This window comes from Streptomyces diastatochromogenes, assembly GCF_002242805.1.
Taxonomy (GTDB): domain Bacteria; phylum Actinomycetota; class Actinomycetes; order Streptomycetales; family Streptomycetaceae; genus Streptomyces; species Streptomyces diastatochromogenes.
Map to the genome: position 1 here is coordinate 1 of NZ_MCGQ01000014.1, position 112135 is coordinate 112135.

Annotated in this window: 106 protein-coding genes, 2 pseudogenes and 1 riboswitch (1 of these 109 cut by a window edge); of the genes and pseudogenes, 63 read left to right on the forward strand and 45 right to left on the reverse strand. The window is 71.7% G+C overall.

Annotation, left to right across the window (positions count from 1 at the left end; genetic code table 11):
- From BEK98_RS17260 to BEK98_RS17270, 3 genes and pseudogenes are all read right to left on the reverse strand, one after another.
- Positions 1 to 704: pseudogene (locus BEK98_RS17260) on the reverse strand (hypothetical protein); the annotation flags it as partial.
- Between the two features lie 69 nt (positions 705 to 773).
- Complete coding sequence (locus BEK98_RS17265; protein ID WP_094217445.1) at positions 774 to 1475, reverse strand: hypothetical protein; 702 nt, start codon at positions 1473 to 1475, stop codon at positions 774 to 776.
- 283 nt (positions 1476 to 1758) lie between these two features.
- The gene (locus BEK98_RS17270; protein ID WP_143684126.1) at positions 1759 to 2484 is read right to left on the reverse strand and encodes a hypothetical protein; all 726 of its coding nucleotides are present in this window, start codon (positions 2482 to 2484) and stop codon (positions 1759 to 1761) included.
- Between the two features lie 271 nt (positions 2485 to 2755).
- On the opposite strand from BEK98_RS17270, the gene BEK98_RS17275 reads away from it, so the two are divergent.
- A complete protein-coding gene (locus BEK98_RS17275) occupies positions 2756 to 4804 on the forward strand; it encodes a phosphocholine-specific phospholipase C (protein ID WP_094217447.1) in 2049 nt (682 codons plus the stop codon).
- Between the two features lie 90 nt (positions 4805 to 4894).
- Entirely contained in the window at positions 4895 to 5749 is an 855-nt protein-coding gene (locus tag BEK98_RS17280) for an LURP-one-related family protein (protein WP_094217448.1), read from the forward strand.
- Positions 5750 to 5864: 115 nt separating this feature from the next.
- Here the strand turns inward: BEK98_RS17280 and BEK98_RS17285 are convergent, their stop codons facing one another.
- Both BEK98_RS17285 and BEK98_RS17290 read right to left on the reverse strand, forming a co-directional pair.
- Positions 5865 to 6827, reverse strand: a complete 963-nt coding sequence (locus BEK98_RS17285) for a hypothetical protein (protein WP_094217449.1) — start codon at positions 6825 to 6827, stop codon at positions 5865 to 5867.
- The gene (locus BEK98_RS17290) at positions 6824 to 7618 is read right to left on the reverse strand and encodes a phosphatase PAP2 family protein (RefSeq protein WP_094217450.1); all 795 of its coding nucleotides are present in this window, start codon (positions 7616 to 7618) and stop codon (positions 6824 to 6826) included. Before BEK98_RS17290 ends, BEK98_RS17285 begins: the two co-directional genes overlap by 4 nt.
- Before the next feature lie 258 nt (positions 7619 to 7876).
- Here BEK98_RS17290 and BEK98_RS17295 point away from each other — a divergent pair, with 258 nt between their 5' ends.
- The gene (locus BEK98_RS17295) at positions 7877 to 8491 is read left to right on the forward strand and encodes a TetR/AcrR family transcriptional regulator (protein ID WP_094217451.1); all 615 of its coding nucleotides are present in this window, start codon (positions 7877 to 7879) and stop codon (positions 8489 to 8491) included.
- A gap of 160 nt (positions 8492 to 8651) precedes the next feature.
- On the opposite strand, the gene BEK98_RS17300 is transcribed toward BEK98_RS17295, so the two are convergent.
- The 3 genes from BEK98_RS17300 to BEK98_RS17310 all read right to left on the reverse strand — a co-directional run bounded on the left by BEK98_RS17300 (position 8652) and on the right by BEK98_RS17310 (position 12162).
- Positions 8652 to 9650 carry a DUF2510 domain-containing protein gene (locus BEK98_RS17300; RefSeq protein ID WP_094217452.1) on the reverse strand — a complete coding sequence of 333 codons (999 nt, stop codon included), beginning with the start codon at positions 9648 to 9650 and terminating at the stop codon, positions 8652 to 8654.
- A gap of 118 nt (positions 9651 to 9768) precedes the next feature.
- On the reverse strand, positions 9769 to 10920 hold the full coding sequence (locus BEK98_RS17305; RefSeq protein WP_094217453.1) for an anhydro-N-acetylmuramic acid kinase: 1152 nt from the start codon (positions 10918 to 10920) through the stop codon (positions 9769 to 9771).
- 3 nt (positions 10921 to 10923) lie between these two features.
- Positions 10924 to 12162: an MFS transporter gene (locus BEK98_RS17310; RefSeq protein ID WP_244201882.1), complete on the reverse strand. Its 1239-nt coding sequence runs from the start codon at positions 12160 to 12162 to the stop codon at positions 10924 to 10926.
- 304 nt (positions 12163 to 12466) lie between these two features.
- Between BEK98_RS17310 and BEK98_RS17315 the strand changes: the two genes are divergently transcribed.
- Positions 12467 to 15151: an ATP-binding protein gene (locus BEK98_RS17315; protein ID WP_094217455.1), complete on the forward strand. Its 2685-nt coding sequence runs from the start codon at positions 12467 to 12469 to the stop codon at positions 15149 to 15151.
- Position 15152: 1 nt separating this feature from the next.
- Here BEK98_RS17315 and BEK98_RS17320 read toward each other — a convergent pair whose 3' ends face one another.
- From BEK98_RS17320 to BEK98_RS17355, 8 genes are all read right to left on the reverse strand, one after another.
- Positions 15153 to 15944, reverse strand: a complete 792-nt coding sequence (locus tag BEK98_RS17320) for an SDR family NAD(P)-dependent oxidoreductase (protein WP_094217456.1) — start codon at positions 15942 to 15944, stop codon at positions 15153 to 15155.
- A 70-nt stretch (positions 15945 to 16014) separates the two neighbouring features.
- Positions 16015 to 17139 (reverse strand): bifunctional 3-oxoadipate enol-lactonase/4-carboxymuconolactone decarboxylase PcaDC, encoded by a 1125-nt coding sequence (gene pcaDC / locus BEK98_RS17325; RefSeq protein WP_094217457.1) that lies wholly within the window; start codon positions 17137 to 17139, stop codon positions 16015 to 16017.
- Positions 17136 to 18476 (reverse strand): 3-carboxy-cis,cis-muconate cycloisomerase, encoded by a 1341-nt coding sequence (gene pcaB / locus BEK98_RS17330; RefSeq protein ID WP_094217458.1) that lies wholly within the window; start codon positions 18474 to 18476, stop codon positions 17136 to 17138. The genes pcaDC and pcaB overlap by 4 nt, the downstream gene beginning before the upstream one ends.
- A complete protein-coding gene (pcaG, locus tag BEK98_RS17335) occupies positions 18473 to 19075 on the reverse strand; it encodes a protocatechuate 3,4-dioxygenase subunit alpha (RefSeq protein WP_094217459.1) in 603 nt (200 codons plus the stop codon). The genes pcaB and pcaG overlap by 4 nt, the downstream gene beginning before the upstream one ends.
- A gap of 8 nt (positions 19076 to 19083) precedes the next feature.
- Complete coding sequence (gene pcaH / locus BEK98_RS17340; RefSeq protein WP_094217460.1) at positions 19084 to 19857, reverse strand: protocatechuate 3,4-dioxygenase subunit beta; 774 nt, start codon at positions 19855 to 19857, stop codon at positions 19084 to 19086.
- 20 nt (positions 19858 to 19877) lie between these two features.
- Positions 19878 to 21080 carry a thiolase family protein gene (locus BEK98_RS17345; RefSeq protein ID WP_094217461.1) on the reverse strand — a complete coding sequence of 401 codons (1203 nt, stop codon included), beginning with the start codon at positions 21078 to 21080 and terminating at the stop codon, positions 19878 to 19880.
- Complete coding sequence (locus tag BEK98_RS17350) at positions 21077 to 21721, reverse strand: CoA transferase subunit B (RefSeq protein WP_094217462.1); 645 nt, start codon at positions 21719 to 21721, stop codon at positions 21077 to 21079. The genes BEK98_RS17345 and BEK98_RS17350 overlap by 4 nt, the downstream gene beginning before the upstream one ends.
- Positions 21721 to 22476: a CoA transferase subunit A gene (locus BEK98_RS17355; protein ID WP_094217463.1), complete on the reverse strand. Its 756-nt coding sequence runs from the start codon at positions 22474 to 22476 to the stop codon at positions 21721 to 21723. Before BEK98_RS17355 ends, BEK98_RS17350 begins: the two co-directional genes overlap by 1 nt.
- A gap of 182 nt (positions 22477 to 22658) precedes the next feature.
- Between BEK98_RS17355 and BEK98_RS17360 the strand changes: the two genes are divergently transcribed.
- Positions 22659 to 23126: a MarR family winged helix-turn-helix transcriptional regulator gene (locus BEK98_RS17360; protein WP_094217464.1), complete on the forward strand. Its 468-nt coding sequence runs from the start codon at positions 22659 to 22661 to the stop codon at positions 23124 to 23126.
- Between the two features lie 27 nt (positions 23127 to 23153).
- On the opposite strand, the gene BEK98_RS17365 is transcribed toward BEK98_RS17360, so the two are convergent.
- Positions 23154 to 24077 (reverse strand): DUF3048 domain-containing protein, encoded by a 924-nt coding sequence (locus BEK98_RS17365; RefSeq protein WP_094217465.1) that lies wholly within the window; start codon positions 24075 to 24077, stop codon positions 23154 to 23156.
- Between the two features lie 181 nt (positions 24078 to 24258).
- On the reverse strand, positions 24259 to 25338 hold the full coding sequence (locus BEK98_RS17370; RefSeq protein ID WP_094217466.1) for an ATP-dependent DNA ligase: 1080 nt from the start codon (positions 25336 to 25338) through the stop codon (positions 24259 to 24261).
- 74 nt (positions 25339 to 25412) lie between these two features.
- Between BEK98_RS17370 and ligD the strand changes: the two genes are divergently transcribed.
- Positions 25413 to 26432, forward strand: coding sequence for a non-homologous end-joining DNA ligase (ligD, locus tag BEK98_RS17375; RefSeq protein ID WP_208643132.1), 1020 nt, complete (start codon positions 25413 to 25415; stop codon positions 26430 to 26432).
- Between the two features lie 31 nt (positions 26433 to 26463).
- Here ligD and BEK98_RS17380 read toward each other — a convergent pair whose 3' ends face one another.
- The 3 genes and pseudogenes from BEK98_RS17380 to BEK98_RS17390 all read right to left on the reverse strand — a co-directional run bounded on the left by BEK98_RS17380 (position 26464) and on the right by BEK98_RS17390 (position 27888).
- A complete protein-coding gene (locus BEK98_RS17380) occupies positions 26464 to 26649 on the reverse strand; it encodes a hypothetical protein (protein WP_094217467.1) in 186 nt (61 codons plus the stop codon).
- Positions 26643 to 26915 (reverse strand): annotated as a pseudogene (locus BEK98_RS50020) (HEAT repeat domain-containing protein); the annotation flags it as partial. The gene BEK98_RS17380 and the pseudogene BEK98_RS50020, both read right to left, overlap by 7 nt.
- A 91-nt stretch (positions 26916 to 27006) precedes the next feature.
- Positions 27007 to 27888: a hypothetical protein gene (locus BEK98_RS17390; protein ID WP_094217468.1), complete on the reverse strand. Its 882-nt coding sequence runs from the start codon at positions 27886 to 27888 to the stop codon at positions 27007 to 27009.
- 129 nt (positions 27889 to 28017) lie between these two features.
- On the opposite strand from BEK98_RS17390, the gene BEK98_RS17395 reads away from it, so the two are divergent.
- Positions 28018 to 29058: a LacI family DNA-binding transcriptional regulator gene (locus BEK98_RS17395; protein ID WP_094217469.1), complete on the forward strand. Its 1041-nt coding sequence runs from the start codon at positions 28018 to 28020 to the stop codon at positions 29056 to 29058.
- 22 nt (positions 29059 to 29080) lie between these two features.
- Here the strand turns inward: BEK98_RS17395 and BEK98_RS17400 are convergent, their stop codons facing one another.
- Positions 29081 to 29872, reverse strand: coding sequence for a VOC family protein (locus tag BEK98_RS17400; RefSeq protein WP_094217470.1), 792 nt, complete (start codon positions 29870 to 29872; stop codon positions 29081 to 29083).
- A 389-nt stretch (positions 29873 to 30261) separates the two neighbouring features.
- On the opposite strand from BEK98_RS17400, the gene BEK98_RS17405 reads away from it, so the two are divergent.
- Positions 30262 to 30507: a WhiB family transcriptional regulator gene (locus tag BEK98_RS17405; RefSeq protein WP_094217684.1), complete on the forward strand. Its 246-nt coding sequence runs from the start codon at positions 30262 to 30264 to the stop codon at positions 30505 to 30507.
- A gap of 52 nt (positions 30508 to 30559) precedes the next feature.
- On the opposite strand, the gene BEK98_RS17410 is transcribed toward BEK98_RS17405, so the two are convergent.
- The 3 genes from BEK98_RS17410 to BEK98_RS17420 form a co-directional block, all read right to left on the reverse strand.
- Positions 30560 to 31534: an acyl-ACP desaturase gene (locus BEK98_RS17410; protein WP_094217471.1), complete on the reverse strand. Its 975-nt coding sequence runs from the start codon at positions 31532 to 31534 to the stop codon at positions 30560 to 30562.
- A gap of 228 nt (positions 31535 to 31762) precedes the next feature.
- Entirely contained in the window at positions 31763 to 32539 is a 777-nt protein-coding gene (gene ddaH, locus BEK98_RS17415; protein ID WP_094217472.1) for a dimethylargininase, read from the reverse strand.
- A gap of 136 nt (positions 32540 to 32675) precedes the next feature.
- A complete protein-coding gene (locus BEK98_RS17420) occupies positions 32676 to 34301 on the reverse strand; it encodes an ABC-F family ATP-binding cassette domain-containing protein (protein ID WP_094217473.1) in 1626 nt (541 codons plus the stop codon).
- A 364-nt stretch (positions 34302 to 34665) separates the two neighbouring features.
- Between BEK98_RS17420 and BEK98_RS17425 the strand changes: the two genes are divergently transcribed.
- Positions 34666 to 35499 (forward strand): isocitrate lyase/PEP mutase family protein, encoded by an 834-nt coding sequence (locus tag BEK98_RS17425; protein ID WP_094217474.1) that lies wholly within the window; start codon positions 34666 to 34668, stop codon positions 35497 to 35499.
- 18 nt (positions 35500 to 35517) lie between these two features.
- Here BEK98_RS17425 and ssgD read toward each other — a convergent pair whose 3' ends face one another.
- Positions 35518 to 35934 carry a spore wall synthesis regulator SsgD gene (gene ssgD, locus BEK98_RS17430; RefSeq protein ID WP_094217475.1) on the reverse strand — a complete coding sequence of 139 codons (417 nt, stop codon included), beginning with the start codon at positions 35932 to 35934 and terminating at the stop codon, positions 35518 to 35520.
- Positions 35935 to 36121: 187 nt separating this feature from the next.
- Here ssgD and BEK98_RS17435 point away from each other — a divergent pair, with 187 nt between their 5' ends.
- Both BEK98_RS17435 and BEK98_RS17440 read left to right on the forward strand, forming a co-directional pair.
- The gene (locus BEK98_RS17435) at positions 36122 to 37234 is read left to right on the forward strand and encodes a WD40/YVTN/BNR-like repeat-containing protein (RefSeq protein WP_208643133.1); all 1113 of its coding nucleotides are present in this window, start codon (positions 36122 to 36124) and stop codon (positions 37232 to 37234) included.
- 57 nt (positions 37235 to 37291) lie between these two features.
- Positions 37292 to 37624: a plasmid stabilization protein gene (locus tag BEK98_RS17440; RefSeq protein WP_094217476.1), complete on the forward strand. Its 333-nt coding sequence runs from the start codon at positions 37292 to 37294 to the stop codon at positions 37622 to 37624.
- An 8-nt stretch (positions 37625 to 37632) separates the two neighbouring features.
- Here the strand turns inward: BEK98_RS17440 and BEK98_RS17445 are convergent, their stop codons facing one another.
- A complete protein-coding gene (locus BEK98_RS17445) occupies positions 37633 to 37929 on the reverse strand; it encodes a YciI family protein (protein ID WP_094217686.1) in 297 nt (98 codons plus the stop codon).
- 61 nt (positions 37930 to 37990) lie between these two features.
- Between BEK98_RS17445 and BEK98_RS17450 the strand changes: the two genes are divergently transcribed.
- Positions 37991 to 38698: an endonuclease V gene (locus BEK98_RS17450; protein ID WP_094217477.1), complete on the forward strand. Its 708-nt coding sequence runs from the start codon at positions 37991 to 37993 to the stop codon at positions 38696 to 38698.
- Here BEK98_RS17450 and BEK98_RS17455 read toward each other — a convergent pair.
- On the reverse strand, positions 38662 to 38850 hold the full coding sequence (locus tag BEK98_RS17455) for a hypothetical protein (protein ID WP_094217478.1): 189 nt from the start codon (positions 38848 to 38850) through the stop codon (positions 38662 to 38664). The two genes, BEK98_RS17450 and BEK98_RS17455, sit on opposite strands and share 37 nt — an antisense overlap.
- A gap of 203 nt (positions 38851 to 39053) precedes the next feature.
- Between BEK98_RS17455 and mmpA the strand changes: the two genes are divergently transcribed.
- Complete coding sequence (mmpA, locus tag BEK98_RS17460; protein ID WP_244201883.1) at positions 39054 to 39200, forward strand: morphogenic membrane protein MmpA; 147 nt, start codon at positions 39054 to 39056, stop codon at positions 39198 to 39200.
- 10 nt (positions 39201 to 39210) lie between these two features.
- On the opposite strand, the gene BEK98_RS17465 is transcribed toward mmpA, so the two are convergent.
- The gene (locus tag BEK98_RS17465; RefSeq protein ID WP_094217480.1) at positions 39211 to 40389 is read right to left on the reverse strand and encodes a saccharopine dehydrogenase family protein; all 1179 of its coding nucleotides are present in this window, start codon (positions 40387 to 40389) and stop codon (positions 39211 to 39213) included.
- Between the two features lie 203 nt (positions 40390 to 40592).
- On the opposite strand from BEK98_RS17465, the gene BEK98_RS17470 reads away from it, so the two are divergent.
- The 3 genes from BEK98_RS17470 to BEK98_RS17480 all read left to right on the forward strand — a co-directional run bounded on the left by BEK98_RS17470 (position 40593) and on the right by BEK98_RS17480 (position 45307).
- Positions 40593 to 41753 carry a CaiB/BaiF CoA transferase family protein gene (locus BEK98_RS17470; RefSeq protein ID WP_167444196.1) on the forward strand — a complete coding sequence of 387 codons (1161 nt, stop codon included), beginning with the start codon at positions 40593 to 40595 and terminating at the stop codon, positions 41751 to 41753.
- Between the two features lie 107 nt (positions 41754 to 41860).
- Positions 41861 to 43075 (forward strand): acetyl-CoA C-acetyltransferase, encoded by a 1215-nt coding sequence (locus BEK98_RS17475; protein WP_094217482.1) that lies wholly within the window; start codon positions 41861 to 41863, stop codon positions 43073 to 43075.
- 48 nt (positions 43076 to 43123) lie between these two features.
- A complete protein-coding gene (locus tag BEK98_RS17480) occupies positions 43124 to 45307 on the forward strand; it encodes a 3-hydroxyacyl-CoA dehydrogenase NAD-binding domain-containing protein (RefSeq protein ID WP_094217483.1) in 2184 nt (727 codons plus the stop codon).
- On the opposite strand, the gene BEK98_RS17485 is transcribed toward BEK98_RS17480, so the two are convergent.
- Complete coding sequence (locus BEK98_RS17485; RefSeq protein ID WP_094217484.1) at positions 45293 to 46015, reverse strand: MerR family transcriptional regulator; 723 nt, start codon at positions 46013 to 46015, stop codon at positions 45293 to 45295. The genes BEK98_RS17480 and BEK98_RS17485 overlap by 15 nt on opposite strands.
- 235 nt (positions 46016 to 46250) lie before the next feature.
- Here BEK98_RS17485 and BEK98_RS17495 point away from each other — a divergent pair, with 235 nt between their 5' ends.
- From BEK98_RS17495 to BEK98_RS17505, 3 genes are all read left to right on the forward strand, one after another.
- On the forward strand, positions 46251 to 47717 hold the full coding sequence (locus BEK98_RS17495) for an amino acid permease (RefSeq protein WP_094217485.1): 1467 nt from the start codon (positions 46251 to 46253) through the stop codon (positions 47715 to 47717).
- 65 nt (positions 47718 to 47782) lie between these two features.
- Positions 47783 to 48271, forward strand: coding sequence for a macro domain-containing protein (locus BEK98_RS17500; RefSeq protein WP_094217486.1), 489 nt, complete (start codon positions 47783 to 47785; stop codon positions 48269 to 48271).
- Entirely contained in the window at positions 48268 to 49188 is a 921-nt protein-coding gene (locus tag BEK98_RS17505; protein ID WP_094217487.1) for a PfkB family carbohydrate kinase, read from the forward strand. Before BEK98_RS17500 ends, BEK98_RS17505 begins: the two co-directional genes overlap by 4 nt.
- 12 nt (positions 49189 to 49200) lie before the next feature.
- On the opposite strand, the gene BEK98_RS17510 is transcribed toward BEK98_RS17505, so the two are convergent.
- Positions 49201 to 50694, reverse strand: coding sequence for a M1 family metallopeptidase (locus BEK98_RS17510; protein WP_094217488.1), 1494 nt, complete (start codon positions 50692 to 50694; stop codon positions 49201 to 49203).
- Positions 50695 to 50867: 173 nt separating this feature from the next.
- Between BEK98_RS17510 and BEK98_RS17515 the strand changes: the two genes are divergently transcribed.
- The gene (locus BEK98_RS17515) at positions 50868 to 52832 is read left to right on the forward strand and encodes a Xaa-Pro dipeptidyl-peptidase (RefSeq protein ID WP_094217489.1); all 1965 of its coding nucleotides are present in this window, start codon (positions 50868 to 50870) and stop codon (positions 52830 to 52832) included.
- A 258-nt stretch (positions 52833 to 53090) separates the two neighbouring features.
- On the opposite strand, the gene BEK98_RS17520 is transcribed toward BEK98_RS17515, so the two are convergent.
- Positions 53091 to 54038 carry an FAD-dependent oxidoreductase gene (locus BEK98_RS17520; protein WP_094217687.1) on the reverse strand — a complete coding sequence of 316 codons (948 nt, stop codon included), beginning with the start codon at positions 54036 to 54038 and terminating at the stop codon, positions 53091 to 53093.
- 90 nt (positions 54039 to 54128) lie between these two features.
- Here BEK98_RS17520 and BEK98_RS17525 point away from each other — a divergent pair, with 90 nt between their 5' ends.
- The gene (locus tag BEK98_RS17525) at positions 54129 to 55157 is read left to right on the forward strand and encodes an oxidoreductase (RefSeq protein ID WP_094217490.1); all 1029 of its coding nucleotides are present in this window, start codon (positions 54129 to 54131) and stop codon (positions 55155 to 55157) included.
- 67 nt (positions 55158 to 55224) lie between these two features.
- Positions 55225 to 56865, forward strand: coding sequence for an ABC-F family ATP-binding cassette domain-containing protein (locus BEK98_RS17530; RefSeq protein ID WP_094217491.1), 1641 nt, complete (start codon positions 55225 to 55227; stop codon positions 56863 to 56865).
- Between the two features lie 178 nt (positions 56866 to 57043).
- On the opposite strand, the gene BEK98_RS17535 is transcribed toward BEK98_RS17530, so the two are convergent.
- On the reverse strand, positions 57044 to 57481 hold the full coding sequence (locus BEK98_RS17535) for an SRPBCC family protein (RefSeq protein ID WP_094217492.1): 438 nt from the start codon (positions 57479 to 57481) through the stop codon (positions 57044 to 57046).
- Positions 57478 to 57801 (reverse strand): ArsR/SmtB family transcription factor, encoded by a 324-nt coding sequence (locus tag BEK98_RS17540; RefSeq protein ID WP_094217493.1) that lies wholly within the window; start codon positions 57799 to 57801, stop codon positions 57478 to 57480. Before BEK98_RS17540 ends, BEK98_RS17535 begins: the two co-directional genes overlap by 4 nt.
- 111 nt (positions 57802 to 57912) lie before the next feature.
- Here BEK98_RS17540 and BEK98_RS17545 point away from each other — a divergent pair, with 111 nt between their 5' ends.
- The 3 genes from BEK98_RS17545 to BEK98_RS17555 all read left to right on the forward strand — a co-directional run bounded on the left by BEK98_RS17545 (position 57913) and on the right by BEK98_RS17555 (position 59481).
- A complete protein-coding gene (locus BEK98_RS17545; protein WP_094217494.1) occupies positions 57913 to 58335 on the forward strand; it encodes an SRPBCC family protein in 423 nt (140 codons plus the stop codon).
- 74 nt (positions 58336 to 58409) lie between these two features.
- Positions 58410 to 58982: a TIGR03086 family metal-binding protein gene (locus BEK98_RS17550; RefSeq protein WP_094217495.1), complete on the forward strand. Its 573-nt coding sequence runs from the start codon at positions 58410 to 58412 to the stop codon at positions 58980 to 58982.
- A gap of 43 nt (positions 58983 to 59025) precedes the next feature.
- Positions 59026 to 59481: an SRPBCC family protein gene (locus BEK98_RS17555; protein ID WP_094217496.1), complete on the forward strand. Its 456-nt coding sequence runs from the start codon at positions 59026 to 59028 to the stop codon at positions 59479 to 59481.
- Between the two features lie 13 nt (positions 59482 to 59494).
- Here the strand turns inward: BEK98_RS17555 and BEK98_RS17560 are convergent, their stop codons facing one another.
- From BEK98_RS17560 to BEK98_RS17570, 3 genes are all read right to left on the reverse strand, one after another.
- Positions 59495 to 60232: a DUF4232 domain-containing protein gene (locus BEK98_RS17560; protein ID WP_143684127.1), complete on the reverse strand. Its 738-nt coding sequence runs from the start codon at positions 60230 to 60232 to the stop codon at positions 59495 to 59497.
- Between the two features lie 75 nt (positions 60233 to 60307).
- Entirely contained in the window at positions 60308 to 60886 is a 579-nt protein-coding gene (locus BEK98_RS17565) for a DinB family protein (RefSeq protein WP_094217498.1), read from the reverse strand.
- A gap of 101 nt (positions 60887 to 60987) precedes the next feature.
- On the reverse strand, positions 60988 to 63387 hold the full coding sequence (locus tag BEK98_RS17570; protein WP_094217499.1) for a Tex family protein: 2400 nt from the start codon (positions 63385 to 63387) through the stop codon (positions 60988 to 60990).
- Between the two features lie 186 nt (positions 63388 to 63573).
- On the opposite strand from BEK98_RS17570, the gene BEK98_RS17575 reads away from it, so the two are divergent.
- Positions 63574 to 64533, forward strand: a complete 960-nt coding sequence (locus BEK98_RS17575) for a GlxA family transcriptional regulator (protein WP_094217500.1) — start codon at positions 63574 to 63576, stop codon at positions 64531 to 64533.
- Between the two features lie 11 nt (positions 64534 to 64544).
- Entirely contained in the window at positions 64545 to 65180 is a 636-nt protein-coding gene (locus BEK98_RS17580) for a DJ-1/PfpI family protein (protein WP_094217501.1), read from the forward strand.
- Here the strand turns inward: BEK98_RS17580 and BEK98_RS17585 are convergent.
- Positions 65167 to 65916 (reverse strand): enoyl-CoA hydratase/isomerase family protein, encoded by a 750-nt coding sequence (locus BEK98_RS17585; RefSeq protein ID WP_094217502.1) that lies wholly within the window; start codon positions 65914 to 65916, stop codon positions 65167 to 65169. The genes BEK98_RS17580 and BEK98_RS17585 overlap by 14 nt on opposite strands.
- 236 nt (positions 65917 to 66152) lie before the next feature.
- On the opposite strand from BEK98_RS17585, the gene BEK98_RS17590 reads away from it, so the two are divergent.
- Positions 66153 to 66647, forward strand: a complete 495-nt coding sequence (locus BEK98_RS17590; RefSeq protein ID WP_094217688.1) for an ATP-binding protein — start codon at positions 66153 to 66155, stop codon at positions 66645 to 66647.
- 7 nt (positions 66648 to 66654) lie between these two features.
- On the opposite strand, the gene idi is transcribed toward BEK98_RS17590, so the two are convergent.
- The 3 genes from idi to galE all read right to left on the reverse strand — a co-directional run bounded on the left by idi (position 66655) and on the right by galE (position 69483).
- Positions 66655 to 67248: an isopentenyl-diphosphate Delta-isomerase gene (gene idi / locus BEK98_RS17595; RefSeq protein ID WP_094217503.1), complete on the reverse strand. Its 594-nt coding sequence runs from the start codon at positions 67246 to 67248 to the stop codon at positions 66655 to 66657.
- Positions 67249 to 67433: 185 nt separating this feature from the next.
- Positions 67434 to 68375, reverse strand: a complete 942-nt coding sequence (locus BEK98_RS17600) for a cation diffusion facilitator family transporter (RefSeq protein WP_094217504.1) — start codon at positions 68373 to 68375, stop codon at positions 67434 to 67436.
- A 136-nt stretch (positions 68376 to 68511) separates the two neighbouring features.
- Positions 68512 to 69483: a UDP-glucose 4-epimerase GalE gene (gene galE / locus BEK98_RS17605; RefSeq protein WP_094217505.1), complete on the reverse strand. Its 972-nt coding sequence runs from the start codon at positions 69481 to 69483 to the stop codon at positions 68512 to 68514.
- 265 nt (positions 69484 to 69748) lie between these two features.
- On the opposite strand from galE, the gene BEK98_RS17610 reads away from it, so the two are divergent.
- From BEK98_RS17610 to BEK98_RS17700, 20 genes are all read left to right on the forward strand, one after another.
- Positions 69749 to 71536 (forward strand): DUF5941 domain-containing protein, encoded by a 1788-nt coding sequence (locus tag BEK98_RS17610; protein ID WP_094217506.1) that lies wholly within the window; start codon positions 69749 to 69751, stop codon positions 71534 to 71536.
- Positions 71533 to 72285, forward strand: a complete 753-nt coding sequence (locus BEK98_RS17615; protein ID WP_094217507.1) for a phosphocholine cytidylyltransferase family protein — start codon at positions 71533 to 71535, stop codon at positions 72283 to 72285. The genes BEK98_RS17610 and BEK98_RS17615 overlap by 4 nt, the downstream gene beginning before the upstream one ends.
- Complete coding sequence (locus tag BEK98_RS17620) at positions 72273 to 73334, forward strand: iron-containing alcohol dehydrogenase family protein (protein WP_094217508.1); 1062 nt, start codon at positions 72273 to 72275, stop codon at positions 73332 to 73334. Before BEK98_RS17615 ends, BEK98_RS17620 begins: the two co-directional genes overlap by 13 nt.
- Entirely contained in the window at positions 73312 to 74091 is a 780-nt protein-coding gene (locus BEK98_RS17625; protein WP_094217689.1) for a CDP-alcohol phosphatidyltransferase family protein, read from the forward strand. The genes BEK98_RS17620 and BEK98_RS17625 overlap by 23 nt, the downstream gene beginning before the upstream one ends.
- Positions 74092 to 74096: 5 nt before the next feature.
- The gene (locus BEK98_RS17630; RefSeq protein ID WP_094217509.1) at positions 74097 to 74981 is read left to right on the forward strand and encodes a glycosyltransferase family 2 protein; all 885 of its coding nucleotides are present in this window, start codon (positions 74097 to 74099) and stop codon (positions 74979 to 74981) included.
- 77 nt (positions 74982 to 75058) lie between these two features.
- Positions 75059 to 75988, forward strand: a complete 930-nt coding sequence (locus BEK98_RS17635) for an ABC transporter permease (protein WP_094217510.1) — start codon at positions 75059 to 75061, stop codon at positions 75986 to 75988.
- Positions 75981 to 76775 carry an ABC transporter ATP-binding protein gene (locus BEK98_RS17640; RefSeq protein WP_094217511.1) on the forward strand — a complete coding sequence of 265 codons (795 nt, stop codon included), beginning with the start codon at positions 75981 to 75983 and terminating at the stop codon, positions 76773 to 76775. Before BEK98_RS17635 ends, BEK98_RS17640 begins: the two co-directional genes overlap by 8 nt.
- 337 nt (positions 76776 to 77112) lie before the next feature.
- Positions 77113 to 78039, forward strand: coding sequence for a squalene synthase HpnC (gene hpnC / locus BEK98_RS17645; RefSeq protein ID WP_425276608.1), 927 nt, complete (start codon positions 77113 to 77115; stop codon positions 78037 to 78039).
- A complete protein-coding gene (hpnD, locus tag BEK98_RS17650) occupies positions 78036 to 78986 on the forward strand; it encodes a presqualene diphosphate synthase HpnD (RefSeq protein WP_167444197.1) in 951 nt (316 codons plus the stop codon). Before hpnC ends, hpnD begins: the two co-directional genes overlap by 4 nt.
- The gene (locus tag BEK98_RS51285) at positions 78986 to 79252 is read left to right on the forward strand and encodes a DUF6380 family protein (RefSeq protein WP_425276609.1); all 267 of its coding nucleotides are present in this window, start codon (positions 78986 to 78988) and stop codon (positions 79250 to 79252) included. The genes hpnD and BEK98_RS51285 overlap by 1 nt, the downstream gene beginning before the upstream one ends.
- Positions 79249 to 80676, forward strand: coding sequence for a hydroxysqualene dehydroxylase HpnE (gene hpnE, locus BEK98_RS17655; protein ID WP_094217513.1), 1428 nt, complete (start codon positions 79249 to 79251; stop codon positions 80674 to 80676). Before BEK98_RS51285 ends, hpnE begins: the two co-directional genes overlap by 4 nt.
- Positions 80676 to 81812, forward strand: coding sequence for a polyprenyl synthetase family protein (locus tag BEK98_RS17660; RefSeq protein ID WP_094217514.1), 1137 nt, complete (start codon positions 80676 to 80678; stop codon positions 81810 to 81812). Before hpnE ends, BEK98_RS17660 begins: the two co-directional genes overlap by 1 nt.
- Before the next feature lie 116 nt (positions 81813 to 81928).
- A complete protein-coding gene (gene shc / locus BEK98_RS17665; RefSeq protein ID WP_094217515.1) occupies positions 81929 to 83977 on the forward strand; it encodes a squalene--hopene cyclase in 2049 nt (682 codons plus the stop codon).
- Positions 83978 to 84619, forward strand: a complete 642-nt coding sequence (locus tag BEK98_RS17670) for a phosphorylase family protein (RefSeq protein WP_094217516.1) — start codon at positions 83978 to 83980, stop codon at positions 84617 to 84619. It begins immediately after the preceding gene.
- Positions 84620 to 84624: 5 nt separating this feature from the next.
- Positions 84625 to 85647 carry an adenosyl-hopene transferase HpnH gene (gene hpnH / locus BEK98_RS17675; RefSeq protein WP_094217517.1) on the forward strand — a complete coding sequence of 341 codons (1023 nt, stop codon included), beginning with the start codon at positions 84625 to 84627 and terminating at the stop codon, positions 85645 to 85647.
- A 4-nt stretch (positions 85648 to 85651) separates the two neighbouring features.
- A complete protein-coding gene (ispG, locus tag BEK98_RS17680; RefSeq protein WP_094217518.1) occupies positions 85652 to 86767 on the forward strand; it encodes a flavodoxin-dependent (E)-4-hydroxy-3-methylbut-2-enyl-diphosphate synthase in 1116 nt (371 codons plus the stop codon).
- A gap of 41 nt (positions 86768 to 86808) precedes the next feature.
- Positions 86809 to 88752 (forward strand): 1-deoxy-D-xylulose-5-phosphate synthase, encoded by a 1944-nt coding sequence (dxs, locus tag BEK98_RS17685; RefSeq protein ID WP_094217519.1) that lies wholly within the window; start codon positions 86809 to 86811, stop codon positions 88750 to 88752.
- Positions 88749 to 90134 carry an aspartate aminotransferase family protein gene (locus tag BEK98_RS17690; RefSeq protein ID WP_094217520.1) on the forward strand — a complete coding sequence of 462 codons (1386 nt, stop codon included), beginning with the start codon at positions 88749 to 88751 and terminating at the stop codon, positions 90132 to 90134. Before dxs ends, BEK98_RS17690 begins: the two co-directional genes overlap by 4 nt.
- A gap of 59 nt (positions 90135 to 90193) precedes the next feature.
- Positions 90194 to 90817, forward strand: coding sequence for a helix-turn-helix domain-containing protein (locus tag BEK98_RS17695; protein ID WP_094217521.1), 624 nt, complete (start codon positions 90194 to 90196; stop codon positions 90815 to 90817).
- Positions 90814 to 90936 (forward strand): DUF6126 family protein, encoded by a 123-nt coding sequence (locus BEK98_RS17700; RefSeq protein WP_094217522.1) that lies wholly within the window; start codon positions 90814 to 90816, stop codon positions 90934 to 90936. The genes BEK98_RS17695 and BEK98_RS17700 overlap by 4 nt, the downstream gene beginning before the upstream one ends.
- A gap of 6 nt (positions 90937 to 90942) precedes the next feature.
- Here BEK98_RS17700 and BEK98_RS17705 read toward each other — a convergent pair whose 3' ends face one another.
- Entirely contained in the window at positions 90943 to 91740 is a 798-nt protein-coding gene (locus BEK98_RS17705) for a tyrosine-protein phosphatase (RefSeq protein ID WP_094217523.1), read from the reverse strand.
- 171 nt (positions 91741 to 91911) lie between these two features.
- On the opposite strand from BEK98_RS17705, the gene BEK98_RS17710 reads away from it, so the two are divergent.
- From BEK98_RS17710 to BEK98_RS17725, 4 genes are all read left to right on the forward strand, one after another.
- A complete protein-coding gene (locus BEK98_RS17710) occupies positions 91912 to 93984 on the forward strand; it encodes an alpha-galactosidase (protein ID WP_094217524.1) in 2073 nt (690 codons plus the stop codon).
- A 303-nt stretch (positions 93985 to 94287) separates the two neighbouring features.
- A riboswitch (cyclic di-AMP (ydaO/yuaA leader) is annotated at positions 94288 to 94451 on the forward strand.
- A gap of 4 nt (positions 94452 to 94455) precedes the next feature.
- The gene (locus tag BEK98_RS17715) at positions 94456 to 95340 is read left to right on the forward strand and encodes a M23 family metallopeptidase (protein WP_094217525.1); all 885 of its coding nucleotides are present in this window, start codon (positions 94456 to 94458) and stop codon (positions 95338 to 95340) included.
- A gap of 252 nt (positions 95341 to 95592) precedes the next feature.
- Positions 95593 to 96309 carry a DUF6250 domain-containing protein gene (locus tag BEK98_RS17720; protein ID WP_094217526.1) on the forward strand — a complete coding sequence of 239 codons (717 nt, stop codon included), beginning with the start codon at positions 95593 to 95595 and terminating at the stop codon, positions 96307 to 96309.
- A gap of 145 nt (positions 96310 to 96454) precedes the next feature.
- Positions 96455 to 97240, forward strand: a complete 786-nt coding sequence (locus BEK98_RS17725) for an SGNH/GDSL hydrolase family protein (protein ID WP_094217527.1) — start codon at positions 96455 to 96457, stop codon at positions 97238 to 97240.
- 279 nt (positions 97241 to 97519) lie between these two features.
- Here the strand turns inward: BEK98_RS17725 and BEK98_RS17735 are convergent, their stop codons facing one another.
- Positions 97520 to 98140, reverse strand: coding sequence for a TetR/AcrR family transcriptional regulator (locus tag BEK98_RS17735; protein ID WP_208643134.1), 621 nt, complete (start codon positions 98138 to 98140; stop codon positions 97520 to 97522).
- 95 nt (positions 98141 to 98235) lie between these two features.
- Positions 98236 to 99414, reverse strand: coding sequence for a glutamate dehydrogenase (locus BEK98_RS17740; protein ID WP_094217529.1), 1179 nt, complete (start codon positions 99412 to 99414; stop codon positions 98236 to 98238).
- A gap of 182 nt (positions 99415 to 99596) precedes the next feature.
- Here BEK98_RS17740 and BEK98_RS17745 point away from each other — a divergent pair, with 182 nt between their 5' ends.
- The 5 genes from BEK98_RS17745 (at position 99597) to BEK98_RS17765 (ending at position 106190) form a co-directional block, all read left to right on the forward strand.
- On the forward strand, positions 99597 to 100781 hold the full coding sequence (locus tag BEK98_RS17745; protein ID WP_425276610.1) for an MBL fold metallo-hydrolase: 1185 nt from the start codon (positions 99597 to 99599) through the stop codon (positions 100779 to 100781).
- 283 nt (positions 100782 to 101064) lie between these two features.
- On the forward strand, positions 101065 to 104061 hold the full coding sequence (locus BEK98_RS17750) for an alpha/beta hydrolase (protein WP_094217530.1): 2997 nt from the start codon (positions 101065 to 101067) through the stop codon (positions 104059 to 104061).
- 122 nt (positions 104062 to 104183) lie between these two features.
- Entirely contained in the window at positions 104184 to 104375 is a 192-nt protein-coding gene (locus BEK98_RS17755; RefSeq protein ID WP_094217531.1) for a hypothetical protein, read from the forward strand.
- 46 nt (positions 104376 to 104421) lie between these two features.
- Complete coding sequence (locus BEK98_RS17760) at positions 104422 to 105252, forward strand: 2OG-Fe(II)-dependent halogenase WelO5 family protein (protein WP_094217532.1); 831 nt, start codon at positions 104422 to 104424, stop codon at positions 105250 to 105252.
- A 98-nt stretch (positions 105253 to 105350) separates the two neighbouring features.
- Entirely contained in the window at positions 105351 to 106190 is an 840-nt protein-coding gene (locus BEK98_RS17765) for a PhzF family phenazine biosynthesis protein (protein ID WP_094217533.1), read from the forward strand.
- 17 nt (positions 106191 to 106207) lie between these two features.
- On the opposite strand, the gene BEK98_RS17770 is transcribed toward BEK98_RS17765, so the two are convergent.
- Entirely contained in the window at positions 106208 to 106684 is a 477-nt protein-coding gene (locus BEK98_RS17770; protein WP_094217534.1) for a RidA family protein, read from the reverse strand.
- 444 nt (positions 106685 to 107128) lie between these two features.
- On the opposite strand from BEK98_RS17770, the gene BEK98_RS17780 reads away from it, so the two are divergent.
- From BEK98_RS17780 to tdh, 6 genes are all read left to right on the forward strand, one after another.
- Positions 107129 to 109252 carry a sensor histidine kinase gene (locus tag BEK98_RS17780; protein WP_244201885.1) on the forward strand — a complete coding sequence of 708 codons (2124 nt, stop codon included), beginning with the start codon at positions 107129 to 107131 and terminating at the stop codon, positions 109250 to 109252.
- A gap of 77 nt (positions 109253 to 109329) precedes the next feature.
- A complete protein-coding gene (locus BEK98_RS17785; protein WP_094217537.1) occupies positions 109330 to 109764 on the forward strand; it encodes a roadblock/LC7 domain-containing protein in 435 nt (144 codons plus the stop codon).
- Positions 109765 to 109766: 2 nt separating this feature from the next.
- On the forward strand, positions 109767 to 110138 hold the full coding sequence (locus BEK98_RS17790; protein ID WP_094217538.1) for a DUF742 domain-containing protein: 372 nt from the start codon (positions 109767 to 109769) through the stop codon (positions 110136 to 110138).
- Complete coding sequence (locus tag BEK98_RS17795) at positions 110116 to 110715, forward strand: GTP-binding protein (RefSeq protein ID WP_094217539.1); 600 nt, start codon at positions 110116 to 110118, stop codon at positions 110713 to 110715. The genes BEK98_RS17790 and BEK98_RS17795 overlap by 23 nt, the downstream gene beginning before the upstream one ends.
- Before the next feature lie 61 nt (positions 110716 to 110776).
- Positions 110777 to 111352 (forward strand): GAF domain-containing protein, encoded by a 576-nt coding sequence (locus BEK98_RS17800; protein WP_094217540.1) that lies wholly within the window; start codon positions 110777 to 110779, stop codon positions 111350 to 111352.
- Between the two features lie 193 nt (positions 111353 to 111545).
- Positions 111546 to 112135 carry the 5' portion of an L-threonine 3-dehydrogenase gene (tdh, locus tag BEK98_RS17805; protein ID WP_094217541.1) on the forward strand. 439 nt of this gene lie beyond the right edge of the window, so the window shows 590 of its 1029 coding nt (coding positions 1-590); the start codon lies at positions 111546 to 111548; its stop codon lies beyond the right edge, outside the window.

Sequence of the window (112135 nt, forward strand, 5' to 3'; positions counted from 1 at the left end):
GTCGGCGCGTCACCGCTCTCCGACGGCCGGAGTCCCGCCCCCGTGTCGTCGCCCGGACCGGCGGCTGAGGTGCGCGGGTCCGGCGTGGCGTGGTGCTCGGGCTCCGGTGCCGCGTGGTGCTCGGGTGCCCCTTCCGCGCGGTGCTCGGGTTCCGGTTCCACGCGGTGCTCAGCTTCCGGGCGATGCCCGGTTTCCACGCGGTGCTCGGGTTCCGCCGGCGCGTCCGGCACCGCCTGCGGCCCCGCGTTCCCGCGCACCACCGCCACGACGATGACCTGGGCGCAGGTTTCCGCCTGGGGCGCGGACAGTCCGGCGGCGCGGCCCTGGGCGATGGTCCAGTCCGCGAGTTCCTGGCGGGTCACCTCGGAGAGTTCCGGCACGGCCGAGGTCAGCGCGGCTCGTCTGCCCTCGGTGTCGGTCCCGCGCCGGCGCCGCCACCACCGCTTGAGCCGGCTGCCGCCCGCCCGGATGCGCCCGGAGGCTAGGTCGGCGAGGACCTGCGCGACCACCGCCACCAGAACCGGCAGCACCACATCCGACTCGAAGCCGATGCCCAGCGGGTCCCCGGCAGGCCGGTGCAGGCGCTGCGGGGGATGGGGCCGGACCAGGTACACCCGGCAGGTCTCGTCCAGCTTCTCCAGTTCGGCCGGAGCGACGTGGTGGACCACGTCGCGCAGGACATCCTGGCCCGTGCGGTGGTACATGAGTTCCTCCCGTGAGGACGGACCGGCGGTGGGCTCGTGCGCAGAGGGGCGGCCTCGACCGCGTGCGGGTCAGCGCCGGCCGCGACGACGACGCCAGGTCACGCCGACGGCGACCACGGCGGCGAAGACGAGGGCGGCCACACTGCCCGCCACGACCGGTGCGGATGTTCCGGTGTCCGCGAACCCGTCCCCTCCGGTGCCGTCGGACAGCGCTGACGGGGCGGGGGTGGTGGCGGGCGGGGGAGCGGAGGAGGGCGCGGCGGACGGGGTGTCGGCCGGTGCCGTCGTGTCACTCGCCGGACTGCCCTGCGCGAGGCTCGCCGAGGCCGCGTCCGGCGCCGGCGCCGCCGCCTGCTCGACCACGGAGTACGACGCCTTGCCGTCCATCAGAGCCGCCGGGTCGACCGAGGCCGTGGGCTGGATCAGGCCCTGCGTGACGAACTGGAGCGTGGTCGGCGCCGGTACTCCGGAGGCCAGCGAGACGCGCAGCGGGATGCGGGCCGAGTCGCCCGCCGGGAGCGACCCGACGGACGGCAGTCCGGCGTCCGTGCTGAGGTAGCCGCTGAGCGCGGTGTCCCCTGGTGTCAACTGCACCGGCCGCCATACGGACGGGCCGGCGTCGAACCACTCCACGGTGACCTGATCGGACGTCAGCCGGGGAGCGGGCGGCGCGAGTCGGATCCCGACGGCGACGATGAAGCTGTCCGTGATGTCGGTGTCCAGCGTGTTGTGGAACGTGGCGTCCACGGTCAGCGGGTCGCCACCGGGCACCAACTGTCCTGAGTCCGGCGTGAGTTCGGCGTAGGGTGCGGCCGGTTCCGCGGCATACGCCGGCGCTGCGGACAGATGCAGCGGGACGAATAACGCGGCGCAGCTCAAGAGGGTTGCGCACACAGGTCTACGGCGCACGAGAACCAGCTCCCCCCGGCGCGCCCCCCAGCGCGCTTCCTGGCGTGATGCCGGAGAGTTTAAGGGATAATGCGCCTTAAAGAGCCGTCCATTCACATTCGGTCATTAAAGAACAGAAGTGAATTCCTGTGTCGCTTGAGGTTTTTCAGTACCCCGGGTCGACGACCACGTCGTACGAAGGCGTGGACAGGGAGTGCAGGGGGGAGTCGAGTTTCTCGGTACGGAGAATGTAGGTGCCCGAAGCCAGGTCCGAGATCTGCTGGTAGCGGCCGGTGAAGTCGGGCTCCGTTCCGGTCCAGTACCCGGAGCCGAGGCTGTGCTTGAGGACCCATCCGTTCGGCTGGACGATCGCCGGGTACACCGGACCGAGCGCGTCCTGGGTGAGGGTGAAGGACGCCCCGGCGTGGGCGTCCGTGCCGGGCGCACCGGACAGGGTGAACGAGAAGTAGCGGACGTTGAACGGCGAGCCGGAGGTCAGCGGGGCGCAGTCCCGGGCCGTCACGAGGCCGTCCACGACGCCGAGTTGCAGCGGGTCGGTGAAGGTGCCGCTCCCCGCCAGGCTGCCGCAGTCCTGGTCCCCGTCTCCGGCCGACTGGTCGCCGTCGTCCGTCGTGTCGCCCCCGCTCCAGGTGTCCGGAGCGTCGGAGGTCGCGCTCTCCTCGGTGGGGGTCTCCTCGACGGGTTCCTGCGTGGTGGGGGTGGGCTCCGGAATGGGACTGCTGAGATCCGGCGTCGCCGAGGCGGTGTCGGGAGCGGACGTGGAGACGTCCGTCGACGGGGACTCGGCGGCACTCGAACGGTGGTCCGACGAACCGCCGCAACCGCTCGCCAGCACTATCGCCCCGAACGTCAGCGCGCATTTTCTGATCATGGATTTCCTCCCCCTCGCGCACCGCCGGAAATCGCTCGGCAGGCGTCATGTGCGCGGGATATTACATCTCTTCAGCCCTTCGATCCCCCGATATGAGGACTTCTCCGAACCGTCCCGGCGGCCCCCACCCCCTGCCGTACCGACGACTTTCACATGGGCGCCATCAGACCCTTCCCTGACGTTTGCTGCTCTTGGAACACTCGCTGCGCGCAGATTCCGTCATTCGGCGGCATCACGTACGTCAGGACGCAGGACGAGAGGACCCTCACTCATGCCCGAAGTAAACCGGCGGCGCTTCCTCCAACTCGCGGGCGCCACGACGGCGTTCACCGCGCTGTCCAGCAGCATCCAGCGCGCGGCCGCTCTGCCCGCCCATCACCGCACGGGTTCGGTCGAGGACGTCGAGCACATCGTCGTCCTGATGCAGGAGAACCGTTCGTTCGACCACTACTTCGGCTCGCTGCGGGGCGTGCGGGGCTTCGGCGACCCGCGCCCGGTGACGCAGAACGGCAGGTCGGTCTGGAAGCAGTCCGACGGTACGAAGGACATCCTCCCGTTCCACCCGGACGCCGACGACCTGGGCCTGGCCTTCATCCAGGACCTCCCGCACGGCTGGAACGACGGCCACGCCGCCTTCAACGGGGGCAAGTACGACAAGTGGGTGCCCGCCAAGTCGTCGACGACGATGGCGTACCTGACGCGCGAGGACATCCCCTTCCACTACGCGCTCGCCGACGCCTTCACCATCTGCGACGCCTACCACTGCTCCTTCATAGGCTCGACCGACCCCAACCGCTACTACATGTGGACGGGTCACACCGGCAACGACGGCAAGGGCGGCGGCCCGGTCCTCGGCAACGACGAGGCCGGCTACTCCTGGACGACGTACCCGGAGCGCCTGGAGCAGGCCGGCGTCTCCTGGAAGATCTACCAGGACGTCGGCGACGGCCTCGACGCGAACGGCTCCTGGGGCTGGATCAACGACGCCTACCGCGGCAACTACGGCGACAACTCGCTGCTCTACTTCAAGCAGTACCAGAACGCCAAGCCCGGCGACCCGCTCTACGACCAGGCCCGTACCGGCACCGACGCGCGCAAGGGCGAGGGCTTCTTCGAGCAGCTCACGGCCGACGTGAAGGCGGACAAGCTGCCCCAGGTCTCCTGGATCGTCGCCCCCGAGGCCTTCACCGAGCACCCCAACTGGCCCGCCAACTACGGCGCCTGGTACGTCGCCCAGGTCCTGGACGCGCTCACCTCCAACCCCGAGGTGTGGGGCAAGACCGCGCTGTTCATCACCTACGACGAGAACGACGGCTTCTTCGACCACGTGATCCCGGCCTTCCCGCCGGCCTCCGCCGCCCAGGGCAAGTCGACCGTGGACCCCGCCCTCGACCTGTTCAAGGGGGACGCCGGCCACCCCGCCGGCCCCTACGGGCTCGGCCAGCGGGTGCCCATGCTGGTCGTCTCGCCGTGGAGCAAGGGCGGTTACGTCTGCTCCGAGACCTTCGACCACACCTCGATCATCCGGTTCGTCGAGCGCCGCTTCGGCGTCCAGGAGCCGAACATCTCGCCCTGGCGCCGGGCGGTCTGCGGCGACCTGACGGCCGCCTTCGACTTCTCCCGCAAGGACACCGCACCGGTCACGCTGCCGTCCACGGCCGGATACGAGCCTCCGGACCACGACCGGCACCCCGACTACAAGCCCACTCCGCCCGCCAACCCGTCGCTGCCCAAGCAGGAGCGCGGCAGCCGCCGTACCCGCCCCCTCAAGTACAACCCGGTGGTGGACGGTTCCGCGGACACGGCGGCCGGGAAGTTCACGCTCACCTTCGCCTCCGGCGCGCAGGCGGGCGCCGCGTTCCTGGTCACCTCCAACAGCCGTACCGACGGCCCCTGGACCTACACCACCGAGGCCGGCAAGACCCTCTCCGACACCTGGAACTCGGCCTACTCCGGCGGCTCGTACGACCTCGCCGTGCACGGCCCGAACGGCTTCCTGCGCGTGTTCAAGGGCCGTAACAAGGTCGCCGGACCCGAGGTCATCGCCCGGCACGTCGGCGACAGCGTCGAACTCACCTTCACCAACAAGGGCTCCGGCACGGTGAAGCTGAAGCTGGTCGACGGCTACGGCGGCAGCCCGGTCGGCGTCACGGTCCGGCCCGGGGCCACCGTGCGGCACACCGTCGGCCTCGCCGGGAGCAAGTGCTGGTACGACCTCACGGTCACCTCGGACGCCGACCCGGCCTTCCTGCGCTCCTTCGCCGGCCACGTCGAGAACGGGCACCCCGGCGTCAGCGACCCGGCCATCATCACGGGATGAACGGGGTGAAGAAGAACGGGGTGAACGGGCGATGAACACCGCTCCGTGCGGACTGGTCAGGTACCGGTCACATCAGGGTAGTGTGCCCCGGTGACCACGCAATCGAACACACCTGCAGGCTGGTACCCCGATCCGCACGGGGCCGCCCAGACGCTCCGTTACTGGGACGGCGCGCAGTGGACCGAGCACACGAACCCGGCCCAGCAGGCCGCCGGACAGGTTCCGCAGCAGCAGGCCGCGCCCCAGCAGCCCGCCGCCCACATCCCGCACCAGCAGGCCGCCGACCCCAAGGTGCAGCGCCAGGTGCAGCAGCAGGCCGGGGTCGCGGCCGGCGGTGCCGGCGGCGGCACCCTCTTCACCGAGCCGGTCCTGGTCGTGAACCAGAAGGCCAAGCTGATCGAGCTGACCAACGAGTACAAGGTCATGGATCAGGGCGGCCGCGAGATCGGCGCGGTCACCGAGGTCGGGCAGAGCGCGCTGCGGAAGATCTTCCGCTTCCTCTCCAGCTGGGACCAGTTCCTGACGCACAAGCTGGAGATCCGCGACGCCTACGGCCAGCCGCAGCTGCTGCTGACCCGGCCCGCGAAGATCTTCAAGTCCCGGGTCATGGTGACCCGCCCGGACGGTTCGCAGGTCGGCGAGATCGTCCAGCAGAACATGATCGGGAAGATCAACTTCGCGATGAACGCGAACGGCCAGCAGGTCGGCGCGATCAAGGCGGAGAACTGGCGGGCGTGGAACTTCGCGATCGTCGACCACGCGGACAACGAGGTGGCCCGGATCACCAAGACCTGGGAAGGCCTGGCCAAGACGCTGTTCACGTCGGCGGACAACTACGTCCTGCAGATCCACTACCAGCTGCCCGAGCCGCTGCTGAGCCTGGTCGTGGCGACGGCGCTGACCGTCGACACCGCGCTCAAGCAGGACTCCCGGGGCTGGAACTGAGCAGCCCCCGCACGGGGAAGCCACGGGGAGTACGGCAACGGCGGCCGGTGCACGCGGACTTCGCGCGCACCGGCCGCCGTCGTGTGTCCGGTCGGACTACGGGTCGTAGGTCCGGTCAGAGTGCCGTGAGATGCCCGGGCTGCTCCGGCTGCCGGGGCACCAGCGCCGGTTCCGCCGCCGCTGTGCCCGGTCCCAGGGCCAGGACCGCGGCAACGGGGTGCTCGTCGTGCTCGGCGTGCTCGTCGGACCGGTCGGATTCGGGTGCCGCCCGGGTCAGCAGGAACACGCCCCAGGCCGCCAGCCCCGCCCCGGCCAGCGCCAGCAGCACGCCGCCGGCCCCGCCCTGCAGGCCCTGACCGAGCAAGGTCAGTCCGATGACCGCGGCGGCCGTCGGGTTGGCCAGGGTGACCACGGCCAGCGGGCCGCCGAGACCGCCGCGGTAGGCCGTCTGCGAGAGCAGCAGCCCGCCGGTGGCGAACGCGGCGACCAGGGCCGCGACCACGATCACCTCGGCACTGAGCACCGGACCCGTGCGGTCCGTGGCCGCCACCGTCACCGTCTGGGTGAGGGCGGAGGCGACACCCGAGGCGAAGCCGGAGGCGGTCGCGTGCCTGAGGCCCGGCCGGGCGCCGGGCCGGGAGAGCATGCCGATCAGGGCAGCGGTCGTACCGGCGACGGCGAGCGCCTCGGTCAGGCTCAGCACTCGTTCGGGCGCCGGACCCGACGCGGTGACCAGCAGCGCCGCCAGCCCCAGCAGCGTGAGCGCCGTACCGCGCCACTCCACCGCGCTGACCCGCCGCCCGGCTGCCCGCGCCCCGAGCGGCACGGCCGCGACGAGGGTGAGCGCGCCGAGTGGCTGTACGACGGTGAGCGGGCCGTACTTGAGGGCCACGACGTGCAGCAGCGCGGCGGCCGCGTTCAGTCCGACCGCCGACCACCAGGCGCCGGTGCCGAGCAGCCGTAGCAGGCCCGTGCCGGGGCTGCGCGAGGCGAGGCGCTCCTGGGCGACGGCGGCCGCGGCGTAGGCGACGGCCGAGATCAGGGACAGGCCGACGGCGAGGAGTGCGGCGACGCTCATCGGCCCGCTCCCACCAGGACGGGCTCCTTCGGGGCGAGCCGCCGCGTACCGCGTCCGGCCGTACTGGACGTCCGGTTCGGCTGATGGACGACCGCGAGCGCGATGCCGAGCATGGCGGTCGCCACGATCGCGTCGAGCCAGTAGTGGTTCGCCGTGCCCACGATCACCAGCAGGGTGATCAGCGGGTGCAGCAGCCACAGCCAGCGCCAGCGCGACCTGGTGGCCGCGATCAGGCCGATCGCCAGCATCAGGGCCCAGCCGAAGTGCAGTGACGGCATCGCCGCGAACTGGTTGGAGAGGTGGTCGCTGGACGGCGGGCCGTAGACGGAGGGGCCGTAGAGCCGGGCGGTGTCCACCAGGCCGGTGCCGGTCAGCATCCGCGGCGGGGCCAGCGGGAACACGAACGGCAGCACCAGGGCCGCGCTGGTGACCACGGCCAGCACCCGGCGGGCCCACACATAGTGCGCGGGCCGCCGGAGGTACAGCCACACCAGTAAGGCGAGCGTGGCCGGGAAGTGGACGGTCGCGTAGTAGGTGTTCGCCAGGTGCACGAGGGTGTCGCCGTGCAGCAGTGCGGTCTGCACGGCGGTCTCGTGGGGAAGGTGCACGGTCCGCTCGAGGTCCCACACGCGGTGGGCGTTGCGGAAGGCGTCGGCGGTGTGGCCGGTGGCCAGCTGTCGTCCGAGTTTGTAGACGAGGAAGAGACCTGCGACGAGCAGGAACTCACGGACGAGCGGCGGGCGCGTTATCGCGTCCGGCTCCGCTTCTGCAGGCTCGGTTCGGGCATTCATCCCCCGGCCCCTTCGCTGACGGTGGTGCGTGTGGTGGTGCGGGCTGAGACCCGGACCGGGGCCCGGACTCATCGATACGTCTTCGTACCGATACGAAAGTGTACCGATACGCGACTGTACCGATACGGCAGTGTACCGATACGCTTGAGTACCGGTACACTTGCGTATCGATTGATGTGCGACACACTGGAGACAGGTTCCGCAGCCGCCCTTGCGCGGATCTTCAGCGGACCGTGGACGAGTGAGGAGAAGCCACGCATGACGTCGCAGGCCGCGGACGGACCGGAGACGGTCACCGCCTCGAGCCGCTCCAAGATCACGCCCGAGCGTGAGCGGGAGTTCTTCGACGCCGTGCTGGAACAGATCCGGGAGTGCGGCTACGACTCCGTGACCATGGAGGGCGTCGCCGCCAGCACCCGGTGCAGCAAGTCCACGCTCTACCGGCAGTGGAAGACCAAGCCGCAGTTCGTCGCGGCCGCGCTGCGCGCCAACCGCAAGGTGCGCTTCGCCGGCATCGACACCGGCACGCTCGCCGAGGACCTGCGCCAGGCGGCGCGGGCGGCGGGCGACTGGTCCAACAAGGACGCCCGGCTCATGCAGGCGCTCGGCCACGCGGTCACCGGCGACCACGAACTGGCACAGGCGCTGCGCGAGGCGCTCATCCAGCCCGAGATCGCCGCGCTCCAGAAAATGCTGGTCCGGGGTGTGGAACGGGGTGAGGTGCCCGCCGGCCACCCCGCTCTGGAGTACATCCCGGCCATGATGTTCGGCGTTCTGCGCGTACGCCCGGTGCTGAGCGGCGAGTACGCCGACGCCGACTATCTCGTCCGGTTCGTGGACTCCACCGTGCTGCCCGCACTCGGGCTGACCTAGGACCCAGGCCGCCGTTCACGGGATGACTGAACGGCGACCTGCCGGCGCCGCACCGTGGGGACGGGGGCGGCGCGCACCCCCGGCCGGGTGGGATTCCTCTTGAGCGGAGGGGAATCCCACCCGGCCGACTCATGTCCCCGGGTGACCTCGGACGGCGGCCTCAGACGTTCTGGCCGTTCCCGCCGCCGGACGAGACCTTGATGCCCTTGACGATGTCGTCGATGACGGACACCTTCTGGCCGACGTCCACGCCGAAGCGCACCACGACGATCTGCTTGGTGTCGTTGGGCGAGGGGAAGGCGACCGATTCGACGTAGCCGTCGGCGCCGTTGGCGGTGACCGCCTTCCAGCGCACCAGGTAGCCCTTCTGCCCGGCCACCGTCACCGCCTCGGAGGCCAGCACCTTGTGCGAGGTGATGCTGCCGTAGCTGGAGCCGCCGTAGGACTCCTTGGCGTTGGCCGCGATGTCCGCCTTGGCGACCGCCTCGGCCGTCGTGCCTTCCGTGCCGAGCGCGACGGCCGGCGCCGAGTAGGCGCCGCCCGCGGTGCACGTCTGCTCCTTGTTGCCGGGGCACTTGTAGGAGTCGTCGGACGTGACCTGCGCGCCGACGCTGATCGTCTGCCCGGTCCAGCCCGTCGGCACGGGCAGGCTGATCCCGTTCACCGGGTCCGGCACCGTGCCGCCACCCTTGATCTTGGGCGCCGCGGACTGCCCCGGGGACGGCGACTCGCCCGGACCGCCGGAGCCGCCCGACCCGCCGCCGGGCCCGCCCTGCCCGCCCTGTCCCTGCTGGGTACCGGCGCGGTCGCTGCCGGCGCCGCTGCCGTCGTCCTTGGTGAGGGCGTACACGCCGACCCCGATGCTCGCCAGTACCGCGGCCGCCGCCGCGACGGCTATGCCCGTGCGCAGACCGCGCCGGGGCGCGGCCGGCGGCGGGACGGGATACGTCGGATAGCCCGGGTAGGCGGCCCCGTACGCCGGAGGAGCCGGCTGCGGGCCCCCGGGAAGCTGCTGTGCCGGGGGACCCCAGGTGGCGGCCGTCCCGGCGGGGCGGGTCTGGTCCGTCCAGGCCTTGCCGTCCCACCAGCGCTCGGTGGGCGGACCGTCATTCGTCTGCCCGGGGTCGGGGTACCACCCGGGAGGAGTCACCTGCGTCATGACTCCACCGTATGAGGCGTCGGTGAAAGCCGGATGAGAGGATCAGCCGCCAATTCCTCGGACGTGGGCTTTCTCACGCCTCATTCGCGTCGCGCCTCACCTCGCGTCTCACTCGACCTCACGCCTCCACCACCAACCGCACCGGCCCGCCTCGTGGAGCCGGTGGCAGGCGCAGGCCCTCGCGCCCCGGGGTCACCGAGCCCAGCACGCTCGGGTGTCGGGCGCCTGTGCTGCGTGGGTCGGTGCCGGGGAGGCCGTGGGCGGTGAGGAAACCGAGGACCGCGAAGGCGTACGCCTCCTTCGCGGCGGCAGGCAGGCCCAGCTCGTCCGAGGTGCGTACGGCGGTCCTCGGGAGCAGGTCCCGGATGTGGGACATGAGCACCGGGTTGCGGGTGCCCCCGCCGGAGGCGATCACCTCCGTGGCGCCGACGGACCGTGCCGCGTCGGCGACCGTCCGGGCCGTCAGCAGGGTGAGCGTCGCCAGCGTGTCCTCCGCGGACAGGTCGTCCGCCCCGGACCCCCGCAGGTACCCCGAGTGGAACAGCTCCTTGCCGGTCGTCTTGGGCGGCGCCAGCGTGTAGTACGGCTCCGCGAGCAGCCGGTCCAGCAACGGCCGGTGCACCCGGCCCCGCGCGGCCAGCGCCCCGTCGGCGTCGTAGGCCAGGCGCCCGCCGCTGAACTCCCTGGCCGCCGCGTCGAGCAGCGCGCAGCCCGGCCCGGTGTCGAAGGCGGTGCCGTCCGGCGCGGTCAGGTTGGCGATGCCGCCGATGTTCAGCGCGACCGGCGTGCCCGGCCTGCCCCGCAGCCACAGCAGGTCGACCAGGCTCACCAGGGGTGCGCCCTGGCCTCCGGCGGCGACGTCCCGGGCGCGGAAGTCGGCGACCACCGGCAGCCCCGTCGCCTCGGCGATCCACGCCGGCTGCCCCAGCTGGAGCGTGCCGTGCACCCGGTCGCCGTCCACCCAGTGGTAGACGGTCTGTCCGTGCGAGGCCACCAACTCGCCACGCCCACCGCACAGTTCACGGTCCGCCCGGACCGCCGCCGCGGCGAACGCCTGCCCGATCCGGGTGTCGAGCCGGCACACCTCGGCGAGCGCGACGGCGGCCGGCGGCAGCGCCGTGGCGAGCGCTTCGCGCAGCCCGCCCTCGTACGGTGTGCTCACCATCCCCAGCGGCTTCAACGCCAGCGTGTCGCCGTCCAGCCACAGGTCCGCAGCCGCCGCGTCGACCGCGTCGTACGACGTCCCCGACATCAGTCCGATCACCCGCATGGCTCAACTCGCCTTCCTCAAGGTCGGTTTCAAGAGCGCCAGCGCGCTCACCGCACACGCCCCCGCCGCGTAGTACGCGGGCACGTCCACGTCCCCGGTCCGGCGTACGGCCTCCGTGATGATCAGTCCCGCGCACCCGGAGAACACCGCGTTCGCCAGGGAGTAGGCCAGCCCGAGGCCCGTCCAGCGCACCCGTGCCGGGAACATCTCGGAGAGCAGCGCGGGTCCGGGACCGGCCATCAGCCCCACCACGGCGCCCGCGGCACACGTGGCCAGGGCCTTGGCCACGGCCGAAGTCCCCTCGCTCTGCAGCAGGTTGAACAACGGCACCGCCAGCCCGGCCACCAGCACCGCACCCGTGAGCATCACCGGCCGCCGCCCGACCCGGTCGCTGAGCAGCCCCGCCGGGAGGATCGCCACGGCGAACCCGACGTTGGCCGGAACGGTGGCGAGCAGTGCCTGCCGGAGGTCGGTGTGCAGCGAGGCCTGGAGGTACGAGGGCAGGACGACGAGAAAGGTGTATCCGGCCGCCGACCAGCCCATGACCCGCCCGGCGCCCAGCAGCACCGCCGACGCGACGACCCCGGCGCCGCCCGGGCCGGCACCCGCCCGCTTCCGCTCCCGGAACTCCGGCGTCTCCTCCAGCCCGACCCGCAGCCACAGCGCCACCAGCCCCAGCGGCAAGGCCAGGAGAAACGGCAACCGCCAACCCCAGCCGACGAGTTGGGCCTCGCCGAGCATCGTGGCCGTGGCCGCCGCGACGCCCGCACCGCCCAGCAGGCCCAGCGCCACCGTGAACGACTGCCACGCGCCGTACAGTCCACGGCGGCCCGGCGGGGCGAACTCCGTCATCAGCGCCACGGAACCGCCGAACTCACCTCCTGCCGAGAGTCCCTGAAGCACCCTCAGAAACGTCAGCAGCCACGGCGCCAGAGCACCCGCCGTCGCGTACGTCGGCAGCACCCCGATCAGCGTCGTCGCCGCCGTCATCAGCGAGACCACCCCGATCAGCACCGGCCGCCGCCCGATCCGGTCGCCCAGCCTGCCGAACAGGGCCGCCCCCAGGGGCCGGAAGAAGAACGCCAGCGCGAAGGAGACGTACGTGCGCACCAGTCCCTCGGCCGGACTCCCGCCCATCGGGGTGAAGAACCGCTCGGCGAGGACCGTCGCCAGATAGCCGTAGACGCCGAACTCGTACCACTCGACGAGATTGCCCACCGACCCCGCCGCCACCGCCCGCACCGTCGGCGCACGGGCGGCCGTACCGCCGCGACCCCCACGATCGCCGCTGTCCCCGCTATCCCCGCGATCCCCGCGGTCCTCCCGATCCCCGTGATCTCCGGGGGGTTCGAAAATCAGCTTCATTCCAGGCCCTGTTGACGGTTCGTCGGCTGTACAGCGGCTGGTCGGGCGGCATGCGCGTCGCCCGGTCGCCTCTTCGTTCACCCGGCGGGGCAACACCTGCCCCGACCGGCCACCACACATCCCATCGGACGGCTACGCTCGTGGTCTGTACGTCATTCGGGCGACCTGGGGAGGTAACGGGATGACGGAGGGACGGTCGTCGGCGGCCGCCGCGGCTTCCCTGTGGGAGCGGGACGCGGAGATCGCCACCGTCACGCGGACGCTCGACGGCCTGCGTGCCGATCAGTCGTCCGCGGGCAGCCTGCTGGTCTTCCGAGGCGAGGCCGGACTCGGCAAGACCGCGCTGCTCACCGAGACGCGCCGCATCGCCGAGCGCCGCGGCTGCACGGTGTGGTCCGCCCGCGGCGGCGAGACCCTGAAGTCCGTGCCGTTCAACGTGGTACGGCAGCTGCTGCAGCCGGCGCTGGTCTCCCTGCTGCCGGAGGAGGCCCGCGAGTACCTCGGCGACTGGTACGACATCGCCGGCCCCGCCCTCGGGATAGTCGACCCGGGAGAGGGCAGCGTCGACCCGCAGTACGTCTGCGACGGACTCGTCGCGGCCGTGCGCCGGCTCGCCCGCCGTGAGTGGCCGCTGGTGCTGATCATCGACGACGCACACTGGGCCGACCAGGAGACCCTGCGCTGGCTCGCCGCGTTCGCCGAACGCCTGGACGACCTGTCCGTGCTGGTCGTGGTCGCCCGCCGCCCCGGCGAGGTGAGCGGCGAGAGCGCCCGCCACCTCGAAGCGATCGCCGCCGCCGCGGGCCGTCCCGTCAACAACCTCAGCGCCCTCACCCCGGAGGCCACCGCCGGACTCACCCGCGCCACCGTCGGCCGCCATGCCGACGACCCGTTCTGCCGCGAGGTCTGGGCCGTCACCGGCGGCAATCCGTACGACACCGTCGAACTCCTCGCCAAGGTGCTGGACAGCGAGGTCCAGCCGGTCGAGTCCCGGGCCGGCGAACTGCGCGCCCTGAACCGCGCCGCCCGGGGCGGCGGCCTGGTCGACCGGCTCAACGGACTCGGCATCGACGCCACCCAGTTCGCCTGGGCCGCCGCCATCCTCGGCACCGGCATCTCCGTCGACCTCGTGGCACAGCTCGCCTCCATGAGCACCGAGGTCGCCGAGCGCTGCGCCGAACTGCTGCGCACCGCCCGCATCCTCACCGAACCCGACCCGGTGGCGGGCACCGAGACCGAGGCCGGCGAGCTGGAGTTCGTCCACCCGCTGATCGCCTCCGCCGTCTACAACTCCATCCCGCCCGCCGTGTGCACCGCCATGCACGGCGTCGCCGCGCAGATCCTCACCGAGACGGGACACGGCGCCGCCGAGGCCTCCCGGCACCTGCTGAAGGTGCACCCGGACGACGACGAGGAACTCGTCGAGCAGCTGCGCGAGGCGGCCCGCGAACACCTGGCCGTCGGCGCGCCCGACGCGGCCCGCCGCTGCCTGGAGCGCGCTCTCGAGGAGCCGCCGCGCCCCGAGGTCCACGCGCACGTGCTCCTCGAACTGGGCCACGCCACCCTGCTGACCGCACCCTCCGTCACCATCGAGCACCTGCAGTCCGCGCTCGCCATGCCCGGCCTCGACGGCGGCCAGCGGGTCGACGCCGTGGTCCGGCTCTCCCAGGCGCTGCTCCACAACGACCAGCTGGAGGAGGCCGTCCGCACGGTCGAGGCCGAGGCCGCCCGGCACGGCGCGGGCCCGGTCAAGCTGCGGCTGCAGGCCGTGCAGTTCATGTGGGAGGGCATCCACGGCGAGACCGTCTCCCAGGAACGCTCCCGGCGCCTGGCCGAACTGGCCGGCACCTGCACCGGCCGGGACAACTCCGAGCGCGCCCTGCTGATCCTGCGCGGCTTCGACGCGATGACCCACGGCGAGAACGCGGAGGAGGTCCTCCAGCTGTGCGACCGCGCCCTCGTCAACGGCCGCCTCGCACCCGGCCTCGGCTGGACCGACGGCGAGTGGGGCATCGAACTGCTGATGATGCTCGGCAGCGCGTACGCCTACGCCGACCGGCTCGACCGCGCCGAGAGCCTCTTCGCCGAGGCCCTGCGCGCCTACACCGGCGCCGGCTGGCGCGGCGGCCACCTCTCCCTGGCCAACGCCTTCCTCGGCCTCGCCTACCGCAGACAGGGCCGGCTGCGCGACGCCGAGACCACGCTGCGCGAGGCGCTGAACCTGGCCGAGCGCGTCGGCCGCGGCCTGCCGCTCTACTGGTCGTCGACCTGCGGACTCGTCGACACCCTGCTGGCCCGCGGCCATGTCGAGGAGGCCTGGTCGATCGCCGAGCAGTACGGCTTCGCCCCGCCCTACCCGTCCACGATCGTGCTGCCCGACATCCGCTCCGTGCGCGGCCGGCTGCTGCTCGCGGTGGGCCGCACCGAGGAGGGGATCAACGAACTGGAGGCCGCCGAGAAGACCGCCGCCTCCCGCGGCGGCCACAACCCCGTCCTCGCACCCTGGTCCATCGACCTCGCCAAGGCCCTCGCCACGCAGGACCCCGCCCGGGCCACCCAGCTCGCCGCGGACGCCCGCCGGCAGGCCGAGCGGTTCGGCACGGACACCGCCATCGGCGAGGCCCTGCGCTGCGCAGCCGCCCTGGAGACCGGCCAGCGCGCGGTCCGGCTCGCCGCCCAGGCCGTCGCCTATCTGGAGGCCTCACCCTGCCAGTACGAGCACGCGGCGGCCCGGGTCGAGTACGGCATCGCCATCCGCTCGGTCGCGGAACTCAACCGGGGCCTGGCGCTCGCCCGTTCGATCGGGGCGGACGGACTGGCGGCGCAGGCGCGGGAGGTGCTGGAGACGGGGCGGGGGCTGCGCTAGGTCAGACGGCCAGCAGCTGGTCGGTGACCGCCGCCAGCCGCTTCCGCACCTCGCGGTCGTACGCCGCCTCGTGCGCGCGTGCCGGGCTCGTGCCGTCGAAGTAGCGGCCCGTGCCCAGGTCCTGGGTGGCCAGGGCCAGCACGCCCGGCGCGCCGTCGGCGACCGTGTTCCAGGGCGTCACGCCCGCGTCGCGCACCATCGTCGTGTCCATGTAGGTCGCCGGGTGCAGCACGTTGACGGACACCCCGGTGCCGGCCAGCTCCTCGGCGAGCGTGAAGGTGTGCGCGGCGAGGGCGAACTTGCTGCGGCAGTACGCCGACACGCCGTTGTAGCCGCGGGTCAGTTCCGGGTCGGCGAAGTCCAGCGGCTCCTGGCCGACCGAGCCGACGTTCACGATCCGGGCGGGCGGGTCGGCCCGCAGGACCGGCAGCAGGGCGCGGGTCAGTGCCACCGGCGCCAGATAGTTCACCGCGAGCCGCAGCTCGTGCCCGTCGGCGCTCAGCTCGCGCCCGGAGCCGCTCGAACCGCTGCCGACGCCCGCGTTGTTGACCAGCACGTCCAGCTCGGGATGTGCCTGGGCGACCCGGGCGCCCAGCTCGCGGACCTCGGCGAGCGAGGCCAGGTCGGCGACGAACCCCTCCGCCCGGCCCTCGGTGCGCAGCTCCGCGACCAGCTGCTCGGTGCGCGCCCGGTCGCGGCCGTGGGCGAGGACGAGATGGCCGTCCCGGACCAGTTCGAAGGCGATGTACCGGCCGAGCCCGGAGGTGGCGCCCGTGATCAGAACAGTCGACATGCCCCCACCCTAGGCACAGTCCGCCGAAGGGATGGAGGTGCTGCCGAAGCTACGACCGGCAGGGTCACCCTCAGCGCGACTCGTCCTCCTCGGCGAGCACCCGCTGGGCCGTCGCGAACGCCGAGTTCGCCGCCGGCACCCCGCAGTAGACGGCGGTCTGCAGCAGCACCGCCCCGATCTCCTCCGGTGTCAGCCCGTTGCGCCGCGCCGCCCGGACATGCATGGCCAGCTCGTCGTAGTGGCCGTGCGCGACCAGCGCGGTCAGCGTGATCATGCTGCGCTCGCGGCGCGAGAGGGTCGGGTCGGTCCAGATCTCCCCCCAGGCATAGCGGGAGATGAAGTCCTGGAACCGCGCGGTGAACGGAGTCTGCCGGGCCTGTGCCCGGTCGACGTGCGCATCGCCCAGCACCTCCCGGCGCACCGCCATCCCGCCGGCCGGAGCCCCGTTCAGCTGGGTGCGCAGGGCGGTCAGGACGGCCTGCGGGCACTGCGCGGGCGCCAGGTGCGAGGCCCCGGGCAGCTCCACCAGCGCCGCCCCGGGCACCGCGTCCGCGATCTCCCGCAGATGCGCGGGCGGCGTCGCGGGATCCTGCCGTCCCGCCACGAGCAGGGTCGGTACGGTGATGTCGGCGAGCCGGTCGCGCAGGTCGAACGCGGCCAGCGCGTCGCAGCAGGCGGCGTAGGCCTCGGGGTCGGCCTCGCGGTGGTCCCGCACCAGCCGCGGCACGGTGAAGCCGGGCGTGAACCACCGCGCGTCGGCGCTCTCCACCAGCCACTCCATCCCCTCCCGGCGCACCCGCTCGGCCCGCTCCCGCCAGGGCGCGCTGCCGCCGAAGTGCGCGGACGAGCAGATGACGGCCAGCGAGGTCAGGCGCTCGGGATGGTGCACGGCCAGGTGCAGGCCGACCGCGCCGCCCAGTGACACACCCGCATAGGCGAACCGCTCGATGCCGAGCGCGTCGGCGAGCGCCAGCACCAGCGCGGCGAGGTCGCCGACGGTGGCACCCGGCCCGATCAGGTCCGGGGCCGAACCGCCGTGCCCCGGCAGGTCCCAGCGCACCACCCGGTGGGTGATCGACAGCTCGGGCGCGACCGCGTCCCACAGGGCGTACGAGGTACCGAGCGAGGGGCCGAGCAGCAGCGGGGGAGCGGAAGCCGGGCCTTCTTCCAGGTGGTTGAGGAGTTGCACGGTCAACGTCGCTCCAGGGCACGGTCGGTGAGGACATCGGCGAAGCCGGTGTAGTGGGCGGGGTCGGTGAGGTCGTCCAGCTCGACGCCCTTCAAGTCGGCCTCCTCCGCGAGGAGTTCGCGCAACGGGCGGTCCTCCTCGTGGGCGCGGCGGGCCAGTTCGGTCAGCAGCTCCTTGGCGCGGGCGCGGCCGAGGACGGGTGCCAGCGCGGCGGACAGCCGTTCGGAGACGATCAGACCCCGGGTCGCATCGAGGTTCCGGCGCATCGCGGCGGGGTGCACCCGCAGCTCATCGGTCAGCTCGGCCGCGTGGGCGGCCGCGCCGCCCACCAGCCGGAGCAGGTCGCGCAGCGGCTCCCACTCGGCGTGCCAGGCACCGGCCGGCCGCTCGTCCTCGGCGGCGAGGCAGCCGTACAGGGTGGCCGCGAGCTGGGGGGCGCGCCGGGCGGCGGCCGCGAGGAGCGTGGACCGCACCGGGTTCGCCTTGTGCGGCATGGCGGAGGAGCCGCCGCCGCTGCCCTCGCTCACCTCGCCGATCTCGGTGCGCGACAGCGTCAGCACGTCCACGGCGAGCTTGCCCAGCGCCCCCGCGGTGAAGGCCAGACAGCCGGCCAGGTCGGCGACCGGTGTGCGGAGCGTGTGCCAGGGCAACGCCGGTGTCGCGAGGTCGAGTTCACGGGCGTACGCCTCCGTCAGCGCGCCCGGGTCTTCGGCGCCGTACGCCTCGAAGGCCGCCAAGGTCCCCGCCGCGCCGCCGAGTTGGGCGGGCAGTGAGTACCGTACCCGGGTGATGCGGTCGAGTGCGTCCAGCATCAGCGAACGCCAGCCGGCCGCCTTCAACCCGAACGTCGTGGGTACGGCGTGCTGGGTGAGCGTCCGCCCGGGCATCGGGGTGTCCCGGTGCTCCAGCGCGAGCCCGGCCAGCGCCCGCTCGGTCCGGCCGAGGTCGGCGAGGATCAGCTCGAGGGTGCGTACGGCGACCAGCATTGTCGCCGTGTCCATGATGTCCTGGCTGGTCGCACCCCGGTGGACGTAGGGGCCGTACGGCTCGCCGACCGCCGCCGTCAGGTCGGCGACCAAGGGGATGACCGGGTTGCCGCCGGCCGGGGTGCGTGCCGCCAGCGAACGGAGGCCGAAGTTCGCCGGGACGGCCGCCTCGGTCACCGCCGCCGCGGCCTCGGCCGGCGCCAGCCCCAGCGCGGCCTGCGCCCGGGTCAGCGCGGCCTCGGCGTCGAGCAGGGCTCGCAGGTAGGCGTGGTCGCCGGTCTCGGCGGCGGCCTCGGACAGCCCCCACTCGGGGGCGAGCAGACCCGTGTCGGTGTACGGAGGGGACGCAGATGTCACTGGAACTCCAGGAAGACCGTCTCGCCTTCGCCCTGAAGGCGGATGTCGAAACGGCAGGTGCCGCCGCCCTCGTCGCCTGCGATCAGCGTGTCGCGCCGGTCGCCCACCCGGGTGAGCAGCGGGTCCGCGGCGAGCGCGGCCTCGTCGCCCGGCAGATAGATCCGGGTGAACAGGTGCACGAGCAGGCCGCGCGCGAAGACGCACACGCTCAGGTACGGGGCGCTGTTCCCGCGCGCGCCGGGCCGCAGCGTCCGCGCGTACCAGTGGCCGTTCGTGTCGGTCTGGATGCGGCCCCAGCCGGTGAACTCCACACCGTTGCGGCCCAGATAGTCGCCGGTGGCGGGGTCCCGCCGGATGGAGCCGTCCACCTGGGGGACGGTGCCGTCGGGGCGCGGCCCCCACAGTTCGACGAGGGCGTCGGGAAGCGGTTTCCCGTCGCCGTCGAGGACGTACCCGTGGACGGTGATCGTGTCGGGGTGCCCCAGGGGTGCGATGTCCTCGCCGCCGCGGAACGGCAGCGCGTACCCGTAGAAGGGGCCGACCGTGTGGGACGGGGTGGGCAGCACGCTCTCCGGGCTGCTTGTGTCGATCTTCGTCATCGCTGGGGTCAGCGTCCTTCCTCGATCCAGGTGGCGGCGGGGCCGTCCAGCACGATGTCCCAGTGGTAGCCGAGGGAGAACTCCGGCACCGACAGACCGTGGTCGTAGGTGGCGACCAGCCGTTGCCGGGCCGCGTCGTCCGTCACGGACTGCAGGATCGGGTCGTACGGGAAGAGCGGGTCGTTCGGGAAGTACATCTGCGTCACCAGCCGCTGGGTGAACGCCGAACCGAAGACCGAGAAGTGGATGTGTGCCGGGCGCCAGGCGTTGACATGGTTGCGCCAGGGGTAGGGGCCCGGCTGGATGGTGGTGAAGTGGTAGCGGCCCTCGGCGTCCGTGAGGGTGCGGCCGACGCCGGTGAAGTTGGGGTCCAGCGGGGCGTCGTGCTGCTCGCGCTGGTGGGCGTAGCGTCCGGCCGAGTTGGCCTGCCAGATCTCGACGAGCTGGCCGCGGACCGGGCGTCCGGCACGGTCCAGGAGCCGTCCGGACACGGTGATCCGCTCGCCGACCGGCGGGCCGGTGTGCTGCCGGGTGAGGTCGTTGTCGATCTCGGTGAGGTCGCGCTCCCCGAAGGCGGGGGAGTGCAGTTCCACCAGTTCGGGGTCCTGGCTGATGTCCATGGCGACCAGGGGCTGCTTGGGGTGGCGGAGCACGGAGGAGCGGTAGGGCGCGTAGTCGCGGCGCGGATGGTGCTCGACGGGCGCGCCGTCGGCGACCCGCTTCTCGTACGCGGCGTGCTCGGCCGCGATCTCCTGGTCGATGTCCTGCTGGGTGAGAGCCATGGGGGATACCTGACGCTTCCTTATCGTTCCAGGACGAGGGCGAGGCCCTGGCCCACGCCGATGCAGAGGGTGGCCACGCCGGTGCCGGAGCCACGGCGGGCGAGCTGGTGGGCCACGGTGCCCGCGAGCCGGGCGCCGGAGGCGCCGAGCGGATGGCCGAGGGCGATCGCCCCGCCCTGGGGGTTGAGGATCGCCGGGTCGAACTCGGGCCATTCGGCGACACAGCCGAGGACCTGGGCGGCGAACGCCTCGTTGAGTTCCAGCACGGACAGGTCGTCGAAACCCTTGCCCGCCTTGGCGAGGGCGTGGTTGACGGCCTCGACGGGGGCGAGCCCGAAGTACTGCGGGTCGATCCCCGACACCCCGGTCGCGGTGACCCGGGCGAGGGGTTCACGGCCGATGGCCTTCAGCCCCTCCTCGTCGGTGAGGAGCAGGGCGGCGGCGCCGTCGTTGAGCGGGGAGGCGTTTCCCGGGGTGACCGTGCCGCCCTCGGTACGGAACGACGGCCTCAGCTTCGCCATGGTGGCGAGGGAGGCGTCGGGCCGTACACACTCGTCGGCGGCGAAGGCGACCGGCTCGCCCTTGCGCCGCGGGACCGGCACGGGCGCCAACTCGGCGTCGAACAGGCCCTGTCGCTGGGCCGCGGCCGCCTTCTGGTGACTGTGCAGCGCGTACTCGTCCTGCTGCTCGCGGCTGATCTTGTGCTTGTCGGCGATCAGCTCCGCGCTCTCCCCGAGCGGGATGGTCCACTGCGGGTCCATCCCCGGGTTGACCATGCGCCAGCCGAGCGTGGTCGAGTACAGCTCGGTGTGTGCGGCGGGGAACGGCTTGTCCGACTTGGGCAGGACGTACGGCGCGCGGGTCATCGACTCCACACCGCCGGCTACGGCGATCCGCGCGTCGCCGACCGCGATGGCGCGGGCCGCCTGGATCACCGCTTCGAGGCCGGAGGCGCACAACCGGTTGACGGTCACGCCCGGTACCGAGGTCGGCAGGCCCGCGAGCAGGGCGGCCATGCGGGCGACGTTGCGGTTCTCCTCGCCGGCGCCGTTGGCGTTGCCGAAGTAGACGTCCTCGATGCGGGAGGGGTCCAGGCCGGGCGTGCGGGCGAGGAGTTCGCGGAGGGCGTGGGCGGCGAGGTCGTCGGGTCGTACGGAGGACAGCCCGCCGTTGTAGCGGCCGATCGGGGTGCGGACGGCGTCGACGAGGTAAACCGGGTTCACAGCACGTTCTCCCCGATGGTCAGTTCGGCGTCGGTCCGGACGACGACGTCTTCGACGGTCACGCCCGGCGCGGTCTCCACCAGCACGAGCCCCGCATCCGTGACGTCCAGCACCGCGAGATCCGTGATGACTCGGTTCACACACGCCTTGCCCGTGAGCGGCAGCGTGCACTGCTCCAGGATCTTCGGGGAGCCGTCCTTGGCCGTGTGCGTCATGACGACGACGACCGTACGGGCGCCGTGCACCAGGTCCATCGCCCCGCCGATCCCGGTGACCAGCTTCCCCGGGACCGCCCAGTTGGCCAGGTCGCCGCCCGCGGACACCTGCATCGCGCCGAGTACGGCGACGTCGATGTGCCCGCCCCGGATCATCGCGAAGCTCAGCGCCGAGTCGAAGTAGGAGGCGCCCGGCAGGACCGTCACGGTCTCCTTGCCGGCGTTGATCAGGTCCGGGTCGACCGCGTCGTCGGCGGGGTACGGGCCGGTGCCCAGGATGCCGTTCTCCGACTCCAGGACCACCTCGACGCCCGGCGGCAGATGGTTCGGGATCAGCGTCGGCAGGCCGATGCCGAGGTTGACGTACTGGCCGTCCCTCAGTTCGCGGGCCGCGCGGGCGGCCATCTCCTCGCGTGTCCAGGCCATCAGGACCTCACCGTCCGCTGCTCGATCTTCTTGTCCGCCGCCTGCTCGGGGGTCAGCGCCACCACGCGCTGCACGAAGACGCCGGGCAGATGCACCGCGTCCGGGTCGATCTCCCCGGGCTCCACCAGCTGCTCCACCTCGGCGACCGTCACCCGGCCGGCCATCGCGGCAAGAGGGTTGAAGTTCCGGGAGGACTTGTTGAAGACGAGGTTGCCGTGCCGGTCGCCCATGGCGGCGCGGACCAGCGCGAAGTCGGTGCGGATGCCCCGCTCCAGGACGTACTCCACGCCGTCGAACTCCCGGACCTCCTTCGGCGGCGAGGCGAGCGCGACCCCGCCCTCGCCGTCGTACCGCCACGGCAGCCCGCCCTCGGCCACCTGCGTGCCCACGCCCGCCGGGGTGTAGAAGGCGGGGATCCCGGCGCCGCCCGCGCGCAGCCGCTCGGCCAGCGTGCCCTGCGGGATCAGCTCGACCTCCAGCTCGCCGGACAGGTACTGGCGCGCGAACTCCTTGTTCGCCCCGATGTAGGAGCCGGTGACGCGGGCGATCCGGCCGGCGGCCAGCAGCACCGCGAGGCCGGACTCCATCGCGCCGCAGTTGTTCGACACCACGCTCAGACCGGTCGTCCCGCGCTCGTACAGCGCCTGGATCAGTACGTTCGGCACACCGCTGAGCCCGAATCCGCCGACCGCGAGGGACGCGCCGTCCGGCACATCGGCCACCGCCTCCAGGGCAGTGGCGACCACCTTGTCCATCCGTGAAGCCCTATCTCTGCAATTAATCAGCGCACTGAGTATTTCAGCGAGGTGTCCCTCACGCTGCCACCGGACCCCGAAGCCCGTCAAGACCTCGTAGTACTTAGGATTCCCTGGGCAGACAGGTGGGCCGTAGGGTGAGTATCGTTCAGTACACCAACTAATCGATCAGGGGAGTTCACATGGCCGCGGTGGACCTCGCCACCCATCCCGGGCACCTGGCCCGGCGGCTCCAGCAGGCGCACTACCTGCTGTGGAACACCATGGTCTCCGAGGAGACCACCTCACCGCAGTTCGCGGTCATGAACGCGCTCGTCGCCGAGCCGGGCCTCGACCAGCGGACCGTGGGGGAGCGGGTGGGCCTGGACCGGTCGACCATCGCCGAGGTCATCAGCCGGCTCAGCCGCCGCGAGCTGCTGCACAAGGTGCGCGACCCGCAGGACGGCCGCCGTTCGCTGCTCCGCCTCACCGACGAGGGCCTGCGCGTCCACCGCAAGCTGACCGTGCGCACCGCGCGGATGAACCAGGTCTTCCTCGCCCCGCTCTCCCCCGAGGAGCAGACCGTCTTCTTCGACCTGATCCGCCGGGTCGCGGACGCCGCCGAGGACCTGCGCAACCCCGCCGAACCGCTGGTCGCCCAGCAGACCTGAACAGCGGCCCGGTCGGGGGCCTCGGTGTCAGGGAGAGGCCGCGGCGAACACCACCCACACCTGGCCGGCGGCGAAGTTCATCGGGGTGCCGTCCGCCGCCGTGAACGCCGTACCGTCCGTGGCGCCCGGCCGGGACCAGGTGGCGTCGAAGGACCGCCCGTCCCGCAGCACCTCGGCCTTTCCGGAGCCGACCGTCTCGGTGAACGGCGTGGGGTTGCCGAGCGCGTCGTGGTACCGGGACGAGCGGATCTTCACGTACTGCACGACGACCGTCGCCGGGGCGGGCCGATCGCCGTCGGTCGTCACCGTGGGCGTGCCGTCCATCGCGACCAGCCAGCCGCCCCGCCGCGCGGACCAGGTGAACGCGAAGCGCGCCGACGGGTAGCGCACGGTCCGCGAGGACTCGGGAGTGCCGCCGGAAGGCGCCGGGCCGTAGCGGAACCCGGTGGTCAGCGCGGCCTTGCCCGGTGCGGAGGGCAGCACCCGGTCCGGATGCAGATAGAGGTTGTGCGGAGCGGCCCTGTCGGTGCCCCTGTAGTAGGCGTCCGCGGCCTCGTCGGGCGACTCGGCCCGCAGCGGGGCCTGGTGGATCAGCGGCAGCAGCTTGCTCTGGGCCCCGGAGAACGCCAGCGTCGGCTCGTGGAACTGGCGCAGCAGCTCCAGGTCGGACTCGCGGGCGCTGCGCACCGGACCGACCGCCTCGGGAAGCGTGGTGGCGTACACCGCCATCAGACGGCTCAGGCCTCCCTCGACCTGTTCCGCGTACACGACGTCCGCCGCGTCGAGTCCCGTCTGCGGGCGGGCCGCCGGCACGTTGTCGATCTTCACGGCGAGCACCGAGCCGTCCGCGGATGTGGCCGTGCGGGTCGGCGACGGGGTCCGGTGCGGGGCACGGGCGTCGTCGGCCGGGCCGTGCCGTGTGCAGCCCGCCGTCAGGGAAGTCGTCATCATGACGGCGAGCAGCGCCCCCGTCAGCGCGGTACGTCGTGTCCGTGCCCCGTGTCCCCTGCCCACCCTTGAACCCCCGTTCGTATGGGTCGATTGTGTGCTCGTCGGGTCATCGCGGGCTATCCCTGGTGGGTACCGGTCGCGTGCTCAGCGGACCGATCCGCCCCAGGATCGGGACGCAGTCCTAGTGGCCGTCCTCCTTGGCTCCCAGGATCTCCGCGAGGTCGTAGCGCACCGGCTCCTCCAGCTGTGCGTAGGTGCAGCTCTCCGGGGTCCGGTCCGGGCGCCAGCGGCGGAAGCGGGCCGTGTGCCGGAAGCGGGCGCCGTTCTCCATGTGGTCGTAGGCCACCTCGGCTACCCGCTCCGGCCGGATCGGCACCCAGGACAGGTCCTTCTTGCCCGACCAGCGGCTCGGCGCCCCAGGCAGCCGGGCCGTCTCATGCGCCGCCTCCTCTCCCCAGGCCGCCCACGGATGCCCGGTCACGTCCTCCATCCGCAGCGGCTCCAGCTCCTCGACCAGCTCGGCCCGCTTCTTCATGGCGAAGGCCGCCGACACGCCCACGTGCTGCAGGGCACCCCGGTCGTCGTACAGGCCCAGCAGCAGTGAGCCCACCACCGGTCCGCTCTTGTGGAACCGGTAACCCGCCACGACGACGTCCGCCGTCCGCTCGTGCTTGATCTTGAACATGACCCGCTCGTCCTGCCGATAGCGCAGATCGAGCGGCTTGGCGACGACCCCGTCCAGACCGGCCCCCTCGTACTGCTCGAACCACCGGTGCGCCACCTCCACATCGGTCGTCGCCGGCGCCAGATGGACCGGTGCGCTCACCCCGGACAAGGCCCGCTCCAGCAGGGCCCGCCGGTCGGTCAGTGGCACGTCGAGCAGGGAGTGGTCGTCCAGCGCCAGCAGGTCGAAGGCGACGAAGGAGGCCGGGGTCTTCTCGGCCAGCATCCGCACCCGCGAGTCCGCCGGATGGATCCGCTCGGTCAGCGCGTCGAAGTCCAGCCGCCCGCCCCGCGCGATCACGATCTCCCCGTCCAGCACGCACCGCTCGGGCACCCGCTCCTTCAGCGCCACCACCAGCTCCGGGAAGTACCTGGTCAGCGGCTTCCCGGTACGGCTGCCCAGCTCGACCTCGTCGCCGTCCCGGAACACGATCGCGCGGAACCCGTCCCACTTCGCCTCGTAGTGCATGCCCGGCGGGATCTTCGCCACCGACTTGGCGAGCATCGGCTTCACGGGCGGCATCACCGGCAGATCCATGCGTCCGATTCTGCTCTTGTACGTCCCCTGTCGCCCGGTATGCGGGGTGTGCTGGGTACGCCTACCGTGGCCGCATGGGTGATGCGGTGGAACTGGACGTGGCCGGCCGGACCGTACGGCTGTCCAGTCCGGGCAAGGTCTTCTTCCCGGAACGCGGATTCACCAAGCTGGACGTCGCCCAGTACTACGCCGCCGTCGGCCCCGGCATCCTGCGCGCCCTCCGCGACCGCCCCACCACCCTCCAGCGCTACCCGGACGGTGTCGACGGCGAGTGGTTCTACCAGAAGCGCGCGCCCAAGGGCATGCCCGACTGGATCCCGACCGCCCACATCACCTTCCCCAGCGGCCGCAGCGCCGACGAGATGTGCCCCACCGAGGAGGCCGCCGTGGTGTGGGCCGCCCAGTACGGCACCCTCACCTTCCACCCCTGGCCGGTGCGCCGCACCCAGGTCGACCACCCCGACGAACTCCGCATCGACCTCGACCCGCAACCCGGCACCGACTACGCCGACGCCGTCCGCGCCGCCCACGAACTGCGTGCCGTCCTCGACGAGTTCGGCGGCCTGCGCGGCTGGCCCAAGACCTCGGGCGGCCGCGGCCTGCACGTCTTCGTGCCCATCGAACCCCGCTGGACCTTCACCCAGGTGCGGCGCGCCGCGATCGCGGTCGGCCGGGAGATGGAACGCCGGATGCCCGACCAGGTGACGATCAAGTGGTGGAAGGAGGAACGCGGCGAGCGCATCTTCCTCGACTACAACCAGACCGCCCGCGACCGCACCATCGCCTCCGCCTACTCCGTACGACCTCGCCCGCACGCCCCCGTCTCCGCGCCCCTTCGCTGGGAGGAGGTCGGCGTGGCCCACCCCCGCGACTTCGACCTCGCCACCATGCCGGCCCGCTTCGCCGAACTCGGTGACGTGCACGCCGACATGGACGACCACGCCTACTCCCTCGACGCCCTCCTGGAACTGGCCCGCCGCGACGAGCACGACCACGGCCTGGGCGACCTGCCGTACCCGCCCGAGTACCCGAAGATGCCGGGGGAGCCCAAACGGGTCCAGCCGAGCCGGGCACGGCGGGAGCAGGACTCCTGACCCGACCGGGGCCTGATCTGCCGGACAGGCCTTAGCGCACCGGGGTGTCAATCCGCTCGCCGAACCGGGCCGGCACGCGTCTGCCCGCCGCGTCGTCCAGGTCCAGGCTGTTGCGGTGCTCGGCGTGCAGCTCGCGCACATGGGAGAGCAGGGGTGTCCGTACGCGGCCGCTCGGGCGCGGCGGGCCCAGCTCGTCCGCCTCCCGGGCGAGCCGCATATGCTGCACAGCAGGCCGATCACGGCACCCCGGTCCGCGACCGACGGGTTCGCGATCAGCTCGCACAGGAACGGGACGCAGGCGACCGTGCTGTCGTACACATCCCCCTGGTGGTGCGCCGCGCCGTACATGACGTCCAGCGCGGTCTCCCGGCGCTCCGGGTCGTCCGACGCCAACCCCCACAGCAGCTCCGGCACATCGGTCGCCGAGTCCGTGTACGCATGCCCCATCGACGCCCAGTCGACGTCGTCGATCCCCCTGAACATCCTGCCCTCCCCGTGGTTCATGGCGCGTGTTCCGCCACTGATCACAGGATGCCGCACGCCACGGACAACGGGCCGGGCCTGTGGATAACCCTCAGGCGAGGTCGAGCAAGAACCACTCTGTGAGTGGGCTGACCTGGATATAGAGCCGGGAGCCCCGGGAGACGATCCGACGCCGACCGAGCCTGCCGCCGTCGGGGCGGACCAGGCGGCTCTCGGCGACGGGCTCCACGGAGGTCTCCGTCAGACGGCAGTCGACGATCCGGTCGCGCTCGTCACCGTACCCGCTGAAGAACACCGCCTGTTCGCCCAGGACGGCGAGCCCGTTCGCACCCCGCACCGGGTTCTGCCGCACCCGCACGACCTGGTCCTCGCCCACCTCCAGGAGCGGGAAGTCGGTGTACGGACACGCCCAGGCGGTGCGCCCCGCCACGTTCAGGGTGTAGCAGTCGGAGATCCATCCCGCACCGGGCACCGGGCTGTAGGACCACAGGGGTTCGCCCGTGATGCTCCAGCGGCGCAGACCGGACGCGCTCAGCGCGTCGCCGTAGATGCCCTCGTCGAAATAGCCGAGCCAGAGGTCTCCCGCCCGGTCGGCCAGGAGGTGTTTGATGCCGTCTCCCACACGGAACGTGCCGGTCGCCCGGCCCAGTACGTCGAAGACCTGGACCTGCTGCTCGTCGCCCTGGTCCGCGCGGGACGCCGCCAGCACGAACCCGCCGTCGGGCAGGGCCTCGACGCGAGGGCGCCAGGGCAACACCGTATGCAGGTAGGTCTCCTGGCACGCGCCGTCCTCGACGGTCACCACCAGCGCGTCGTACGGATCGGTGCCCCGGTCCTTGGGGTCCTGTTCGGTGAGCAGCCAGTGTGCCCGGCCGAACGCGTCGACCGAGCTGTGGATGATGTGCAGGTCGCGGTAGCCGCGCGGCAGTCGTGCGTAGGGCACGAGCCGCGTCTCGGGGCGCTCAGCCCGCATGAGCCTTTCTCGTCCTCATGCGGCGATCCTCACCGGGCGGGATGCCGGGGAGCAACCCCTTTTCCGGCCCCGACGGCCTCACCGCACCGCGGTTATCCTGATCGCCAGCCGCCGATGAGGAGTCCCGAAGTGACCGAGGCAGTGTCCCGTCCCACGCTGGAGGCCGTGGCCGCGCGGGCCGGGGTGTCCCGGGCCACCGTGTCACGGGTCGTCAACGGCGGGGACGGGGTCCGGGAGCCCCTGGCCGAACGGGTCCGGCAGGCGGTCGAGGAACTCGGGTACGTGCCCAACCAGGCCGCACGCAGCCTGGTCACCAAGCGGCACGACGCCGTCGCCGTCGTCATCGCCGAACCCGAGGCCCGGGTCTTCGCCGACCCCTTCTTCGCGCTGCAACTGCGCGGCATCAGCAAGGAGCTGACGGCCCACGACAACCAGCTCGTGCTGCTGCTGACCGAGGGCCGCGCCGACCACGCCCGTGTGGCCCGCTATCTCGCCGGAGGCCATGTCGACGGCGCGCTGGTCTTCTCCCTCCACCTCGACGACCCGCTGCCCGGCCTGATCCGCAACGCGGGCGTGCCCACCGTGTTCGGCGGCCGCCCCGACTGGAGCGACGGCACCCCCGGTCCGCTGTACGTGGACAGCGACAACCGGGGCGGCGCCCGCGAGGCCGTACGCCACCTCGTGGACCTCGGCCGGACCCGGATCGCGCACATCACCGGCGCACTGGACCAGACCTCGGCGGTCGACCGGCTCGACGGCTACCGGGACGTCATGGGCGAGGCCGACCCCAGGCTCGTCGTGGAGAGCGACTTCACCCCGGGCGGCGGTGAACGCGCCATGCGGGAACTGCTCGACCGCTGCCCGGACGTGGACGCGGTGTTCGCCGCCAACGACCTCACCGCGCTCGGTGCCCTGCGCGTGCTGCGCGAGCGGGGCCGACGCGTGCCCGAGGACGTGGCCGTGATCGGCTTCGACGACGTGCTGCCCGTCGCCGAAGAGGCCGATCCGCCGCTCACCACGGTCCGTCAGGACATCGAGGAGATGGGCCGGCTGATGGCCCGCCTCCTGCTGCGCGGCCTGGCCGGCCGGGCGCGCGGCGCGGCCCCGGCGGACGCGGCCGTCTCCAGCGTCGTCCTGCCGACGACTCTGATCCGACGCGCGTCCGCCTAGCTGTGCCGCCGCCGGTGACGGCTCAGCCCTGCGGCGGCTCGCTCTTGATCACCGCGAAGCGGACGCCGTACGGGTCGGCGAGCTTGGCCATCCGGCCGACGCCCTCCATGGTCGTCGCCGGCATGCGTACCGTGCCACCCAGCTGCTGTGCCTTCTCGACCAGGGCGTCGGTGTCCTCGACCTCGAAGTACGGCAGCCAGTACGGGCCCGCCTCCGCCTCCGTCGGGTCGTCGGCCAGCGGGACGAACCCGCCGAACATCGCGTCCTCCCCGGCACCGCCCGGGTTCACACAGGTGTACGAGCCGCCCGGGAACGGCACGGCCGACGTCTCCAGGCCCAGGACCCTCTGGTAGAACGCGGCGGCCGCCGCGATGTCCGGCGTGTACAGCTCGACCCAGCACAGCGCGCCCGGTTCGTTCGCCACGTCCACGCCCTTGGTCTGCCCGGGCTGCCAGATCCCGAACGGCACGCCCGCCTGGTCGGCGAGGACCGCCATGTGCCCCTGGCCCATCACGTCCATGGGCTGGAACAGCACGCTGCCGTGCGCCTGTTCGGCCGCCTTGGCCGTGGCCTGTGCGTCCTCGCTCTGGAAGTACACCGTCCAGGCCGGCGGCCCCTGGTCGGGTCCGGTCTGCATGCCGCCGGCGACGGTCTTGCCGGCCAGCTGGAAGAAGCCGTAGCCGCCGGCATCCGGCCCCGCCGACTGGAACTGCCAGCCGAAGAGACCGCCGTAGAAGGAGAGTGCGCCGTCGAGGTCGGGCGTGCCGACGTCGATCCAGTTCGGAGCGCCGTTGACGAAACGGGTGGTGAGCATCTTCGCCCTCCTTGAAAGGGGGTCCGGAAGCCCCTGAAAGGGGGTCCGGAAGCGGGTCCCGTCCTCTGCACTGCCGAGTCTGGCACCGCCCACTGACAACCGCTGCCGGAGCGCCGCCGCACGCCGGACCGATGCCTCCGGTCACCCTGGGCGCCGCGTCGGGTTCTCCGGGTCTTCACACCGCTTCGTTTTCACGCCGCTTCCGCGCGCCGCCGTGCGTGGGCGTTCGCGCGCGGAGCATCATCGGGGCGGCCCGGAGTTGCCGCGGGGCATCATCGGGGCGGCCCAGGGCTCCGGCGGGCGGGGCATCAACGGACGGCCCGGGTCGCGGCCGTGCCGTTGACCCGGCGTTGATCGAACGTTTTTCGCCGCCCGGCACGATCCTGCTCATGCACATCGACACGATCACCCCGGCCGACTCCGCCTGGCAGGCACAGGCTCTGTGCGCGCAGACCGGGGCGGACTTCTTCTTCCCCGAGCCCGGCAGCTCGGTGCGTGAGGCGAAGCGCATCTGCGCCATGTGCGAGATGCGCTCCGCCTGCCTCGACTACGCGCTCACCAACGACGAGCGTTTCGGCGTCTGGGGCGGGCTCTCCGAGAAGGAGCGCCTCGCCCTGCGCCGTACGTCCGACTGACCGCGCCGCACGTCGCACCGACACCCGTCCCGGGCGTCGGCCCGAGCGCCGCTCAGCCCGCGGCCCGCGCCGCCATCCGCGCCTTGCGGGCCGCCAGCTTCTCGTCGAACTTGAGGGCCTCCGCGTCCAGGCCGCCCATGAAGAGGCCGAGTTCCTCCTGCGCCTGGCGGCCCTCCGGGCCGAGGCCGTCGATCTCCATGATCTTCAGGAAGCGCAGCACGGGCTGGAGCACGTCGTCGTGGTGGATGCGCAGGTTGTAGACCTCGCCGATCGCCATCTGCGCGGCGGCCCGCTCGAAGCCGGGGATGCCGTGACCGGGCATACGGAAGTTGACCACCACGTCCCGGACCGCCTGCATGGTCAGGTCGGGAGCGAGTTCGAAGGCGGCCTTCAGCAGGTTGCGGTAGAAGACCATGTGCAGGTTCTCGTCGGTCGCGATGCGCGCCAGCATGCGGTCGCAGACCGGGTCGCCCGACTGGTGGCCGGTGTTGCGGTGCGAGATCCGGGTCGCCAGCTCCTGGAAGGCCACGTAGGCGATCGAGTGCAGCATCGAGTGCCGGTTGTCGGACTCGAAGCCCTCGCTCATGTGGGACATGCGGAACTGCTCCAGCTTGTCCGGGTCCACCGCGCGCGAGGTGAGCAGGTAGTCGCGCATCACGATGCCGTGCCGGCCCTCCTCGGCCGTCCAGCGGTGCACCCAGGTGCCCCAGGCGCCGTCGCGGCCGAAGAGCGAGGCGATCTCGTGGTGGTAGCTGGGCAGGTTGTCCTCGGTCAGGAGGTTGACGACGAGGGCGATGCGGCCGATCTCCGTGACCTTGGAGTGCTCCTTGTCCCAGGCCTCGCCGTCCTCGAAGAGGCCGGGGAAGTTGCGGCCGTCGGTCCAGGGCACGTACTCGTGCGGCATCCAGTCCTTGGCGACCTGCAGGTGCCGGTTCAGTTCCTTCTCGACGACTTCCTCCAGCGCGTACAGCAGCCGCGCGTCGGTCCACACGGACGGGCTGCCGAGGTGAGGGGAGGTGATCGTCACAGGAACTCCAGGGGGACGCCGAACTAAAGGGGGAGAGACGGGGACGGTCCGGCGAGCGGTGCCGGAAACCTACGAGATCGTAGGCTACGAATCCGTAGGTTACGAAGCCGTAGGTTAAGTTCGCTGTAAAGATCGCTGATCAGCGCCCGCGGCCCGGCTCATTGAGGGCATGCCAAACGGCCCCGGGACGCGCAGGTCCCAGGGCTGTAGGAGTGACGGGATCACCCGTCAGGCGTACAAGTCCCGCATGCGCACCGAGAGGCACGTCACACAGCCCTCGAGCTTCTCGAACTCGCCGATGTCCACCGTGACCACCTCGTGGCCGAGATCGGTGAGCAGCTCCGCCGTCTTCGGGGCGCTCGTCGCCATGAGCAGCTTGTGACCGCCGAGCAGGACCACGTGCGCGCCGGACTCCTCCGGCACCGACAGGAAGCCCGGGAACAGGGACGGCCGGTCGACCATCGGGATGTGCCCGATGACCGTCCCGTCCGGCAGCGCGGTGACCGCCGACTTCAGGTGCAGCACCTTGCTCACCGGTACGGCGACCACGCGCGCGCCCAGCGGCTCGAAGGCGGCCCGCAGCTGCTGCACGCCGGCCGCGTTGGTGCGCCCGCCCCGGCCGACGTAGATCGTGTCGCCGACCTTCAGGACATCGCCGCCGTCCAGGGTGCCCGGCTCCCATATCCAGTTCACCGAGCAGCCGAGCCGGGCCACGGCCTCCTCGACGCCCGCGGTCTCCGCGCGCCGGGAGTCGGCGCCGGGCCGGGTGATCAAGGCCACGTTCTTGTACATGACGACGGTGTCCTCGACGAACACCGAGTCCGGGCAGTCGTCGGCCGGGTCGACCTCGATCGTCTTCCAGCCGTGCGTGCCGAGCGCCTCGACGTACGCCTCCCACTGCTCGACGGCGAGGTCCACGTCGACCTTCTCCCGCTCGATGTGCGTCACCAGGCCTTCGGCGAGGCGCGGGCTGGGGCGGCGGACGAGGGCCTTCTTGCTGGGCACTAGGGGCCTTTCGATATCGGCGGTGCGGTTCCGGCGCCCGGGATGCGGCGCCGGTCCGCCATCATGCAGGGCACCGAGGCCTGGACAAAACCCTCGTTGTCAGGCTGTGCCCCTCCTGAGACCCCCGCCGGTCCGGCTAGACCGGATCCCCGAGGGCCTCGGGTGTGGTCTCCTTCAGTCCTCCCTCCTCCATCAGCAGCCATCGGGTGATCCCGATCGACTCCAGGAACGGCAGGTCGTGGCTGGCGACGAGCAGGGCACCCTCGTACGACTCCAGAGCCGTGGTCAGCTGCCGGACGCTCGCCATGTCGAGGTTGTTGGTCGGCTCGTCCAGCAGGAGCAGCTGGGGTGCGGGCTCGGCGAGCATCAGCGCGGCCAGGGCCGCCCGGAACCGCTCGCCGCCGGAGAGCGTCCCGGCGCTCCGGTCGGCCCGTGCGCCCCGGAACAGGAAGCGGGCCAGGCGCGCCCGGATCCGGTTGTTCGTGGCGCCCGGCGCGAACCGGGCCACGTTCTCGGCGACCGTCAGCTCGTCGTCCAGCACGTCCAGGCGCTGCGGCAGGAACCGCAGCGGGACGTGCACCCGTGCCTCGCCGGCCACCGCCGCCAGCTCCCCGGCGACGGTCCGCAGCAGTGTCGTCTTGCCCGCGCCATTGCGCCCGACGAGGGCGATCCGCTCCGGGCCGCGCAGATCGAGGATCCCCTGGACACGCGCCCCGTAGGCCAGCTCCAGGTTCTCCAGGGTGAGCACCTCCCGGCCGGGCGGTACGGCCGTGTACGGCAGGTCGACGCGGATCTCGGCGTCGTCCCGTACGGCCTCCACCGCCTCGTCCAGCCGCTCCCTGGCCTCGGCGAGTTTCTCCTCGTGCATGATGCGGTGCTTGCCCGCGGAGACCTGGGCCGCGCGCTTCCTGAGCTTCATCACGGCCCTGGGCTCGCGCTTGTTCTCGTACATCTTGTCGGCGTAGCGCGTCCGCTTGGCCAGCTTCGAGTGCGCTTCCACGAGTTCGCGCTTCTGCTTCTTGAGATCCGCCTCGGCGACCCGCACCATCCGCTCCGCCGCCTCCTGCTCGACCTCCAGGGCGTCCTCGTAGGCCGAGAAGTTGCCGCCGTACCAGGTGACCTCCCCGGAGCGCAGCTCCGCGATCTGGTCGACCAGGTCCAGGAGTTCGCGGTCGTGGCTGACGACCACCAGTACGCCCGGCCAGGAGGCGACGGCCGCGTAGAGCCGCCGGCGCGCGTACAGGTCCAGGTTGTTGGTGGGCTCGTCGAGGAGCAGGACGTCCGGGCGGCGCAGCAGCAGTGCGGCCAGGCGCAGCAGCACCGACTCGCCGCCGGACACCTCGCCGACGGTGCGGTCCAGGCCGATGTGGCCGAGGCCGAGTTCGCCGAGCGTGACCAGGGCGCGCTCCTCGACGTCCCAGTCGTCGCCGAGGGTCTCGAAGTGCTCCTCGGACACGTCGCCCGCCTCGATGGCGTGCAGGGCGGCCCGCCGGGCGGCGATGCCGAGGGCCTCGTCGACGCGGAGCGTGGTGTCGAGCGTGACGTTCTGCGGCAGACAGCCGACCTCGCCGGTCATCTTGACGGTGCCGTCGGCCGGATCGAGTTCACCGGCGAGCAGCTTCAACAGGGTTGACTTCCCTGATCCGTTGACGCCGACGAGTCCGGTCCTGCCCGGGCCGAAGGCGATGTCGAGGCCGTCGAAGACGGAGGTGCCGTCGGGCCAGGCGAAGGACAGGGACGTGCAGGTGAGGGAAGTTGACATAAGGGCCTCGCGGTTGCTGGATGCGGTCTGGGCGGGCGCATGTCGAGACACCGCGAGGCGTGGACCGAAGAACCTGGGGCACTGAGAAGGGCCTGTGCCTGGGGGACGGCTCGGACGCCGAGGTCGAACGCCACGCACGCACACCTCACCGGTGTGAACGCGGTGTCTCAGGACCTCAGACGAGCAACGTCCTTCTCCAATCGGCGGCAACAGGAACGTTGTAGACCGTACGAGGGGGTCGGGGAGGGTGTCAACGCGATTAATTCACGCGCTGCGGGTGGCTGATTGCATGCTCCTGGCCGGCCCGCGCTCATGTCGGATTTCTGCCAGCGTCCGCCCCGCCGGGGTTGATTGACTTGCCCGCATGACGCTTCAGCACTCGCTTCACAGCTCCGCTCTCGCCTTCCGCGCACTGCACGTGCCCGGCCGCCCGCTGGTCCTGCCGAACGCCTGGGATCCGGTGAGCGCCGCCGTCGTCGCGGAGGCGGGCGCCGCCGCCGTCGCGACCACCAGCGCCGGGCTGGCCTGGGCGCTCGGCGCCGCCGACGGCGACCGGCTCGACCGCGACGGCGCGCTCACGGCCGTCGCCCGCATCGTCGACGCCGTACGGGTCCCGGTCACCGCCGACATCGAGGGCGGCTACGCGGAGGACGCCGCCGGGGTCGCCGACACGATCCATGCGGTGATCGCCGCGGGCGCGGTCGGCGTCAACATCGAGGACGCCCGCCATGAGGCGGGCGGTGAGGCGCTGCGACCGGTCGCCGAGCAGGCGGAGCGGATCGCCGCGGCCCGCGCGGCCGCCGACGCGGCGGGCGTGCCGCTGTTCATCAACGCGCGGATCGACACCTTCCTGCGCGGCGCCGGGGGAGAGGACCTCACCCTGGAGCGTGCGGACGCCTTCCTGGCCGCGGGCGCCGACGGGATCTTCGTCCCCGGGGCCGTCGACCCGGAGACGGTCAAGGTGCTCGTCGCGGGCGTCGACGGGCCGCTCAACGTGATGGTGGGCCCCGGCGCACCGACGGTTGCCGAGTTGGCCGCATGCGGCGTCGCCCGGATCAGCGCGGGCGCGGGTCTCGCCCAGGCCGCCCACGCCCTGGTCCGCCGCGCCGCGCGGGAGCTGCTGCGGGAGGGGACGTACGGGGCGCTGGCCGACGGGTTCGACTACGGCGAGCTGAACGCGCTGCTCACGCGCGCGTAGCTAGTGGCGCGCAGGCGCTCAGCAGGCGTCACGCATCAGCTCGGCCAGGTCGTGGTCGAGGTCCAGCTGCAGATGCTCCAGGCCGACCGGCACTAGGTCGCTGGTCGCCTGGAGGAAACGCCGTATCTCGCCGGAGCGCACATGCACGATCGCGGTGCCCTCGGGGGCGTGGAACTCCAGTACGGTGCGGTCGTAGCCGTACGGCCGCACGCGCACGTCGCCGCAGCCCTCGGGGCCCTGCAGCCCGGCCGCGAGCAGCTCGCGGGAGAAGGTCCAGCAGACCTCGACGCCCTCCAGGGTCGCCGGCGCGGGGAAGGTCATGCGGACGGCGAACGGGTCGCTCCGGTCGTAGCGCAGCTTGGCGGGAATGCTCGGCATGCGCGGTGCGGCGGCGACGAGGCGGGCCTCTACGGGCTGCTCGATGACGGTGGACAACGCCTTGCTCCCTTGTGACGGCTGGAAGTGCTTCCGGGCGGGTGAGGCCTGGCACTGGAAGAGACGAGAGAATCGGCCAATCCGTGCACGCCGGGAACGAGTGACCTCGGTCACCGCATTCATGCACAGGCCTACGGCCGTGAGGTCCTCTGGACGGCGGCGGGCCGGTGGGCTAGCTTCGCCCGCCATGAGGCGCTTGGGGAGCACGCGACGCGGGGGACGGACGGGCCGGCTGGTGGCGGCGGGGGTGGCGTGCGGGGCGGCGCTGGCCGCGCTGACGGTTCCGGCCGCCGAGGCGGGCCCGCTCGGCCAAGGAGTCCGGGGAACCGTGCACTGGGAGGCGAAGAACAGCGGCACCCCGCAGGTGCGCTTCCGCGGCCTGTCCGCCGTCGACCGTGACACCGCCTGGCTGGCCGGTACGGCGGGCACCGTGCTGCGCACCACGGACGGCGGGGCGAGCTGGCGGAACGTCTCTCCGCCGGGCGCGGCCGATCTGCAGTTCCGGGATGTCGAGGCGTTCGACGCGCGGCGCGCGGTGGTGCTGGCCATCGGCGAGGGCGAGGCCTCCCGCGTCTACCGCACCGACGACGGCGGCGCGACCTGGACGGAGTCCTTCCGCAACACCGACCCGAAGGCCTTCTACGACTGCCTCGCCTTCTTCGACCGCCGTCACGGCCTCGCCATGAGCGACCCCGTGGACGGCAGGTTCCGCCTCCTGTCCACCAGCGACGGCGGCCGCTCCTGGCGGGTACTGCCCGCCGACGGCATGCCCGCCGCCCTGGACGGCGAGGCCGGCTTCGCCGCGAGCGGCCAGTGCCTGGTCACCTCCGGGCCGAGGGACGTCTGGCTGGCGACCGGCGGCGGCGCCCACGCGCGCGTGCTGCACTCCGCCGACCGCGGACTGACCTGGACGGCCGCCGACACGCCGATTCCGGCGGCCGATCCGGCCAAGGGCGTCTTCGCGCTCGCCTTCCGAGACCGCACCCACGGACTTGCGGTCGGCGGCGACTACCGGCCCGACCAGACCTCACCACAGGCGGCCGCGGTCACCGCCGACGGCGGCCGCACCTGGCGGCCCGCCGCCACCCCGCCGCCCGCCTACCGCTCCGGCGCCGCCTGGCTCCCGCACAGCCGCGGCGCCGCCCTGGCCGTCGGCCCCACCGGCACCGACCTGACCACCGACGGCGGCCGCACCTGGCGGACCAACGACACCGGCTCGTACGACACCGTGGACTGCACCGCCGACCTCGGCTGCTGGGCGGCGGGGGAGAAGGGGCGCGTGGCGCGGCTGGAGCGCTGATGCGGGAGGCCTGATCGCGGGTACCCGGGCACCGCACACGAGAGGAAGTGGGCGGTCATGCCACGCGGTTCCAGCCCCAAGCGGGAACGCCAGTACGAACACATCAAGCAGAGCGCGCTGGACCGGGGCGAGAGCACGCGGCGCGCCGAGGAGATCGCCGCGCGCACGGTGAACAAGGAACGCGCCCGGTCCGGCGAGTCGAAGACGGCCGGCCGCACCTCAACCCAGGACATGTCGTCCGGCAAGCGGGGCGGCCAGAGGTCGGGCAAAGGCTCCCAGGGGCCCACCTACGACCAGCTGTACAACGAGGCCAGGCAGCGGGGTGTCGAGGGCCGTTCGCACATGAACAAGGCGGAGCTGCGGCGCGCGCTGAACGCCAGGAAGGGCTGAGCCTGGGCTCAGCTCAGCGTCTGCCGGTGCTGCGCCAGTTCGGGGGCCGTCTTGTTGGCGACGAACTCCGTGATGCGGTACTCGCAGACCCCGGCGGCGATGAACGGGTCGCCGGAGGCGACCTCCTCGATGCGGGCCCGGTTCTCCGCCACGGCCAGGATCACCCCGCCGTCGCGGGGGGTCTTGCGCCCGGAGGCGAGGAAGAAACCTTTCTCGTACTGCTCGTCGAGCCAGGCCACATGGGCCGGAATCACGGCGTCCACGGCGTCGAGCGGGGCGGTGTAGGACAGCTCCAGTACGAACATGATCGCGAGCCTACCCCCGGGCCCCGGACGGGCGTCGGCGAGCCGTACAGTCTTGGCCATCATGACGACCGTAGGCGTACCCGCGGGCTGGCCCGCGACCGAGGAAGAGGCCCGCGCGGTACAGGACGAGCTACGCGCGCGGGTGGTGCTCGACGAGCCGGGGCCGCCGCCCGGGACGGGGCACGTCACGGGTGTCGACGTCGCCTACGACGACGACCGCGACCTCGTCGCCGCGGCGGCCGTCGTCCTGGACGCGGCCACCCTGGAGGTCGTCGCGGAGGCGACGGCCATCGGCCGGATCTCCTTCCCGTACGTTCCCGGACTGCTCGCCTTCCGCGAGATCCCGACCGTGCGCGCCGCCCTGGACGCCCTGCCCTGCCCGCCGGGCCTGGTGGTGTGCGACGGCTACGGCCTCGCCCACCCGCGCCGCTTCGGCCTCGCGAGCCACCTGGGCGTGCTCATGGACCTGCCGACGATCGGCGTCGCCAAGAACCCGTTCACGTTCACGTACGACGACCCCGGGCCCGTGCGGGGCAGCTCCGCGCCGCTCCTCGCGGGCACCGAGGAGGTCGGCCGTGCCCTGCGCACCCGGGACGGCGTCAAGCCGGTGTTCGTCTCCGTCGGCCACCGGGTGAGCCTCGACAACGCCCTGGCGCACACCCTGGACCTGGCCCCGCGCTACCGCCTGCCGGAGACCACGCGCAGGGCCGACGCGCTGTGCCGGCGCGCGCTTCAGGAGGCGTCGATCCGCCAGGCGCCCACCTCCTGATACCGCGCGTCGTAGACGGCGGAGCCGTCGCCCGGTTCGAGGGCGTAGTGGTGGAGGTTCCCGCCCCAGTAGCGCAGGATCCGCCCCAGCTCGCCCGCCCGGTCCGCCGCCGACGCGCCCTCGTCCACGGTCACTTCGAGTACGAACTTCACTTCCGTTCCGCCTCCTTCGGCCTGGGCTTCAAGCGTCTCACTGAAGTTCCCGGTGAAACTTTGAGCACGTGGCCGCAGGTGGTTGGGCGTTCCTGGCGCGGAAAGCCTCAAATGCAGGAGAAGGGGAGCCGGAGCCGGGTGAGTACGTCGTCTGAGTACGCGTACGGATGTGCCCGTGCCGCCCCGGCGGCAGGCTGGCCCGCATGACGACGCACCGTTCCGCCAAGACCCTGACCCGCCCCGCCCAGCCCGTCGAGCGCGCCGTGACGGCCGCCCTGGTCCTCGCCGTGGTGGCGGGGCTCGCCTGGATCGGCGGGATGTTCTGGACCCTGCTGGGATGGCAGATGTAGCGCCGGTGACCTACTGCTTGGCGGCCACCCGGAAAGTGATCCCCGCCGCGCGCAGTCGCTCGGTCAGCGCGTCGCCCATCGCGGCGGCCGTGGTGACCTGACCGGCGGTGGGCGGCAGTTCGTCGAAGGCCAGGCTGAGGGCCGCCTCCGCGAACATCTTCGCCGTCTCGTCGTAGCCCGGGTCGCCGCCCGCGACCTCGGTGAGGACGCGCTGCCCGCCGCCCTCGCCGACGAAGCGCACCCGGAACCAGCTCTTCGCCCGCTTCTCCGGGTCAGGGCCGTCCCCGGGCCGCAGCCGGTCCGACAGCCAGCGCCGGGCGGGCGGCAGTTGGGCGGCGGCCGCGACCGCGCCGACGGCGGCGATGCCGCCCGCGGCGACCGGCAGGTGCCGGACCGCCGCATAGTGCCGGTAACGGAAGTCGGGGCCGTACCGGTCCAGGGCCTTCGCCGAGCGGCGCACGATCTGCGGGTCGATGGTCGGCAGCGGCACCGCCCAGGCGCCGACCTCCCTGGCGAACCGCGGCGCGCCCGTCGGTGCCGCCACCCGGCGCCCCATCAGGCGCGGCTCGTGCCGGCCGCGTTCGCGGGCCGCGGCCACCATCTGCCGCCCGCGCGCGAACTGGTTCAGCGCCGAGGCCAGCGTGCCCCCGGAGAAGGCCGCGTCGGCGGTGACGAACCCGTCCACGGTCAGCGGCACGCCCTCGGGCAGCTGCCGGACCGTGAAGTACACGCCCAGGTCGTGCGGTACGGAGTCGAAACCGCAGGCGTGCACGAGACGGGCGCCGGTCTCCCGCGCGCGTGCGTCGTGCCGGACGTACATCAGGTCCACGAACTCGGGCTCGCCGGTGAGGTCGAGATAGTCGGCCCCGGCGTCCGCGCAGGCGGCGACGAGTTCCTCGCCGTAGGTGACGTACGGTCCGACGGTTGTGGCCACCACGCGCGCGTGCTCGGCGAGTGCGCGCAGGGTGGCCGGTTCGCGCACGTCGGCTCGCAGCAGCTCGATGCCGGAGCCGCCGGGCAGCCGGTCGCGCAGCCGCTCCAGTCTGCCCTCGTCGCGGCCGGCGATCGCCCAGCGCAGGTCCTCGGGGGCGTGCGCGGCGAGGTACTCCGCGGTGAGCGTGCCGACGAAGCCGGTCGCCCCGAAGAGCACGATGTCGTAGGGACGGTCCGTCCTTTTCAGCCTGCTCATGACACCCCTTGGTCGTGCAGCCCGCGCCGCTGTCGGTGGCTGAGGCTAGCGTGAAGTGTGCGGACCCCGGACACGGCCTGGGCAGGGCCGGCCGGGCACTTGTCTAAGCGCTTGCTCGTTCAGGCCTTGTGTCCGGTGGAACGTGTTCTTAGCATCACTGGTGTTACATCATTGGTGTCACATGTGCTTGGGGGCAGGACGGCATGACGACGGCAGGGACGCCGAGGACGTCGGGGGACGGCCCGCTCTCAGGCGTGCGCGTGGTGGAGCTGGCCGGTATCGGGCCGGGCCCGTTCGCCGCCATGCTCCTCGCCGACCTGGGCGCCGACGTGGTCCGGGTGGACCGCCCGGACGGTCCGGGCCTCGCGATCGACCCCGCGTACGACGTGACGAACCGCAACAAGCGCTCGGTCGTCGTCGACCTCAAGGCGCCGGACGGCCCCGCACGCGTCCTGGACCTCGCCGCTCGGGCCGACATCCTCATCGAGGGCTACCGCCCCGGGGTGGCCGAGCGGCTCGGCGTCGGCCCCGAGGACTGCCACGCCCGCAACCCCCGCCTGGTCTACGGCCGGATGACCGGCTGGGGACAGGAAGGACCGCTCGCCGACCGCGCCGGGCACGACGTGGCGTACATCGCCCTCACCGGAACCCTCGGCATGATCGGCCGCCCGGACGAGCCCCCGGCCGTCCCCGCCAACCTGCTCGGCGACTACGCGGGCGGCTCCCTCTACCTGGTCGTCGGAGTCCTCGCGGCCCTGCACCACGCGGGCGCGACCGGCACCGGTCAGGTCGTGGACGCGGCCATCGTGGACGGCACCGCGCACCTGTCCGCGATGATCCACGGCATGCTGGCCGCCGGCGGCTGGCAGGACCGGCGCGGCGCCAACCTCCTGGACGGCGGCTGCCCGTACTACGGCACCTACGAGACCGCCGACGGCGGTCACATGGCGGTCGGCGCGCTGGAGGCGCGGTTCTACGAGGAGTTCCTGCACCTGCTCGGCCTCGACGACCTGGTCCCGGCCCGCAAGGACTGGACCCGCTGGGGCGAGCTGCGCGAACGGGTCACCGCCCGCTTCAAAACCCGCACGCGGGACGAGTGGACGACCCTCTTCGAGGGCTCCGACGCCTGCGTGGCCCCCGTCCTCTCCCTCCGCGAGGCCCCGCACCACCCGCACCTGGCCGCCCGCGGCACCTTCACCGACCACGGCGGCATCACCCAGCCCGCCCCCGCCCCCCGCTTCTCCGCGACCCCGACCACGGTCCGCACCGGCCCGGCCCTGCCGGGCGCCGACACCGGGACGGTGGCGCGGGACTGGGGCATACCTGACCTCGTGAACGACGACCTCGTCAGAGAAGGCGACTGACTCCGGAGCAGGCGACCGGCTCCGCCCGCCTGACGAGCGTCCACCCGACGACCACCCGCCCTCGGCGACCGACTCCCGCTCGGCCCACCCTCCCGAAAGGCACTTCAGTGAGCACCGAAGCGTACGTGTACGACGCGATCCGCACCCCGCGCGGCCGCGGCAAGGCGAACGGCGCCCTGCACGGCACGAAGCCCATCGACCTGGTCGTCGGCCTCATCCACGAGATCCGCGACCGCTTCCCGGGCCTCGACCCGGCCGCGATCGACGACATCGTGCTCGGCGTCGTCGGCCCGGTCGGCGACCAGGGTTCCGACATCGCCCGGATCGCCGCGATCGCCGCCGGACTGCCGGACACGGTCGCGGGCGTCCAGGAGAACCGCTTCTGTGCCTCGGGCCTGGAGGCCGTCAACCTGGCCGCCATGAAGGTCCGCTCGGGCTGGGAGGACCTGGTGCTGGCCGGTGGCGTGGAGTCCATGTCCCGGGTGCCGATGGCCTCGGACGGCGGCGCCTGGTTCAACGACCCGATGACCAACCTGGCCGTCAACTTCGTGCCGCAGGGCATCGGCGCCGACCTCATCGCCACCATCGAGGGATTCTCCCGGCGGGACGTCGACGAGTACGCGGCCCTGTCCCAGGAGCGCGCCGCGACCGCCTGGAAGGAGGGCCGCTTCGACCGCTCCGTGGTCCCCGTCAAGGACCGCAGCGGCCTGGTCGTCCTCGACCACGACGAGCACCCGCGCCCCGGCACCACCGCCGACTCCCTCGCGAAGCTCAAGCCGTCGTTCGCGGACATCGGCGAGCTGGGCGGCTTCGACGCCGTAGCGCTGCAGAAGTACCACTGGGTGGAGAAGATCGACCACGTCCACCACGCGGGCAACTCGTCCGGCATCGTGGACGGCGCCTCGCTCGTCGCGATCGGCTCCAAGGAGGTCGGCGAGCGCTACGGCCTCACCCCGCGCGCGCGGATCGTCTCCGCGGCGGTCTCCGGCTCCGAGCCCACCATCATGCTCACCGGACCCGCGCCCGCCACCCGCAAGGCGCTCGCCAAGGCCGGGCTGACCATCGACGACATCGACCTGGTCGAGATCAACGAGGCGTTCGCCGCGGTCGTGCTGCGCTTCGTGAAGGACATGGGCCTGTCCCTGGACAAGGTCAACGTCAACGGCGGCGCCATCGCCCTCGGCCACCCGCTCGGCGCGACCGGCGCGATGATCCTCGGCTCGCTCGTGGACGAACTGGAGCGCCAGGACAAGCGGTACGGCCTCGCCACCCTCTGCGTGGGCGGCGGCATGGGCATCGCCACCATCGTCGAGCGCATCTGAGACTCCCCGCGGACCACGAGACTTCAGACTTCAACGGAGACGACTGTCATGACCGAGAGCACCACCATCCGCTGGGAGCAGGACGACACCGGTGTCGTCACCCTCGTCCTCGACGACCCCAACCAGTCCGCGAACACCATGAACCAGGCGTTCCGCGACTCCCTCGCCGCGATCACCGACCGCCTGGAGGCCGAGCAGGACTCCATCCGCGGCATCATCTTCACCTCCGCCAAGAAGACCTTCTTCGCGGGCGGCGACCTGCGCGACCTGATCCGGGTCACGCCCGAGACCGCGCAGGACCTCTTCGACGGCGGCCTGGCCATCAAGCGCAACCTGCGCCGCATCGAGACCCTCGGCAAGCCGGTCGTCGCGGCGATCAACGGCGCGGCCCTGGGCGGCGGTTTCGAACTGGCCCTCGCCTGCCACCACCGGGTCGCCCTCGACACCTCCGGCACCAAGATCGGCTGCCCCGAGGTCACCCTCGGCCTGCTGCCCGGAGGCGGCGGAGTCGCCCGCACCGTACGGCTGCTGGGCATCGCGGACGCCCTGCTGAAGGTGCTTCTCCAGGGCCAGCAGTACAACGCGCGACGCGCCCAGGAGAACGGTCTCGTCCACGAGGTCGCCGCGACGCCGGAGGAACTGCTGGCCAAGGCCCGCGCCTTCATCGACGCCAACCCCGAGTCGCAGCAGCCCTGGGACAAGCCGGGCTACAAGATCCCCGGCGGCACGCCCGCCAACCCGAAGTTCGCCGCCAACCTGCCCGCCTTCCCGGCCACCCTGCGCAAGCAGACCAACGGCGCCCCCTACCCGGCCCCGCGCAACATCCTCGCCGCGGCCGTCGAGGGCTCCCAGGTCGACTTCGAGACCGCCCAGGTCATCGAGGCCCGCTACTTCGTGGAACTGGCCGCCGGGCAGACCTCGAAGAACATGATCCAGGCGTTCTTCTTCGACCTCCAGGCCGTCAACTCCGGCGCCAACCGCCCCAAGGGCATCGAGCCCCGCCAGGTCCGCAAGGTCGCCGTCCTCGGCGCCGGCATGATGGGCGCCGGCATCGCGTACTCGTGCGCCCGCGCGGGCATCGAGGTCGTGCTGAAGGACGTCTCCCTGGAGGCGGCCGTCAAGGGCAAGGGCTACTCCGAGAAGCTGTGCGCCAAGGCCGTCGCCAAGGGCCGTACCAGCCAGGAGAAGGCCGACGCGCTCCTCGCCCGCATCACCGCCTCCGCCGAGGTGTCCGACCTCGCGGGCTGCGACGCGGTCATCGAGGCCGTCTTCGAGGACACCACGCTCAAGCACAAGGTGTTCCAGGAGATCGAGTCGGTCGTCGCACCGGACGCGCTGCTGTGCTCCAACACCTCCACCCTGCCCATCACCGCGCTGGCCGAGGGCGTGGAGCGCCAGACCGACTTCATCGGCCTGCACTTCTTCTCGCCCGTCGACAAGATGCCCCTGGTCGAGATCATCAAGGGCGAACGCACCGGCGACGAGGCCCTCGCGCGCGCCTTCGACCTGGTCCGGCAGATCAACAAGACGCCGATCGTCGTCAACGACTCGCGCGGCTTCTTCACCTCCCGGGTGATCGGCCACTTCATCAACGAGGGCGTCGCCATGGTCGGCGAGGGCATCGAGCCCGCCTCCGTGGAGCAGGCCGCCGCCCAGGCCGGCTACCCGGCCAAGGTGCTCTCCCTGATGGACGAGCTGACCCTCACCCTCCCGCGCAAGATCCGCAACGAGTCGAAGCGGGCCGTGGAGGAGGCAGGCGGTACCTGGTCCGCGCACCCGGCGGAGGCGGTCATCGACCGCATGGTCGACGAGTTCGGCCGCCCCGGCCGCAGCGGCGGCGCCGGCTTCTACGACTACGCGGAGGACGGCAAGCGGGCCGGACTGTGGCCGGGGCTGCGCGAGCACTTCACGAAGCCCGGGTACGAGATCCCGTTCCGCGACATGCAGGAGCGGATGCTCTTCTCCGAGGCGCTCGACACCGTACGGCTCGTCGAAGAGGGTGTGCTGACCTCGGTCGCCGACGCCAACATCGGCTCCATCTTCGGCATCGGCTTCCCGGGCTGGACCGGCGGTGTGCTCCAGTACATCAACGGCTACGAAGGCGGCCTGCCCGGATTCGTGGCACGCGCGCGTGAACTCGCCGAGCGCTACGGCGAGCGCTTCACCCCGCCCGCGCTGCTCGTGCAGAAGGCGGAGCAGGGGGAGCGGTTCAGCGACTCAGCCCGTTCCTGACCCTCTGAGCCACTCGCTCAGCTCTTCCCGCAGCGACCGCTGGAACGTCGTCAGCAGCGCCTGCACCACCAGGGGGTGCATGTGCGCCGACAGGGACTTCACATCCCGGGCGTCACGCTCCGCCACCTCGCCACGGAAGAGCTGAGCCAGCTCATGGGCCGCGGCGCGCGAGTGCTCGGTGAGCACCTTGCGCGCCGCGAGGATCGCGTCCTGCGACAGCGGTACGTCCAGCAGCTGGACGCCGAGCCGGAGCAGCCCGGAGTCGACACGGAACGTGTCCCCGTCGTCGGCGTCCCCGTCCTCGTGCACGACGACACTCATCGCCGTCAGCCGCTCGATGTCCTCGCGGGTGAGCGGCCGTCCGGCGCGCCGCTCGAGTTCCCGCCGCGACACCGTCTCCACCAGGTCCGGCGCCCACGACGCGACCACCGCGCGGTGGATGGCCAGGTCGTGCGGGGTGAGGTCCGGTGGCAACTGCCCCAGGTACCGCTCGATCGCCGCGAGCGTCATGCCCTGCTGCTGCAACTCCTCGATGAGGGCCAGCCGTGCCACGTGCCCGGGCCCGTAGTGACCCACCCGGCGTGCACCGATCACCGGCGGCGGGAGCAGCCCCTTGCTGCTGTAGAAGCGCACGGTGCGGACCGTGACGCCCGCACGGGCGGCCAGCTCGTCGATGGTGAGGGTCGGCTCCTCGGCCTCGGTTGTCATGTGCAGCAGTATCGCTGTCTCACCATTGCTGTGACACCTCTGGTGAACACAGGGTGAACCCTGTATGGATCATGTGAGAAGTAACGCTCTGTGACATGGACCATCGCATACCCGGTGATCTCTCTGGGAAGCTGCTGCCTTGGTCTGTGCCGCGACCAACCAGGGTGGTGCGGGCCGAGAACATACGGACACCCGGGCCCACGAGGTCCGGGCGCACCAGGAAGTGGTACCACCCGTGAGCAAGGACGCAGTGCAGTCGGCACAGGCCGCCGCCCATCCCCAGGCGGCCCAGACGCCCGCGGACGCGGGCGACGCCGGCTACAGCAAGGACCTCAAGGCCCGCCACGTCAACATGATCGCCATCGGCGGCGCCATCGGCACCGGACTCCTCCTGGGCGCCGGCGGCCGCCTGCACAACGCGGGCCCGGCGCTCGCCCTGGCCTACCTGGTCTGCGGCGTCTTCGCCTTCTTCGTCGTCCGAGCCCTCGGCGAGCTGGTCCTGTACCGGCCGTCCTCCGGCTCCTTCGTGTCGTACGCGCGCGAGTTCCTCGGCGAGAAGGGCGCCTACGTCGCCGGCTGGATGTACTTCCTGAACTGGTCGACCACCGGCATCGCCGACATCACCGCGATCGCGCTCTACACGCACTACTGGAGCATGTTCACGTCCATCCCGCAGTGGGTGCTCGCGCTGATCGCCCTCGCGGCGGTCCTCGCCGTGAACCTGATCTCGGTGAAGATCTTCGGCGAGATGGAGTTCTGGTTCGCGATCGTCAAGGTCGCCACCATCGTCGGCTTCATGCTGATCGGCATCTTCCTGCTCGCCACCCAGCACAAGGTCGGCGGCCACACCCCCGGCCTGAGCATGATCACCGACCACGGTGGCGTCTTCCCGCACGGTGTGATGCCCGTCGTCCTGGTCATGCAGGGCGTGATCTTCGCCTACGCCGCGCTGGAGTTGGTCGGCGTCGCCGCCGGCGAGACCGCCGAGCCGGAGAAGGTCGTCCCGCGCGCGGTGAACTCGATCATGTGGCGCGTGGGCCTGTTCTACGTCGGCTCGGTCGTGCTGCTCGCCCTGCTGCTGCCGGGCTCGGTGTACTCCGCCGACCAGAGCCCGTTCGTCACGGTCCTGTCGAAGATCGGCGTCCCGGCGGCCGGCGACGTGATGAACCTGGTCGTGCTGACCGCCGCCATGTCCTCGCTCAACTCCGGCCTGTACTCCACCGGCCGCATCCTGCGCTCGATGGCCATGGCGGGCTCCGCGCCCAAGTTCACCGCCCGGATGAACCGCAGCCAGGTCCCCTACGGCGGCATCCTGCTGACCTGCGCGGTCTGCGTGCTCGGCGTCGGCCTGAACTACCTGATGCCCAGCCAGGCCTTCGAGATCGTGCTGAACATCGCCTCCCTCGGCATCATCAGCACCTGGGTGATCATCATGCTCTGCCACATGATCTTCGTCCGGCGGGCTCGCGCGGGCCTGGCCACCCGGCCGCACTTCCGCCTGAAGGGCAGCCCGGTCACGGAGATCGCCACGATCACCTTCCTGCTGGTCTGCCTCGGCATGATGTGGAACGACCCCGAGGTCGGCCGCAAGACCCTGCTGCTCATCCCGGTGATCGCCCTGCTGCTGGTCGCCGGCTGGTTCGGGGTGCGCCGCCGGGTGTCCAAGGCCACCGACACGGAACTGTCGGAGCTGACGAAGTAGCAGCCTCTGAGCTGACGAAAGAGCAGCTCACCGCCACTGTCAGTGGCATCGCCTACGGTGGCGTCATGTCGGAGATCACGTATGTCCGGGGTGACGCCACCGTTCCATCGGTCAAGGGCGTCAAGGTGATCGCCCATGTCTGCAACGACATCGGGGGTTGGGGGAAGGGCTTCGTCCTGGCGCTCTCGCGGCGCTGGCCGGAGCCCGAGGCGGCCTACCGGGCATGGCACCGCGACCGCGCCAAGAACGACTTCGGCCTGGGCGCGGTCCAGCTCGTCAAGGTCGACCCGCACGTGTGGGTGGCCAACATGGTCGGCCAGCGCGGTATCCGCACCGGCAGCAAGGGCGTCCCCGTCCGCTACGAAGCGATCGACGCCGCCCTCGGCCGCCTCGCCGACGAAGTGATCGAACTCGGCGCGTCCGTGCACATGCCCCGCATAGGCTGCGGCCTGGCGGGCGGCAAGTGGTCCCGCATAGAACCGCTCATCACCGAGCAACTGGTGAAGCGGGGTATCGCGGTGACGGTCTACGACCACGGGGAGGGCGGGGGATGACGGCACAACACAGCGCGATCGATGTCCTGGTACTGGGCGGAGCCGGTGTCGACACGATCGTGTACGTCCCGGAGCTGCCGCTCCCGTACGCCGACAGCTACATGATCGACTCCGGGATCCGTACCCGCGCCGGGCAGACCGGCGACTTCGTCGCCCTGGGACTGGCCGCGCTGGGACTGCGTACCCACCACCTCGACCTGCTCGGCGACGACCCCGAGGGGGACCTGGTCCGGATCCTGCACCAGGAGCGGGGCATCGGGCTCACCGCGCTCCCGCAGCCCGCCGGGACCAAGCGCGCGGTGAACCTCGTCGGCCCGGACGGGCGTCGCCTGTCCCTGTACGACACCAGTCGCGCCCACCCCGACGACCGGTTCCCCGAGGAGACCCTGCGCACGCTGGCCACGGCGAGCCGGCACGTCCACGTGACCATCACCCAGCCCTGCGCCCACGCGCTGCCAGTTTTGGCCGAGTCGGGTGTGCCCCTCTCCACCGACCTGCACGACTGGGACGGCGAGAACCCGTATCACGAGCCGTTCGCGCTAGCGGCGGACGTGGTCTTCCTCTCCGCGGCCGCACTCGCCGACCCCGAGCGGACCATGCGGCGCATCGCCGAGCGCGGCCGGGCCGAGGTCGTCGTCGCCACCGCGGGAGCCGAGGGCGCGTATCTGCTGGCCGACGGCGAGCTGACCCGGATACCGGCTGCGGACCCGCCCGCGCCGGTGGTCGACTCCAACGGCGCGGGCGACGCCTTCGCCGCCGCGTTCCTCTACGGCCGCCTCACCGGCGAGCCACCCCGGCGGTGCGCCCGGTACGGGGCGGTCGCCGGGGCGTACGCCTGCACGGTCCCGGCCGCCCGCGCGGAGGCGATAGGGCGGGACGCGCTGCTCCAGCAGGCGGCGGCCGGGTCGAGACCCTGAGGTGCCCGGGCGTCAGTGCCCGTGCACGTCGTTCGTCGCCTCGATCTTCTTCCACGACTTCGGCTGCGCGACCGTCGTACCCGCCTTCGCGAGGGACGCCGTGCGGGCCGCGGGCGCGGCCGGCTTCGACGGCTGGAACAGCCAGGTGTCGAACAGGGCGGCCAGCGGCTTGCCGGACACCTGCTCCGCGTACCTCTGGAAGTCGGCCACGGACGCGTTGCCGTAGGCGTGCTCCTTCGGCCAGCCCTTCAGGACGGCGAAGAAGGCATCGTTACCGATCTCGTTGCGCAGCGCCTGGATGGCGAGCGCGCCCCGGTCGTAGACGGCGATGTCGAACTGGTCGTCCGGGCCCGGGTCGCCGGGCTTGACCGTCCAGAACGCGTCGTCGGCCGGGTGGGAGCCGTACACGTAGTCGGCGAGTTCCTGGGTGGTGCCCTCGCCCTCGTGCTCGGACCACAGCCACTGCGCGTAGCGCGCGAAGCCCTCGTTGATCCAGATGTCCTTCCAGCCCTTGAGCGACACGTCGTCTCCGTACCACTGGTGGGCCAGCTCGTGCACGACCACCGAGGTGTTGGAGCCGTTCGCGAACTGCTTGGGGCTGTAGTACACGCGGGTCTGCGTCTCCAGCGCGTACCCGGTGGTGGTGTTCGGCACGTACCCGCCGGCCGAGCTGAACGGATACGGCCCGAAGTAGCCGCTCAGCCAGTCCACCAGCTCCCCGGTGCGCTCCACACTGGCCCGCGCGGCACCGTCGTTGTCGCCGAGGTCCTTGCTGTAGGCGTTGATCACGGGCACGCCGCCCTCGGAGGTGCTGGTGGTGATGTCGAACTTCCCGAGGGCGAGGGTGGCCAGATAGGTCGCCTGCGGCTTGTTCTCCCGCCAGTTGTAGCGGGTCCAGCCCAGCTTCGAGCTGGTGGACTGGAGCGTGCCGTTGGAGATGGCCTGGGTGCCGTCCGGGACGGCCACCGACACGTCGTAGGTGGCCTTGTCGCTCGGGTGGTCGTTGCTCGGGAACCACCACCAGGCGGCCTCGGGCTCGTCCGCGGCGACCGCGCCGTCCGGCGTGCGGTGCCAGGCGGTGAACCCGTAGGCGCTCTTCGCCGACGGCACCCCGCTGTAGCGGACCACGACGGTGACCGGCGTGCCCTTGGCCAGCGGCGTCTTCGGGGTGACGACCAGTTCGTGCTGGCCGGAGGTGGCGAAGGACGCCTTGACGCCGTTGACCCGCACCTCGCTCACGTCCAGCAGGAAGTCCAGGTCGAAGCTGGACAGGTCCTGCGTGGTCTTCGCCAGGATGGTCGCCGTGCCCTGCAACTCGTCCGTCTTCGGCTGGTACTGCAGCCTCAGGTCGTAGTGCGAGACGTCGTAGCCGCCATTGCCGTAGTCGGGGTAGTAGGGGTCGCCGATGCCCGGCGCGCCGGGGGAGTAGCTCGCGGCCGATGCCGGGATCGCCAGCAGGAGGGAGGCCGCCGCGAGTGCGCCCGGCGCGATGATTCTGCGGTGCACGTCAGCTCCAAGTCGTCGGGACAGAAAGTCTGTTCGGAGCCTATTCAGTCCCTGCGTCACCTGGCCTGTCCACGGCCCCTCCTGTCACACGATCGCCATTCAGCCGTCACGCGCACCGACACACCGTCAGGTGTCCTCTTCTGTACAGGGGTTCACCGGAGTACCGTCCGCGCATGCCGATTCGCACGCACATCCGCACGCGCTTCACGATCTGGAGACCGCTCGCGGCCGCGGCCGTCACAGCCCTTCTGGCCGCCTTCCTCAGCCCCGCCGCCGCACAGGCCGCGCCGCCCCGCGAGAGCCGCCCCGTCTACTCGTACGCACACGCCCTCCGCGAGGCGGTCTGGGTGGACACCGGCCTCGACGAGGACGGCGACGGGAAGAAGGACCGCGTCGCCGCCGACATCGTCCGGCCCGCCGAACCGGCCCGCCAGGGCCGCAAGGTGCCGGTCATCATGGACGCCAGCCCCTACTACTCCTGCTGCGGACGCGGCAACGAGAGCCAGAAGAAGACGTACGACGCGCACGGCCACGTCGTCCGGATGCCGCTGTTCTATGACAACTTCTTCGTTCCCCGCGGCTACGCCTTCGTCGGCGTGGACCTGGCCGGCACCAACCGCTCCGACGGCTGCGTCGACGTCGGCGGCCGTTCCGACATCCAGTCCGCCAAGGCTGTCGTCGACTGGCTGAACGGCCGTGCCAAGGCGTACACGACCCGTACCGGCACGCGCACCGTCAAGGCGAGCTGGACCAACGGCCGGACGGGCATGATCGGCAAGAGCTGGGACGCCACCATCGCCAACGGCGTCGCGGCCACCGGCGTCAAGGGCCTGAAGACGATCGTCCCGATCAGCGGCATCTCCTCCTGGTACGACTACTACTTCGCCCAGGGCGCCCCGCTGTACGACGGCGGCCCCGACGAGCTGGCCGGCTACGTCGAGAGCGACGGCGCGACGGCCCACTGCGCGGCCGTACAGAAGAAGCTCGCCGACGGCAGCCCGCGCACCGGGGACTGGACCCCGCTGTGGACCGAGCGGAACTACGTCAAGGACGCGGCCAAGGTGCGGGCCAGCGTGTTCCTCGTACACGGCATGCAGGACCTCAACGTGCGCACCAAGCACTTCGGGCAGTGGTGGAACGCCCTGGCCAAGCACGGTGTCGAGCGCAAGATCTGGCTCTCCCAGACCGGGCACGTCGACCCCTTCGACTACCGGCGCGGCGCCTGGGTCGACACCCTGCACCACTGGTTCGACCACGAACTCCTCGGCTACGACAACGGCATCGACCGCGAGCCGATGGCCGACATCGAGCGCCACCCCGACCAGTGGGTCACCTCCAAGGTCTGGCCGCCGCACGGCACCCGGGCCACCACGCTCCGCCCGGCCCCCGGCACCCAGCCCGGCGTCGGCACCCTCGGCCTCGCCCCGGCCACCGGCACCGAGACGTTCACCGACGACCCGAAGCTGAGCGAGACCGACTGGGCCGCCCACCTCACCACATCCACACCCGAGAAGGCCGGATTCATCACTGCGCCGCTCACCCGCGATCTGCGCCTGTCCGGCTCCTCCAGCGTGACCGTGACCGCCACCCCGACCACCTCCTCGGCCCACCTCTCCGCCGTCCTGGTGGACCTCGGCCCGGACACCATCCGCGACTACGCCGACAGCGCCGAGGGCATCACCACGCTGACCAACCGCACCTGCTGGGGCGCGAGCACGGCCGGGGACAGCGCCTGCTTCAAGACGACCAAGGCGAAGACGGCCAAGGTCGACGCCACGGTGTTCAGCCGCGGCTGGGCCGACCTCGGCCACCACGCCTCCCTCGACCACGGCGTCCCGCTCACCCCGGGCAAGGCGTACACGATCACCCTGTCCCTGGCGGCGACCGACCACGTCGTCCCCAAGGGGCACCGCCTGGCACTGATCGTGGCCGGCACGGACAAGGACCTCATCGACCCTCCGTCCACCGAGCCGACCCTCACCCTGGACCTGTCCCGTACGACGGCCCGGGTCCCGCTGGTCGGCGGCACGACGGCGTTCACCCAGGCCACCTCCGGCAGCGCGACCACCGCACCCACGGCGCGCACCCTGGACGGCGTCCGCGCCCCGCGCACCACCCAGCACGTCCCGGCGAGCTGATCACCCAGGCAGTACGCGTTCCCTTCCGGGACGCACCAGCCGGTGCTGGGCGGCCGACCGTTCACGCGGCCGCCCGCCCGGCCCTGGCGGGTCCTTCGGGTTCGGGCCGGCTCTGGCGGGTGTTTCGGGGTTGGGTTCGGGTCGGCTCTGGCGGGTGTTTCGGGCCGGCTCTCGCGGGTCCTTCCGGCTCGGGTTCGGGCCGGCCCCAGCGCGTCCTTCCGGCTCAGGCTCCGGCCGCCCCCGGCGCGTCCCTCCGCCTCAGGCCCCGGCCAGCCCCGCCGCCTCCCGGGCGCAGCCCCAGGCCACCGTGATCCCGGCCCCGCCGTGCCCGTAGTTGTGCACCAGCACGCGCCCGCCCGGCAGCGGCTGCCGTTCCAGCCGTACGGAGTCCCGGGCGGGCCGCAGCCCCACCCGGTGCGCCAGCACCCCCGCCCCGGCGATCTCCGGCCGGACGGCCGCGCACCGCGCGACGATCCTCGCGGCGGTCGCCGGATCCGGTTCCAGCGACCAGGAGTCCTCGTCCGCCGTGCCGCCCAGGAGCAGCCCGCCGGGCTGGGGGAAGAAATAGGTCGACGTGTCGGAGGAGTGGTCGACGGAGGTGAACCAGGTCGAGATCCCCGGGTTCTCCACCACGACCAGCTGCCCGCGCACCGGACGTACCGCCGGATCGGGCACCAGCGAACGCGCCCCCAGCCCCGTGCAGTTGACCACCACCCCGGCGGGCACGGCGGCGAGGTCGGTGACCTCCCGCTCCTCCACCGTTCCTCCCCCAGACTTCGTCCGGGGGGACCCCCATCTCGCTTCGCTCGCCTTGACGAACCGCTCCCGCAGCCACGCCAGATGCACCGGCATGTCGATCAACGGCAACCGCGCCGCCAGCCCGCCGGCCACCGCCCGCAGCCCCGGCACCCGGCTCGCCCACGCACCCAGCTCGTCCAGCCGGGTCCCCCGGTGTACACCCTCGACCAGGCGTACGCCCGTCTCCTCAGGCCGGCCGGCCAACTCCTCGTACACACCCAGCGAGTCCAGCGCCCACGCACCGACCAGTGGCTCGGGCTCGATCCGGTACGGCCACCACAGCCCGCCGGCGACCGCCGAGGTCGTGCGCTCGGCGGGCTCCCGGGCCCACACCCGTACCCGGCGGCCGGACTCGGCCAGCACCACGGCCGTAGTCAGCCCGGCGACCCCGCTGCCGACCACGATCACTTCGTCACTCGCCGTGCGCTTCACGCCAGGACGCTAACGGAATATGTCATGCCGCGCTCACATCCGTCCCGGTGTGGGAATACTCACAGCATGTCTGCCGCATACGCGACCTTCGGCCTGGCACCGGCGACACGCGCCGGCGGTGTCCTCGCCGACGGCGGCTATCAGGTTCACCGCGACTTCGTGGACTTCATCGTGGACGGGCGTCCGCTGCTGTTCCAGCTCTCCGACCTGGACGCCGTCTCCCCGCTCGCCTCGGACATCCCGCCCGCCATCTTCACCGAGCAGGTGCGCAGCCTACTGCTGGAGACCGAACCACCGCTCCCGGACGGCCGGTTCGTGATCTACGGCTGTCCCGAGTGCGCGGACCTGGCCTGTGGTGCCGTCACCGCCGTGATCGAGCGGGACGGCGACGACTTCATCTGGCGGGACTTCGCCTGGCAGACGGAGGAGCATGCCGACCTGGACCTCAACGGCTATCACGGCATAGGGCCGTTCCGTTTCGCCGGACCCGGGTACCGGGCCGCCCTCGCCGCCCTGATCGAGGACGCCGACGGCCCGCCCGCGCCCCGCCGCCGTGTGCTGCTGATCGGTGCCCGCGTCGCCGTCCTCGCCAAGCTCGCCGCCGCGCTGCGCACCATCGGCATAGGCGCGGACATCACCCAGGACGCTCGTGCCGTCCCCGCCGAGGAGCTGCGCGGCTACGGCGCGGTCGCCTTCGGCCGCGCGGTCGGCGGGGCGGAACGGGCCGCCGTACGACAGGCGTTCGAGCGCGCCGGGGTCGAGGTCGCCTACGTCAGCGGCCTGGCCCCGATCGTCCCCCTGCTCGTCGCGCAGATCGAACACGCCCTGGACCGCAGCCCGCTCCCACAGCGCCGGCTGACCGGCCTGGTCGCGGCCGACGGTGAGGCAGCCGTCGACGTCACCTCCGCCTGCCGGGTCCGGGTCACCGCCTACCGCCTCGACCGCCTCTACCGCACCCACACCCAGGAGGTCTTCGACGGCGTCCTGGAGCCCGGCCGCCACCGCATTCCGCTGGACCCGAAGGCGGTGAAGGGGGAGTCCTTCGTGGTGGCCAGAACGTCGGGGAGCGTGCTGGTGGAGCCGATGGGGAAGTGAAGGCCGGGCGGCCCCCGGGAAACCCCGCTGAGCGGCAGGTGCCCGGGACATTAGGATCGGCCTCCTGATGACTGCCACCCTCGTCGCCAAGAACCTCGCCGCCGGGCACGGCGACCGCTCGCTCTTCTCCGGGCTCGACCTCGTCGTCGCGCCCGGCGATGTGATCGGGCTGGTCGGTGCCAACGGCGCGGGCAAGTCCACCCTGCTGCGGCTGCTCGCCGGGCTGACCGCGCCCGAGCAGGGCGAGCTGCGGCTGTCCCCGCCCACCGCGACCGTCGGCCATCTCCCGCAGGAGCCGGAGCGCAGGCCGGGGGAGACCGTCCGGGAGTTCCTCGCCCGCCGCACCGGCGTCGCCGAGGCACAACGCGTCATGGACGAGGCCACGCAGGCCCTGGTGGACGGCGCGCCCGGCGCCGACGACGCGTACGCGACCAGCCTGGAGCGCTGGCTGGACCTCGGCGGCGCCGACCTGGAAGAGCGAGCCGAGGAGATCGCCGACTCCCTCGGTCTGGCCGTCGACCTGGACCAGCCGATGACCTCCCTCTCCGGCGGCCAGGCGGCCCGCGCCGGTCTCGCCTCCCTCCTGCTCTCCCGCTACGACGTCTTCCTGCTCGACGAGCCGACCAACGACCTCGACCTGGACGGCCTGGAGCGCCTCGAACGCTTCGTGACCGGCCTGCGCGCGGGCACGGTGGTCGTCAGCCACGACCGCGAGTTCCTCACCCGCACGGTCACCAAGGTCCTCGAACTCGACCTCGCCCAGGGGCAGATCAACCTCTACGGCGGCGGCTACGAGGCCTACCTGGAGGAACGGGACGTCGCCCGCAGACACGCCCGCGAGGACTACGAGGAGTACGCCGACAAGCGTGCCGCCCTCCAGGACCGGGCGCAGATGCAGCGCGGCTGGATGGACAAGGGCGTCAAGAACGCCCGTCGCAAGGCGAGCAACGACAACGACAAGATCGGCCGCAAGTTCCGCAGCGAGGCCAGCGAGAAGCAGGCCGCCAAGGCCCGGCAGACCCAGCGCATGATCGAGCGCCTCGAGGTGGTCGAGGAGCCGCGCAAGGAGTGGGAGCTGCGCATGGAGATCGCGGCCGCCCCGCGCTCCGGCGCGGTCGTGGCCACCCTGCGGGAGGCCGAGGTCCGGCGCGGCGACTTCACCTTCGGCCCGGTGTCCCTGCAGATCGACTGGGCTGACCGGGTCGCGGTCACCGGAGCCAACGGTGCCGGCAAGTCGACCCTGCTCGGCGCGCTGCTGGGCCGTGTCCCGCTCGACTCCGGACATGCCGCCCTCGGCTCCGGTGTCCTGGTCGGCGAGGTCGACCAGGCGCGCAAGCTGTTCCACGGCCCCGAGTCCCTGCTCGACGCGTTCTACGCGGCCGTCCCGGACACCGAGCCGGTGGAGGTCCGCACCCTCCTCGCCAAGTTCGGCCTGAAGTCGGACCATGTACTGCGCCCCGCCGCGACCCTGTCCCCGGGCGAGCGCACCCGGGCGGCCCTGGCCCTGCTCCAGGGCCGAGGAGTGAACCTCCTCGTCCTCGACGAGCCGACGAACCACCTGGACCTGCCCGCCATCGAGCAACTGGAGTCGGCCCTGGACTCCTATGAGGGCACGCTGCTCCTGGTCACCCACGACCGCCGCATGCTGGACGCGGTCTCGGTGACCCGCCGCCTGGAGGTGGCGGCGGGCAAGGTCACGGAACGCTGACCGCACCCGGACCCGCACCGCTGCGTGTCGTCTTCGGGCGTGTCCACGGTGGATCGTCTGCAACGACGGCGTGTTCGGCCAGGCCCTCCGCCAGGAACTCCTCGCGGAGAACCGCGCCCGGACCCACGGCTCCGCCCACGGCTCCCGGTGACGCTCGCCGTGCCCGTGTGACGCCGGCTCACATCCAGGCGTCGGGACCGGGATCGCCGCCCGCCGCCACGACGGCGAGCCGGTCGGTGTAGTGCTTCCAGCCCTCCTCGTGCGCGGCACACGCCTCCGGGGAGGGCAGGTCCCGGTGGACCAGCCGCAGGAGGGTGCCCTCGGGCACCGGCTCCAGGGTGATCTCGACCGTCGAGGAGCCGGGCGGCACGGGCATCTCGTCCTCGACCCAGCCCCAGGTGAAGACGATGCGCCTGGGCGGGTCGATCTCGACGAAGCGGCCCTCGGCGACGTGCTCGCCGGTGACCCGCGTCCGGTAGGCGCCGCCGGGCTGGAAGCTGAACTCGCCGTCCTGGCCCATCCAGGACAACCACTTGTCCCGGTCGGTGAAGAAGGAGAACACCGTCTCGGGGCGCGCCGCGATGCGCCGTTCCACGGTGACCGCGTTGTTGATCACGAGTCCGTCCCTTCGGATCGCTCCGCCCGTTCCGCCGCCTCCGACAGTTCGGCGAGCGTGTCCAGCTTGGCGGCCCACATGGACTGCAGATACGCGGCCAGCGGACCGAGGGCCTCGCGGTCGGCCCGGTAGAAGCGCTTCTTGCCGTCCTGGCGCAGCGTAACCAGGCCGGACTCCCTGAGCACCTTGAGGTGCTGCGAGACCGCCCCGAACGTGACGTCGAACCGCTCCGCGATCTCGCCCGCGGACAGCTCCGCGTCCCACACCAGCCGCAGGATCTCGCGCCGCCGGGGCTCGGCGACCGCCCGTACCGCATCCATGGAAGTCATTTTAGTCGCCACTTGAATTTGCCAGGAACCGTGCGTCATTTTAGTGTGGACTAAAACGAGGCTCAAGGAGCAGCGCACCAGGCTCAGGGAGGAGCACACGACATGCCCGACATCGCGATGCAGCTGGCCGTCGAGGCCGACGCGGACACCGTGTACACGGCGATCTCCACGGGTGAGGGGATCCACGGCTGGTTCACCACGACGGCCACGGCCGGGGAAGGCGTCGGCAACCTGCACGAGCTGGCGTTCCCCGGCGTCCCGGAGCCGTGGCGGCTGCGGGTCACCGAGGCGGAGCCCGGCAAGCGACTCGTCCTCGCGGGCCTGAACGGACCGTGGACCGGCACCGAGCAGACCTACGAGATCCTGGCCCGCCCCGAGGGTGGTGTCACCCTGCGCTTCACCCACAGCGGCTTCCCCACCGTCGACGACGCCTACCGCGACTTCACCTACGGCTGGGCGACCAAGTTCGTCCAGCTCAAGAGCTACGCCGAGACCGGTGAGGCCGCGCCCTTCTTCACCGGCTGACCGCCACCGAGCCGCACGGATCCCACGGATCCCACCGGTCCCACCGACCCGTCGTTCCCCTAGGGAGAGAACCCATGAACACCCAGCACAGCACGCTTCAGCCCGCCATCCAGGAGTGCGCCGACGCCGTCGCCGCGATCGCCTCCGGCATCCGGGACGAACAGCTTCAGGACCGCACTCCGTGCGAGAAGTTCACCGTCGCCGAACTCGTCGACCACCTCGGCTCGACCCTGCAGTCCGCGGCGCGGGCCGCCCGCAAGGAGGCACAGCCCGGTGCCGGCGCCGCCCCGGCCGTCTCACCGCGGACGCTGGCCGACTCCGCGGGGTTCGCCGCGGTGGCCTGGTCCGACCCCGCCGCCTACGAAGGGACGACGGAGTTCGGCCCGGGGGAGCTGCCGGCCGCCTTCGCCGCCTCCATCACGCTGCAGGAACTCGCCCTGCACGGCTGGGACCTGGCACGCGCCACCGGTCAGCCGTTCGGCGTCAGCGACGAGACCGGACGGACCGCGTTCGGCGTGGTCGAGCAGATCGCCGAGCAGGTCCGGGGCAACGGCGGATACGGCCCGGTGGTGCCCGTTCCTGGCGACGCCCCGGCCTTCCAGCGGGCGCTCGGCGCCAGCGGACGGAATCCTGGGTGGAACGACTGACCACCGGGAGGGCGGAGTCCCGCGGGAAGAGCGAGAGAGCGGTATGACGATCGACGAGACGGCGGAACGCGTCATCGCGCTGCCGCCCGAGCGGGTGGCCGCGTATGCCATGGACTGGCGCCACGACCCGGAGTGGACCCAGGGAATCCGCACCGCGGAGCTGACCAGGGAGGCGGCCGCGGGCGGCTTCGGCGTCGGCGCCGAGGTCACCCGCACCGCCCACTTCCTCGGCCGACGTATCGACTACGTCCTGCGGGTCGCCGCGTACGAGCCGCCGGGGCTGCTGGACATGGTGTCCGTCGCGGGGCCCATGCCCATGCACGTCACCTACACCTTCGACACGCATCCGCGGGGCACCCTGGCCCGTATCCGGGTCCGCGGCGACGCGGGCTCCCTCTACCGCCTGGCCGCCCCGGTGATGGCCAGAAAGGTGCGCTCGTCCATCGGCAAGGACCTGCGGGACCTGGAACACCGGCTGGCGGAGCCCACGCCGAGGTGACCGCCCGGACCGGTCAGCCGACCACTCCGAACGGCGTGACCTCGATGCGTCCCTCACAGGGGGAGATCTGCGCAGTAGGAAGGAGGGTCAGCACGTGGGAGTCGCCCGGCACCCGAATGTCGACTCCGTAAGGCGCGTCCACCAGGGCGCCGCAGAAGTAGGACCCCTGCCAGACCAGCGTGAACGAGGTCGAGTGCCCCGGGGCGAGCGCGATGTCGGGAAGGCTGTGCGCGGACGACCGGGTGATCGCGAAGGGGCGGGTTCCCGACGTGCTCGTCGGCTTGCCGCAGGACGGTGACGGGTCGCCCTTGGCGCAGACGCGGACGACGGCGTCGCCGAAGAAGGTGAGTCCGGGCCAGCCGCGCAGGCGGCACGCCGAGCTTGAGTGGTTGCGCAGCACGATCGGGGTGCCGAACCAGCCGGAATCGCCGTCGGCCGGCAGGCCGGTGCGTCCCTCCGACGCCGTGAGGTCCCTCGCGGCACAGGCGGGTGCGGGCGGCGCGGCGGGTGCCGTCGTTCGGGCCGGTCTGTTCGCGGGTGCCGCTGTGCGGCCGGGCGTCGTACGGCTCGGCGTCGGCCTCCCGGCCGGGACAGGTGAACCGCCGAGGCGTGCGGCGGGACCGCCTTCCGGGGAGGCCGACGTCGCGACGGCGTCGGGCGGGGACGACGCCGAGCCGAGGCCACCGCCGCAGGCCGTGGTCGCGGCCACCAGGAGTCCGATCGCCAGAAGTTGTGTCCCCCGCACTCTCACGACGCGAACGGTATCCGCGTGTGCAGAGGCTGCGGAGGTGCGGCGGCGAACGTACATGATCGCGCCGCCCGCCGTTCACCCGCCGTGCCGCCCGGCCTCCTTCGCCGCCCGCTCGACCCGCTCCACGTGCCCGGGATCGAACGGTGCCGTGTTGAGGTCGTCCCGCCGCTGCCCGACGGCCCCGTCGATCAACTCCCGCACGATGTCGGCGTGTCCGGCGTGGCGCTGGGTCTCGGCGACCATGTGCGTCAGGATCCGGTGCAGCGTCACCTCGCTCCGCGTGCCCCCCGGCAGCCGGCCGACCGCGTCCAGCGGCAGCGCGGCGATCGTCTCGTCGGCGTGCGCCCACGCCGTCCGGTACCGCCCCACGATCTCCTCCCGGCTCTCCTCCGGCCGCGCCCACAGATCGGCGTCCGGCTCGGCGTCCCCGGTGATCCACAGCGGTGTCCCGTCGAAGGGCCGGCCGAACGTGGCCCCGAAGTACAGCGACTCGGCGCCGGTCATGTGCTTGACCAGGCCCAGCAGATTGGTGCCGGTCGGGGTCAGCGGGCGCCGGACGTCGTACTCCGACAGGCCCTCCAGCTTCCACAACAGCACGTCACGGGCGTCCTGGAGATACACCCGAAGGTCTTCCTTGGGATCCGATGCGGTCATGCGGAAAGTCTGCCGATCGGATGATCACTGTCCACCGGTTTTCACCCCGGGGGGCGGGGCGGGGGCGTGCGTGGCCTGCCGCACGCCCCGGCCCCGGTGGCTCAGCGGCGCCCGTCCTTCGGGTTCAGCAGGCCCGCCCGCCGCAGCGCGTCCGCCATGGCGCTGTTGGCCGGCGCCGGCGCCGGACGCCCGCCCCGGTCACCACCACGGCCCTGCCGCTGGCCCTGACCGCCCTGCCGCTGGCCCTGGCCGCCCTGCCGCTGCTGAGGCGGCCGGGAACCGCCGCCCCGCTGCTGCTTGCCGCCCTGCCCCTGCGGCGCGGCCTCGTCGTCCAGCCGCAGCGTCAGCGCGATCCGCTTGCGCGGGATGTCCACGTCGAGGACCTTCACCTTGACGATGTCACCGGGCTTGACCACGTCCCGCGGGTCCTTCACGAACGTCTTCGACATCGCGGAGACGTGGACGAGGCCGTCCTGGTGGACGCCGATGTCGACGAACGCCCCGAAGGCCGCCACGTTCGTGACCACGCCCTCCAGGACCATGCCGGACGCCAGGTCGGAGATCTTCTCCACGCCCTCCTTGAAGGTGGCCGTCTTGAAGGCGGGCCGCGGGTCGCGCCCCGGCTTCTCCAGCTCCTTGAGGATGTCGGTGACGGTCGGCAGACCGAAGGTGTCGTCCACGAAGTCCGCCGGGCGCAGCGAGCGCAGCGCACCGGTGTTGCCGATGAGGGAGGCGACCTCCTGGCCCGAGGTCTTCACCATGCGCCGCACCACCGGGTACGCCTCCGGGTGCACGCTGGAGGCGTCCAGCGGGTCGGTGCCGCCGCGGATGCGCAGGAAGCCCGCGCACTGCTCGTACGCCTTCGGGCCGAGCCGCGCCACCTTCTTCAGCTCGGAGCGCGAGGTGAACGGCCCGTTCGCGTCCCGGTGGGCGACGATGTTCTCGGCCAGCCCCGAGGAGATGCCGGACACCCGCGAGAGCAGCGGCACGGACGCGGTGTTGACGTCCACGCCGACGCCGTTCACACAGTCCTCGACGACCGCGTCCAGCGAGCGGGACAGCTTCACCTCGGACAGGTCGTGCTGGTACTGGCCGACACCGATGGACTTCGGGTCGATCTTCACCAGCTCGGCCAGCGGGTCCTGCAGCCGGCGGGCGATGGAGACCGCGCCGCGCAGCGAGACGTCCATGTCGGGGAATTCCTGCGAGGCGTACTGCGACGCCGAGTACACGGACGCGCCCGCCTCGGACACCATCACCTTGGTGAGCTTCAACTCCGGGTGCTTGGAGATGAGTTCACCGGCGAGCTTGTCGGTCTCCCGGGACGCCGTGCCGTTGCCGATGGCGACCAGATCGACCGCGTGCTCCTTCGCCAGCCGCGCCAGCTTGGCGATCGCCTCGTCCCACTTGTTGGCCGGGACGTGCGGGTAGATCACGTCCGTCGCGACGGCCTTGCCGGTGGAGTCGACCACGGCCACCTTCACGCCCGTACGGAAGCCGGGGTCCAGGCCGAGCGTCGCGCGCGTGCCGGCCGGGGCGGCCAGCAGCAGGTCGCGCAGGTTCGCGGCGAACACGTTGACCGCCTCGTCCTCGGCCGCCGTACGCAGCCTGAGGCGCAGGTCGATACCGAGATGCACCAGGACGCGGGTGCGCCAGGCCCAGCGGACCGTGTCCGTCAGCCACTTGTCGGCGGGGCGGCCGCGGTCGGCGATCCCGAAGCGGTGCGCGATGATCCCCTCGTACGAGGACGGGCCCTCCGTGGGCTCCTCCGGCTCCAGGACGAGGTCCAGGACCTCCTCCTTCTCGCCGCGCAGCATCGCCAGGATGCGGTGTGAGGGCAGCTCGGTGAACGGCTCGGCGAAGTCGAAGTAGTCGGCGAACTTGGCGCCCGCCTCCTCCTTGCCGTCCTTCACCTTGGCGGCCAGCCGCCCGCGCACCCACATGCGCTCGCGGACCTCGCCGATCAGGTCGGCGTCCTCCGAGAACCGCTCGGTGAGGATCGCCCGGGCGCCCTCCAGCGCGGCCTGCGGATCGGCGACGCCCTTGTCGGCGTCCACGAACGCGGCCGCCGCGGCCAGCGGCTCGACCGTTGGGTCGCCCAGCAGGCCCTCGGCGAGCGGCTCCAGGCCCGCCTCTCGCGCGATCTGCGCCTTGGTGCGCCGCTTGGGCTTGTAGGGCAGGTAGATGTCCTCGAGGCGCGCCTTGGTCTCGGCGCCGCGGATCTGCGCCTCCAGCTCCTCGGTGAGCTTGCCCTGCTCGCGGACCGACTCCAGGATCGCGGTCCGCCGCTCCTCCAGCTCCCGCAGATAGCGCAGCCGCTCCTCGATCGTGCGCAGCTGCGCGTCGTCGAGCATCTCGGTCGCTTCCTTGCGGTAGCGGGCGATGAAGGGCACCGTCGAGCCGCCGTCGAGCAGCTCCACCGCGGCCTTCACCTGCCGCTCCCGTACGCCGAGCTCCTCGGCGATCCTGCCTTCGATGGACCCTACGAGGGGTGTCGTCACGATCCCGTACCGCCTTCTCCACGTCAGCTTGCGCGGCAATTGTGGCAGGTGACACCGACAACCGGGGATCAGGGCGCCACGCGGCGGGGCGCGGGGCCCGGAAGCCGTGTCTGCCCCGTGCCGTATGGCAGGAAAGGTGGGGTATCCGTCATTGCGGCCACGCACCCACCCTCGAAGAATCGAGACATGCCGCAGCGCACCCTCCTCTTCGTCCTCTTCGACGGCGTGCAGAGCCTCGACGTCACCGGCCCGCTCGAGGTGTTCAACGGCGCCGAGACGCACACGCCGGGGACGTACCGCATCCGCACCGCCTCCCTGGACGGCGGCCCGGTGCGCACCTCCAGCGGTCTGACCCTCGTACCGGACCAGGCGCTCGGGGAGGTGCCCGACCCGCACACCCTGCTGGTCCCCGGCGGTCAGGGCACCCGCAGCTCCGATCCGCTGCTGACCGAGTGGCTGCGCACGCACGGCCCCCGCGCGCGGCGCCTCGTCTCGGTCTGCACCGGTGCGATCCTGCTGGCCGAGGCAGGTCTGCTCGACGGCCGCCGCGTCACGACCCACTGGGCGTACTGCGAGCAGCTCGCCCGCGACCACCCGGCCGTCGAGGTCGATCCCGATCCCATCTACGTCCGGGACGGACACGTCTCCACCTCGGCCGGCGTCACCTCGGGCATCGACCTCGCCCTCGCCCTGGTGGAGGAGGACCTGGGCCGTCAGGCGGCGCTGGTCATCGCCCGCCACCTGGTCGTCTTCCTGCGGCGGCCCGGAAACCAGGCCCAGTTCAGCGCCCAGCTCGCCGCCCAGACCGCGCAGCGCGACCCGCTCCGGGAGGTCCAGCAGTGGATCACCGAGCACCCGGCCGGCGACCTCACCGTGGAAGCGCTCGCAGCCCGGGCGAGCCTCTCACCGCGCCACTTCGCCCGCGCGTTCCAGGCCGAGACGGGCATGACGCCCGGACGCTTCGTCGACCGGGTCCGCCTCGAACACGCCCGCCGCCTCCTGGAGGACACGGGCGACGGGATCGAGGAGATCTCCCGTGCCAGCGGGTACGGCACCCCGGAGGCCATGCGCCGCGCTTTCGTCAGGGCTCTCGGAACGGCGCCGGCCGAGTACCGCCGCCGCTTCCGGCCCGCATCCGCCCACTGAAAGGAATACCGATGCAGATCGCCATCGTCGTCTACGACCGCTTCACCGCCCTCGACGTCGTCGGCCCGTACGAGATCCTCTCCCGGGTCCCGGACGCGGAGACGGTGTTCGTCGCCGAGGAGGCCGGCCTCGTACGCACGGAGACCGGATTTCTCGCGATCAGCGCCGACAAGGCACTGTCGGAGGTGCCCGGCCCGGACATCGTGGTGGTGTCCGGCGGCCCCGGTCAGAGCGCGCTGATGGACCACGAGCCCCTGCTGGACTGGCTGCGCGCCGCCGACGCCACCAGCACCTGGACGACCTCCGTATGCTCCGGCTCTTTGCTCCTGGCCGCCGCCGGGCTTCTCAAGGGGCGACGTGCAACCTCCCACTGGCTGGCCCTCGATCAGCTGAGCCGGTTCGGGGCCGAGCCCACGGGTGAACGCGTCGTCTTCGACGGAAAGTACGTCACCGCGGCCGGTGTGTCCTCCGGCATCGACATGGGGCTCGCCCTGCTCGGCCGGATCGCGGGTGACGAGCACGCCCAGGCCGTCCAGCTGGGGACCGAGTACGACCCGCAGCCGCCCTATGACGCGGGCTCGCCGGAGAAGGCACCCGCGCACATCGTCGAGCTGCTGCGCGCGCGGAGCCGCTTCATCCTGTCGTAGTCCAGGTGAAGCGCGGCTGCCTGCGCTCCAGGAACGCGGCGACCCCCTCAGCGGTGTCGCCGCTGCCGCGTGCCTGCTCCGCCCAGTGGGCGTCCCGGTCGGTGCGGCCGTTCGCGAACTCCTTCGCGGCGGCCTGGGTGAGCTGGGAACGCGACACCAGGATCCGGGTCAGTTCGGCGACCCGCTTGTCCAGTTCGCCCTCGGGCAGCACCTCGTCCACGAGCCCGGTGCCCAGCGCCCGCTGAGTGTCGATCAACTCGGCCGAGAACAGCAGGTACTTGGCGGTGGTCGGTCCCACCAGCGAGACCAGCCGCCGGGTGGACGAGGCCGGGTACACGATCCCGAGCTTCGCCGGCGTCACCCCGAACAGCGCGCCCTCCTCCGCCAGCCGCAGATCGCAGGCCGCGGCGAGCTGGGCCCCGCCGCCCACGCAGTGGCCGCGGATCGCGGCGAGCGTCGGCTTGGGAAACGCGGCGAGGGCCTCCTCGGCCGCCACCGCCAGCCCCTGCGCCTCGGCGGGAGAGCCCTGGAGCGTGGAGATGTCCGCGCCCGCGCAGAAGGTCGTGCCTTCCCCGGTGAGCACCAGTGCGCGCACGCCCGGGTCTCCCGCCAGTTCCGCCAGCAGCGGCGGCAGGGACCGCCACATCGCGGCCGTCATGGCGTTGCGCTTGGCCGGGTGACGGATGACGACCGTGGCGACGGAGTCGACGACCTGGTACGACAGCTGGGGCTCCATGCGGTGGATGCTATCCGGACGACTCCTCGCGCCCTTTGGGAGTTTTCCCACAACACGAATAGTTCGCGAACCGGCGCCAGGGGGGCCAGGAGCGGTCCCACAACTGCCGTTGTCATACGCACGCGGTCAGAACCGTTCGATAAGCGCTGACTTGTGTTCAGTCATCCGGAGCGGAGCGGATCGTTACCAACACTCGACGTGTGGTGACAATCGAGCGCGAGGGTGGCGACCGGACGATGGACAACCACGGGCGCGGGGACGGCCCGCGCCCAGCGGGGGGCGCCGAACGGCCGCCTGATCCACTGCCCTACGAGGGAGTGTGGCGGTTCACCGCGGCCGCCGTGGACGCCTCGGTCCCGCAGGCGCGGCGCGCCGTACGGGACCTGCTGCTGCGCCAGGGTGTACCGGTCTCCGACGACCTGGTGTACGGGCTGCTGCTGATCGTCTCCGAGCTGGTCACGAACGCGGTCCGGCACGCGGCGCTGCTGTCGCCGGTGCTCGCAGTGGAGGTGGCCGTCGGGGCCGAGTGGGTGCGGGTGTCGGTGGAGGACAATCACCCCTACCGTCCCACCGCCCTGGAGGCCGACCACGGCCAGACCGGCGGCCGCGGGCTGCTCCTGGTCCGTGAGGTGGCCCGGGAGGCGGGCGGGGTGATCGACGTGGAGCACACGGCGAGTGGCGGCAAGGTGATCTGGGCCGCCCTGCCGCTCAAGCCCGTGACCTTCACCTGACGGCGGACTACCAGCCCGCGGACTCGCCCGTCAGTTCCCTGACCGCCGGACGGGCCGCGTCCAGCACGGTCATGAACCACGCCGAGAACGGGTCCCGGGCGTGCCGCTCCGCCAGCTCGGCCGCCGTCACGAAGGCGGTCTGGCCGACCTCCTCCGGGTCCGGCACGAGCGGTGCCTGCACCAGGCCGACGAACAGGTGGTTGAACTCCTGCTCGACCAGGCCCGAGGCCGGGTCCGGGTGGTTGTAGCGCACCGTGCCCGCCTCGGCGAGCAGGGACGGTGAGACGCCCAGCTCCTCGTACGTCCGCCGGGCCGCCGCCGCGAAGGGCGCCTCGCCGGGGTAGGGGTGACCGCAGCAGGTGTTGGACCACACACCGGGGGAGTGGTACTTGCCGAGCGCCCGCTGCTGGAGCAGCAGCCGGCCCTGCTCGTCGAAGAGGAACACCGAGAAGGCCCGGTGCAGCTGTCCCGGTGGCTGATGGGCGGCGAGCTTCTCCGCCGTACCGATCGTCACGCCCTTCTCGTCGACCAGTTCCAGCAAAATCGCCTCTGCGGTGCCGTTCGACGAGCTGTGCGTCTCGGTGGCAGGTGTGATCGGCATACCCATCCTTCGCCTCGGTCTTCGCACCCCAAGTCTGCCGTACGAATCCGGCACTCCCGGCACTTCCCCGCACGTCCGCATGTCCCGGGCACGGGCAGAACCGGAAGGGGGACCCGGTAGATCATCGTGCCCGGCGCCCACCGCCCGGAACCGTCCGGGGGTGCGCCGAACAGCAGTGCGAAGGGTTAGTGGCAGAGCCGTGCCTCGTGCTCCGCGTGACCGCCCGGCTCCAGCTGGAACGTGCAGTGCTCCACGTCGAAGTGGCCGCCCAGGCAGCCCTGCAGCTCGTGCAGCATCTTCTCGTTCCCGATGGCGTTCAGCACCTCCGAGCTGACCACCACGTGCGCGGACAGCACGGGCAGACCCGAGGTGATCGTCCAGGCGTGCAGGTCGTGTACGTCCTCCACGCCGTCCAGGGCCAGGATGTGCGCCCGTACCTCCGCCATGTCGACGTCCTTCGGGGCGGCCTCCAGCAGCACGTCCAGCGTCTCGCGCATCAGCTTCAGCGTCCTCGGCACGATCATCAGCCCGATGACCAGCGAGGCGATCGGGTCGGCCGCCTGCCAGCCCGTGGTGAGGATCACGGTCGCGGAGATCAGCACCGCAACCGAGCCCAGCGCGTCCGCGGCCACCTCCAGGAAGGCGCCGCGCACGTTCAGGCTCTCCTTCTGCCCACGCATCAGCAGGGTGAGCGACACCGTGTTCGCGACCAGGCCGATCAGACCGAACACGATCATCAGGCCGCCCCGGGTCTCCGCCGGCGTGACGAACCGCTGGACCGCCTCGTACAGGACGTAGCCGCCGACGCAGAGCAGCAGCAGACAGTTGGCCAGGGCGGCGAGGATCTCGGCGCGGGCGTAGCCGAAGGTGCGGTTGGTGCTCGGCGGGCGGTTCGCGAAGTGGATGGCCAGCAGCGCCATGCCCAGACCCACCCCGTCGGTCGCCATGTGGGCCGCGTCCGCGATCAGGGCGAGCGAGTCCGCGAGAAGACCGCCGGCGATCTCCACCACCATGATCGTGAGGGTGATGCCCAGCGCCACGCGCAGCCGGCCACGGTACGCGGCCGCGGCCGTACCCGTGGGCGGCACATGGCTGTGCGTATGCCCGTGGTCGTGCCCTGCCCCCATGAGAGGTCCACCCTTCCGTATTGCTCCCGAGCTGACAGTGAACTACGGGTGGGGGGTATCGGGCAACGCGGCACTGAACACCGTTGTCATGTGCCCTGACCTGCGCAAACGAACCGCTGGTCAGGGCGGTGCCGGCTCACTTCCCGTGGTGCAGCTGCCAGCCCTGCCAGGCCGACTCCACCATCTCGCGCACCCCGCGCCGGGCCCGCCAGCCCAGGGTCTCGACGGCCCGCTCGGCCGAGGCGACCGCGCGCGGTGCGTCCCCCGGGCGGCGCCCCTCCACCAGCGCCGGTCGCCGGTCGCCGGTGACCTCACCGATGACCGTGATCAGCTCGCGCACCGAGACGCCCTCGCCGCGTCCGATGTTCAGCGTCAGATCGCCCGTCGAGTCCCCGTCGGAGAGCCGCCGGGCCGCCGCGAGATGCGCCTCGGCGAGGTCGGCCACGTGGATGTAGTCACGGATGCAGGTGCCGTCGGGCGTCGGATAGTCGGCACCGAAGATCCGCGGGGCCTCGTCGCGGGTGAGCCGGTCGAAGACCATCGGCACGATGTTGAACACGCCCGTGTCCGACAGTTCCGGCGCGGCCGCGCCCGCCACGTTGAAGTAACGCAGGCACACCGTGGAGATCCCGTGCGCCCGGCCCGCCGCCCGCACCAGCCACTCCCCGGTCAGCTTGGTCTCGCCGTACGGGTTCACCGGTGCGCACGGGGTGTCCTCGGTGATCAGGTCCACGTCCGGGTTGCCGTACACGGCCGCCGACGAGGAGAACAGCAGCCGGCGGACGCCCGCCTCGGCCATCGCGTCCAGCAGTGTGGCCAGGCCGCCCACGTTCTCCCGGTAGTAGCGGGTGGGCTCGGCCACCGACTCGGCGACCTGCTTGCGCGCCGCGAGATGGACGACGCCCGTCACGCCGTACTCCGCGAAGACCCGCTTGAGCAGGTCCCCGTCCAGCGTCGAGCCCTGGACGAGCGGGACGTCCGCCGGGAGCCGCGCGGGCACGGCGGCCGACAGGTCGTCCAGCGCCACGACACTCTCCCCGGCGCCCGCCATGGCCCGTGCCACATGCGCCCCGATGTATCCGGCTCCGCCGGTGATCAGCCACGTCATGGTCGCCCACCCTATGCGGCCCGTCCGCATGTCCCTGATGCCCGGGTCTGGGGCCACGGTTTGTGGGGCGGGCCCCGGATCACCGATGATGATCGCGGCAAAGGCCTGGGCAGTTCCCGTGGACCGGACCGTGAACGGCCGGTGAACAAGGGCTCGAGCCCATCGGATACCCTTCGCCGACATGCCGCCCGGGAGCCGCAGGCCGGGGCGCCCCATCACGCAGAAGACCGGCGCCGACGCGCCGGCACCCAGGGAGTGAGTTCGGTTGTCGACCGCCATCGTCACCGGTCAGCCGGTGCCCGGATCGTCGCTCGAGAACGATCTGCGGTCTCTCGGCTTCGACGTGCGTGCGGCCGGCGACGCCTCCGAGGCGGAGGCCCTGCTCGCGGCCGTCCCGGCCGACCGGCGCGTCGCCCTGGTCGACGCCCGCTTCGTCGGCCACCCGCACGCCCTGCGCCTCGGCCTCACCGACCCGCGCTTCCCGCTCGCCGCCGTCCCCGGCGCCGTCACCGCCCAGCCCGCCGCCAGGCAGGCGCTGACCCGGGCCCTGGCCCGTGAGACCTCCGCCGGCGGCGGTACGGCCGTGGCCGTCGACAACCTCGCCGACCGCGTCGTCACCGCCCTCGACGCCGACGGCAGCGCGGTCCACCGCCCCGAGCTGGGCAGCCTGGTCGCCGCCGTGCCGGATGACCCGCAGGCCCGCAACGAGGCCCGGCAGGCCGTCGCCGCCGTCGACGACGAGGCCGTACGCCTGAAGTCGGCCGTGAAGGCCCGCGACGGCTTCTTCACCACGTTCTTCATCAGCCCGTACTCGCGCTACATCGCCCGCTGGTGCGCCCGCCGGGGTCTGACCCCCAACCAGGTCACCACCGCCTCGCTGCTCACCGCGCTGATAGCCGCGGGCTGCGCGGCGACCGGCACCCGGGCCGGTTTCATCGCGGCCGGCGTGCTGCTGATCGCCTCCTTCGTGCTGGACTGCACCGACGGCCAGCTCGCCCGCTACTCCCTGCAGTACTCCACGCTCGGCGCCTGGCTGGACGCCACCTTCGACCGGGCCAAGGAGTACGCCTACTACGCCGGCCTCGCGCTCGGTGCGGCCCGCGGCGGCGACGACGTGTGGGCCCTCGCGCTCGGCGCGATGATCCTGCAGACCTGCCGGCACGTCGTGGACTTCTCCTTCAACGAGGCCAACCACGACGCCACGGCCAACACCAGCCCCACCGCCGCCCTCTCCGACAAGCTGGACAGCGTCGGGTGGACGGTCTGGCTGCGGCGGATGATAGTTCTGCCCATCGGTGAACGCTGGGCCATGATCGCCGTCCTCACCGCGGCCACCACCCCCCGCATCACCTTCTACGTGCTCCTCGTCGGCTGCGCCTTCGCCGCGACGTACACCACGGCCGGCCGTGTGCTGCGCTCGCTGACCCGCAAGGCCAGGCGCACCGACCGGGCCGCGCAGGCGCTGGCGGACCTCGCCGACAACGGACCGGCCGCCTCGCTCGTGGCGCGTGCCACTCGCGCCCGCCTCGGCGCCCCGCTGCTGGTGGCCCTGGCCGGTACGGCCGTCCTCGCCGTGTCCCTCTTCTCCGGCGTGACCTGGGCACCCGTCGCCGGTGCCGTCGTCTACGCCGTCACCTCCGGACAGGCGCTGTACCGGCCCCTCAAGGGCGCCCTCGACTGGCTGGTCCCCCCGCTGTTCCGGGCCGCCGAGTACGGCACGGTGCTCGTCCTCGCGAGTAAAGCAGGGGTAAACGGGGCCCTTCCTGCGGCTTTCGGCCTGGTGGCCGCCGTCGCCTACCATCACTACGACACGGTGTACCGCATCCGCGGAAACGCCGGAGCGCCCCCGGCCTGGCTGGTGCGCGCCATCGGGGGGCAGGAGGGGCGGACGCTGCTCGTCACCGTCCTCGCCGCGCTGCTCACCGCCTCGCAGTTCAAGGTCGCGCTCACGGTCCTCGCCGTGGCCGTCGCCCTGGTGGTGCTCGTCGAGAGCATCCGCTTCTGGGTGTCCGCTGGGGCGCCCGCCGTACACGATGAAGGAGAACCCGCATGATCGGCCTCGTGCTGGCGGCCGGCGCCGGACGGCGTCTTCGCCCCTACACCGACACCCTTCCCAAGGCGCTGGTGCCGGTGGGGCCCGACGGCATAGAGGACAGCATCACCGTGCTCGACCTCACGCTCGGCAACTTCGCCGAGATCGGTCTGACCGAGGTCGCGATCATCGTCGGCTACCGCAAGGAGGCCGTGTACGAGCGCAAGGCGGCGCTGGAGGCGAAGTACGGCCTCAAGCTCACCCTCATCGACAACGACAAGGCCGAGGAGTGGAACAACGCCTACTCCCTGTGGTGCGGCCGTGACGCCCTCAAGGACGGTGTGATCCTCGCCAACGGCGACACCGTGCACCCGGTCTCCGTCGAGAAGACGCTGCTCGCCGCCCGCGGCGACGGCAAGAAGATCATCCTCGCCCTGGACACGGTGAAGAACCTGGCCGACGAGGAGATGAAGGTCGTCGTCGACCCCGAGAAGGGCATGACGAAGATCACCAAGCTGATGGACCCCGCCGAGGCCACCGGCGAGTACATCGGCGTCACCCTGATCGAGGGCGACGCCGCTCCCGACCTGGCCGACGCGCTGAAGACGGTCTGGGAGACCGACCCGCAGCAGTTCTACGAGCACGGCTACCAGGAGCTGGTGAACCGCGGCTTCAAGATCGACGTCGCGCCGATCGGTGACGTCAAGTGGGTCGAGATCGACAACCACGACGACCTCGCGCGCGGACGGGAGATCGCGTGCCAGTACTGACGCGGCTGATTCCCTCGCCGGTCGTCGTGGACATCCGCCCGGGTGCCCTCGACGACCTGGCCGGGGTCCTCGCCGACGAGCGCATCTCGCAGTCGGGCCGGCTCGCCGTCGCCGTCAGCGGCGGCTCCGGTGCCAAGCTGCGCGAGCGGATCGCCCCCTCGCTGCCCGGCGCCACCTGGTACGAGGTCGGCGGCGGCACCCTCGACGATGCGATCCGGCTGGCCGGTGACATGAAGGCCGGCCACTTCGACGCGGTCGTGGGCCTCGGCGGCGGCAAGATCATCGACTGCGCCAAGTTCGCCGCGGCGCGCGTCGGCCTGCCCCTGGTCGCCGTACCGACGAACCTCGCGCACGACGGTCTGTGCTCGCCGGTCGCCACCCTCGACAACGACGCCGGGCGCGGCTCCTACGGTGTGCCGAACCCGATCGCCGTCCTCATCGACCTGGACGTGATCCGCGAGGCACCGGCGCGCTTCGTGCGCTCCGGCATCGGTGACGCGATCTCCAACATCAACTCGGTCGCGGACTGGGAACTGTCCAACCGCGTCAACGGCGAGAAGATCGACGGTCTCGCCGCCGCCATGGCCCGCCAGGCCGGCGAAGCGGTGCTCAGGCACCCCGGCGGCATCGGGGACAACGACTTCCTCCAGGTGCTCGCCGAGGCGCTGGTCCTCACCGGTATCTCCATGTCGATCTCGGGCGACTCCCGGCCCGCCTCGGGCTCCTGCCACGAGATCAACCACGCCTTCGACCTGCTCTTCCCCAAGCGCGCCGCGAGCCACGGCGAGCAGTGCGGGCTCGGCGCCGCCTTCGCGATGTACCTGCGCGGAGCGCACGAGGAGTCGGCGTACATGGCCGAGGTGCTGCGCCGGCACGGGCTTCCGGTGCTGCCGGAGGAGATCGGCTTCACGCTGGACGAGTTCGTCCGCGCCGTGGAGTTCGCCCCGGAGACCAGGCCCGGCCGCTACACGATCCTCGAACACCTCGACCTCAAGACGAACCAGATCAAGGACATCTACGCCGACTATGTCAAGGCCATCGGTAGCTGAACTCCGACCGGTCGTCCACCCCGCCGGGGTGAAGGACCGGCGCAGCGGTGAGCACTGGGCGGGACGCCTCTACATGCGCGAGGTGTCCCTGCGCGTCGACCGCTACCTGGTGAACACCAGGGTCACGCCCAACCAGCTCACGTACCTGATGACCGTCTGCGGTGTGCTCGCGGCCCCGGCCCTGCTGGTGCCGGGGATCGCGGGCGCCGTGCTCGGCGTGGTCGCCACCCAGCTGTACCTGCTGCTGGACTGCGTCGACGGCGAGATCGCCCGCTGGAAGAAGCAGTACTCGCTCGGCGGGGTCTACCTGGACCGCGTCGGCGCCTACCTGACCGACGCGGCCGTCCTGGTCGGCCTCGGCCTGCGCGCCGCCGACCTGTGGGGCAGTGGCCGTATCGACTGGCTGTGGGCCTTCCTCGGCACCCTCGCCGCCCTCGGCGCGATCCTGATCAAGGCGGAGACCGACCTGGTCGGTGTCGCCCGGCACCAGGCCGGGATGGCGCCGGTCAAGGAGGCCGCGTCCGAGCCGCGCTCCTCCGGCATGGCGCTGGCCCGCCGGGCCGCCGCCGCCCTCAAGTTCCACCGGCTCATCCTCGGCATCGAGGCCTCGCTGCTGATCCTGGTCCTCGCGATCGCGGACCAGATCCACGGCGATCTGTTCTTCACCCGGCTCGGCACCGCCGTCCTGGCCGGCATCGCCCTGCTGCAGACCGTGCTGCACCTGGTGTCCATCCTCGCCTCCAGCAGGCTGAGGTGAGCGGCATGACTGCTTCTCCGAAGGTCGGCGCGGTCATCATCACGATGGGCAACAGGCCCGACGAACTGCGGGCCCTCCTCGACTCCGTCGCCAAGCAGGACGGCGACCCCGTCGAGGTGGTCGTCGTCGGCAACGGCTCGCCCGTCCCGGACGTCCCCGAGGGCGTACGGACCATAGAACTGCCCGAGAACCTGGGCATCCCCGGCGGCCGCAACGTCGGCATAGAGGCCTTCGGCCCCAGCGGCCGCGACGTCGACATACTGCTCTTCCTCGACGACGACGGCCTGCTCGCCCGCCACGACACCGGCGAGCTGTGCCGCCATGCGTTCGCGGCCGACCCGAAGCTCGGCATCGTCAGCTTCCGCATCGCCGACCCGGAGACGGGCGAGACCCAGCGCCGGCACGTACCGCGGCTGCGCGCCTCCGACCCGATGCGCTCCTCCCGGGTCACCACCTTCCTCGGCGGCGCCAACGCGGTCCGCACCCGGGTCTTCGCCGAAGCCGGCGTGCTCCCCGACGAGTTCTTCTACGCCCACGAGGAGACCGACCTGGCCTGGCGGGCCCTCGACGCGGGCTGGATGATCGACTACCGGTCCGACATGGTGCTGTACCACCCGACGACCGCGCCCTCGCGGCACGCGGTGTACCACCGCATGGTCGCCCGCAATCGGGTCTGGCTGGCCCGGCGCAACCTCCCCGCGCTCCTGGTCCCCGTCTACCTCGGGGTCTGGCTGCTGCTCACCCTGTTGCGCCGCCCTTCGGGACCGGCGCTGAAGGCCTGGTTCGGCGGCTTCAAGGAGGGCTGGACCACCTCGTGCGGTCCCCGCCGCCCCATGCGGTGGCGTACGGTGTGGCGGCTCACCCGACTGGGCCGGCCTCCCGTCATCTGACAAGCTCGACCGTGCGGGCCGCGCACTTCTGGGCGCGCCCGAAGTCCCGACGTACTCGAAGACGAAAGCTTCCATCTGTGAGTGAGACAACACACGACGGCGGTGTCGCGGTGACCGCGGCCCCGTCGCCCGACGAGGGACTGACGGCGGCACAGCTCGCCGCCAAGTACGGGCTCGCCGTGAGCGGTGCCCGGCCCTCGCTCACCGAGTACATCCGGGAGCTGTGGGGGCGGCGCCACTTCATCCTCGCCTTCTCCCAGGCGAAGCTGACCGCGCAGTACAGCCAGGCCAAGCTCGGCCAGCTGTGGCAGGTGGCGACCCCGCTGCTGAACGCGGCGGTCTACTACTTCATCTTCGGCGTCATCCTGCACGCGAGCCGGGGCATGTCCAAGGACGTGTACATCCCGTTCCTGGTCACGGGTGTGTTCGTGTTCACCTTCACGCAGAGCTCGATCATGTCGGGTGTCCGCGCGATCTCCGGCAACCTGGGCCTGGTGCGCGCCCTGCACTTCCCGCGCGCCTCGCTGCCCGTCTCCTTCTCGCTGCAGCAGCTGCAGCAGCTGCTCTTCTCGATGATCGTGATGTTCATCGTGGCGATCGGCTTCGGCAGCTACCCGAGCCTGTCCTGGCTGCTGATCGTGCCGGTCCTGGTGCTGCAGTTCCTGTTCAACACCGGGCTCGCGCTGATCGTGGCGCGGATGGGCGCGAAGACGCCGGACCTCGCCCAGCTGATGCCGTTCATCCTGCGTACGTGGATGTACACGTCCGGCGTCATGTTCTCCATCAACAAGATGATGGAGGGCCGTTCCGAGCTGGCGGTCCGCCTGCTGCAGGTGAACCCGGCCGCCGTCTACATGGACCTGATGCGCTTCGCGCTGATCGACGGGTACGACGCCTCGAACCTGCCGCCGCACGTGTGGGCCATCGCCCTGTTCTGGGCCGTGGTCGTCTTCGCGGGCGGGTTCGTGTACTTCTGGAAGGCGGAGGAGAGGTACGGCCGTGGCTGAGCAGAACCCCCAGACCGACGACAACGCCGAGCGGCGCCCGACGGTCATCGCGGACGACCTGCACATCGTCTACCGGGTCAACGGCGCGAAGACGGGCAAGGGCAGTGCGACGGCCGCCCTCAGCCGCATAGTCAAGCGCGGCGAGGAGCGGGGCGTGCGCAAGGTGCACGCCGTGCGAGGCGTCTCCTTCGTCGCCTACCGCGGTGAGGCGATCGGCCTGATCGGCTCCAACGGCTCGGGCAAGTCCACCCTGCTGCGCGCCATCGCCGGCCTGCTGCCCGCCGAGAAGGGCAAGGTCTACACCGACGGCCAGCCCTCGCTGCTCGGTGTGAACGCGGCCCTGATGAACGACCTCACCGGCGAGCGCAACGTGATCCTCGGCGGTCTCGCCATGGGTATGTCCCGTGAGCAGGTCAAGGAGCGCTACCAGGAGATCGTCGACTTCTCGGGCATCAACGAGAAGGGCGACTTCATCACCCTGCCGATGCGCACCTACTCCTCCGGTATGGCCGCCCGGCTGCGTTTCTCCATCGCCGCCGCCAAGGACCACGACGTCCTCATGATCGACGAGGCGCTGGCCACCGGTGACCGCAAGTTCCAGAAGCGCTCCGAGGAGCGCATCCGGGAACTGCGCAAGGAGGCCGGCACGGTGTTTCTGGTCAGTCACAACAACAAGTCCATTCGCGACACCTGCAACCGCGTCCTGTGGCTGGAACGCGGCGAACTGCGCATGGACGGCCCGACCGAAGAGGTCCTCAAGGAGTACGAGAAGTTCACGGGCAAGTGACCCGTCGAGCCGTTTCGGCCAGGGCCCCGTCGGCAACCGTCCGGTGGGGCCCTGCGTCTGCAAAGGAAACGTCAACTCCCGGCGGCCTTAGGAATCTTGACGCCAATCGGTGTGTTGTTGTGATGCGCAGGACACCCCGACGGACCGTGCCGCGTTGTACAACGTAAGCTGTACGGGTGCCGGAAAGCGGCAAGTAGGGCCATAATGCGCGACACCCTCCCGGCGACGGCCCCGCGGAGGGCCGGGCGGCGTGTCCGAAATAGTGTGTATTGGGTCGGCAGTGTAGAACGGGAGATGTGACGGCAATGGCTACGGAAACTCCCCAGCTCAACGCAGCATGTGCCGTCCCCGCCCCGGGCAGCGCGCGGTGACGGGAACCGACACGGCGCCGGAACTGGAGCGCGCCACGCTGGACAAGGCTGCGAGCGAGAACTTCCCCGTGGCCCCCTTCTTCCTGCCCCGGGCGTGGCGCGCCGACCTCATGGCCGTGTACGGCTTCGCCCGCCTCGTGGACGACATCGGCGACGGCGACCTGGCCCCCGGCGGGGCCGACGCGCGCGTCCTGGGCGTGCCGGCCGCCGAGGCCGAGGACCGGCTGGCCCTCCTCGACGCGTTCGAGGCCGACCTGCGGCGTGTCTTCGACGGCACGCCCCGCCACCCCCTGCTCCGCCGTCTGCAGCCCACCGTCCGCCGCCGCGCCCTCACCCCCGAGCCCTTCCTCGGCCTGATCGCCGCCAACCGCCAGGACCAGCTGGTCGCGCGGTACGAGACCTACGACGACCTGCTCGCCTACTGCGAACTGTCCGCCAACCCCGTCGGCCGCCTCGTCCTCGCCGTCACCGGTACCTCGACCCCCGAGCGGATCCGCCTCTCCGACGCCATCTGCACCGCGCTGCAGATCGTGGAACACCTCCAGGACGTGGCCGAGGACTTCGGCCGTGACCGGATCTATCTGCCCGCCGAGGACATGAAACGCTTCCACGTCCAGGAAACGGATCTCGCCACGAAAACCACGGGCGCATCGGTGCGCGCTCTGGTTGCATACGAAGTGCAACGCGCCCGCGATCTGCTGAATGAAGGCGCCCCCCTGGTGGGTAGCGTCCACGGCAGGTTGAAGCTGCTGCTCGCGGGGTTCGTGGCGGGGGGAAGGGCGGCGATCCGGGCGATCGCCGCCGCCGAATACGACGTACTTCCCGGTCCGCCCAAACCCGGCAAGGTCCAGTTGCTGCGTGAGGTGGGCGTGACCCTGCGAGGAGAGGGGTGATCCGGACCGTGGAGTCTGTGCCACACGTGTCCGCACCGGTACTCGCCGCCTACAGCTACTGCGAGGCCGTCACCGGGCAGCAGGCCCGCAATTTCGCGTACGGCATCCGGCTGCTGCCGACGCCCAAGCGCCGCGCCATGTCGGCGTTGTACGCCTTCTCCCGGCGTGTCGACGACATCGGCGACGGCGACCTGCCCGGTGAGGTCAAGGTCGCGCGCCTCGAGGACACCCGGGCGCTGCTCACCCGCATCCGCGAGGGCGGGGTCGAGGAGGACGACACCGACCCGGTGGCCGTCGCCCTCACCCATGCCGCCGGCGCCTTCCCGATCCCGCTCGGCGGCCTGGACGAGCTGATCGACGGCGTCCAGATGGACGTGCGCGGGGAGAGTTACGAGACCTGGGACGACCTGAAGGTCTACTGCCGCTGTGTGGCCGGCGCCATCGGCCGCCTCTCGCTCGGCGTGTTCGGTACGGAACCGGGGGCGCGCGGCGCCGAGCGCGCGTCCGAGTACGCCGACACGCTCGGGCTCGCGCTCCAGCTCACCAACATCCTCAGAGACGTCCGCGAGGACGCCGAGGGCGGCCGTACCTATCTGCCCGCCGACGACCTCGCCAAGTTCGGCTGCTCGGCCGGATTCGGCGGGCCGACCCCACCGGAGGGCTCCGACTTCGCGGGCCTCGTGCACTTCGAAGTGCGACGGGCCCGCGCCCTTTTCGCCGAGGGCTACCGGCTGCTCCCCATGCTCGACCGGCGCAGCGGCGCCTGCGTCGCCGCCATGGCCGGCATCTACCGCCGCCTGCTCGACCGCATCGAGCGCGACCCGGAGGCCGTGCTGCGCGGCCGCGTCTCGCTGCCCGGACGCGAGAAGGCCTACGTCGCCGTACGCGGACTGTCCGGCCTCGACACCCGGCACGTGTCCCGGCGGACCGTCAGGAGGCGCGCCTGATGGGGTCTGTGGACCAGGAGGACTCCGACGGCCCGCTGCGGCGGGCAACCCTCCGCTGCGGCGTGGCGTCCCTGACTGCGACCGGCGAGCGTGCACCGTTCATCCAGCACGCCAAGCAGGCCAGGCGAAGTCCGCTGAGGTTCGACAGCGCCCTGAAGGGGCGCGGGGAACTGCGCGACCAGCCACGATGGCGTCGCGGACAAGCGACGGCCCATCGTGGCTCGTCCAGCGGAGCGCTCACGCACGCACGGAGGGACGCACGATGAGCGACGGCGCACACCCCGCGCAGGCGCACGCCGACACCCCGGCACCGGCAGGGCGCAGTGCCGTCGTGGTCGGCGGCGGCCTGGCCGGGATCACCGCGGCGCTCGCGCTCGCCGACGCGGGCGTCCGGGTCACCCTGCTCGAAGGCAGGCCGAGACTGGGCGGCCTCGCCTTCTCCTTCCAGCGCGGCGACCTGACCGTCGACAACGGCCAGCACGTGTACCTGCGCTGCTGCACCGCCTACCGCTGGTTCCTCGACCGCATCGAGGGCACGGCGCTGGCACCGCTGCAGGATCGTCTCGACGTGCCCGTACTCGACGTGAACCGGCCCGAGGGACGGCGGCTCGGCAGACTGCGGCGCGACGCGCTGCCCGTACCCCTGCACCTGGGCCGGAGCCTCGCGACCTACCCGCACCTGTCGCTCGCCGAGCGTGCCGCGGTCGGGCGTGCCGCGCTCGCGCTCAAGGGACTCGACCTCGCCGATCCGACCCTGGACACCCAGGACTTCGGCGGCTGGCTGGCCGCCCACGGCCAGTCGGCGCGTGCCGTCGAGGCCCTGTGGGACCTGGTCGGGGTCGCCACCCTCAACGCGGTCGCGGGCGACGCCTCGCTGGGGCTCGCCGCGATGGTGTTCAAGACCGGTCTGCTGTCCGACCCGGGCGCGGCCGACATCGGCTGGGCCCACGTCCCGCTGGGCGAACTGCACGACCGGCTGGCCCGCAAGGCGCTCGACTCCGCGGGCGTCCGTACCGAGGTCCGTACACGCGTCACCTCCGTCTCTACCAACGAAAACGGGACCTGGAGCGTTCAGGTTCCCGGCGAGACGATCCAGACCGACGCGGTCGTGCTCGCCGTACCCCAGCGCGAGACGCACGACCTGCTGCCACCCGGCGCCCTCGACGCCCCCGAACAGCTCCTGAGGATCGGCACCGCGCCGATCCTCAACGTGCATGTCGTCTACGACCGCAAGGTGCTCGCCCGGCCCTTCTTCGCCGCCCTCGGCACCCCCGTGCAGTGGGTCTTCGACCGGACGGACGCGTCCGGCCTCGGCGAGGGGCAGTACCTGGCCCTGTCCCAGTCGGCGGCGCAGGACGAGATCGACGCGCCGGTCGCCGAGCTCCGCGAGCGCTACGTGCCCGAGCTGGAGCGACTGCTTCCGGGCACCCGCGGCGCGGTGGTGAAGGACTTCTTCGTGACCCGGGAGCGCACGGCGACGTTCGCACCCACCCCCGGCGTCGGGCGGCTGCGGCCCGGCGCCCGCACCAAGGCCCCCGGCCTGTACCTGGCCGGAGCGTGGACCGCCACCGGGTGGCCCGCGACCATGGAGAGTGCGGTCCGCAGTGGAGTGAGCGCGGCCGACGCCGCGCTGAGCGCCCTGGGCCGGCCCCGCCCCCGCCACCTCTTCGAGTTCGAGGAGGCGGCCTGATGCTCGGTCAGCAGCCGGCGGCCGGCCCCCGCACCCCCGGTACCGCAACAAGAGGAGAGACTGTGCCCACTGTGCCCCCGGCCTCGACGCCCGCTCGGAGGACCGCGGTGGACGTGACCGCGCTTCTGGAGCGCGGGCGGACCCTGGCCACACCGGTCCTGCGTGCGGCCGTCGACCGTCTCGCTCCTCCCATGGACACCGTCGCCGCCTACCACTTCGGCTGGATCGACGCCGCGGGCAACCCGGCCGACGGCGACGGCGGCAAGGCCGTGCGTCCCGCCCTGGCCGTTCTCTCCGCCGAGGTCACCGGCGCCGCACCCGAGGTGGGCATCCCCGGGGCCGTCGCCGTCGAACTCGTCCACAACTTCTCGCTGCTGCACGACGACCTGATGGACGGCGACGAGCAGCGCCGGCACCGCGACACGGTCTGGAAGGTGCACGGCCCCGCCCAGGCCATCCTGGTCGGCGACGCCCTGTTCGCCCTCGCCAACGAGATCCTGCTGGAACTCGGCACCGTCGAGGCCGGCCGCGCCACCCGCCGGCTGACCACCGCCACCCGCGCCCTGATCGACGGTCAGGCGCAGGACATCTCCTACGAGCACCGCGACCGGGTCAGCGTCGAGGAGTGCCTGGAGATGGAGGGCAACAAGACCGGCGCCCTGCTCGCCGCCTCCAGCTCCATCGGCGCGGTGCTCGGCGGCGCCGACGACCGCACCGCCGACACCCTGGAGAAGTACGGCTACCACCTCGGCCTCGCCTTCCAGGCCGTCGACGACCTGCTCGGCATCTGGGGCGACCCGGAGTCCACCGGCAAGCAGACCTGGAGCGACCTGCGCCAGCGCAAGAAGTCCCTGCCGGTGGTGGCCGCGCTCGCGGCGGGCGGCCCCGCCTCCGAGCAGCTCGGCGAGATCCTCGCCGCCGACGCCAAGAGCAGCGACTTCGAGACCTTCTCCGAGGAGGAGTTCGCGGCCCGTGCCGCCCTCATCGAGGAGGCCGGCGGCCGCGAGTGGACGGCCGAGGAAGCGCGCCGTCAGCACACCATCGCCATCGGAGCCCTTGACGCCGTCCACATGCCCGACCAGGTGCGGGCCGCCTTCACGGCGCTCGCCGACTTCGTCGTCGTACGAAAGAGATGATCCTTATCGGTCGAATAGCCCTCGCGTAGTCGCCGGCCGGTGTCGAGGGACGACGGACACCGGCCGACGGCGGACCCACAGCAGCACGACTCGTACGACTGCACGAAGGGGAAGCCATGACAGCGACGACCGACGGAAGCACCGGGGCGACCATCCCGCCCCGCGCTGCCGCGGCCAGCGAAACCGACATCACCACCCCCGCGGCGGCCGGGGTACAAGAAGCCGCCGAACGCGCCGCACGGCGCGCCACCGACTTCCTGCTGGCACGGCAGGACGCCCAGGGCTGGTGGAAGGGCGACCTCGAGACGAACGTCACGATGGACGCCGAGGACCTGCTGCTCCGTCAGTTCCTGGGGATCCGCGACGAGGCGACGACCCGGGCCGCCGCCCTGTTCATCCGCGGCGAGCAGCGCGAGGACGGCACCTGGGCCACCTTCTACGGCGGACCCGGCGAACTCTCCGCCACCATCGAGGCGTACGTCGCCCTCCGCCTGGCCGGCGACGCACCCGACACCCCGCACATGGCCAAGGCCTCCGCCTGGATCCGTGAGCGCGGCGGCATCGCCGCCGCCCGCGTGTTCACCCGGATCTGGCTGGCCCTGTTCGGCTGGTGGAAGTGGGAGGACCTGCCCGAACTCCCGCCGGAGCTGATCTACTTCCCCAGCTGGATGCCGCTCAACATCTACGACTTCGGCTGCTGGGCCCGGCAGACCGTCGTGCCGCTGACCGTCGTCTCGGCCAAGCGCCCGGTCCGCCCCGCGCCCTTCCCGCTGGACGAGCTGCACACCGACCCGGCCGACCCCAACCCGGCCAAGCCGCTCGCCCCGGTGGCGAGTTGGGACGGCGCCTTCCAGCGCCTGGACAAGGTGCTGCACCAGCTGCGCAAGGTCGCCCCGCGCCGGCTGCGCAAGGCCGCGATGAACGCGGCGGCCCGCTGGATCATCGAGCGCCAGGAGAACGACGGCTGCTGGGGCGGCATCCAGCCCCCCGCCGTGTACTCGATCATCGCCCTGCACCTGCTCGGCTACGACCTCCAGCACCCGGTGATGCGCGAGGGCCTCGCGTCGCTGGACCGTTTCGCCGTGTGGCGCGAGGACGGCGCTCGGATGATCGAGGCCTGCCAGTCCCCGGTGTGGGACACCTGCCTCGCTGCCATCGCCCTGGTCGACGCCGGTCTGCCCGTCGACCACCCGCAACTGGTCAAGGCCGCCGACTGGATGCTCGGCGAGGAGATCGTCCGGCCCGGCGACTGGGCCGTGAAGCGGCCCGGACTGCCGCCCGGCGGCTGGGCGTTCGAGTTCCACAACGACAACTACCCGGACATCGACGACACCGCCGAGGTCGCGCTCGCGCTGCGCCGGGTCCGGCACCACGACCCGGACCGGGTGGACGGGGCGATCGGGCGCGCGGTGCGCTGGAACCTCGGGATGCAGTCGAAGAACGGCGCGTGGGGCGCCTTCGACGTCGACAACACCAGCCCGTTCCCGAACCGGCTGCCGTTCTGCGACTTCGGCGAGGTCATCGACCCGCCCTCGGCGGACGTCACCGCGCACGTGGTCGAGATGCTCGCCGCCGAGGGCCTCGCCCACGACCCGCGCACCCGGCGCGGCATCGAGTGGCTGCTCGCCGAACAGGAGCCGGACGGCTCGTGGTTCGGGCGCTGGGGCGTCAACTACGTCTACGGCACCGGCTCGGTGGTGCCCGCCCTGACCGCGGCCGGGCTGCCCGGCTCCCACCCGGCGATCCGGCGGGCGGTGACCTGGCTGGAGAACGTCCAGAACGACGACGGCGGCTGGGGCGAGGACCTGCGCTCCTACAAGTACGTCAAGGAGTGGAGCGGTCGCGGCGCCTCCACCGCCTCGCAGACCGCGTGGGCGCTGATGGCCCTGCTCGCGGCGGGGGAGCAGGACTCCAAGGCCGTCGAGCGCGGCGTCCGGTGGCTGGCCGAGACCCAGCGGGAGGACGGTTCCTGGGACGAGCCGTACTTCACCGGCACCGGCTTCCCGTGGGACTTCTCCATCAACTACCACCTCTACCGGCAGGTCTTCCCGCTCACCGCGCTCGGCCGGTATCTGCACGGCGACCCCTTCGAGCGGCAGTTGCTCGCCAGGACCAAGCCGCTCACCGAGGTCAGGAAGCCGCTCTCCGAGGTCAAGGGGGGCTGAATGAGCGCCCAGCCCGCCCCGGCCCCGTTGCTGATCGCCTGCGCGCTCGGCATCGAGCACCTCGCCCTGCGCACCGGCGACCGCGGCGGTGCGGGCGGGCCGTTCTCCGTCGTCCGTACGGGCATGGGCCCCAAGGCGGCGGAACGCTCCGTCAACCGGCTCCTCGCGGAGCCGGCGCTGGCCGACGCGGCCGTCCTGGCCACCGGCTTCTGCGCCGGGCTCGCACCCGGCATGCACCCCGGCGACCTGGTCGTCGCCGAGGAGACCCGGGACCCGCACGGGACCGTCCCGTGCGTGGGCACCGACCTGCTCGTCAAGGAACTCGTGCGCATCCTGCCCGGGCGCACCGTCCACACGGGGCCGGTCACCGGCTCCGACCATGTCGTGCGCGGCCATGAGCGGTCCGACCTGCTCGCGACCGGCGCGATCGCCGTCGACATGGAGTCCGCGGCCACGCTCCTGAGCGCCGTCCGCGCGGGTGAGCGCCCGGTTGCGGCCGTACGGGTGGTCGTGGACGCTCCAGAACATGAACTCGTCCGGATCGGCACGGTGCGCGGTGGAATATCAGCCTTCCGCGTTCTTCGTACCGTCCTTCCTGCTTTTTTCGAATGGCACCGTTCTTTGTTGCTCCCCCGGAGGTGAGCCAGATGGCCATGCCGCTGCGTCAGTCCATCAAGGTCGCTACTTACCTGGCTGAACAGAAGATCCGCAGGCGGGACAAGTTTCCGCTCATCGTCGAACTGGAACCGCTCTTCGCCTGCAACCTCAAGTGCGAGGGCTGCGGCAAGATCCAGCACCCGGCGGGTGTGCTCAAGCAGCGCATGCCGGTGGCCCAGGCCGTGGGCGCGGTGCTGGAGTCCGGTGCGCCGATGGTGTCCATCGCCGGTGGCGAGCCGCTGATGCACCCTCAGATCGACGAGATCGTCCGCCAGTTGGTGGCCAGGCGGAAGTACGTCTTCCTCTGCACCAACGCCCTGCTGATGCGCAAGAAGATGGACAAGTTCACGCCCTCGCCCTACTTCGCCTTCGCGGTGCACATCGACGGGCTGCGCGAGCGGCACGACGAGTCCGTGGCGAAGGAGGGTGTGTTCGACGAGGCGGTGGAGGCCATCAAGGAGGCCAAGCGGCGTGGCTTCCGGGTGACCACCAACTCCACCTTCTTCAACACCGACACCCCGCAGACCATCATCGAGGTGCTCAACTTCCTCAATGACGACCTGCAGGTGGACGAGATGATGATCTCGCCCGCCTACGCCTACGAGAAGGCACCCGACCAGGAGCACTTCCTCGGCGTCGAGCAGACCCGCGAGCTGTTCAAGAAGGCCTTCGCGGGCGGCAACCGCAAGAAGTGGCGGCTCAACCACTCCCCGCTCTTCCTGGACTTCCTGGAGGGCAAGGTCGACTTCCCGTGCACGGCGTGGGCGATCCCGAACTACTCGCTCTTCGGCTGGCAGCGCCCCTGCTACCTGATGAGCGACGGGTACGTGCCGACGTACCGCGAACTCATCGAGAAGACCGACTGGGACAAGTACGGCCGCGGCAAGGACCCGCGCTGCGCCAACTGCATGGCGCACTGCGGCTACGAGCCGACCGCCGTCCTCGCCACCATGGGCTCCCTGAAGGAGTCGCTGCGGGCCATGCGCGAGACCGTCTCCGGAAACCGGGAGTGACGCCATGACCGCCGTCCCCTTGGGAGTCCCCGAGGTACCGGCCCGGCCGGTCGCACCGCGGCGCGTGTCGCGGCAGATCCACGTCGGGCCGGTGGCGGTCGGGGGCGGAGCCCCGGTGTCGGTGCAGTCGATGACGACGACCCGTACGTCCGACATCGGCGCCACCCTGCAGCAGATAGCCGAACTCACCGCGTCCGGCTGCCAGATCGTCCGCGTCGCCTGCCCCACGCAGGACGACGCGGACGCTCTCGCGACCATCGCCCGCAAGTCGCAGATCCCGGTGATCGCGGACATCCACTTCCAGCCGAAGTACGTGTTCGCGGCGATCGAGGCGGGCTGCGCGGCGGTCCGGGTGAACCCGGGCAACATCAAGAAGTTCGACGACCAGGTGAAGGAGATCGCGCGGGCCGCGAGGGACCACGGCACCCCGGTCCGGATCGGCGTCAACGCCGGCTCGCTGGACCGGCGGCTGCTGCAGAAGTACGGAAAGGCCACCCCGGAGGCGCTGGTCGAGAGCGCGCTGTGGGAGGCGTCGCTCTTCGAGGAGCACGATTTCCGCGACCTCAAGATCTCGGTCAAGCACAACGACCCGGTCGTGATGATCGAGGCGTACCGGCAACTCGCCGAGAGTTGCGACTACCCGCTGCACCTGGGCGTCACCGAGGCCGGCCCCGCCTTCCAGGGCACGATCAAGTCGGCGGTCGCCTTCGGGGCGCTGCTGTCGCGGGGGATCGGCGACACCATCCGGGTCTCGCTGAGCGCCCCGCCCGCCGAGGAGGTCAAGGTCGGCATCCAGATCCTGGAGTCCCTGGGGCTGCGGCAGCGGCGCCTGGAGATCGTCTCCTGCCCGTCCTGCGGGCGGGCCCAGGTCGATGTGTACAAGCTGGCCGACGAGGTCACGGCGGGGCTCGACGGGATGGACGTGCCCCTGCGGGTCGCGGTGATGGGCTGTGTCGTCAACGGACCGGGTGAGGCCCGCGAGGCCGATCTCGGGGTTGCCTCGGGCAACGGCAAGGGCCAGATCTTCGTCAAGGGCGAGGTCGTCAAGACCGTCCCCGAGTCCCGGATCGTGGAGACCCTCATCGAGGAGGCCATGAAGCTCGCAGAGCAGATGAAGTGAGTTGGGGTTAAAGCACGGCACGGACCGAGAGGGGGCCCAGCGTGACGATTCTGGAGAGCATCAGGGGACCACGCGACCTGAAGGCGCTGTCCGAGGCGGAGCTCGGTGAACTGTCCGAGGAGATCCGTGAGTTCCTGGTGCACGCGGTGGCGAGAACCGGCGGTCACCTCGGGCCCAATCTGGGGGTGGTGGAACTCTCCATCGCGCTCCACCGGGTCTTCGAGTCGCCGGTCGACCGCATCCTGTGGGACACCGGTCACCAGAGCTATGTCCACAAGCTGCTGACCGGGCGTCAGGACTTCTCCAAGCTGCGCGGCAAGGGGGGCCTGTCCGGCTATCCCTCGCGCGAGGAGTCCGAGCACGACGTCATCGAGAACAGCCACGCCTCCACCGCGCTCGGCTGGGCCGACGGCCTCGCCAAGGCCAACCAGGTGCAGGGGGAGAAGGGCCATGTGGTCGCGGTCATCGGCGATGGCGCGCTGACCGGCGGCATGGCCTGGGAGGCGCTGAACAACATCGCGGCCGCCAAGGACCGGCCGCTGATCATCGTCGTCAACGACAACGAGCGGTCGTACGCCCCGACCATCGGTGGCCTGGCCAACCACCTGGCCACCCTGCGCACCACCGACGGCTACGAGAAGGTCCTCGCCTGGGGCAAGGACGTCCTGCTGCGCACCCCGGTCGTCGGTCACACCCTCTACGAGTCCCTGCACGGCGCGAAGAAGGGCTTCAAGGACGCCTTCGCTCCGCAGGGCATGTTCGAGGACCTGGGCCTGAAGTACGTCGGTCCGATCGACGGCCACGACATCAAGGCCGTCGAGTCGGCGCTGCGCCGGGCCAAACGCTTCCACGGGCCGGTCCTGGTCCACTGCCTCACGGAGAAGGGCCGTGGCTACGAACCCGCCCTCGCCCACGAGGAGGACCACTTCCACACCGTCGGCGTGATGGACCCGCTCACCTGCGCACCGCTCGTGCCGTCCAACGGCCCCTCCTGGACCTCGGTGTTCGGCGACGAGATCGTCCGGATCGGCGAGGAGCGGGAGGACGTCGTGGCGATCACGGCGGCCATGCTGCACCCGGTGGGCCTCGGCCCGTTCGCCGAGCGCTTCCCCGACCGGGTGTGGGACGTGGGCATCGCCGAGCAGCACGCGGCCGTCTCCGCGGCGGGCCTCGCCACCGGCGGACTGCACCCGGTCGTCGCCGTCTACGCCACCTTCCTCAACCGCGCCTTCGACCAGCTGCTGATGGACGTCGCCCTGCACCGGTGCGGGGTGACCTTCGTGCTGGACCGGGCCGGCGTCACCGGTGTCGACGGGGCGTCCCACAACGGCATGTGGGACATGTCGGTCCTCCAGGTCGTCCCGGGCCTCAGGATCGCCGCCCCACGCGACGCCGACCAGTTGCGCGCCCAACTGCGGGAGGCCGTCGCCGTGGACGACGCGCCCACCCTGGTCCGCTTCCCGAAGGAGTCGGTCGGCCCCGAGATCCCGGCGATCGACCACGTCGGCGGCATGGACGTCCTGCACCGCGGCGAAGACCCCGAGGTGCTGCTGGTGGCCGTCGGCGTGATGGCGCCGGTGTGCCTCCAGGCCGCCGAGCTGCTGGCGGCCCGGGGCATCACCTGCACGGTCGTGGACCCCCGTTGGGTCAAGCCCGTCGACCCGGCGCTGCCGGGGCTGGCCGCCGCACACCGGCTGGTGGCCGTCGTGGAGGACAACAGCCGGGCCGCCGGGGTCGGTTCGGCCGTGGCACTCGCCCTCGGCGACGCCGACGTGGACGTGCCGGTACGACGGTTCGGCATCCCGGAGCAGTTCCTCGCGCACGCCAAGCGCGGCGAGGTGCTGGCCGACATCGGCCTCACGCCGGTCGAGATCGCGGGACGGATCGGCGCGAGCCTGGCAGCGGGGGACAAGGGTTTCGCCGTCGAGGACACGGATTTCGCCGTCAGGGACGCGGGGGGCTCAGTCAAGGAGAAAGCTGAATGACCAAGGAGTTCGACCTCGGCGCCCTCCTCGCCGACCGCGGAGCCGAGCGCTACGAGCTGCACACCAAGTACCTGAACCCGCAGCTCCCGCGCATGCTGCACACCATCGGCTTCGACAAGGTCTACGAGCGCGCCGAGGGCGCCCACTTCTACGACGCGGACGGCAACGACTACCTGGACATGCTCGCCGGGTTCGGGGTGATGGGCCTCGGCCGCCACCACCCGGTCGTCCGCAAGGCGCTGCACGACGTCCTGGACCTCAACCTCGCCGACCTCACCCGCTTCGACTGCCAGCCGCTGCCCGGCCTGCTCGCCGAGCGGCTGCTCACCCACAGCCCGCACCTGGACCGGGTGTTCTTCGGCAACAGCGGCACCGAAGCGGTCGAGACCGCCCTGAAGTTCGCCCGGTACGCCACCGGCAGGCCGCGCGTCCTCTACTGCGACCACGCCTTCCACGGCCTGACCACCGGCTCCCTGTCGGTCAACGGCGAGGACGGCTTCCGCGACGGCTTCGCCCCGCTGCTGCCCGACACCGCCGTACCCCTCGGGGACCTGGACGCCCTCGCCCGGGAGCTGAAGAAGGGCGATGTCGCCGCCCTGATCGTGGAGCCGATCCAGGGCAAGGGCGTGCTCGAGGCCCCGCCCGGCTATCTGCGCGCCGCGCAGGAGCTGCTGCACCGGCACAAGGCGCTGCTCATCGCCGACGAGGTGCAGACCGGCCTCGGCCGCACCGGCGACTTCTACGCCTACCAGTACGAGGACGGCGTCGAACCGGACCTGGTGTGCGTGGCCAAGGCGCTCTCCGGCGGCTATGTCCCGGTCGGCGCCACCCTGGGCAAGGACTGGATCTTCAAGAAGGTCTACTCGTCCATGGACCGTGTCCTGGTCCACTCGGCGAGCTTCGGGTCCAACGCGCAGGCGATGGCGGCCGGCCTCGCCGTGCTGTCGGTGATGGAGAACGAGCAGATCGTCGCCGGGGTGCGGACGACGGGCGGGCTGCTGAAGTCCCGGCTCGCCGCGCTGATCGACAAGTACGAGCTGCTCGCCGACGTCCGCGGCCGGGGCCTGATGATCGGCATCGAGTTCGGCAGGCCCAGCTCGCTGAAGCTGCGCAGCCGCTGGACCATGCTGCAGGCCGCGCGCAAGGGCCTGTTCGCCCAGATGGTGGTCGTACCGCTGCTGCAACGGCACCGGATCCTCACCCAGGTCTCCGGCGACCACCTGGAGGTCATCAAGCTCATCCCGCCGCTGGTCCTGAACGAGGCCGACGTGGACCGGTTCGTGGACGCCTTCACGGCGGTGATGGACGACGCGCACAGCGGCGGCGGTCTGATGTGGGACTTCGGCAAGACGCTGATCAAGCAGGCGGTGGCCAACCGCTGATCTTTTGCCTCTGAGGCAAAAAACTTGCCCCAGAGGCAAAGGTTCGGCTCAATGGAGGCATGAACGCCTCAGAAGCCGCGCCACCGGCGGGCCACGGCGACGACCTGTCCGCCGTGGCGCCGCAGCTGCGTGACCTGCGCCGACGCAGCGGCCTCACCCTGGAGGCCGCGGCCCGGTCCGCCGGGCTCTCGCCGGCCCACCTGTCCCGGCTGGAGACCGGGCAGCGTCAGCCTTCGCTGCCGATGCTGCTCGCACTCGCCCGTATCTACGGTACGACCGTCTCGGAGCTGCTCGGCGAGACGGTCGCCGACCGGGACGCCGTCGTGCGCGCCGCCGACATGGAGCCGACCCACGCGGGCGGCTGGACCTACTTCCAGGCCGGAGCCCCAGGACGCGCCATGCAGGCCCTGCGCGTCCGGGTGCCGTACGGCACCCAGGGCGACATCGTGCGCGTCCACCCCGGCGAAGAGTGGCTCCACGTCCTCAAGGGGCGGCTCAGGCTGCGCCTCGGCGACACCACGCATCTGCTCGCGCCCGGCGACAGCGCGCACTTCGACTCGCTCACCCCGCACCGCCTCGCCGCCGAGGACCACGACGGCGTGGAGCTGCTGTTCCTTCACACCCTGCTGCAGAGCCCCACGGCCACGCTGTGCCTGGGCCCGCTGACTGGAGAGCTGTCATGAGCAACTTCGAGGAGAGGTTCCCTCGCGCCCTGTGGATCCGGCTGATCATCTACATCGCCGTGGGCCACGTGTTCGCCGCGTTCCTCTACCTGCTGTTCGAGCTGGGCGGCAAGGGCTGACCGCCGTCAGTCCAGCAGGCGCTCCCGCAGCCGCTCCCGGGTCGCGGGGGTGAGCCCCAGGCCCTGCTCGAAGTAGGTGTCGACGCCGCCCCACGTCTCCTCGATGCTCGCGAAGGCCGCCTGAAGATACTCGGCGCGCGCGTCGAAGAGCGGGCTGAGCAGCTCCATCACCTCGGGTGTGTACGCGGTGTCCGCACTGCCGTTGCGACGGACCTTGTAGCGCCGGTGCTTGGCGTTGGACTCCAGGTAGTCGGCGATGACGGCCTCGCGCTCCACGCCCACGGCGAGGAGCGTGACGGCTATGGAGATGCCCGCGCGGTCCTTGCCCGCCGCGCAGTGCATCAGCGCGGGCACGCTGTCCTCGGCGATCGAGTGCAGCACCCGGGAGTGCTCGGCGGTGCGCTCCTTGACGATCGTCCGGTAGGAGGCGACCATCCGGGCCGCCGCCTTGCCGTCCGCGAGGATGCCGCGCAGCTGGTCGAGGTCGCCGTCGCGGACCATCTTCCAGAACTCGGCGCCGTCCGCCGGGTCGCTCAGCGGCAGGTTCACGTTCCGCACGCCGGGCAGGGCGACGTCCGGGCCCTCCAGCCTCTGGTCGGCCGCGTTGCGGAAGTCGAAGATCGTGTGCAGGCCCAGGGACGCGAGGAAGGCCGCGTCGTCCTCGGTCGCGTGCGCGAGATGGCCGCTGCGGAACAGCACTCCGGGGCGCACCCGCCGTCCGTCCACGGTCGGAAGCCCGCCCACGTCACGGAAATTACGCACTCCGGCCAGCTCGGGCTCGGTCGAGGGGACCTGCTGCGTCACGGGGGCTCCTCCCGGTCAGCCCCGCCGGCGCGGCTCGTCGACGGGCACTCCGTCGACGATACGACATCGATTACCTCGGGCAATGAGTTGTCCACAGGCGTTGCCACCAGGGGCTGCGGGGCCTAATGATGTTCGCACTTGAGCGGATCTGTTGGCACCTGTGAGGTCTCGATGGTGGACATCGCCGAAAACGGTCGTACGTGGCTCCTGTCGGGGCCCGCAAGCAGCTATGCGCTGCATCTCACCGAGGCGGACGAACTGCTGCACCTCCATTGGGGACCACGGATCGCGCTCGCCGACGCGGAGGCCCTGGCGCTGAGTCCGCTGCCCGCCTACTGGCCCTTCGAGTCCCCGCTCGACGGCCGCGAGGAGTACCCCGTCGAGGGCGGCCCCCGCTTCGTCCGCCCGGCCCTGTCCGTGCGCACCGAGGAGCGGCGCGGCACCGAGTGGCGCTTCGTGTCCCACCAGTCCGAGGGTGACGAGCTGCGGCTGACCTTCGACGACGACGGGCTCGCCGTCACCCTCCACTACCGGATGCGCGGGGATGTCCTGGAGCGCTGGGTGACCGTGGCGAACGGCGGGCACGCGCGCGTGGAGCTGCTGCGCGCCGACGCCGCCACCTGGACCCTGCCCGACCGCGAGGGCTGGCGGCTGTCCCAGCTGCACGGCCGCTGGGCCGCCGAGTCCCTGCTCGCCACCGCACCGCTCACCTACGGCGAGAAGATCATCGGCAGCCGCCGCGGCCACACCGGCCACCAGCACCTGCCCTGGGTCGCGCTGGACACCGACGCGACCGAGGAGCGCGGCGAGGTCTACGGCTGCGCGCTCGGCTGGTCCGGCTCCTGGCGGATCGCCGTCGCCCAACTCCCGGACGCGCGCGTGCAGATCACCGGTGGCGCCGGCTACGACGACTCGGGCCTGCTGCTGCTCCAGCCGGGCGAGTCGTACACCACCCCCGTCTTCGCGGGCCTGTGGAGCGACGGCGGCTTCGGCGGGGCCAGCCGCACCTGGCACGCCTACCAGCGGGCGTACGTCATCCCGGACGCGGACCGGGACCGGCCGGTGCTGTTCAACTCCTGGGAGGCGACCAACTTCGACATCTCCGAGGAGCAGCAGGCCGCCCTCGCCCGGCGGGCCGCCGACATCGGCGTGGAGCTGTTCGTGGTGGACGACGGCTGGTTCGGTGCCCGCACCAGCGACCGGGCCGGCCTCGGTGACTGGACGCCCAACCCCGACCGCTTCCCGCACGGCCTCAAGCCCCTCGCCGACCAGGTGCACGGCCTCGGCATGCAGTTCGGCATCTGGGTCGAGCCCGAGATGGTCAACCCCGACAGCGACCTCTACCGCGCCCACCCCGACTGGGTGCAGTACCAACCGGGACGGAAGCGGACGGAACTACGCAACCAGCTCGTCCTCAACCTCGCCCGCGAGGATGTCCAGGAGTACCTCTGGGAGCAGCTGGACACCCTTCTGTCCAGCGCCCCGATCGACTACGTGAAGTGGGACTTCAACCGCTGCTTCACCGACGCCGGCTGGCCCGGGGAGCCGTATCCGCAGCGCCTGTGGGTCGACCACGTCCGCGCCCTGTACGCCCTGCTGGACCGGCTGCGCGCCGCCCATCCCTCGGTCGCCTTCGAGTCCTGCTCGGGCGGTGGCGGGAGGATCGACCTGGGCGTGATGAGCCGCACCGACCAGGTGTGGACCTCCGACAACACCGACCCGCTCGACCGGCTCGCCATCCAGCACGGCTTCAGCCAGATCCACCCCGCGCGGGTCATGGCCGCCTGGGTCACCGACAGCCCGAACACCCAGCTCAACGGGCGGGAGAGCTCGCTGCGGTTCCGCTTCGTCAGCTCGATGGCCGGGGTGCTCGGCGTCGGCGGCGACCTCACCGAGTGGACCGGGGAGGAGCTGGCCGAAGCCCATCGGTGGGTGGAGCTGTACAAGGAGATCCGCCCGGTCGTCCAGCGCGGCGACCAGTACCGGCTGCGGCCCCCGGCGGGCGGCCTGAGCGCCGTCCAGTACGTCCTCGGGGACGAGACCGTGGTCCTCGCCTGCCTGCAGGCGCAGCACTACGGCGAGCCGGTCCCGGCGCTGCGGCTGCGAGGACTCGACCCGACGGCGTCGTACGAATGCCGCGAAACGGGCGAAGTGCACCGAGGGGCGGTCCTGCTGCACCACGGACTGCGCACCGGGTTGAAGGGTGACCTGGATGCGACGGTTCTCCGGCTGTGCCGCATCTGAGATTTCTGTCCGAATTGCAGCCTTCATTCCAACTCGCTCTGGAATGAGGGGGCGTGGGGCGTCGGGGCGTGAGGAGCGTCATATTCGTGACCGTGCGTCGCGCGTCATGTCCACGTAATTCCGATAGCGGCAAAGGGAATTGAAAAGGGGAGGGATTGGGGAATTCACGGAGGGTGACCGTGAATTCCCGAATTGGATCATTTGGAACCCTGACGTCGGGAACCAGCTGCTTGTCCGGGTGCGTCTTGCTCGCTTACGTTCGCCACCAATCCGGACGGAACGCCGAATCCTGCCGCCGCCCGGAGTCCCCGCACACTTCACCCGTGTTCGGCAGGAGCGGGGGACCCGCCAGGTACGACTGCCTGTCCCGGTCTCCGCGACAGGCTGGGGGTGTAGCCGCGCACCGTGCGGCCGGGCAGCTCCAGCCCGAACCCGACAGCTCACCCCGCAGGCGCCGGAGAGGAATGCGCCATGCCCGCGAAGGGTAAGCACCGCCGTCCCAAGGCCCCGCGTTTCACCCGCTCGATCGCCGTCGCCGGAACCGGTGGCGCCGCGCTGGCCCTGCCGCTCTTCGGGGCCACCGGAGCGCACGCCGCCACCGCGCAGTCCGTTTCCGGAAAGGCCGTGCAGTCCCTTCCGTCCGTGGTGAAGACGGCCGCGAAGAAGGCGGCCGCACAGCAGAATTCGGGCGTGCGCACCTACACGGTGCAGTCCGGTGACTGGCTCGCGAAGATCGCCGACGACCAGCACGTCAGCGGCGGCTGGCAGCGGCTCTACGACGACAACCGGCAGGCTGTCGGCCAGGACCCCTCGCTGATCCACCCCGGTCTGAAGCTGTCGCTCGGCGGGCAGGCCGCCCAGACGCACACCGAGCCCTCCGCCCCCGCCCCCGCGCGGGCGCCCCAGTCCCAGGCCGCCGACACCTCCGGTGCCGCCACCACCCCCTCCACCGGCTACACCCTCCCGGTCACCGGCGCCACCATCGGCACCGGCTACCACGTGGCCGGCAGCATGTGGTCCAGCGGCTACCACACCGGCGTCGACTTCGTCGTGCCGACCGGCACCTCGCTCAAGGCCGTCGCCGCCGGCACCGTCGTCTCCGCCGGGTGGGGCGGCGCGTACGGCAACCAGGTCGTCATCAAGCTGAACGACGGCTACTACGCCCAGTACGGCCACCTCTCGCAACTCTCCGTCTCGGCCGGGCAGACCGTGACCGCGGGCCAGCAGATCGGCCTCTCCGGCGCGACCGGCAACGTGACCGGCCCGCACCTGCACTTCGAGATCCGCACCACGCCGAACTACGGCTCGGACATCGACCCCGTCGGCTACCTCCGCACGCACGGGGTCGCCGTCTGAGGCTCCCGTTCCCAGGGGCCCACATCTAGAGAACCGCCTGCCTGACACGCCGCCGAAGGCCGGACCCTGATCCCGGGGTCCGGCCTTCGGTGTGTCCACTCGTGCCGCCCATCGCATTGCGGTCGTGTGGCGGCCGCGCCCAGGGTGTCGACAGGAGAGGTGGGGGGCGGACACAGTGGCCTGCGTGGGATGCAAGCGCTTTCTGTCTCCGTTTTCTGTCTCCGCTTCCCGTCTGTGAAGGAGCCACCCGACGTGACGACCACCCGCCGCACCTTCGCGGCCCTCGCGGCCTCGGCCGCCCTCACCGCCCTCGCCCCCGCACCCGCCGCCCACGCCGCACCCCGCCACCGCCGCCTCCTCGCCCATGACGACTTCCGGCACGGTCTCGGCCAGTGGGTCACCGAACTCCAGGACGGCGGCAGCGTCACCGCCGCGGACGGCGTCCTGGACATCGACGTGCCGAGCGGCGCCACGGTCTGGTTCCGGCAGCGGTTCGACGGGCCGTACGTCCTCGAGTACACCGCCACCGCGGTCTCGGCGGGCGGCGCCAACGACCGGGTCTCCGACCTGAACAACTTCTGGAACGCCACCGACGTCCGTTCTCCGGACGACCTGTTCGCCACTCGCCGGGGCGGCGCGCTCGCCGAGTACGACTACCTCACGACCTACTACGTCGGCTTCGGCGCCAACTCCAACACCACGACCCGGCTGCGCCGCTACGTCGGCGAGCCCGGCGTCCGCCCGCTCGTCCACGACTACACCGAGCCCCTGCTGGTCCCCGGCCGGCCCAACCATGTGCGGATCGTGTCGGACGGCTCGCTCGTCCAGTGGTGGAACAACGGGCGGCTCGTCTTCGACTACACGGACCCGGAGCCGTACACCGGCGGACACTTCGCCTTCCGGACCGTGTGGAGCCATTTCCGGGTCAGCGGCTTCCGGGTGTGGCGATCGCACGGTCAACGCGCCTGACCGGCGCGCTATTCCTGGATTGGCAAACTATTTAAGGGTGTCTCATCTCACCGTTCGTCAACCCCGGCCTACGGTCGCGTAGGTCACATCCGAAGGTGAATCATGGTCCGACGTGGCAGACGATTCGAAGAATGACAACAGATCAGTGATCGGGTCGTACGTGGCGGTGGGGGACAGCTTCACCGAGGGCGTGGGCGACCCCGGCCCCGACGGGGCGTTCGTGGGCTGGGCCGACCGGTTCGCGGTACTGCTCGCGGACCGGCGCCCCGAGGGCGACTTCGCGTACACCAATCTGGCCGTGCGGGGAAAGCTGCTCGACCAGATCGTGGCGGACCAGCTCCCGAAGGCCGTCGAACTGGCCCCGGACCTCATCTCCTTCTGCGCGGGCGGCAACGACATCATCCGGCCCGGCACCGACCCGGACGAGGTCGCCGAGCGCTTCGAGCGGGCGGTGGTCCAGCTCACCGAGGCCGTGGGCACGGTGCTGGTGACGACCGGCTTCGACACCCGTGGCGTCCCCCTCCTCAAGCATCTGCGCGGCAAGATCGCCACCTACAACGGGCACGTCCGCGCCATCGCCGACCGGTACGGCTGTCCCGTGCTCGACCTGTGGTCCCTGAAGTCCGTCCAGGACCGCAGGGCGTGGGACGACGACCGGCTCCACCTCTCACCCGAGGGCCACACGCGCGTGGCGCTGCGCGCCGGCCAGGCCCTCGGCCTGCAGGTCCCGGCCGACCCGGAGCAGCCCTGGCCGGCGCTCCCGCCCCGGGGCACCCTGGAGATCCGTCGCGACGACGTCCACTGGGCCCGTGAGTACCTGGTCCCGTGGATCGGCCGCCGGCTGCGCGGCGAGTCCTCCGGGGACCATGTGACGGCGAAGGGCACCCTGTCGCCGGACGACATCAAGATGCGGATCGCGTCGGTGGCGTGACGGCCACGGTCCGTGCCCCGCACCACGAGCGCGACGGTGCGGGGCACGGACGTACGACTGCCCCGGCCGCACCCTTACCGCTCCCGCCTTGTCCCGGCCGGACGGTCTACCGTTCCGGCTTGGTCAACGTCTCCAGGCGTAGCCCGAGTTCCCGGGCCAGGGCGTCGTCCGCCCACTGTGGCGCCCTGGAGCGCGGTGCTGCGCCCAGGTATGACATGAGCTGTATTGCGAGGCCGTCGAGGAGCGAGGTCGGGCACAGGGGCGTCCCAGCCGGGCCGTCTACCGTTCCGGTTTGGTCAGCGCCTCCAGGCCCAGCCCGAGTTCCCGGCCCAGGGCCTCGTCCGCCCACTGCTGCGCGCGGGAACGTGGTATCGCGCCCGGGTACGACGTGAGCTGTACGGCGAGGCCGTCGAGGAGTGCGGTGAGTCGTAGGGCCGCTCCGGGCGGGTCGGCGCACTCGAACTCGCCCGCCGCCACGCCCTCCGCGATGACCTCGGTGATCGCCGCCTTCCACTGCTGGTCCAGGTCGCGGGTGACCTGGCGGAGGGTGGGTTCGCGCAGCGACACCGCCCAGCCCTCGATCCACAGCCGCCAGCCCTTGGCCTGGCCCGTGGGCGCGTACCAGCGCACGGCGGCCCGCAGCCGGCGCAGCGCGGAGGTCCGCCGGCCCAGCAGCCCCCGCAGATGCGCGAGGTCGTCCTCGGCCGCGTAGGCGAAGGCGGCGGCGACCAGCTTCTCCTTGGTCGAGAAGTGATACAGCACCAGCGCGTTGCTCACCCCGAGCGCGGAGGCCACGTCGGCGATCCTCACCGCCGCCACGCCCCGCACCTCGATCTGCTCGATGGCGGCCCGCAGCAACTCCTCCCGCCGCTCCGCCACGCTCAACCGCACTCTCGCCACGCGGTCACCCTAATCCGTCGCTCAGAGCCGTGCCGAAAGGCCCTGGCTCCTTCGGCCACTTCGCGTGCCGTGGGCCGAGGGGCGCCCGGCCGGGGTCAGCGGTACCACCCGAAGCGCTCCGCGATCACCGGCAGGCGGTCGGTCACCAGGGCGTGGGCGGCGGCGCGCGGGGTCGTACCGTCGGCCTCCGCGCGCGTGAGCATCAGGTCGACCAGGGCACGCATCGAGCGGCGGATGTGCGCGAACGCCTCGTCGGCGTCCGGACCGATGTCGCCGAACAGGGTCCACCACCACCAGGCGTTGGTGGACGAGTTGACCACCACGTCCGGCAGCACGGTCACCCCGCGCGCGGTCAGCAGCGCCTCCGCCTCGGGCAGGACGGGCATGTTGGCCGCCTCGACGATCCAGCGGGCGGTGATCCGCTCCTGCTCGGCGGTACCGATCGCGTAGGACACCGCCGCGGGCACCAGCACCTCCGCGTCCGCGGACAGCCACGCGTCGCCGGGCAGTTCACGGTCGCCGGGGCGCAGCACGGAGCGGTCGACCGTGCCGTACGCGTCCCGCGCGGCCAGCAGCGCCTCCACATCGAGGCCCGCCGGGTTGGCGATCGTCCCCTTGACGTCGGCCACGGCCACCACCCTGAGGCCCGCGCGCGCGAGGAAGCGGGCCGTGGCCCCGCCCATCGTGCCCAGGCCCTGCACGGCCACCCGGGTGCCCCGGTACGGCACCGACGCCCGGTCCAGGGCGGCCAGCACCGACTCGGCGACCCCGCAGCCGCCCGCCAGCTCGTCCAGGCCGATGCCGTCCACCTCGACCGCGAAGGCGTCCGCGAGCCGCCCCCGGGCCGCCGTCTCGTCGTCCAGCAGCGGGAACACGGCCTGCACGGAGGAGACCAGGCCCGCCTCCGCCGCCGCGCGGTCCACCAGGTCCTGGGTGAGGCCCAGATCCTCCCCGGTGGTCCAGAAGCTCTCGATGTACGGCCGCATGGCCCGCAGGTAGCGCACGAGCAGCCCGTACGCCCCGGGGTCCCGCGGATCGCAGTCGATGCCGCCCTTGGCTCCGCCGAGCGGGACGTAACGGCTCTCGGGGTCGTAGTGCAGGGCCTCCTTCATCGTCATGCCCCGGGCGAGTCCGGTGACCTCCTCCAGGGTGCAGCCGGGCCGCATCCGCAGCCCGCCGCTGGCCACGCCCCGCACCAGCCGGTCCACGACGAGGAAACCCCGGCGGCCGGTGATGTGGTCGGTCCAGACGAGCGACATCAGGGGGGCGGTCATGGGGTCTCCCGGGTGAGGGTTACTGAATCGCGAGTCAGTATTCGGAGCCGGTGGACGGCCTGTCAACGTGCGACGGATCCTCAGCGGCGCACGCCGGAGGCCGGCCTGTGACCCCGGCCACCCCGGACGGTCGGAGGCGCCGACCATAATGGAGGACCTCAGCGACTCCACCTGGAGGTACCGTGACCGGTTTGCGTTCCCAGAGCTTCGGGCTCGGCATGCTTCAGCCCGAGGCCTTCGGCGCGGAACCGAGCGGTGAGCGCCTGGCCCGGATCCGCCGCTCCCCGCACTTCGAGGACGGCGTCTTCCAGAACCCCGGCGGCACCGCCCGTACCCGGCCCTCCGGTTCCATGCTGGACTTCGCCAAGGTGTTCCTCGACAAGGACACCCGGCCCCTGCGCGCCCCCCGCGGCACGGTCCCGGTGCACGCCACCACCCTGGCCGACCTCGCCAAGCCGCCGGCCACCGGGCTGCGGGTGACCTGGATGGGCCACTCCAGCGTGCTCGTGGAGATCGACGGCCACCGCGTCCTCTTCGACCCCGTCTGGGGCGAGCGCTGCTCCCCGTTCCCCTTCGCCGGGCCCAAGCGGCTGCACCCGGTGCCGCTGCCGCTGGCCGCGCTCGGCCCGGTCGACGTGGTGGTCATCTCGCACGACCACTACGACCACCTGGACATGCCCACGATCAAGGCGCTGGCCGGCACGGACACCGTGTTCGCCGTGCCGCTCGGCGTCGGTGCCCACCTGGAGCACTGGGGCGTGTCCGCCGACCGGCTGCGTGAACTCGACTGGCACGAGGACACCAAGATCGGCGGACTCACCCTCACCGCCACCCCGGCCCGCCACTTCTGCGGCCGCGGCCTGCGCAACACCCAGCACACCCTGTGGGCGTCCTGGGTCGTGGCGGGCGAGGAGCACCGGATCTACCACAGCGGTGACACGGGCTACTTCGAGGGCTTCAAGGACATCGGCGCGGCCCACGGTCCGTTCGACGCCACGATGATCCAGATCGGCGCGTACAGCGAGTTCTGGCCGGACATCCACATGACCCCGGAGGAGGGCCTGCGCGCCCACCTCGACCTCCAGGGCGGGGCCCCGCACGGAGTGCTGATGCCGATCCACTGGGGCACCTTCAACCTCGCCCCGCACCCCTGGGCCGAGCCCGGCGAGTGGACCAAGGAGGCCGCCGAGGAGGTCGGCCAGGCGGTGGCGCTGCCCCGCCCCGGCGAGCCCTTCGAGCCGGCCGGCAAGCTCCCCGCCGAGCCCTGGTGGCGAGGCGTCTCCGGAACCGTCCGCCGCACCTGGCGCGCGATGGGGGCGCTGGCCGCCGAGCCCGGCGTGCGCAAAGGACTCGGCCACACGGACTGACGGCTGGGGCGGGCCCGCAGAGTCCGGGCACACGGGGTCGGGCCAGCGTGGCGCTGCCTGCGGCGAGGGCACCCGCGGCGACGGGTGGCTCGAACTGGAGCAGCCGGCGTGCGCCGGACCCTGCAGCCTGCCGCGCCCGTCCTGGACCGGGGACCGAGGCCCTGGTGCGGCTGTCTCGTTATGGCTCGAACGGTCACCCCTCGTGCATCATTGACCCGGTTGCTCATTCATCTGTGATCGAACCCTTCTGCTTCAACACCTGTTCTGACTGCGGAGGTTCGCGATGGCGTCGACACGTGTCCACCTCGTGCTGGTGCACGGCCTCTTCTCCTCCGCCAAGGTGTGGAAGGCGTTCGAAACGCTCATCGGAACCGACCCCGAACTGGCCGACTGGGTCAGCGTCCACCCCTTCGAGTACGACTCCCCTCTCATCCGGCTCCGGCCCGACCGCCGGGTCGCCGAGACCGATGACGTCGCAGACCAGCTGGGGACCTTCCTGGAGACCGAACTCGCCGACGCCGAGCGGATCGTGCTCGTCACCCACAGCCAGGGCGGCCTGGTCGTACAGCGCTTCCTGGCCCGCAAACTGTGGAACGGCGAGGGCCACGAGCTGGCCCGGATCAAGCACTTCACGATGTTCTCCTGCCCCAACACCGGCTCCGGCTTCTTCCTCACCGTCCGCAAGTTCCTCAAACTCTGGCGCAATCCGCAGGAGCAGCAGCTGAGGCCCTTCGACCGGGCCGTGACGGAGGCCCAGCGGACCGTCCTGAGCGCGGTGGTGCACGCCCGGGGGCACAGCGACAAGGAGTGCCCCATACCGGTCCGCGCCTACGGGGGCTCCGCCGACGACATCGTGCCGCCGATCGTCGCCCGCGGCGTCTTCCCCAAGGGCGGGGTGGTCACCGCCGACCACTTCTCCATCATCCAGCCCGCGGACCGCACCGCCGCCTCCTACCGCGCCGTGCGCGGGGCCCTGATCGAGGTGGCCCGAGCGGCGTCCGTGCGGGAGAGCGCCTTACCTCTCGCATCGACAGCCGCGCGACCCAGCACCACCAAAGGCACGGGTGACACCGCCGCCGACGCCCGGATCGCGACGGACGCCGAAGCCGCCGACGGCCCCTCGTACCCGCCCCCCGCCGCCGAGGACCCGGACCTCGCCCCGCTGCCGCCCCCGCCGTACTGGCAGCTGGACGAAGGCCAGCTGAAGGGGGAGGACCGGCACGGTCTCGTCGCCCACCTCCTGTCCGAGCAGGCCCGCCGGCGCGTACACGTCGTGGCGGGCCCGGGCGGGTCGGGGAAGAGCCGGATCGCCCTGGAGGCCGCCGACCGCGCCCGGCGCGCCGGACACCGCGTCTGGTGGGTGTCGGCACCCGAGCTGAGTCTCCGCATGCGCATGATCGCCCGCGATCTGGGCGCCCCGTCGATCACCGTGGAACGGGCCTGGCTCGTCGGCACGGCCATGGACCTGGTCTGGACCCTCCTCGACGCCTGCCCCGAACCCTGGCTGCTGATCTTCGACAACGTCGACGACCCCGAGCGGCTCGGCTCCCGCGACGGCCCGGCCGCCAGCGGGACCGGCTGGCTGCGCACACCGCAGAACGCCAAGGGCACCGTGATCGTCACCAGCCGGGTACGCAGCCGGCACGCCTGGGGCGACGCCAGCCGCGTCCATCAGGTGCTGCCCCTGGACGACAACGACGGTGCCTCCATGCTGCTGGAACGGACCGGGGGCCTCGGCGGCACCAACGAAGACGCGCGCAGGCTGTCGCGGCAGTTGGGCGGGCTGCCACTCGCCCTGCGACAGGCCGCCGACGTGATCAAGGCCGTTCACCAGAGCCAGATCTCACTGGACAGCGACATCAGGGACTTCGAGACCTTCCGCCGTACCGTCGCCCCTCGCGTCGACACCGCCGCGGACCAGGACGGACCGCACCTGAGTGAGCTGCTGGGCCGGGAGATCGTGGAAAAGGTCTGCGGGATCGGCATGGACCTGCTCACCCAGCACGAACTGCCCCAGGCGCCGACCCTGCTGAAGGTCTTCGCCTGCCTGAGCATCGCCCCCATCCCCTACCGCTGCCTCCTCACCGACTCCGCACTCGCCCAGTCCCCGCTCTTCCCCGGCGCCACCCCCGCACGCACCAGCGCCCTTCTGGCGGGTCTGGAGGAGCTCGGACTCGTGGACGCGTACGAACGTGAGGGCGTCGCCGACCGCCGGCTGGCCGGCGTACTGACCCTGCATCCCGTCGTGCACGGTGTCCTGCGCGAGGACGAGGAGGTGCGCAAGCGGCCCGCGGACTACTACGGACTGGCCGTGCGCATGCTCCGGTCGGCCATCCAGCACAGCAACCCCGACCACCCCGCCAACTGGCCCCTGTGGGCCGCGCTCTCCCCGCACGCGCTGGAGGTGTCCCGGGCCTGCCTGCTCGGCGACCTCAGGCTGTCCGACCGCTCCGTGCGCACCGAGGCCCTGGAACTGGCCCGGCTGACCGCCCGCTACCTCATAGCCACGGGGCTGCTGGGGCCCGCGTACGACCTCGTCCTCCCCCTCGTCGAGCGCTGCTCTTCGTTCGGCTTCGACAGCGACGACCGCGAGATCCTCGGCCTGCGCCACGAGCAGGGGCGTGTCCACCTCGACAGGGAGCAGTTGCCCCTGGCCGAGCAGGTGCTGGGCCGCGTGGTGCGGGTGCGGACCCGGATCCTGGGGGAGAACCACGCCGACACCCTGGCCAGCAGGCACAAGCTGGCCCGCGCGATCAACGAGCAGGCCGGCCGGGAGGCCGAGGCCGAGGTCATGCTGCGCTCCATCGTCGAGGCGGAGAACGAGGTGCGCGGACCCGAGCACTACGACACCCTCGTGGTGCGCCACACCCTGGCTCGGACGATGCTCGCCCGCGGGGCACACCGCGAGGCCGAGGCGGAGGCCCGGGAGATACTGAGCATCAGCCGCCGCAACCACTGGCCGCCCGCCACACCGGAGATCCTGCGGGTACAGGAGACCCTGACGCACTCGCTGCTGCGCCAGGACCGCGCCCGTGACGCGGAGCAGGTCATCCGCGAGGCGCTGCAGCACGCCTCCCAGCCTGCGGACTCCAACGTCGTGATGCGGCTCCGATTCACTTTCGTCCTCGTACTTCTCGGCATACGTGGGCGTACACCCGAAGCGGTGAAGGAGTTGCGGGCACTGGTGCGCGACCTCGACCGGGTGGTGACCTCGGAGCACCCGCTGTCCGTGCAGGCCAGGGCGCTCCTCGAAACGGCTGTTCGGGAGATGCCGACCTGAAACCTCCTCTATTCACGCGGAGTTGAGCGGAACCTTCGCCGGGGGTGGCGGGCTTGCGCGTAGCCTGACGGTGCCTCACCCTGTGTGACGCGTCCCCTACCGAAACGCTCGGAGGTTCGCCGATGACTTCTCTCCCCCCTGATACCCACGACGACCAGGCCCTGACATGGGGCGCTCCGGGGAGCGACCTGGAGGAGATGCAGGCGGAGTTCGGCCGGCGAATCGCGATGGAAGCGCTGGAGGCAGGACGCCAGGCACTCGAACTCGACGCGAAGACCGCGTTCCGCGCCACCGGCGGAGCGCATCCCGGATAGGCGCCGATGAATTTCCGCTGTCTTTCACCATGTCGGGGGCTCACGAATGACTTCAGGGAAATCCACGCAGGGGTTATCGCCGACCACGTCGCACGACCCGTTCTTCCGCGCAGCCACCGCGCCCGCCTTCACCCATGACCTGCTCGCCGGTCTCGCCGCCGGACGGTACGCGGCGGTCCGGGTGCCCGGTTTCCTGCCCCGGGAGCGCTGCGACGAGGTGCTCGCCGCCCTGGAGGCACGGGCCTTCGACTCGTACGGGAAGGCCCGCGTCCAGCCGCCGGTGATGCGGTTCGGCGTGGGAATCAGCGACCACATGGCGGAGGGCGGGGTCTCCGAGAGCTACTGGAGCGCTCTGGAGGGCCACCGCGAGGTCTGGCAGGGCCTCGGCCTCTCCTTCGACCCCTTCCGCGCCTGCCGGGAAGGGCTCGGCGCGCACTGGCCCGGTGGCGTGGCGGTCGGCCGAAGGGGCGGGCGGCAACTCGGCGACGGCGTGGCCAGGGAACCCAACCAGGGCTTCCAGGTCCACTTCGACGACGCGCTGCGCGAGTACGCGGGGGACCTGCTGGACGAACCCATAGTCGGCCAGTTCGCGTTCAACCTCTACCTCAGCGTGCCTCCCTCGGGCGGCGAGACGGTCCTGTGGCGGCACCGGTGGCAACCCGAGGACGAGGCGTACCGGTTGCCGGCCTCCTACGGGTACGACGAGGCGGTGGTGCGGGGCGCCGAATTCCTCGAGATCGCACCGCGGGTGGGCGAGGCGCTGCTGATCGACCCGCGCTACTTCCACGCGGTACGGCCCAGTCGGGGCGCCCGCCGAATCGCACTGGGATTCGCGGTGGGTCTCGCCGCGTCCGGCCGGTTGCTCACCTGGGCCTGAACGCCGGGCCGACCTGGCCATTCCCTTTGACGTGACGTCAATTATTCGTTCGAGCACGCCCTTTGACGCTCAAGTGGCGGAGTGGCTAGGTTCGGGTGATGGACATCCTGCGCTACGTGGCCTTCAGCACCGACCCGCTGGGCGGAAACCCGGCGGGTGTGGTGCTGAACGCCGCAGGCATCGACGAGGCGACGATGGGTGCCATCGCGGCCGAGATCGGCTACTCGGAGACGGCCTTCGCCGCACCCCGGCCGGACGGGGCATTCGACATTCGCTACTTCAGCCCGAAGGCCGAAGTACCCTTCTGCGGCCACGCCACCATCGCCACCGCAGTCGCCCACGCCCACCAGCACGGTGTCGGCGACCTGCTGCTGCACACCATGGCCGGACCGGTCCCCGTGACCACCTCGACGCGCCCGGACGGCTCGGTCGTCGCCACCCTGGTGAGTGTCGAACCCCGCACGGCGGAGATCACCGGACCCGACCTGGCCGAGCTGCTCGCCGCCCTCCGCTGGTCCGCCGCCGATCTCGACCCCGCACTGCCGCCCCGGGTCGCCTATGCCGGCGCCTGGCATCCGGTCATCGCGGCCGCCAGCCGGGAGCGCCTCGCCGACCTCGACTACGACATGTCCGCGCTCGGCGCCCTCATGGCGCGCCGGGAATGGGTCACCATCGCCCTGGTCCGACGCGAGACGGACACCGTCTTCCACGTCCGCAACCCCTTCCCGCCCGGCGGCGTCGTCGAGGACCCGGCCACCGGCGCCGCCGCTGCGGCCCTCGGCGGCTATCTCCGGAGCATGGGTCTCATCGAGCCACCCGCCGTGCTGACGATCCATCAGGGCGTGGACATGGGCCGTCCGAGCCTCCTCACGGTGGGCGTCCCGGCAGACCCGTCGAGCGGTATCGAGGTGACGGGCACGGCGGTTCGCCTCGCCTGAGCGGGCGCCGGCGGGCGCTAGCGCCCGCCGTCCTCGGATACCTCCAGAACGACCTCGATCTCCACGGGTGAGTCGAGCGGCAGGACGTTCATGCCGACCGCGCTGCGCGCATGCCGGCCCGCCGCTCCGAACAGGTCGACGAGCAGCTCGCTGGCCCCGTCCACCACCGTGGCCTGCCGGACGAAGCCGGGGGCGGAGGACACGTACCCGACCACCTTCACCACCCGGACCACCGTCTCCAGGGGTGCGACCGCGTCCGCGGCCGCCAGCGCCGCCAGCGCGCACTGCCTGCTGAGCTCCTTCCCCCGCTCCAGCGACACCTCCGCGCCGACCCGTCCGGTCGCGGTCAACTCCCCGTCGGTCAAAGGGATCTGGCCGGCGACGAAGACATAGCTGCCGCTGCGCACGGCGGGCACGTAGGTCCCCTTCGGGGCACTCACCTCCGGCAGTCGCAGACCGAGCCCGGCAAGCCGCTCGCGGACGTCAGTGGTCATGGGCCCTCCTGGTGACCTGGACGACGGGAGTCATCGTCCCACCGCCCCGGCCCCGACGGGGCGGACTCACGCCATGCGCCTGCTGGGCCCACAGAGGCAAGGCCAAAGCGGTTACTTTCCGTAAGGTTTTGTGGGAGTGTGCCCGCGGTGTGCGGGCACCCTCGGGGGGATGGGGGTGCCGGGTGTGAGGTGCGCGAGGGGACCTGAGTCGTCGTGGAACCCTCGATCGCCCGTCGGTTCCGATGACCGCTTTTGAGCAGGTAGTTTCGATCTTTTTCGGGTTGGTTCGATGGGTGCGACGAGGTTATCGGTCTGTCGTACGAAGCCTCATACCAGAGCGGGACCCTTGGCGGGGGACTTTGTCAACTGCCCACCGCACATGATGCGTAGGCGACTACTGTGAGTGTCCGGATGGCAGCCCGACGGACCAGTACGAGGACGCAGATGTCTCACCTCCGTGCACCGGCCGCCCCTGCCGACCGCCGTGAGGGCGGCCGGCACGGACGACCGGTCGCCCGACCCGCTCCCGCACTGCCCGAGACGCACATACGGCCTCAGCTCATGCGGCTCGCCGTGCTGCCGCCCGTCGCGGTCGCGCTCAGCGCCAGCGCGGCCGTCCTGTTCAGCATCCGCTCCACCGGCGCACGCCCCGGCCCCACCCTGTGGGCCGTGCTCGCCGGAGCGGTCGCGGTGACCCTCGCGGGCATCGTGATCGCCGCCGTCGCCGCGGACCGCGCCGCCCGCTCGGTCAGCGACCGCGTCGACGCGCTGCGCCGCAGCGCCGCCCAGGGCGAGGCGGATCTGCGGGCCCTCGTCGAGGCGCTGCGCCACGGCGAGACCCCGCCGCAGCGCGGCTCGCGCCGCCGGCCGCCCGAGGACGCCGACGACTTCGAGCTGCTCGCCGCCGACCTGGCCCACGCGTACGACGGCGCCGTCACCGCCGTCGTGCAGGCCGCCCAGCTCTCCAGCCAGGCGGGCAGCGAGCAGAAGCTCGAGGTCTTCGTCAACCTCGCGCGACGGCTCCAGTCCCTGGTGCACCGGGAGATCTCGATCCTGGACGACCTGGAGCACGAGATCGAGGACCCGGAACTCCTCAAAGGCCTGTTCCACGTGGACCACCTGGCCACCCGGATCCGGCGGCACGCCGAGAACCTCGCCGTGCTCGGCGGCGCCGTCTCCCGCCGGCAGTGGAGCAACCCGGTGAACATGACCGAGGTGCTGCGCTCCGCCATCGCCGAGGTCGAGCAGTACTCCCGGGTCAAGCTGGTGCCGCCCATCGACGGCGAACTGCGCGGCCACGCCGTCGCCGACGTCATCCACCTGCTCGCCGAACTCGTCGAGAACGCCACGGTGTTCTCCGCCCCGCACACGCAGGTGCTGCTCCGCGCCAACCTCGTCACCTCCGGGCTCGCCGTGGAGGTCGAGGACCGCGGACTCGGCATGCCGGTCGGCGAGCAGAACAAGATGAACGCCCTGCTCGCCGACCCCGACCAGGTCAATGTCGCGAGCCTGCTGGCCGACGGCCGTATCGGCCTCTACGTCGTCTCCCAGCTCGCCCGGCGCCACGGCATCGGCGTGCGCCTGCAGACCAACATCTACGGCGGTGTGCAGGCCGTACTCGTCGTCCCGCAGGCGCTGTTGGGCCCGAGGCCGGGCGTACCCGGGGCCGCACCGCAGCCCCAGGACCCGGCGGGGAGCGGCCCGTTGCCGCAGGTGGGGCGTACCGCATCGGCATCCGCATCCGCTTCCATGGAGCACCGGCCGGGACCCGGAGCAGGGGCGGGCCCCGTTGGCGCCGTGGGCATGAGCGGCACTGTCGGCGCGAGTGGCTCGGGCAGTGCGCCGGCCGGAGGGCCGGTCGGGACCGGACAGGCCCCGGCGACCGGCCGACGGCGGCACGCACAGGCCGGATACGGACACAGCGGCGACCTCGGGAGCGAGGGCGTCCAGAGCGGGGGTATCCAGAACGCGGGCGCACTCAGCGGGCCTTCGCAGGGCGCGGGCTCACCCCCGCCCCCGCTCCCCGTCCGCGGCGTCCATGAGCAGCGGCCTGCCATCGCCGAGGCCGTGCCCGGGATCAGCGCCGAGGACCGGCCGGTGCTGGAGGGACACGCGGGCACCCTGCCCGCCCCGCGCACCGGTGCGGTCCGGGGCACCATCGGCAAGCCCCAACTGCCCCGCCGGCGCGCCCAGGAGCACATCGTTCCCCAACTGCGCGGCGGCCCGGCCCCCCGCCAGGACGGCGATGTCGTCCCGGGTCACGACCCCGGCCTGATGGCGGCCTTCCAGCGGGGGATCGGACTCGCCGAGGCACAGCAGAACATGGAGTCGGCCTACGGGGACGCACCTCGTACGGAGGCCGCACCCGGGGTGACCGGATACATCGATATGGGCCCGGCACACAGGGCACCGGCCACGGTCACGCCCCATATGAGCCCTGCACACATGGATGCACACCCCATGGACGCGGCCAACCCCCTGGCCTCGACGCCCATATCCCAACTGCACACGCACAGCCCCGTATCCGAGGGCACCGGCCGATCCGACGGGAGCGCACCGGCCGGATGACCGCCCTCCACAGTCCCGTACCCACCCCCACCCCCAGCGCTCCCGCTGACCTTCGTATCCCAAGGAGTCGATCCACCATGGCGAGCGACGCGCCGACCGCCCAGGCATCCGACCTCGACTGGCTGCTGAGCGGCCTAGTACAGCGCGTACCCCACACCACCAGCGCGGTGCTCCTGTCCTGCGACGGACTGGTGAAGTCCGTGCACGGCCTCGATCCCGACAGCGCCGACCACATGGCGGCCCTGGCCTCCGGTCTGTACTCCCTCGGCCGCAGCGCGGGCGTCCGGTTCGGCGACGGCGGGGACGTCCGCCAGGTCGTCGTGGAACTGGACTCGACGCTGCTGTTCGTCACCACCGCCGGTTCCGGCACCTGCCTCGCGGTGCTCGCCGGCCGCGAGGCCGACGCCGCCGTGCTCGGCTACGAGATGGCGATGCTGGTCAAGAGCGTCCGTCCGTACCTGGTGACAGCGCCCCGGCAGCACGCCGTCGAATCCACGGCGATGAGGCCTTGAACGTGGCCGCAGCCGGCGACGGGCCCTGGCTCGACGACGCGGCCGGACGGCTGGTGCGCCCGTTCACGGTCAGCAACGGCCGGACCGAGCCCAGCATCGCCCTCGACCTGATGTCACAGGTGATGGCCACCGGCGTCACCCCGCTCGGCTACCTCGGCCCCGAGCACGCCCAGGCACTCGACCTGTGCCGTGCGCCGGTCTCGGTGGCCGAGGTGGCCGCGCATCTGAAGCTGCCCGCGGTGGTCACCAAGGTGCTCCTCTCGGACCTCGTCGACTGCGGGGCGCTGACCACCAAGCCCCCCGTGTTCCACCACAACCCCACTGACCGGTCTCTGCTGGAGGCAGTGCTCGATGGACTACGACGACAGCTCTGACCCGTTTCCCACCGCCCTCAAGATCCTGGTGGCGGGCGGGTTCGGGGTCGGCAAGACCACCTTCGTGGGGGCGGTCAGCGAGATCGCCCCGCTCAGCACCGAGGAGCTGCTCACCACGGTCAGCGCCGCCACGGACAACCTCGACGGCATCGAGAACAAGGTCGAGACGACGGTCGCCATGGACTTCGGCCGGATCACACTCGATCCGGAGCACGTCCTGTACCTGTTCGGCACGCCGGGGCAGGAGCGGTTCTGGTTCATGTGGGACGAGCTGTCGGAAGGGGCGCTCGGCGCGGTCATCCTCGCCGACACCCGTCGCCTGGAGGAGTGCTTCGCGGCCGTGGACTTCTTCGAGGAGCGCGGCCTCGCCTTCATCGTCGCCATCAACGAGTTCGACGGCGGCTTCCGCTACCACCCGGAGGAGGTGCGCGCGGCCCTCGACCTCGACCCGGGGATCCCGGTCGTCTGCTGCGACGCCCGCATCTCCAGCTCCGGAGTGCAGACCCTGCTCACCCTCGTACGCCACCTCATCGCCCACGCCCCGGCGACCGCGCCGAGCCACGGCGCCCACATGTGATCCAGCCATACAGCCCACGGAGCCGCCATATGAGATACGCCCACAGCGCCGGAGCCCGGCCATGACCTACGAGCCGCCCCGTCCGGTCCGGGGTCTGCTGCTCACCCCCGAGGACAGGGAGGCACCCGCCCGCATCTCCAGACTGCGCCGCCTCGGTCTGGGGGAGCGTCCCGAACCCGGTCTCGACGCCTTCGCATGCCATCTCGCCCAGCTCACCGGCGCGCCGTACGCCATGGTCAACTTCATCGGCGCGGACCACCAGTTCTTCGCGGGCCTGCGCATTCCGGTGGCCGCGCCGGTGGTCCGGGAGGACGGCAGCAGGCCCGAGGTCGGCCGTGTCCTGCCGCGCGACCACGGCTTCTGCCCCCATGTGGTGGTCCGCCGCAAGGCCCTGGTGCTGGAGGACGTCCGCGACTATCCCCGCTTCGCCGGCAATCCGGTCGTGGACGAGTACGGCATCCGCTCCTACCTAGGCGCCCCGCTCATCGACAGCTCCGGCATGGCGCTCGGCACCGTGTGCGCCTCCGACGTCGCACCCCGGGCCTGGGGACGGTCCGGGCTGGAGACCATCAAGGCGCTGGCCGCGGAACTCGTCGTACGCATCGAACGGTCCGCGGACGACGGACTGCCGATCTGAGGCACCCGCGGGAAACGGGCATGGCCGCGGGGATCCGGGAGGCGTGAAGGAAAGCTGAGGCGGCGGTTAAGAAAAGCTCGATGGACCCCGGCCCGCGCATACGGCAGATTGCGGGGTGATTCCACCCCTCTGACCCGCTGCGGGCTCCTTCGGCATGCCCGCGGCCGGGACCTCACCCACGGGAGTCGTAGCGTTGAAGGCGCTGGTCAAGCAGAAGGCGGAGCCCGGGCTCTGGCTCGCGGACGTACCCGAGCCCGAAATCGGTCACAGTGACGTACTGATCAAGGTCATGCGGACCGGTATCTGCGGCACCGACCTGCACATCCGGGCCTGGGACGGCTGGGCGCAGCAGGCCATCAGCACGCCGCTCGTGCTCGGGCACGAGTTCGTCGGGCAGGTCGTCGAGACCGGCCGCGACGTCACCGACATCCGGGTCGGCGACCGGGTCAGCGGCGAAGGCCACCTGGTGTGCGGCAAGTGCCGCAACTGTCTGGCCGGCCGCCGACACCTGTGCCGGGCCACCGTCGGTCTCGGCGTCGGCCGGGACGGCGCCTTCGCCGAGTACGTGGCGCTGCCCGCGTCCAACGTCTGGGTGCACCGCGTCCCCGTCGACCTCGACGTCGCCGCGATCTTCGACCCGTTCGGCAACGCCGTGCACACCGCGCTGTCCTTCCCGCTGGTCGGCGAGGACGTCCTGATCACCGGCGCGGGGCCGATCGGCCTCATGGCGGCGGCGGTGGCCCGGCATGCCGGCGCCCGCAACGTCGTCGTCACCGACGTCAG

Bases quoted from the DNA above. Each gene is read 5' to 3' on its own strand.
- BEK98_RS17290 (WP_094217450.1), bottom strand. From the start codon at position 7,618: ATGAATGCCCGAACCGAGCCTGCAGAAGCGGAGCCGGACGCGATAACG.
- BEK98_RS17470 (WP_167444196.1), top strand. From the start codon at position 40,593: ATGACGACGGCAGGGACGCCGAGGACGTCGGGGGACGGCCCGCTCTCA.
- BEK98_RS17795 (WP_094217539.1), top strand. From the start codon at position 110,116: ATGGACTACGACGACAGCTCTGACCCGTTTCCCACCGCCCTCAAGATC.
- BEK98_RS17320 (WP_094217456.1), bottom strand. From the start codon at position 15,944: ATGTCGACTGTTCTGATCACGGGCGCCACCTCCGGGCTCGGCCGGTAC.
- BEK98_RS17355 (WP_094217463.1), bottom strand. From the start codon at position 22,476: ATGGACAAGGTGGTCGCCACTGCCCTGGAGGCGGTGGCCGATGTGCCG.
- BEK98_RS17590 (WP_094217688.1), top strand. From the start codon at position 66,153: ATGGACAACCACGGGCGCGGGGACGGCCCGCGCCCAGCGGGGGGCGCC.
- BEK98_RS17690 (WP_094217520.1), top strand. From the start codon at position 88,749: ATGACCAAGGAGTTCGACCTCGGCGCCCTCCTCGCCGACCGCGGAGCC.
- BEK98_RS17275 (WP_094217447.1), top strand. From the start codon at position 2,756: ATGCCCGAAGTAAACCGGCGGCGCTTCCTCCAACTCGCGGGCGCCACG.
- BEK98_RS17755 (WP_094217531.1), top strand. From the start codon at position 104,184: ATGACTTCTCTCCCCCCTGATACCCACGACGACCAGGCCCTGACATGG.
- BEK98_RS17480 (WP_094217483.1), top strand. From the start codon at position 43,124: ATGACCGAGAGCACCACCATCCGCTGGGAGCAGGACGACACCGGTGTC.
- BEK98_RS17365 (WP_094217465.1), bottom strand. From the start codon at position 24,077: ATGATGACGACTTCCCTGACGGCGGGCTGCACACGGCACGGCCCGGCC.
- BEK98_RS17540 (WP_094217493.1), bottom strand. From the start codon at position 57,801: ATGGATGCGGTACGGGCGGTCGCCGAGCCCCGGCGGCGCGAGATCCTG.
- BEK98_RS17285 (WP_094217449.1), bottom strand. From the start codon at position 6,827: ATGAGCGTCGCCGCACTCCTCGCCGTCGGCCTGTCCCTGATCTCGGCC.
- ligD (WP_208643132.1), top strand. From the start codon at position 25,413: ATGGGTGATGCGGTGGAACTGGACGTGGCCGGCCGGACCGTACGGCTG.
- BEK98_RS17800 (WP_094217540.1), top strand. From the start codon at position 110,777: ATGACCTACGAGCCGCCCCGTCCGGTCCGGGGTCTGCTGCTCACCCCC.
- idi (WP_094217503.1), bottom strand. From the start codon at position 67,248: ATGCCGATCACACCTGCCACCGAGACGCACAGCTCGTCGAACGGCACC.
- BEK98_RS17710 (WP_094217524.1), top strand. From the start codon at position 91,912: ATGGTGGACATCGCCGAAAACGGTCGTACGTGGCTCCTGTCGGGGCCC.
- BEK98_RS17750 (WP_094217530.1), top strand. From the start codon at position 101,065: ATGGCGTCGACACGTGTCCACCTCGTGCTGGTGCACGGCCTCTTCTCC.
- BEK98_RS17580 (WP_094217501.1), top strand. From the start codon at position 64,545: ATGCAGATCGCCATCGTCGTCTACGACCGCTTCACCGCCCTCGACGTC.
- BEK98_RS17760 (WP_094217532.1), top strand. From the start codon at position 104,422: ATGACTTCAGGGAAATCCACGCAGGGGTTATCGCCGACCACGTCGCAC.
- BEK98_RS17405 (WP_094217684.1), top strand. From the start codon at position 30,262: ATGCACATCGACACGATCACCCCGGCCGACTCCGCCTGGCAGGCACAG.
- BEK98_RS17400 (WP_094217470.1), bottom strand. From the start codon at position 29,872: ATGCTCACCACCCGTTTCGTCAACGGCGCTCCGAACTGGATCGACGTC.
- BEK98_RS17465 (WP_094217480.1), bottom strand. From the start codon at position 40,389: ATGAGCAGGCTGAAAAGGACGGACCGTCCCTACGACATCGTGCTCTTC.
- pcaG (WP_094217459.1), bottom strand. From the start codon at position 19,075: ATGACGAAGATCGACACAAGCAGCCCGGAGAGCGTGCTGCCCACCCCG.
- BEK98_RS17295 (WP_094217451.1), top strand. From the start codon at position 7,877: ATGACGTCGCAGGCCGCGGACGGACCGGAGACGGTCACCGCCTCGAGC.
- BEK98_RS17670 (WP_094217516.1), top strand. From the start codon at position 83,978: ATGAGCGCCCAGCCCGCCCCGGCCCCGTTGCTGATCGCCTGCGCGCTC.
- BEK98_RS17315 (WP_094217455.1), top strand. From the start codon at position 12,467: ATGACGGAGGGACGGTCGTCGGCGGCCGCCGCGGCTTCCCTGTGGGAG.
- BEK98_RS17585 (WP_094217502.1), bottom strand. From the start codon at position 65,916: ATGGAGCCCCAGCTGTCGTACCAGGTCGTCGACTCCGTCGCCACGGTC.
- BEK98_RS17780 (WP_244201885.1), top strand. From the start codon at position 107,129: ATGTCTCACCTCCGTGCACCGGCCGCCCCTGCCGACCGCCGTGAGGGC.
- BEK98_RS17500 (WP_094217486.1), top strand. From the start codon at position 47,783: ATGTCGGAGATCACGTATGTCCGGGGTGACGCCACCGTTCCATCGGTC.
- BEK98_RS17615 (WP_094217507.1), top strand. From the start codon at position 71,533: ATGATCGGCCTCGTGCTGGCGGCCGGCGCCGGACGGCGTCTTCGCCCC.
- BEK98_RS17600 (WP_094217504.1), bottom strand. From the start codon at position 68,375: ATGGGGGCAGGGCACGACCACGGGCATACGCACAGCCATGTGCCGCCC.
- BEK98_RS17305 (WP_094217453.1), bottom strand. From the start codon at position 10,920: ATGCGGGTGATCGGACTGATGTCGGGGACGTCGTACGACGCGGTCGAC.
- BEK98_RS17525 (WP_094217490.1), top strand. From the start codon at position 54,129: ATGTCTGCCGCATACGCGACCTTCGGCCTGGCACCGGCGACACGCGCC.
- BEK98_RS17530 (WP_094217491.1), top strand. From the start codon at position 55,225: ATGACTGCCACCCTCGTCGCCAAGAACCTCGCCGCCGGGCACGGCGAC.
- BEK98_RS17450 (WP_094217477.1), top strand. From the start codon at position 37,991: ATGACGACCGTAGGCGTACCCGCGGGCTGGCCCGCGACCGAGGAAGAG.
- BEK98_RS17545 (WP_094217494.1), top strand. From the start codon at position 57,913: ATGCCCGACATCGCGATGCAGCTGGCCGTCGAGGCCGACGCGGACACC.
- BEK98_RS17420 (WP_094217473.1), bottom strand. From the start codon at position 34,301: ATGTCAACTTCCCTCACCTGCACGTCCCTGTCCTTCGCCTGGCCCGAC.
- BEK98_RS17445 (WP_094217686.1), bottom strand. From the start codon at position 37,929: ATGTTCGTACTGGAGCTGTCCTACACCGCCCCGCTCGACGCCGTGGAC.
- hpnH (WP_094217517.1), top strand. From the start codon at position 84,625: ATGGCCATGCCGCTGCGTCAGTCCATCAAGGTCGCTACTTACCTGGCT.
- BEK98_RS17575 (WP_094217500.1), top strand. From the start codon at position 63,574: ATGCCGCAGCGCACCCTCCTCTTCGTCCTCTTCGACGGCGTGCAGAGC.
- BEK98_RS17625 (WP_094217689.1), top strand. From the start codon at position 73,312: ATGTCAAGGCCATCGGTAGCTGAACTCCGACCGGTCGTCCACCCCGCC.
- BEK98_RS17630 (WP_094217509.1), top strand. From the start codon at position 74,097: ATGACTGCTTCTCCGAAGGTCGGCGCGGTCATCATCACGATGGGCAAC.
- BEK98_RS17565 (WP_094217498.1), bottom strand. From the start codon at position 60,886: ATGACCGCATCGGATCCCAAGGAAGACCTTCGGGTGTATCTCCAGGAC.
- hpnC (WP_425276608.1), top strand. From the start codon at position 77,113: ATGTGCCGTCCCCGCCCCGGGCAGCGCGCGGTGACGGGAACCGACACG.
- hpnE (WP_094217513.1), top strand. From the start codon at position 79,249: ATGAGCGACGGCGCACACCCCGCGCAGGCGCACGCCGACACCCCGGCA.
- BEK98_RS17435 (WP_208643133.1), top strand. From the start codon at position 36,122: ATGAGGCGCTTGGGGAGCACGCGACGCGGGGGACGGACGGGCCGGCTG.
- ispG (WP_094217518.1), top strand. From the start codon at position 85,652: ATGACCGCCGTCCCCTTGGGAGTCCCCGAGGTACCGGCCCGGCCGGTC.
- BEK98_RS17515 (WP_094217489.1), top strand. From the start codon at position 50,868: ATGCCGATTCGCACGCACATCCGCACGCGCTTCACGATCTGGAGACCG.
- BEK98_RS17785 (WP_094217537.1), top strand. From the start codon at position 109,330: ATGGCGAGCGACGCGCCGACCGCCCAGGCATCCGACCTCGACTGGCTG.
- shc (WP_094217515.1), top strand. From the start codon at position 81,929: ATGACAGCGACGACCGACGGAAGCACCGGGGCGACCATCCCGCCCCGC.
- BEK98_RS17505 (WP_094217487.1), top strand. From the start codon at position 48,268: ATGACGGCACAACACAGCGCGATCGATGTCCTGGTACTGGGCGGAGCC.
- BEK98_RS17700 (WP_094217522.1), top strand. From the start codon at position 90,814: ATGAGCAACTTCGAGGAGAGGTTCCCTCGCGCCCTGTGGATCCGGCTG.
- BEK98_RS17770 (WP_094217534.1), bottom strand. From the start codon at position 106,684: ATGACCACTGACGTCCGCGAGCGGCTTGCCGGGCTCGGTCTGCGACTG.
- BEK98_RS17380 (WP_094217467.1), bottom strand. From the start codon at position 26,649: ATGCGGCTCGCCCGGGAGGCGGACGAGCTGGGCCCGCCGCGCCCGAGC.
- BEK98_RS17270 (WP_143684126.1), bottom strand. From the start codon at position 2,484: ATGATCAGAAAATGCGCGCTGACGTTCGGGGCGATAGTGCTGGCGAGC.
- BEK98_RS17300 (WP_094217452.1), bottom strand. From the start codon at position 9,650: ATGACGCAGGTGACTCCTCCCGGGTGGTACCCCGACCCCGGGCAGACG.
- BEK98_RS17765 (WP_094217533.1), top strand. From the start codon at position 105,351: ATGGACATCCTGCGCTACGTGGCCTTCAGCACCGACCCGCTGGGCGGA.
- BEK98_RS17740 (WP_094217529.1), bottom strand. From the start codon at position 99,414: ATGACCGCCCCCCTGATGTCGCTCGTCTGGACCGACCACATCACCGGC.
- BEK98_RS17550 (WP_094217495.1), top strand. From the start codon at position 58,410: ATGAACACCCAGCACAGCACGCTTCAGCCCGCCATCCAGGAGTGCGCC.
- BEK98_RS17485 (WP_094217484.1), bottom strand. From the start codon at position 46,015: ATGACAACCGAGGCCGAGGAGCCGACCCTCACCATCGACGAGCTGGCC.
- BEK98_RS51285 (WP_425276609.1), top strand. From the start codon at position 78,986: ATGGGGTCTGTGGACCAGGAGGACTCCGACGGCCCGCTGCGGCGGGCA.
- BEK98_RS17360 (WP_094217464.1), top strand. From the start codon at position 22,659: ATGGCCGCGGTGGACCTCGCCACCCATCCCGGGCACCTGGCCCGGCGG.
- BEK98_RS17660 (WP_094217514.1), top strand. From the start codon at position 80,676: ATGCTCGGTCAGCAGCCGGCGGCCGGCCCCCGCACCCCCGGTACCGCA.
- BEK98_RS17715 (WP_094217525.1), top strand. From the start codon at position 94,456: ATGCCCGCGAAGGGTAAGCACCGCCGTCCCAAGGCCCCGCGTTTCACC.
- BEK98_RS17350 (WP_094217462.1), bottom strand. From the start codon at position 21,721: ATGGCCTGGACACGCGAGGAGATGGCCGCCCGCGCGGCCCGCGAACTG.
- galE (WP_094217505.1), bottom strand. From the start codon at position 69,483: ATGACGTGGCTGATCACCGGCGGAGCCGGATACATCGGGGCGCATGTG.
- BEK98_RS17695 (WP_094217521.1), top strand. From the start codon at position 90,194: ATGAACGCCTCAGAAGCCGCGCCACCGGCGGGCCACGGCGACGACCTG.
- mmpA (WP_244201883.1), top strand. From the start codon at position 39,054: ATGACGACGCACCGTTCCGCCAAGACCCTGACCCGCCCCGCCCAGCCC.
- BEK98_RS17390 (WP_094217468.1), bottom strand. From the start codon at position 27,888: ATGCGGGCTGAGCGCCCCGAGACGCGGCTCGTGCCCTACGCACGACTG.
- BEK98_RS17370 (WP_094217466.1), bottom strand. From the start codon at position 25,338: ATGGATCTGCCGGTGATGCCGCCCGTGAAGCCGATGCTCGCCAAGTCG.
- BEK98_RS17425 (WP_094217474.1), top strand. From the start codon at position 34,666: ATGACGCTTCAGCACTCGCTTCACAGCTCCGCTCTCGCCTTCCGCGCA.
- pcaH (WP_094217460.1), bottom strand. From the start codon at position 19,857: ATGGCTCTCACCCAGCAGGACATCGACCAGGAGATCGCGGCCGAGCAC.
- BEK98_RS17555 (WP_094217496.1), top strand. From the start codon at position 59,026: ATGACGATCGACGAGACGGCGGAACGCGTCATCGCGCTGCCGCCCGAG.
- BEK98_RS17440 (WP_094217476.1), top strand. From the start codon at position 37,292: ATGCCACGCGGTTCCAGCCCCAAGCGGGAACGCCAGTACGAACACATC.